The organism is Neorhizobium sp. PAMB6630 (genome assembly GCF_058242775.1).
The window spans coordinates 162,672-278,014 of record NZ_JBZAYV010000003.1; the positions used below are offsets into that span (position 1 = coordinate 162,672).

Annotated in this window: 101 protein-coding genes (2 of these 101 cut by a window edge); 36 read left to right on the forward strand and 65 right to left on the reverse strand. The window is 61.0% G+C overall.

The window, feature by feature from the left end; all coding sequences use genetic code 11:
• The 3 genes in view from AC4CWF_RS26240 to AC4CWF_RS26250 are tightly spaced (each overlapping or abutting the next) and all read left to right on the forward strand, a layout consistent with a single transcriptional unit that may run on beyond the window.
• Positions 1 to 28: the final stretch of a (2Fe-2S)-binding protein gene (locus AC4CWF_RS26240; protein ID WP_491287877.1), read on the forward strand. Its footprint begins 449 nt before the window's first position; only the last 28 of its 477 coding nucleotides appear in the window; the start codon falls outside the window, past its left edge; the stop codon is at positions 26 to 28.
• A complete protein-coding gene (locus AC4CWF_RS26245) occupies positions 25 to 1,008 on the forward strand; it encodes an FAD binding domain-containing protein (RefSeq protein ID WP_491287879.1) in 984 nt (327 codons plus the stop codon). The genes AC4CWF_RS26240 and AC4CWF_RS26245 overlap by 4 nt, the downstream gene beginning before the upstream one ends.
• Positions 1,005 to 3,287, forward strand: coding sequence for a xanthine dehydrogenase family protein molybdopterin-binding subunit (locus AC4CWF_RS26250; protein ID WP_491287881.1), 2,283 nt, complete (start codon positions 1,005 to 1,007; stop codon positions 3,285 to 3,287). The genes AC4CWF_RS26245 and AC4CWF_RS26250 overlap by 4 nt, the downstream gene beginning before the upstream one ends.
• A 42-nt stretch (positions 3,288 to 3,329) precedes the next feature.
• Here AC4CWF_RS26250 and AC4CWF_RS26255 read toward each other — a convergent pair whose 3' ends face one another.
• Positions 3,330 to 4,532 (reverse strand): hypothetical protein, encoded by a 1,203-nt coding sequence (locus tag AC4CWF_RS26255; RefSeq protein WP_491287883.1) that lies wholly within the window; start codon positions 4,530 to 4,532, stop codon positions 3,330 to 3,332.
• Between the two features lie 349 nt (positions 4,533 to 4,881).
• On the opposite strand from AC4CWF_RS26255, the gene AC4CWF_RS26260 reads away from it, so the two are divergent.
• Positions 4,882 to 5,715 carry an undecaprenyl-diphosphate phosphatase gene (locus tag AC4CWF_RS26260; protein WP_491287886.1) on the forward strand — a complete coding sequence of 278 codons (834 nt, stop codon included), beginning with the start codon at positions 4,882 to 4,884 and terminating at the stop codon, positions 5,713 to 5,715.
• Between the two features lie 187 nt (positions 5,716 to 5,902).
• On the opposite strand, the gene AC4CWF_RS26265 is transcribed toward AC4CWF_RS26260, so the two are convergent.
• The 8 genes from AC4CWF_RS26265 to AC4CWF_RS26300 form a co-directional block, all read right to left on the reverse strand.
• A complete protein-coding gene (locus AC4CWF_RS26265; RefSeq protein ID WP_491287888.1) occupies positions 5,903 to 9,097 on the reverse strand; it encodes an autotransporter domain-containing protein in 3,195 nt (1,064 codons plus the stop codon).
• A 600-nt stretch (positions 9,098 to 9,697) separates the two neighbouring features.
• Positions 9,698 to 11,038, reverse strand: a complete 1,341-nt coding sequence (repC, locus tag AC4CWF_RS26270) for a plasmid replication protein RepC (protein ID WP_491287890.1) — start codon at positions 11,036 to 11,038, stop codon at positions 9,698 to 9,700.
• A gap of 278 nt (positions 11,039 to 11,316) precedes the next feature.
• The gene (gene repB, locus AC4CWF_RS26275; RefSeq protein WP_491287893.1) at positions 11,317 to 12,315 is read right to left on the reverse strand and encodes a plasmid partitioning protein RepB; all 999 of its coding nucleotides are present in this window, start codon (positions 12,313 to 12,315) and stop codon (positions 11,317 to 11,319) included.
• Positions 12,312 to 13,529 (reverse strand): plasmid partitioning protein RepA, encoded by a 1,218-nt coding sequence (gene repA, locus AC4CWF_RS26280; protein WP_491287895.1) that lies wholly within the window; start codon positions 13,527 to 13,529, stop codon positions 12,312 to 12,314. The genes repB and repA overlap by 4 nt, the downstream gene beginning before the upstream one ends.
• Before the next feature lie 532 nt (positions 13,530 to 14,061).
• Positions 14,062 to 14,976 (reverse strand): ROK family protein, encoded by a 915-nt coding sequence (locus AC4CWF_RS26285; RefSeq protein ID WP_491287896.1) that lies wholly within the window; start codon positions 14,974 to 14,976, stop codon positions 14,062 to 14,064.
• Entirely contained in the window at positions 14,973 to 16,181 is a 1,209-nt protein-coding gene (nagA, locus tag AC4CWF_RS26290) for an N-acetylglucosamine-6-phosphate deacetylase (RefSeq protein WP_491287898.1), read from the reverse strand. Before nagA ends, AC4CWF_RS26285 begins: the two co-directional genes overlap by 4 nt.
• A complete protein-coding gene (locus AC4CWF_RS26295; RefSeq protein ID WP_491287900.1) occupies positions 16,178 to 17,200 on the reverse strand; it encodes an SIS domain-containing protein in 1,023 nt (340 codons plus the stop codon). Before AC4CWF_RS26295 ends, nagA begins: the two co-directional genes overlap by 4 nt.
• A gap of 28 nt (positions 17,201 to 17,228) precedes the next feature.
• Complete coding sequence (locus AC4CWF_RS26300; protein ID WP_491288240.1) at positions 17,229 to 17,978, reverse strand: GntR family transcriptional regulator; 750 nt, start codon at positions 17,976 to 17,978, stop codon at positions 17,229 to 17,231.
• A gap of 455 nt (positions 17,979 to 18,433) precedes the next feature.
• Here AC4CWF_RS26300 and AC4CWF_RS26305 point away from each other — a divergent pair, with 455 nt between their 5' ends.
• The 5 genes from AC4CWF_RS26305 to AC4CWF_RS26325 all read left to right on the forward strand — a co-directional run bounded on the left by AC4CWF_RS26305 (position 18,434) and on the right by AC4CWF_RS26325 (position 23,854).
• Positions 18,434 to 19,609, forward strand: coding sequence for a Gfo/Idh/MocA family protein (locus AC4CWF_RS26305; RefSeq protein ID WP_491287902.1), 1,176 nt, complete (start codon positions 18,434 to 18,436; stop codon positions 19,607 to 19,609).
• Between the two features lie 13 nt (positions 19,610 to 19,622).
• Positions 19,623 to 20,504, forward strand: a complete 882-nt coding sequence (locus AC4CWF_RS26310; RefSeq protein WP_491287904.1) for a carbohydrate ABC transporter permease — start codon at positions 19,623 to 19,625, stop codon at positions 20,502 to 20,504.
• Positions 20,504 to 21,364 carry a carbohydrate ABC transporter permease gene (locus AC4CWF_RS26315; protein ID WP_491288242.1) on the forward strand — a complete coding sequence of 287 codons (861 nt, stop codon included), beginning with the start codon at positions 20,504 to 20,506 and terminating at the stop codon, positions 21,362 to 21,364. The genes AC4CWF_RS26310 and AC4CWF_RS26315 overlap by 1 nt, the downstream gene beginning before the upstream one ends.
• A gap of 25 nt (positions 21,365 to 21,389) precedes the next feature.
• Complete coding sequence (locus tag AC4CWF_RS26320) at positions 21,390 to 22,625, forward strand: ABC transporter substrate-binding protein (protein WP_491287906.1); 1,236 nt, start codon at positions 21,390 to 21,392, stop codon at positions 22,623 to 22,625.
• A gap of 101 nt (positions 22,626 to 22,726) precedes the next feature.
• Positions 22,727 to 23,854, forward strand: coding sequence for an ABC transporter ATP-binding protein (locus AC4CWF_RS26325; protein WP_491287907.1), 1,128 nt, complete (start codon positions 22,727 to 22,729; stop codon positions 23,852 to 23,854).
• 95 nt (positions 23,855 to 23,949) lie between these two features.
• On the opposite strand, the gene AC4CWF_RS26330 is transcribed toward AC4CWF_RS26325, so the two are convergent.
• Positions 23,950 to 25,215, reverse strand: a complete 1,266-nt coding sequence (locus AC4CWF_RS26330) for a glycerate kinase type-2 family protein (RefSeq protein WP_491287909.1) — start codon at positions 25,213 to 25,215, stop codon at positions 23,950 to 23,952.
• 513 nt (positions 25,216 to 25,728) lie between these two features.
• On the opposite strand from AC4CWF_RS26330, the gene AC4CWF_RS26335 reads away from it, so the two are divergent.
• Positions 25,729 to 26,952, forward strand: coding sequence for an MFS transporter (locus tag AC4CWF_RS26335; protein WP_491287911.1), 1,224 nt, complete (start codon positions 25,729 to 25,731; stop codon positions 26,950 to 26,952).
• Positions 26,953 to 26,962: 10 nt separating this feature from the next.
• Positions 26,963 to 28,078: an FAD binding domain-containing protein gene (locus AC4CWF_RS26340; RefSeq protein ID WP_491287913.1), complete on the forward strand. Its 1,116-nt coding sequence runs from the start codon at positions 26,963 to 26,965 to the stop codon at positions 28,076 to 28,078.
• A 103-nt stretch (positions 28,079 to 28,181) separates the two neighbouring features.
• Here AC4CWF_RS26340 and AC4CWF_RS26345 read toward each other — a convergent pair whose 3' ends face one another.
• From AC4CWF_RS26345 to AC4CWF_RS26365, 5 genes are read right to left on the reverse strand one after another with little or no spacing between them, the layout of a single operon-like run.
• Positions 28,182 to 29,855, reverse strand: coding sequence for an FAD-dependent oxidoreductase (locus AC4CWF_RS26345; protein WP_491287914.1), 1,674 nt, complete (start codon positions 29,853 to 29,855; stop codon positions 28,182 to 28,184).
• A 55-nt stretch (positions 29,856 to 29,910) separates the two neighbouring features.
• On the reverse strand, positions 29,911 to 30,216 hold the full coding sequence (locus AC4CWF_RS26350; protein WP_491287916.1) for a UBP-type zinc finger domain-containing protein: 306 nt from the start codon (positions 30,214 to 30,216) through the stop codon (positions 29,911 to 29,913).
• Complete coding sequence (locus AC4CWF_RS26355; RefSeq protein WP_491287918.1) at positions 30,213 to 30,650, reverse strand: response regulator transcription factor; 438 nt, start codon at positions 30,648 to 30,650, stop codon at positions 30,213 to 30,215. Before AC4CWF_RS26355 ends, AC4CWF_RS26350 begins: the two co-directional genes overlap by 4 nt.
• Before the next feature lie 55 nt (positions 30,651 to 30,705).
• Positions 30,706 to 31,347: a response regulator transcription factor gene (locus AC4CWF_RS26360; protein ID WP_491287920.1), complete on the reverse strand. Its 642-nt coding sequence runs from the start codon at positions 31,345 to 31,347 to the stop codon at positions 30,706 to 30,708.
• Positions 31,340 to 32,950 carry a sensor histidine kinase gene (locus AC4CWF_RS26365; protein WP_491287922.1) on the reverse strand — a complete coding sequence of 537 codons (1,611 nt, stop codon included), beginning with the start codon at positions 32,948 to 32,950 and terminating at the stop codon, positions 31,340 to 31,342. Before AC4CWF_RS26365 ends, AC4CWF_RS26360 begins: the two co-directional genes overlap by 8 nt.
• Positions 32,951 to 33,299: 349 nt before the next feature.
• Here AC4CWF_RS26365 and AC4CWF_RS26370 point away from each other — a divergent pair, with 349 nt between their 5' ends.
• From AC4CWF_RS26370 to AC4CWF_RS26380, 3 genes are read left to right on the forward strand one after another with little or no spacing between them, the layout of a single operon-like run.
• Positions 33,300 to 33,464 (forward strand): hypothetical protein, encoded by a 165-nt coding sequence (locus AC4CWF_RS26370; protein ID WP_491287924.1) that lies wholly within the window; start codon positions 33,300 to 33,302, stop codon positions 33,462 to 33,464.
• Positions 33,465 to 33,500: 36 nt separating this feature from the next.
• Entirely contained in the window at positions 33,501 to 34,019 is a 519-nt protein-coding gene (locus tag AC4CWF_RS26375) for a Dps family protein (protein WP_491287926.1), read from the forward strand.
• 28 nt (positions 34,020 to 34,047) lie between these two features.
• Positions 34,048 to 35,019 carry an alpha/beta fold hydrolase gene (locus AC4CWF_RS26380; protein ID WP_491287928.1) on the forward strand — a complete coding sequence of 324 codons (972 nt, stop codon included), beginning with the start codon at positions 34,048 to 34,050 and terminating at the stop codon, positions 35,017 to 35,019.
• 750 nt (positions 35,020 to 35,769) lie between these two features.
• Here the strand turns inward: AC4CWF_RS26380 and AC4CWF_RS26385 are convergent.
• The 6 genes from AC4CWF_RS26385 to AC4CWF_RS26410 all read right to left on the reverse strand — a co-directional run bounded on the left by AC4CWF_RS26385 (position 35,770) and on the right by AC4CWF_RS26410 (position 41,459).
• The gene (locus AC4CWF_RS26385; protein ID WP_491287930.1) at positions 35,770 to 37,059 is read right to left on the reverse strand and encodes a rolling circle replication-associated protein; all 1,290 of its coding nucleotides are present in this window, start codon (positions 37,057 to 37,059) and stop codon (positions 35,770 to 35,772) included.
• A 271-nt stretch (positions 37,060 to 37,330) separates the two neighbouring features.
• A complete protein-coding gene (locus AC4CWF_RS26390) occupies positions 37,331 to 37,864 on the reverse strand; it encodes a M15 family metallopeptidase domain-containing protein (RefSeq protein ID WP_491287932.1) in 534 nt (177 codons plus the stop codon).
• The gene (locus tag AC4CWF_RS26395) at positions 37,851 to 38,501 is read right to left on the reverse strand and encodes a hypothetical protein (protein ID WP_491287934.1); all 651 of its coding nucleotides are present in this window, start codon (positions 38,499 to 38,501) and stop codon (positions 37,851 to 37,853) included. The genes AC4CWF_RS26390 and AC4CWF_RS26395 overlap by 14 nt, the downstream gene beginning before the upstream one ends.
• Positions 38,502 to 38,537: 36 nt before the next feature.
• Entirely contained in the window at positions 38,538 to 40,208 is a 1,671-nt protein-coding gene (locus AC4CWF_RS26400) for a hypothetical protein (protein ID WP_491287936.1), read from the reverse strand.
• A 223-nt stretch (positions 40,209 to 40,431) separates the two neighbouring features.
• Complete coding sequence (locus AC4CWF_RS26405; RefSeq protein ID WP_491287937.1) at positions 40,432 to 41,199, reverse strand: hypothetical protein; 768 nt, start codon at positions 41,197 to 41,199, stop codon at positions 40,432 to 40,434.
• Positions 41,196 to 41,459 (reverse strand): Pam3-gp28 family putative phage holin, encoded by a 264-nt coding sequence (locus AC4CWF_RS26410; protein WP_491287939.1) that lies wholly within the window; start codon positions 41,457 to 41,459, stop codon positions 41,196 to 41,198. The genes AC4CWF_RS26405 and AC4CWF_RS26410 overlap by 4 nt, the downstream gene beginning before the upstream one ends.
• Before the next feature lie 537 nt (positions 41,460 to 41,996).
• Here AC4CWF_RS26410 and AC4CWF_RS26415 point away from each other — a divergent pair.
• The gene (locus tag AC4CWF_RS26415; RefSeq protein WP_491287941.1) at positions 41,997 to 42,230 is read left to right on the forward strand and encodes a BrnA antitoxin family protein; all 234 of its coding nucleotides are present in this window, start codon (positions 41,997 to 41,999) and stop codon (positions 42,228 to 42,230) included.
• A gap of 12 nt (positions 42,231 to 42,242) precedes the next feature.
• On the opposite strand, the gene AC4CWF_RS26420 is transcribed toward AC4CWF_RS26415, so the two are convergent.
• The 5 genes from AC4CWF_RS26420 to AC4CWF_RS26440 all read right to left on the reverse strand — a co-directional run bounded on the left by AC4CWF_RS26420 (position 42,243) and on the right by AC4CWF_RS26440 (position 47,057).
• Entirely contained in the window at positions 42,243 to 43,211 is a 969-nt protein-coding gene (locus AC4CWF_RS26420) for an MYG1 family protein (RefSeq protein WP_491287943.1), read from the reverse strand.
• 113 nt (positions 43,212 to 43,324) lie between these two features.
• Positions 43,325 to 43,807 carry a transcription elongation factor GreA gene (gene greA, locus AC4CWF_RS26425; protein WP_491287945.1) on the reverse strand — a complete coding sequence of 161 codons (483 nt, stop codon included), beginning with the start codon at positions 43,805 to 43,807 and terminating at the stop codon, positions 43,325 to 43,327.
• Between the two features lie 127 nt (positions 43,808 to 43,934).
• Positions 43,935 to 45,041, reverse strand: a complete 1,107-nt coding sequence (locus tag AC4CWF_RS26430) for a D-TA family PLP-dependent enzyme (protein WP_491287947.1) — start codon at positions 45,039 to 45,041, stop codon at positions 43,935 to 43,937.
• A gap of 1 nt (position 45,042) precedes the next feature.
• A complete protein-coding gene (locus tag AC4CWF_RS26435; RefSeq protein ID WP_491288244.1) occupies positions 45,043 to 46,512 on the reverse strand; it encodes a M81 family metallopeptidase in 1,470 nt (489 codons plus the stop codon).
• A gap of 59 nt (positions 46,513 to 46,571) precedes the next feature.
• Positions 46,572 to 47,057, reverse strand: coding sequence for a hypothetical protein (locus tag AC4CWF_RS26440; RefSeq protein ID WP_491287949.1), 486 nt, complete (start codon positions 47,055 to 47,057; stop codon positions 46,572 to 46,574).
• Positions 47,058 to 47,168: 111 nt separating this feature from the next.
• On the opposite strand from AC4CWF_RS26440, the gene AC4CWF_RS26445 reads away from it, so the two are divergent.
• From AC4CWF_RS26445 to AC4CWF_RS26475, 7 genes are read left to right on the forward strand one after another with little or no spacing between them, the layout of a single operon-like run.
• Positions 47,169 to 47,555: a RidA family protein gene (locus AC4CWF_RS26445; protein WP_210106452.1), complete on the forward strand. Its 387-nt coding sequence runs from the start codon at positions 47,169 to 47,171 to the stop codon at positions 47,553 to 47,555.
• Between the two features lie 21 nt (positions 47,556 to 47,576).
• The gene (locus AC4CWF_RS26450) at positions 47,577 to 48,440 is read left to right on the forward strand and encodes a MurR/RpiR family transcriptional regulator (RefSeq protein ID WP_491287952.1); all 864 of its coding nucleotides are present in this window, start codon (positions 47,577 to 47,579) and stop codon (positions 48,438 to 48,440) included.
• Between the two features lie 3 nt (positions 48,441 to 48,443).
• Positions 48,444 to 49,220: an SDR family oxidoreductase gene (locus AC4CWF_RS26455; RefSeq protein ID WP_491287954.1), complete on the forward strand. Its 777-nt coding sequence runs from the start codon at positions 48,444 to 48,446 to the stop codon at positions 49,218 to 49,220.
• 36 nt (positions 49,221 to 49,256) lie between these two features.
• Positions 49,257 to 51,176 carry a beta-N-acetylhexosaminidase gene (locus tag AC4CWF_RS26460; protein ID WP_491287956.1) on the forward strand — a complete coding sequence of 640 codons (1,920 nt, stop codon included), beginning with the start codon at positions 49,257 to 49,259 and terminating at the stop codon, positions 51,174 to 51,176.
• A gap of 21 nt (positions 51,177 to 51,197) precedes the next feature.
• Entirely contained in the window at positions 51,198 to 52,658 is a 1,461-nt protein-coding gene (locus AC4CWF_RS26465; protein ID WP_491287958.1) for a M81 family metallopeptidase, read from the forward strand.
• A 48-nt stretch (positions 52,659 to 52,706) separates the two neighbouring features.
• Entirely contained in the window at positions 52,707 to 53,915 is a 1,209-nt protein-coding gene (locus AC4CWF_RS26470; RefSeq protein WP_491287959.1) for an MFS transporter, read from the forward strand.
• Positions 53,912 to 54,700, forward strand: coding sequence for a copper homeostasis protein CutC (locus tag AC4CWF_RS26475; RefSeq protein ID WP_491287961.1), 789 nt, complete (start codon positions 53,912 to 53,914; stop codon positions 54,698 to 54,700). Before AC4CWF_RS26470 ends, AC4CWF_RS26475 begins: the two co-directional genes overlap by 4 nt.
• 8 nt (positions 54,701 to 54,708) lie before the next feature.
• Here the strand turns inward: AC4CWF_RS26475 and AC4CWF_RS26480 are convergent, their stop codons facing one another.
• Positions 54,709 to 55,170 carry an Lrp/AsnC family transcriptional regulator gene (locus tag AC4CWF_RS26480; protein ID WP_491287962.1) on the reverse strand — a complete coding sequence of 154 codons (462 nt, stop codon included), beginning with the start codon at positions 55,168 to 55,170 and terminating at the stop codon, positions 54,709 to 54,711.
• A gap of 129 nt (positions 55,171 to 55,299) precedes the next feature.
• On the opposite strand from AC4CWF_RS26480, the gene alr reads away from it, so the two are divergent.
• Positions 55,300 to 56,418 carry an alanine racemase gene (alr, locus tag AC4CWF_RS26485; protein ID WP_491287964.1) on the forward strand — a complete coding sequence of 373 codons (1,119 nt, stop codon included), beginning with the start codon at positions 55,300 to 55,302 and terminating at the stop codon, positions 56,416 to 56,418.
• 33 nt (positions 56,419 to 56,451) lie between these two features.
• Positions 56,452 to 57,705, forward strand: a complete 1,254-nt coding sequence (locus AC4CWF_RS26490; RefSeq protein WP_491287966.1) for a D-amino acid dehydrogenase — start codon at positions 56,452 to 56,454, stop codon at positions 57,703 to 57,705.
• 57 nt (positions 57,706 to 57,762) lie between these two features.
• Here AC4CWF_RS26490 and AC4CWF_RS26495 read toward each other — a convergent pair whose 3' ends face one another.
• From AC4CWF_RS26495 to AC4CWF_RS26525, 7 genes are all read right to left on the reverse strand, one after another.
• Entirely contained in the window at positions 57,763 to 58,866 is a 1,104-nt protein-coding gene (locus AC4CWF_RS26495) for an extracellular catalytic domain type 1 short-chain-length polyhydroxyalkanoate depolymerase (protein WP_491287968.1), read from the reverse strand.
• Positions 58,867 to 58,977: 111 nt separating this feature from the next.
• On the reverse strand, positions 58,978 to 60,054 hold the full coding sequence (locus AC4CWF_RS26500) for an ABC transporter ATP-binding protein (protein ID WP_491287969.1): 1,077 nt from the start codon (positions 60,052 to 60,054) through the stop codon (positions 58,978 to 58,980).
• On the reverse strand, positions 60,051 to 60,878 hold the full coding sequence (locus tag AC4CWF_RS26505; RefSeq protein WP_491287970.1) for a carbohydrate ABC transporter permease: 828 nt from the start codon (positions 60,876 to 60,878) through the stop codon (positions 60,051 to 60,053). Before AC4CWF_RS26505 ends, AC4CWF_RS26500 begins: the two co-directional genes overlap by 4 nt.
• Positions 60,875 to 61,777, reverse strand: a complete 903-nt coding sequence (locus AC4CWF_RS26510; RefSeq protein ID WP_491287972.1) for a carbohydrate ABC transporter permease — start codon at positions 61,775 to 61,777, stop codon at positions 60,875 to 60,877. Before AC4CWF_RS26510 ends, AC4CWF_RS26505 begins: the two co-directional genes overlap by 4 nt.
• A gap of 158 nt (positions 61,778 to 61,935) precedes the next feature.
• Positions 61,936 to 63,171, reverse strand: a complete 1,236-nt coding sequence (locus AC4CWF_RS26515; protein WP_491287973.1) for an ABC transporter substrate-binding protein — start codon at positions 63,169 to 63,171, stop codon at positions 61,936 to 61,938.
• Between the two features lie 204 nt (positions 63,172 to 63,375).
• On the reverse strand, positions 63,376 to 64,278 hold the full coding sequence (locus tag AC4CWF_RS26520) for a sugar phosphate isomerase/epimerase family protein (RefSeq protein WP_491287975.1): 903 nt from the start codon (positions 64,276 to 64,278) through the stop codon (positions 63,376 to 63,378).
• Positions 64,279 to 64,304: 26 nt separating this feature from the next.
• On the reverse strand, positions 64,305 to 65,333 hold the full coding sequence (locus AC4CWF_RS26525; protein WP_491287977.1) for a Gfo/Idh/MocA family protein: 1,029 nt from the start codon (positions 65,331 to 65,333) through the stop codon (positions 64,305 to 64,307).
• 134 nt (positions 65,334 to 65,467) lie between these two features.
• On the opposite strand from AC4CWF_RS26525, the gene AC4CWF_RS26530 reads away from it, so the two are divergent.
• Complete coding sequence (locus tag AC4CWF_RS26530; protein WP_491287978.1) at positions 65,468 to 66,502, forward strand: LacI family DNA-binding transcriptional regulator; 1,035 nt, start codon at positions 65,468 to 65,470, stop codon at positions 66,500 to 66,502.
• Positions 66,503 to 66,532: 30 nt separating this feature from the next.
• On the opposite strand, the gene AC4CWF_RS26535 is transcribed toward AC4CWF_RS26530, so the two are convergent.
• The 8 genes from AC4CWF_RS26535 to AC4CWF_RS26570 all read right to left on the reverse strand — a co-directional run bounded on the left by AC4CWF_RS26535 (position 66,533) and on the right by AC4CWF_RS26570 (position 74,015).
• Positions 66,533 to 66,835, reverse strand: coding sequence for a type II toxin-antitoxin system RelE/ParE family toxin (locus AC4CWF_RS26535; protein ID WP_491287980.1), 303 nt, complete (start codon positions 66,833 to 66,835; stop codon positions 66,533 to 66,535).
• Complete coding sequence (locus AC4CWF_RS26540) at positions 66,822 to 67,118, reverse strand: type II toxin-antitoxin system RelB/DinJ family antitoxin (protein WP_491287982.1); 297 nt, start codon at positions 67,116 to 67,118, stop codon at positions 66,822 to 66,824. Before AC4CWF_RS26540 ends, AC4CWF_RS26535 begins: the two co-directional genes overlap by 14 nt.
• A 237-nt stretch (positions 67,119 to 67,355) precedes the next feature.
• A complete protein-coding gene (iolB, locus tag AC4CWF_RS26545; RefSeq protein ID WP_491287984.1) occupies positions 67,356 to 68,165 on the reverse strand; it encodes a 5-deoxy-glucuronate isomerase in 810 nt (269 codons plus the stop codon).
• Positions 68,162 to 68,416, reverse strand: coding sequence for a hypothetical protein (locus tag AC4CWF_RS26550; RefSeq protein WP_491287985.1), 255 nt, complete (start codon positions 68,414 to 68,416; stop codon positions 68,162 to 68,164). Before AC4CWF_RS26550 ends, iolB begins: the two co-directional genes overlap by 4 nt.
• 30 nt (positions 68,417 to 68,446) lie before the next feature.
• Complete coding sequence (iolE, locus tag AC4CWF_RS26555; protein ID WP_491287987.1) at positions 68,447 to 69,346, reverse strand: myo-inosose-2 dehydratase; 900 nt, start codon at positions 69,344 to 69,346, stop codon at positions 68,447 to 68,449.
• Position 69,347: 1 nt separating this feature from the next.
• Positions 69,348 to 71,168, reverse strand: coding sequence for a 3D-(3,5/4)-trihydroxycyclohexane-1,2-dione acylhydrolase (decyclizing) (gene iolD, locus AC4CWF_RS26560; RefSeq protein ID WP_491287989.1), 1,821 nt, complete (start codon positions 71,166 to 71,168; stop codon positions 69,348 to 69,350).
• Positions 71,165 to 73,087 carry a bifunctional 5-dehydro-2-deoxygluconokinase/5-dehydro-2-deoxyphosphogluconate aldolase gene (locus tag AC4CWF_RS26565; protein WP_491287991.1) on the reverse strand — a complete coding sequence of 641 codons (1,923 nt, stop codon included), beginning with the start codon at positions 73,085 to 73,087 and terminating at the stop codon, positions 71,165 to 71,167. The genes iolD and AC4CWF_RS26565 overlap by 4 nt, the downstream gene beginning before the upstream one ends.
• 112 nt (positions 73,088 to 73,199) lie before the next feature.
• On the reverse strand, positions 73,200 to 74,015 hold the full coding sequence (locus AC4CWF_RS26570) for a MurR/RpiR family transcriptional regulator (RefSeq protein ID WP_491287993.1): 816 nt from the start codon (positions 74,013 to 74,015) through the stop codon (positions 73,200 to 73,202).
• Between the two features lie 125 nt (positions 74,016 to 74,140).
• Here AC4CWF_RS26570 and iolG point away from each other — a divergent pair, with 125 nt between their 5' ends.
• Entirely contained in the window at positions 74,141 to 75,133 is a 993-nt protein-coding gene (gene iolG / locus AC4CWF_RS26575; protein ID WP_491287995.1) for an inositol 2-dehydrogenase, read from the forward strand.
• A 104-nt stretch (positions 75,134 to 75,237) separates the two neighbouring features.
• On the opposite strand, the gene bglB is transcribed toward iolG, so the two are convergent.
• From bglB to AC4CWF_RS26640, 13 genes are all read right to left on the reverse strand, one after another.
• On the reverse strand, positions 75,238 to 76,317 hold the full coding sequence (gene bglB / locus AC4CWF_RS26580; RefSeq protein ID WP_491287997.1) for a beta-galactosidase BglB: 1,080 nt from the start codon (positions 76,315 to 76,317) through the stop codon (positions 75,238 to 75,240).
• Positions 76,318 to 76,351: 34 nt separating this feature from the next.
• Positions 76,352 to 78,868 (reverse strand): PA14 domain-containing protein, encoded by a 2,517-nt coding sequence (locus AC4CWF_RS26585; protein ID WP_491287999.1) that lies wholly within the window; start codon positions 78,866 to 78,868, stop codon positions 76,352 to 76,354.
• Positions 78,865 to 80,148 (reverse strand): HAD family hydrolase, encoded by a 1,284-nt coding sequence (locus AC4CWF_RS26590; RefSeq protein ID WP_491288001.1) that lies wholly within the window; start codon positions 80,146 to 80,148, stop codon positions 78,865 to 78,867. The genes AC4CWF_RS26585 and AC4CWF_RS26590 overlap by 4 nt, the downstream gene beginning before the upstream one ends.
• On the reverse strand, positions 80,145 to 81,191 hold the full coding sequence (locus tag AC4CWF_RS26595) for an ABC transporter ATP-binding protein (RefSeq protein WP_491288003.1): 1,047 nt from the start codon (positions 81,189 to 81,191) through the stop codon (positions 80,145 to 80,147). The genes AC4CWF_RS26590 and AC4CWF_RS26595 overlap by 4 nt, the downstream gene beginning before the upstream one ends.
• The gene (locus tag AC4CWF_RS26600; RefSeq protein WP_491288004.1) at positions 81,188 to 82,240 is read right to left on the reverse strand and encodes an ABC transporter ATP-binding protein; all 1,053 of its coding nucleotides are present in this window, start codon (positions 82,238 to 82,240) and stop codon (positions 81,188 to 81,190) included. Before AC4CWF_RS26600 ends, AC4CWF_RS26595 begins: the two co-directional genes overlap by 4 nt.
• A 14-nt stretch (positions 82,241 to 82,254) precedes the next feature.
• Entirely contained in the window at positions 82,255 to 83,349 is a 1,095-nt protein-coding gene (locus tag AC4CWF_RS26605) for an ABC transporter permease (RefSeq protein ID WP_491288246.1), read from the reverse strand.
• Positions 83,350 to 83,425: 76 nt separating this feature from the next.
• Positions 83,426 to 84,412 (reverse strand): ABC transporter permease, encoded by a 987-nt coding sequence (locus AC4CWF_RS26610; RefSeq protein ID WP_491288006.1) that lies wholly within the window; start codon positions 84,410 to 84,412, stop codon positions 83,426 to 83,428.
• A gap of 161 nt (positions 84,413 to 84,573) precedes the next feature.
• Positions 84,574 to 86,475, reverse strand: coding sequence for an ABC transporter substrate-binding protein (locus AC4CWF_RS26615; RefSeq protein WP_491288008.1), 1,902 nt, complete (start codon positions 86,473 to 86,475; stop codon positions 84,574 to 84,576).
• A 123-nt stretch (positions 86,476 to 86,598) separates the two neighbouring features.
• Positions 86,599 to 87,660 carry a LacI family DNA-binding transcriptional regulator gene (locus AC4CWF_RS26620; RefSeq protein WP_491288009.1) on the reverse strand — a complete coding sequence of 354 codons (1,062 nt, stop codon included), beginning with the start codon at positions 87,658 to 87,660 and terminating at the stop codon, positions 86,599 to 86,601.
• 6 nt (positions 87,661 to 87,666) lie between these two features.
• Positions 87,667 to 88,902, reverse strand: coding sequence for a CehA/McbA family metallohydrolase (locus AC4CWF_RS26625; RefSeq protein ID WP_491288010.1), 1,236 nt, complete (start codon positions 88,900 to 88,902; stop codon positions 87,667 to 87,669).
• Between the two features lie 4 nt (positions 88,903 to 88,906).
• Positions 88,907 to 91,981: an alpha-mannosidase gene (locus AC4CWF_RS26630; protein WP_491288011.1), complete on the reverse strand. Its 3,075-nt coding sequence runs from the start codon at positions 91,979 to 91,981 to the stop codon at positions 88,907 to 88,909.
• Between the two features lie 42 nt (positions 91,982 to 92,023).
• Positions 92,024 to 93,367, reverse strand: coding sequence for a polygalacturonase PglB (gene pglB, locus AC4CWF_RS26635; RefSeq protein ID WP_491288012.1), 1,344 nt, complete (start codon positions 93,365 to 93,367; stop codon positions 92,024 to 92,026).
• A gap of 181 nt (positions 93,368 to 93,548) precedes the next feature.
• Positions 93,549 to 94,832 (reverse strand): amidohydrolase family protein, encoded by a 1,284-nt coding sequence (locus AC4CWF_RS26640; protein WP_491288013.1) that lies wholly within the window; start codon positions 94,830 to 94,832, stop codon positions 93,549 to 93,551.
• A gap of 79 nt (positions 94,833 to 94,911) precedes the next feature.
• Between AC4CWF_RS26640 and AC4CWF_RS26645 the strand changes: the two genes are divergently transcribed.
• Positions 94,912 to 95,328 carry a nuclear transport factor 2-like protein gene (locus tag AC4CWF_RS26645; protein WP_491288014.1) on the forward strand — a complete coding sequence of 139 codons (417 nt, stop codon included), beginning with the start codon at positions 94,912 to 94,914 and terminating at the stop codon, positions 95,326 to 95,328.
• On the opposite strand, the gene AC4CWF_RS26650 is transcribed toward AC4CWF_RS26645, so the two are convergent.
• Entirely contained in the window at positions 95,307 to 96,020 is a 714-nt protein-coding gene (locus AC4CWF_RS26650) for a GntR family transcriptional regulator (RefSeq protein ID WP_491288015.1), read from the reverse strand. The genes AC4CWF_RS26645 and AC4CWF_RS26650 overlap by 22 nt on opposite strands.
• 253 nt (positions 96,021 to 96,273) lie before the next feature.
• Here AC4CWF_RS26650 and AC4CWF_RS26655 point away from each other — a divergent pair, with 253 nt between their 5' ends.
• Complete coding sequence (locus tag AC4CWF_RS26655; protein ID WP_491288248.1) at positions 96,274 to 97,824, forward strand: gamma-glutamyltransferase family protein; 1,551 nt, start codon at positions 96,274 to 96,276, stop codon at positions 97,822 to 97,824.
• Between the two features lie 113 nt (positions 97,825 to 97,937).
• Positions 97,938 to 98,996 (forward strand): LLM class flavin-dependent oxidoreductase, encoded by a 1,059-nt coding sequence (locus AC4CWF_RS26660; RefSeq protein WP_491288017.1) that lies wholly within the window; start codon positions 97,938 to 97,940, stop codon positions 98,994 to 98,996.
• On the opposite strand, the gene AC4CWF_RS26665 is transcribed toward AC4CWF_RS26660, so the two are convergent.
• The 7 genes from AC4CWF_RS26665 to AC4CWF_RS26695 form a co-directional block, all read right to left on the reverse strand.
• A complete protein-coding gene (locus AC4CWF_RS26665) occupies positions 98,997 to 99,890 on the reverse strand; it encodes an aldose epimerase family protein (RefSeq protein ID WP_491288018.1) in 894 nt (297 codons plus the stop codon).
• Complete coding sequence (locus AC4CWF_RS26670) at positions 99,877 to 101,064, reverse strand: galactarate dehydratase (RefSeq protein WP_491288019.1); 1,188 nt, start codon at positions 101,062 to 101,064, stop codon at positions 99,877 to 99,879. The genes AC4CWF_RS26665 and AC4CWF_RS26670 overlap by 14 nt, the downstream gene beginning before the upstream one ends.
• Before the next feature lie 10 nt (positions 101,065 to 101,074).
• The gene (locus tag AC4CWF_RS26675) at positions 101,075 to 102,292 is read right to left on the reverse strand and encodes a mandelate racemase/muconate lactonizing enzyme family protein (protein ID WP_491288020.1); all 1,218 of its coding nucleotides are present in this window, start codon (positions 102,290 to 102,292) and stop codon (positions 101,075 to 101,077) included.
• Positions 102,289 to 104,034, reverse strand: coding sequence for an ABC transporter ATP-binding protein (locus AC4CWF_RS26680; RefSeq protein ID WP_491288021.1), 1,746 nt, complete (start codon positions 104,032 to 104,034; stop codon positions 102,289 to 102,291). Before AC4CWF_RS26680 ends, AC4CWF_RS26675 begins: the two co-directional genes overlap by 4 nt.
• Positions 104,035 to 104,044: 10 nt before the next feature.
• Entirely contained in the window at positions 104,045 to 105,166 is a 1,122-nt protein-coding gene (locus tag AC4CWF_RS26685) for an ABC transporter permease (RefSeq protein ID WP_491288022.1), read from the reverse strand.
• Between the two features lie 13 nt (positions 105,167 to 105,179).
• The gene (locus tag AC4CWF_RS26690) at positions 105,180 to 106,166 is read right to left on the reverse strand and encodes an ABC transporter permease (RefSeq protein WP_491288023.1); all 987 of its coding nucleotides are present in this window, start codon (positions 106,164 to 106,166) and stop codon (positions 105,180 to 105,182) included.
• A gap of 121 nt (positions 106,167 to 106,287) precedes the next feature.
• Positions 106,288 to 108,237 carry an ABC transporter substrate-binding protein gene (locus AC4CWF_RS26695; RefSeq protein WP_491288024.1) on the reverse strand — a complete coding sequence of 650 codons (1,950 nt, stop codon included), beginning with the start codon at positions 108,235 to 108,237 and terminating at the stop codon, positions 106,288 to 106,290.
• 211 nt (positions 108,238 to 108,448) lie between these two features.
• Here AC4CWF_RS26695 and AC4CWF_RS26700 point away from each other — a divergent pair, with 211 nt between their 5' ends.
• From AC4CWF_RS26700 to AC4CWF_RS26715, 4 genes are all read left to right on the forward strand, one after another.
• Positions 108,449 to 109,162, forward strand: a complete 714-nt coding sequence (locus AC4CWF_RS26700; protein WP_491288025.1) for a ribonuclease activity regulator RraA — start codon at positions 108,449 to 108,451, stop codon at positions 109,160 to 109,162.
• Positions 109,163 to 109,165: 3 nt separating this feature from the next.
• A complete protein-coding gene (locus tag AC4CWF_RS26705; RefSeq protein ID WP_491288026.1) occupies positions 109,166 to 109,876 on the forward strand; it encodes a FadR/GntR family transcriptional regulator in 711 nt (236 codons plus the stop codon).
• Between the two features lie 92 nt (positions 109,877 to 109,968).
• Positions 109,969 to 110,841, forward strand: a complete 873-nt coding sequence (locus AC4CWF_RS26710; protein WP_491288028.1) for an SMP-30/gluconolactonase/LRE family protein — start codon at positions 109,969 to 109,971, stop codon at positions 110,839 to 110,841.
• 30 nt (positions 110,842 to 110,871) lie between these two features.
• Positions 110,872 to 111,774 (forward strand): dihydrodipicolinate synthase family protein, encoded by a 903-nt coding sequence (locus AC4CWF_RS26715; protein ID WP_491288030.1) that lies wholly within the window; start codon positions 110,872 to 110,874, stop codon positions 111,772 to 111,774.
• A 26-nt stretch (positions 111,775 to 111,800) separates the two neighbouring features.
• Here the strand turns inward: AC4CWF_RS26715 and AC4CWF_RS26720 are convergent, their stop codons facing one another.
• Together AC4CWF_RS26720 and phnF are read right to left on the reverse strand one after the other, a co-directional pair.
• A complete protein-coding gene (locus AC4CWF_RS26720; protein ID WP_491288031.1) occupies positions 111,801 to 112,337 on the reverse strand; it encodes a gluconokinase in 537 nt (178 codons plus the stop codon).
• A gap of 201 nt (positions 112,338 to 112,538) precedes the next feature.
• On the reverse strand, positions 112,539 to 113,261 hold the full coding sequence (gene phnF, locus AC4CWF_RS26725) for a phosphonate metabolism transcriptional regulator PhnF (protein ID WP_491288033.1): 723 nt from the start codon (positions 113,259 to 113,261) through the stop codon (positions 112,539 to 112,541).
• A gap of 92 nt (positions 113,262 to 113,353) precedes the next feature.
• On the opposite strand from phnF, the gene phnG reads away from it, so the two are divergent.
• The 3 genes in view from phnG to AC4CWF_RS26740 are tightly spaced (at most 3 nt apart) and all read left to right on the forward strand, a layout consistent with a single transcriptional unit that may run on beyond the window.
• On the forward strand, positions 113,354 to 113,818 hold the full coding sequence (gene phnG, locus AC4CWF_RS26730; RefSeq protein ID WP_491288035.1) for a phosphonate C-P lyase system protein PhnG: 465 nt from the start codon (positions 113,354 to 113,356) through the stop codon (positions 113,816 to 113,818).
• Positions 113,818 to 114,426, forward strand: a complete 609-nt coding sequence (gene phnH / locus AC4CWF_RS26735; RefSeq protein WP_491288037.1) for a phosphonate C-P lyase system protein PhnH — start codon at positions 113,818 to 113,820, stop codon at positions 114,424 to 114,426. The genes phnG and phnH overlap by 1 nt, the downstream gene beginning before the upstream one ends.
• Before the next feature lie 3 nt (positions 114,427 to 114,429).
• A protein-coding gene (locus AC4CWF_RS26740; RefSeq protein ID WP_491288039.1) for a carbon-phosphorus lyase complex subunit crosses the window boundary here: on the forward strand, positions 114,430 to 115,343 show its 5' portion. The gene runs 193 nt beyond the window's last position; 914 of the gene's 1,107 nt are visible here — the first part of the coding sequence; it begins with the start codon at positions 114,430 to 114,432; the stop codon falls past the right edge of the window.

Genomic DNA, 115,343 nt, shown 5'->3' on the forward strand with positions numbered 1-115,343 from the left:
GCGTCAGGCAGCGGAGGCAGCCCGATGAAGGATTTCACCTATTCGCGCGCGACTTCGCTTGACGATGCAAGCCTCAGGGCAAAGGAAGCTGGCGTTCTGCTGATGGCCGGCGGCACCACGCTTCTGGATCTGGCCAAATGCGGCGTGACAGAGCCGGATGCCGTGATCGACATCGGCCGCCTCTCCGGGCTTGCTGATATCCGCCTATCGGACGACGGTCTTCACATCGGTGCGCTCGCCCGCATGAGCGATGTGGCGGACCATCCCGGCATCAAGGCTGCCTTTCCTGCCATTGCCCAGTCGCTGTCGCTTGCCGCCTCGCCGCAGTTGCGCAACATGGCAACCATCGGCGGCAACCTCCTGCAACGCACGCGCTGCGCCTATTTCCGCGATCCCGGCGCATTTCCGGCCTGCAACAAACGCCAGCCCGGCAGTGGCTGTTCGGCCCTTGGCGGCGTCACCCGCAACCACGCGGTTCTCGGCACCAGCCCACACTGCATCGCAAGCTATCCCGGCGATCTTGCCGCAGCCCTCATCGCGCTCGATGCGGTGGTCGAACTGCAGGATCGCCAAATTGCGATCGGCGACTTCTTCCTTCAACCCGGCGACACGCCGCATGTCGAAACCGTGCTGCAGCCAGGCGAGATCGTCACCGGACTTTTCATCCCCGCCTCCCCGGCAGCGCACTGTTCCACCTATCTGAAGGTGCGCGACCGCGCGAGCTACGAATTTGCCGCAGCCAGCGCCGCCGTTGCGCTTGAACTCCACGAAGACGGCCGGACGATCCGCGATCTGCGTGTCGCAATCGGTGGCGCTGCCACCACGCCGTGGCGGGCACGCTCCGTCGAACAGGCCCTGATCGGCAAGACGCTCAGCGAAGATACCGTTGCTCAGGCAAGCTTGCTTGCTGTTGAAGGCGCCGTGGCCCACGGCGACAACCACTACAAGATTGACCTTGTGCCGCGTGTCGTCACGCGCGCCATCCTGACGCTTGGAGGCCTCGCATGACCCTCATCGAACCCAGAAAGCACGGCGATGCCTCCGACGGCAGCGTCGGTCGCCACGTCGCCCGTCTCGATGGCCGCCGCAAGATTACCGGTGCTGCGACCTATGCGCTCGAACAGCCAGTCGAAAACCTCGTCCACGCCGTTCTTGTCCAGTCCACCATCGCATCCGGCCGCGTCGTGTCCGTCGACAAGGCAGCCGCCGAGGCTTCATCCGGCGTTCTGATGGTGCTGACGCCGGACAAGGTGTTCAACATGATGGTTGCCTCCGACTGGAACGGCAACCGTGTGGACAAGGTACCCTATCTGCCGCTGCCCGCCGAGGTGAATTACAACGGCCAGGCGGTGGCCGCCGTCATTGCGGAAACCTTCGAGCAGGCCCGGGAAGCCGCCCGGCTGATCACGGTGAAGTACGAGGAAACACCGGCGACCACGACCATCGCAGAGGCAGGCACCGGCAAGGTGACCGGGCCGATGACGGTCGAATGGGGCGATGCGGAGGCGGCCTTCGAAGCAGCCGACATCACCATCGAAGCCGAATACCGCACACCGCGCGAATACCATGTCCCGATCGAGCCGCATGGCCTGATTGCCAGCTGGCAAGACGACCAGCTGACGATTTGGGAGCCCAGCCAGTGGACGCATGGCATGGCGCGCACCTATGCCGAATGGTTCGAAATCCCGTTCGAGAATGTCCGCATCATCTCGCCCTTCATCGGCGGCGGCTTCGGCTCCAAGGGCGGCGCCTATTTTTATGGTGCGGTGGCAGCGCTTGCCGCTCGGGAACTCGGCCGTCCGGTTAAGCTTGCCGTCACCCGCTCGCAAGGTTTCACCGCTTATGGCGGGCGCGCATCGACGCGCCAAACGCTGAAGCTTGGCGCTTCCGCAGAGGGTGTACTGCAGGCGGTCATCCATCGCGGTGCCAACGAGACCTCCACCTATGCGGAGTTTCACGAGTCGACGGGGGCTGCAACGCCCATCATGTATGCGGTGAACAACTTTAGTTCGCAGCAGAGCCTGATCAAGGTGAACACCGTCACCCCCGGTGCGCTGCGCGCACCCGGCAAGAACCCCAGCGCCTATGGCATAGAATGCGCCATCGACGAGCTGTCCTATGCAGTCGGCATCGATCCGCTGGAGATCCGGCTGCGCAATTATGCCGATCACGATTACCAGTCCGGCAAGCCGTGGTCGACGCGCAAGCTCAGGGAAGCCCTGATGGCCGGCGCCGAGCGTTTTGGCTGGTCGAAGCGAAGGGCGGCCCCGCGCTCGATGCGCGACGGCCGCACCCTGATCGGCTGGGGCATCGGTTGCGGAACCTTCCCGAACTTGACCAACAGCAGTGAGGCGATGATCCGCATCCTCTCGGACGGCAGTGTCGAGGTGGAAAGTGCCGGCATCGACATGGGCCAGGGCACCTATACGATCGTGGCCCAGACGGCAGCCGACGCGCTCGGTGTCGGCGTCGAGCAGGTCGACGTGAAGCTCGGCGATTCCCTCTCTGCCGGTGCACCGGTTGCCGGCGGCTCCATGCTGGCGGGCTCCATCACCGGCGCCGTCCACAAGGCGGCACAGGCCGCCCGCGAGGAACTGATCGGACTTGCGCTCAACGAGCCGAACTCGCCCTTTGCCACGTCCGGCGCCAACACGCTGGTCATCGAGAACGGCCGCATCAAAACATCGCGCGATGACGGCCCGTCGATGAGCATCGGCGAACTGATGGCGATGCTCGGCCGCGAGACCCTGGAAGTGAAGCGCAACACCCTGCCCGAGGGCACAACGGCGGAGGAAAAGCAGAAGGCCTGGACGCATATGGCCAAGGTGCGCGGACCGACCGCCGGCGACTTTTCCATTCACAGCTGGGGCGCACATTTCATCGAAGTGCGGGTGGATGAGGATTTTGGCACGGTGCGCGTCTCGCGCATCGTCTCCGCCTTCGATTGCGGCAGGCTTTACAATCCAAAACTTGCCGAAAGCCAGCTGCGCGGCGGCATCATCATGGGCATCGGCCAGGCGCTTCTCGAGGAAGGGCTGGTCGATCCGCGCAACGGCCGCGTCGTCAACAACAATCTCGGCGATTACCTCGTGCCGACCAATGCCGACGTGCCGCTGATCGAGATCCTGTCGGTTGGAGAACCGGATTTCGAAGCCTCCGTGCTCGGCGGCAAGGGCGTCGGCGAAGTGGGCATTGTTGGCGTGGCGCCAGCCATCGCCAATGCCGTCTTCCACGCCACCGGCAAACGGGTCCGCGACCTGCCGATCACGCTGGAAAAACTGCTCTGACAAACGCGGGCGACGCCGCTCAAGGCGTCGCCCTGCCCTTCCTTAGGGAACGCCGGACGCTGATGCATTTTCCACGGCATTCAATGCCGGGACCAGGTCTTGAAACGAGCGGGCCGCATAATCAGTGGTCAGTGCAGCCGGGAATGGCCCTGACGTCAGCAGCGTGAAATCGAACGAGCCCCTCCTGTCGGCGTTAAGCACATATTGCCGGTGAACGCGCAGAAAATCGCGCTTGATGCGCGCGTAACGCTCCGGCGACAAGAGGTGCTTCACGCGGATGGTGACAAGCGCTGCCTGCGGAGCCGATGGATGGCCGGTGACGGCGACGACCCGCGACTTGTAGAAATTGATCGGATCGGTCAGGCACTGCACTTCCAGCCACGATACTTCCGGTGTCCGCGCAATAAGGCCGACGCGCCGGCGCAGGTCCGTTGCGGAGCGTAAGAGCGCGCATTGCAGAATGGCTCCGCCAAGCGTCACGAACACCACCCGCTTGCCGACAAGCGCCTGCGGTTGCCGTTCCAGCAGCATGCCCAGCACCTGCACGGCAAGGCTTGAGCCCATGCTGTGCGAACTGATGACATATTCGTCCGCCTCTTCCTCGAGCGCACGCCGCAACGTCTCCACACGATCTTCAAGATACCGTTCCACGCTCGACGTTTTACCACTGGCAACCGCGACGGCCATTTCCCAATCCGAAAACAGATGCAGCGTGTAAAACCGCTCCGCAAACGGCAGCACCGCATAACGGAAGAAGGCGCCTGCCAGCGGCAGGCTCCAGAGGTAATGCCAGTGCGCGAGGGAAAGCCATTGCGGCAGAGCCGCCAGACCGAGACTGATGCCGATGCCTGACAGCATCAGGAGGAATGGAAAAAGGAAAAACAGCGCGAACCGCCAGCCATGGCGGAAATAACCGGCAAGCCCGCCTTGAATAACGACCTGTGCGGCGCTCCTGAAACCGGTCAGCAGGCGGTTGGCCAGCGGGCGTTCGGCGAGTTCATCGACAAGGGTATCATGGTCGCAGATGTGGATCCGGCTGGTCGTTTGCCAATTGTCCGATCCGGCAACGACGGTAAAACCTGCGCCCGAGGCATCGGCAGCAAGGGGCCCTATATCGGCGGAAAATCCCCAAACATTTGCCATATGCGCGGCGGTCCGCAGGAAGCGGCCATGGTGGCCGGCCGTGGTCATTTTTTCAAAGCCGGGAAAGTGCAACACCACCCGCTTGCCTATCGCGACAGTCATTTTGGCCCGCACGTTCATGTCTTTACTATAATACACCAAGCAGTTCCCGCCGGTTTCGGCTCCGATGCCGGATTTTTCCGGACCTTTTGGAACAACAGGCCTTTCGTGGGGCACTGCATCAATCGCGTGGCCAAAGCAAGGCATGATTTTTGTCTTGGCCTGCATTTCCCTTATCACGGCACAAACGGTTCTCCCTGATGGCGGATCGGGAGCTGACGGTCGTTTGTCGGCGCATCCTTGCCATCGCAGAACGCCTTTGACAAAAGAGCGGTGAGAGTTCGGGAGGAACACGCGCGCAATAACCGGCCTTCCCCGAAAGAAGAGGACCGGCAACAGGAGAGACTGCCACATGACGGTAAGCTGGACGGATGCAGCAATCCTGGGCCTGATACAGGGCCTGACGGAATTCCTGCCGGTATCATCGAGCGCACATCTGCGCATCGCCGGCGAATTTTTGCCCTCCGGGGCCGATCCCGGGGCAGCCTTCACCGCCATCACGCAAATCGGCACGGAAGCGGCGGTGCTTGTCTATTTCTGGTCAGATATCATGCGTATCGCTACCGCATGGCTGCGCCAAAACATTCTGCGCGCACCCCATGATGACAAGGACGCCCGCATGGGCTGGCTGATCATCCTTGGATCCTTGCCCATCATCGTGCTCGGCCTGCTGTTCAAGGACCAGATCGAGCATGGCCTGCGCAATCTTTATATCACAGCCACCGCGCTCATCGTGTTCGGCATCATCCTTGGCCTTGCCGACCGGATCGGCACAAAGGCGCGCACGCTGGACCACCTCACCTGGCGCGACGGCATCATTTTCGGGTTTGCCCAGGCCATGGCGCTTATTCCGGGCGTCTCCCGCTCGGGCGGCACAATCAGCGCCGGCCTTCTGATGGGTTATACGCGCGAAGCGGCGGCACGGTATTCGTTCCTGCTCGCAGTGCCCGCCGTTTTCGGTTCCGGTTTTTACCAGTTGTTTAAAAGCATCGGGCAGGACAACCCGGTGGGTGCCGGCCAGACGGCGCTTGCCACGCTGATTTCCTTCGTGGTCGGTTACGCGGTGATCGTCTTTTTCCTGAAGCTGGTCTCCACCCGCAACTACCTGCCCTTCGTCTATTACCGCGTTGTCATCGGCCTTGCCATCATCGCTCTCCTCACCACCGGCAAGCTTTCCGCCCTCTGAAGCGCACGCCAACCGGGGTCAGCCGTCGATGCACAGCACGACACGGCCCCGGATACGGCCATCCACAATATCCGCTGCCAGCTGCGGCAGCACCGACAGCGGCTCGATGCGCATCAACTCTTTCAGATGTACCTTGCCCGCTCAGGCGCACTGCGCCACGCGCTTGGTGACCGCGGGCACGAAACCGTCAGAACCGGACGTCAAACCGCGCCTTTATCTGGTTCTGCCAGTCCCCTTCTCCCGCTTGAGCTGCATAAGACAGACCAAAGCTTGCGCCATCGGAGACGGGCAGGGAAACAGCTGCACCGAGAAGGGCAACGTCGCGGGCAATCGGGGTGCCGGAAACGGAGAATGTTTCGCCCGTCGCGAAGCGGTTGATTGAACCTGGCGTCTCATCACCAAAGGCGTGGCGCCAGGCAAGTTGACCGTGCAAGGTGGCTGCCATGCCAGCAAGCTCAAGCGGTGTTTGAGCACGCAAGCCCATGGTGGCATAGGTGAGGGCGTCGTGGTTGTCTGCGACGGACAGTGCGGCATCCCCGCCTGTTTCATCAAAACCGTCCGTATGCGTGCGCACATGGGCAAGCCCCGCGAACGGGGAAAATTTGATACCGCCTGCCTCGATCGAAACGCTTGCCTCAGCAAATATCTGTGCCGTGCCACCATCATAGTCGGCGCTCAGCCTGTTGCTCAGGCCGTTGAAGTCCACGGTTCGGTCCGTGTTGATCTGATGCATCGTATAGCTGCCGCCAAGCCGCAGATCGACACCGCCCACAGCACCGCCGCCATAAATCCCGAGCGAATAATTGTCGGCAGTCGCATGGCTTGAGCGGCCATCCACATCGACGCTGGTGCGGCTGTAAGCGGTGGCCAAGCCAAGGCGCCAGCCATCCGTCAGGTCACCGTCGAGGCCCGTAACGAAGCCGCCGGTGTTTCGGCGAATATCGGCCGCGTTGCCGTCCCCTCCCCCGTCACGCCAACCGCCGAAGGCCGACATCCAGAAGCCGCGGCCGTCACTGCCGTCGCCCTGTGAAAGACGGTCCATGAGCCCGTCGCGCAAAAATGCGCTGTCCTCCAAAAGGACGCCGCGAAGCGATGCATGGCTTTCACCCGAGAGCTGATCATAGGCGCCGGGCACCGCTGCATCGGTCAATGTTGCAACGGCATTCCACAGAGATCCACCGGTTGCCATCACATCGAAGGCTGCACCGACGGCGCGCTGGTTGCCGGTTCTGCCAAGGCTTGCAAAGTTCACGCCGTTGCGGGCAAGGGTCAGGTAGACATTGTTGGCATCGTAAGCGAGGACCCCGTCGAGGAAGGCAAAGCTGTCCGTCAGCGAACCGAAGGTGCCGCTGATGCCGCCATCCGCGGTGATAATCGTATAGCGGGTGCCGATCGTGTAAGCGCTGCCATCGTCCGTGCCATTTTCTGGCTCAAAATGCACCAGCGCACCGGAACTGATCGAGGCGATCCCCGTCGCGTGCAGAAGATCGCTCGCCCCCGTCTGATCGATCTCCACGGAATAGGTCGAACCCGAGGCGAAGTTGATATCGGCCACCGTCAGCGTGCCGATGGAATTGCCGGGAGCAACCGTACCGCCACTGGCAACACTGACATTGCCCATCTTTCCCGAACCGCCAAGCGTTGCACCAGCCTCAACATCCGTCACGACCGAAAGCGTCGCGGTATCCACAGATACGAAACCGCCCGATATCTGCAGGCTGCCGGTAAAATCCGTGTAGTCGCCCGTCAGATAGGTCGAGCCGGAATCGAATTCCAGCGTGCCGTTACCGTCGACATCCGCCGCAAACGTGTAGTGGTTGTCGCTGTGATCAAAAACGATTTTGCCGGTGCCATCGCCGAAGGACACGCTGTTGGTGTTGATGGCGCCTGCTGCTGTGCCAATGGTCAAGGTACCCTCGGAGGCAGCATCGCCGGCAATCACGATCCGGTCAGCCTGGATGACGGCACCATTGCTAACATCAAGCGATCCATCTCCTTCAAGGCCGACAGACAATTGATCGGTGACATTGATGCTGGAGCCTGCACCCGTCAGTGTCACCTGCCCGAAGGACCCTGCTTCGTTGCCGATATGAAGCATGCGGCCGGATACTGAACCGCCGCTTGCGACCGTGAGGTATCCTTCCCCAAAACGGCCGACGTTCAGATCGCCGGAATACTGAATGCTCGAATCGGTATGGGCACTCCAGGTGGAGCCTGTCCCTGTCACCGACATGCGCCCCACAGAGCCGGAGAGATCGCCGAGTGTTCCCTGCAATCCATCGATCACACCCCCTGCAGAAATGGTCACGACGCCTTCGGTGGCCGATTGGTAACCGACAATGAACGTACTGCTCATATCCCAGCGCGAGCCGGCGCCTGTTACGGTGATCTGCCCGGTTGAACCTGTGACGGTGCCCACATAACCCGCTGTACTGGTGACGACACCGCCGGCTGATACGGTGAGCGACCCAGACCCCTCATTGCCGACATAGAGTTCGGCCGTATTATCAAAGCGGCTACCGGCACCATCGACCGTCGCTTCACCCGTACTGCCCGCATACCAGCCGATGATTGCGCCTGCCGCATCGACGGTACCCGTGTTGGTGATCTCAAGTTTGCCTTCTCCCTCCTGGCCGACAAAAACACGGCCGGTAACGTCAAGGTCTGAATCATTAACGATGAGACTGCCATCCCCTGATGTGGTGATACCGAGCTTGACCGCTCCCACGGTTGCCGAAGCACCGTTTTTCAGCTCAAGTTCTGCATCCGTAGCGCTTGCAATGTTGACGTCACCGGTAACGGTGAGGCTGCTCTCTGCTCCGTCAATCGTCACCTTGCTGCCGGATGCCGTCGCAAGGCTGCCGATGGAGAGGCTCCCCGTTTCGACAGCACCGCCATCCGTCACAGTCAGCAACCCAAGGCCGCCGCCGCCAACCACCATTGTCCCGGAATTGTCAAAGAGAGACCCGGTACCATCAACCACGACCGTACCTTGGGTATTGTTCCCGTCCGCAATGTTTGCGCTGGCACTGGTGACAGTGGAACCGGAATAGATGTTCAGATATCCCGTGCCGCCACTGGTTGCGTCCCCGCCATAGCCGACATAGATCGCGCCCGTCGCGGTGAGTTCTGCGCCATCTTCCAGCTGTACCGTGCCGACACCACCTGCCGCCGAGCCCAGATAGACATCAACGGATGAAACGGCAGAGCCGTCCAGAATATCAACCTCACCTGTTCCACCATGGCCCACATAGATGGCAGAACTGTTGGCCCACACGCTTCCAGTCCCACCGGACACCGTAAGGGTGCCGGAAGAGCCGGCATCATAACCCAGCGTGACACTGTTAGAGGTGAGATCATCCTCCAAAGTCAGGTCGGCCACACCGCTTACACCAATGAGCAGGTCCTTCACCGCTCCTGTCGTGCCGACCACGACACCTGGAGCATCAATCCGCTTTGGAACCGGATAGGAGAATTGGAGGCCATTGCTTCAACCCTGCAAGCATCTAGGTCACTCTTGATCGCAGTATAACCGCGACATGAAGAAGATGGAGACAGGCTCGCTTTCTGTGCTGGAAGGTCATGAGGCGCTTCAGCGCGCTTTTATTGATCTCAGCGGTTTGGAGCAAAGCCGATCCGAGGCGAGAGCCTGGACAAAACTCGCTTTCCAATCGACCAGACCAAGGGCTATGCGCGGTATCAGGTGATAATTTACGACAAAGCGCACGCCCTTTGTGTTCTGAACAATGCGCGATAAAATTTCAGGCCATCTTTTGACTGCTATGTCCCAAAGGCCACAGTCGCACCTAGGGCCGGATACCGCCACATCTGGCCTTCCTCGTAACCTGACCTGCTGCCCGTCCGCCTGAAAAGCCGCACCGGAAAACGATGAGGTGCCAGATCCTTGCCTGACCGCATGATAAAAATCGACCCTCCCAAGCCGCTACCTCGAAATGCGTCCGGCAAAGATAACCGCCTGCCCTCAGCCGGTTTTCCGTTCACTTCCGCCGTTCTGTCTCATCAGCGCCATGACCATGGGCGCAAGCGAGAAGTCACCGCGTTCGGCTTTTCGCGTCAGATCGCGCAGGTAACCGCCGGCGGAATTGATCTGCCCGGCCCGTTCCAGAATGCAGGCCATGACGATAGCAGCATTTTCAGCCCCGAGGATTTCGCAGGCGTTCTGATAGGCCGACGGGCTGACGCCGAGCATCGAGCGGGTAACAACGGCGGCGACCAGAAGATCACGCCAGCTGCGGATATCGCCGTCCGGCCCGTAATCCAGGATCTGCGGGCAGGCTTTCAGCACCATTGGCAAGGGCAGCGGTTTTAACCGCTTGGCGAGCTTTTCACGCAGGCCCCGATCATGCTGGCCGACCGGATTGCCGGCGGAACCGGACGCGCCCTCGGTTGCGGAGGTCGATCCGTTCGTTTGGCTTTCTGCAGGTCGCTCCCCTGTCGGCCCGGCTTGCCGTGTCTGGCCATCATTCGGGTTTTCGCCCTGCTTTTTTTCTAAAGCGGGTTCAAGTTCATTAAAGGATTCGGGTTTTGAATTCTGTATGTGATAGCCAGAATGGATGGCACTGACGTCTGTTTTTTGGCTTTTCAGCTGTATTTCCAGGATGTTGAGTACTTCCTCGCGCAACATCTGCATGTCTTCCAGGATTTCAGTCACCGATGCGAGATCGGCGCGGCGCGGAAGGCGGGCGACAAGCGCGATATAATGGCTCTCGACCACATCCCAATTGCCCGACGCCCCCTCTTCGATGGCAGCCGTAATCAGCTTGCGGATATCGCGACGGCAGATCGTCAGTGCTTCACGCGCCTGCGACAGCGCCCGCCGTTCGGCAGCGACCGATTGCGCCAGATGGGCAAACTCTTCCGAGCGCAACAGAAGCGGTGCCAGGCTGAAACCGAAGGCCTGCTCGATCTTGCCCCCGGCCTCCCGGCGCACATAACGTTTGCCATTCGGGCTATCGCGGCGATGGAGAAGTCCTGCGTCGACCAGCGCTGCCAGATGCCGGCGCAGTGTTGTGCCCGCAATGCCGTGGGCGCGAAGGCTCAGCTGCTCGTTGGAGGGAAACACCACGAGCCCCTTTTCCTGGCAAAGGTCGGTTTCTGGATAAAAGCTCAGAAGCGCGTTCAGCACCGCAAGGCTTCGATCCTGTAGTCCCAGTTTTTCGCGCGCTTCCGCGACATCGCGAAACAGCTTCCATTTGTCCACCACCTTGCCGGCGCGGATGTCCTCTGCCTGCATTTGCCCTTTCACGAGCGCAAGCGAAACCCCACGCCGCCCAAAGGGCGTCGTCACTCCATGCGTCTGCATTGTCCTTCACCTTCAAACAGGCAAAAGATCCCGGCCCGTCAAAACAGACGGCTGTAAAAGCTTGACAGCGATTCGGGGAAATGCGATTCTCAACTTGCTACAGATCGAGAAGGGCTTCCACGACGTCAGTCGCTTGGGGGCCTTTTTCTTTTGCGGTTCAAGTCTCCTGTTTCATTGTGGCGTATGATCAATCCGTTCGTGATGAGCGGGCTGAACCTGTGATCTGTCATTCCGGCTCGCCTCTTCTAAAAGGCTGCCATTGTCAGCTGACAATCAGGCTAGTCGCCTGATGTCTGCGCGTCCTGTTCTTCAAATTCGGCCACCAGCTGCGGCATGCGTTCCGCCATGAAAGCGGCAAAGGCCTGCGAACGGATGGCAAGTTTTGCCCCCCTGCCCGAGCGGGACAGCGTCGCAAGAACGGCACCCTTGCGGGTCTTGACCGGCTCATCGGAAAGCCTGCTCTTCTGCTCTGGTGCTGCCTCGTTCAGCGCGGCCCAGAGGCTGGCAAACCGATCATTGCTGTCTGCCGCGCCAAATTCCTCTGCAGATGTCAGCGTCACGGCCTTGCGGGCGAGTGGCGCAGTCTTCAGACGGTCTGCAAGCGCCAGCCAGCGCGGCCGGCCGATTTTGGGTGCCGGGCCAATGGCCAGGATAATATCGTCCGGAACCGCCTGTGCCACCTGCAACAGGCGGGACACTTCCGGTTTGTCGACGGACAGCGCCTGCGCGATCGTTTCACGATCGAAGCCATGCTCGTCCATCCGCCGGGCAAAAAGCGACCGCTCGATGAAGCTCAAATCGACGCGCTGACCATTTTCCTGGCCCTGCGCAAGGATCAACTCCTCATCCGTCAGCTGGCGGATGACTGCCTTCACCTTCAGCCCAAGCTCGCTTGCCGCACGCAGACGCCGGTGACCATAGGCGGCCTGGTAGAGTTTTGGTTTGTCCGGATGCGGACGAACAAGGATCGGCACCTGCTGGCCATTCTCGCGGATGGATGCCTTCAGCGCCTCCAGCGTCACGTCAAGACGTACGGGAATGCGGTCCTGGATGAAGGCCGCTTCCACCTGCGCCGGATCAAGCTCCACCACCCGATCGCCCTGGGCAATGGTTTCGCGCAACACCTTGGCGGCCGCCGCTTCCTCGTTGAGACGTCCGAGAGACATGTTCATCGCCCGCACGGCACCTGCCGGGCGATGAGCCTGTTGCGGGCTCTGATCGAGCTTCTTCGGGTCGGTGGAGCCCACCATGCCCTTCAGGATGTCGCGTCCCTTCATGCTCGTCCCCATGCACTGCGAATCAACTGCTCGACTTCACCATTGACACCGTCCATCGCCTCGACCGCGCGGTCGTAGGTCTGGCGGTGCATGGTTTCGCGACCAGCCTCATAGATCGTCTGCTTTGACAGTCCCGCATCCGAGACTGCGGTGGATTTGACCATCATCGAGGTCAGCACCCGCTCATTAAACAGGCTGCGCAGGAAGGCCACGATCTGCGCCTGCGGGCCATCATTGGCCTCGTAGCGTGTCACCAGGTAGCGCATCCAGTCGTATTGCAGATTGCCGCCAGCTTCCTTTACGACGGCGAGCAGATCGGACGTCATCGCGAGAAACTGGTTCATCGATGCGACATCCAGCATCTGCGGATGTACGGTGATGAGAACCGAGGTTGCCGCACACAAAGCCGAAAGCGTCAGAAAACCGAGCGTCGGCGGGCAGTCGATCACCACCACATCATAACGATCGTCAAGCGAGGCAAGCGCATTGCCCACCCGCATGAAGAACATGTCGGTATCAGTGCGGTCATTATCGGCGAGCGCGCGCGGTGTATCGTGCTCGAACTCGTGCAGTTCCAGATTGCCGGGGATCAGATCGAGACCGGGGAAATAGGTTTCCCGCACCACCTCGTCCACAGCGCGCCGATGTTCGTCATAGCGGATTGCGCCGTACAGCGTCTCGTTGTCGTTGACGTCGAATTCCGGCTGGAACCCCAGCATCGCCGACATAGAGGCCTGCGGATCAAGATCGACGGCCAACACCCGGTAACCGCGCAGCGCCAGATACTGGGCGACATGAATGGCGGTGGTCGTCTTGCCCGACCCGCCCTTGAAATTGGTGACGGCAATAACCTGCAGATGGTCGCCCGGGCGACGGCCCGGCAGATAGGCGGGCTTGGTCTTGCCGAGATGCCGGCGGATGGCATTGATCTCTTCCAGAGAAAATGTGCGCCGGCCAGACGCCGTCTTTTCGGAAGAGACGGTTTCTTCCTGTGCTGCCAGATGGCGCACATAACTGTCGGTGACGCCGAGAAGGCGTGCGACTTCGGTACTGCTGAACCGGCGCAGCTCCTTGCGGGCGTTGGGCGAGAACAGCTTTTCGAAAAGGATCTGCAACTGCCCGCTCAAAATCGCGGAATCATTACCGATCGTCTCATCGATCGAAAGCGTTTCGGGCTTTCTCATTTTGTCGGCAATTGCGTTCTTGTTCGGCATTCACGGAAAACCCGGTAAATTGGTAAGGTTATCGCAAATAGGGGCCGAGTCTGTGTTGGCGTCAAGCAGTTTTTGGTCGACCGGCCGGATGCGGGAATTTTATACAGGGTTTTCAGGGATTTGATTCAATTGTCAGCTGACAATCGCGCCAACAACAGGCCGGATCGCGGGGCCAAAGCTCTTTTAGCGAAGAATCGGAGGAGGGGGAAGGCCGTGATTCTCGGGTGCCATGGCTTGTCCCGGCCCGATTCTCATCCAAGCATCGCCCCATCACGCGGCGAGCATCGACATCACAGGGCACGCCCGACAACAGCATAAGGCCCGCAATACCGATTTGACGCAAGATGCTTTGGAGCGAAGGGAGGGCATCACGTCACGTCATAGGAAAGAGACGCGCTATCTGGCCGCGTACTCGCCGTCCGAAAAAGGCCTCGTCATCTGGCGACAAGTCCACCGACGTCACGCTGCGCGCAGTGTTACGACACCAGAGGCGAAAAGGGGAGGGGAAGCTGACGCGACCACCCCGTGTTGCTCACACCGTGGCCGTCGCGGCAAGGCCGAGGATTGCTGCGCCGATCAGCCCCGGCTCGATCTGGCATTCGGCCTTCACCACGAGAGGGCGGTCGAACTTGCGCAGGATGCGGGCTCGTACCGCACGGTCGATCTCGCCCAGCAGTGCCAGCGAATTGGACAGCCCCCCGCCAACCGGCATGATGGTAGCCCCCGTGATATTGGCTACCAGCGCCAGCGGTGAGGCCAGCACATCGACATAGATGTCGATGGTGCGGGAGGCATCCGCCTCCTGTCGCTGCCAGGCCGTGATGATCTCTTCGCTGGTCAACGTCGTCCCGTGCAGATGGGCGTGCAGCTTTTCCATGCCACGCGCGCTGCACACCGCATCGATACATCCGTCGAGGCCGCAGCCGCAGCGGAAACGCGGCAGCTGGGCCGGCGGGTTTCCGGCCTGCGTTGCCGCAACCGGCGCATGGCCCCATTCCCCGGCAAAGCCACCCTCGCTGTTGATCAGCCTGCCATCGATCACCAGGCCACCCCCGACGCCAGTGCCGAGAATAACCCCGAACACAACGCGGTGGCCCCGCCCGGCACCGATACCGGCTTCCGCCAGCACAAAGCTGTCGGCATCATTGGCAATCTTCACCGGCAGGCCGAGTGCTGCCTGCAGATCCTCCTGCAACAGTCGCCCATGGATGCAGGGCACGTTGGCGACGACCGCACGCCGACTGTCGGGGTCGATGATGCCGGCAATCGAAAGCGCCACGCAATCAGGCTTTTCCGGCGAAAGATCGATGACGGAGCGCATGGTGGCAACGAAGGCATCGAAATCATGCAGCGGCGTCGGCTGGCGCGGCACCGGGCGGATATCCTGTGGCGACCAGGCCAGCGCTCCCTTGATGGCCGTGCCACCGATGTCGAAACAGACGATCATGACCGGGCAATCTCTTGGCATGCGGTGTAAACGCACTGTCCGCCGATCCAGGTGGAAAGCAAACCGAGCTTGTCGTCCAGCATGATAAAATCCGCATCCCTGCCCGCCATCAACTGTCCCTTCGTGTCTGCGCCAATGGCTTCTGCCGGATAAAGAGAGGCCATGTTGAGCGCATCGGCAAGCGGAAGGCTCAGCCTCTCATGCACGAAACGCACGCAGGACAGCATGTCGATATCAGCGCCTGCAAGCGTGCCATCGGCAAGCGTCAGGCGTCCGTCGCGACGGTAGACCTGACGACCGTTCAACGCAAAGCCCGTCTCATCAGTGCCGATCGTCGACATGGCGTCCGTCACGAGAAAAATCCTGGCTGGCCCCTGCTTGGCGCGCAGCGCAATGGCCATCGAGAGCGGATCAACATGAAATCCATCGGCAATCAAGCCGCAGGACAACCGCCCGTCGCCCAGCGCTGCCCCGACAACGCCCGGCTCACGATTGCCGAGCTGGCTCATCGCGTTGAACAGGTGGGTCACCATCGAGGCTCCCGCATCGGCATAGGCAATGGCTGTTACCGCATCGACATCGGTATGGCCAAGGCTCACCACATAACCGGCAGCTTTCAACCTGTTCACCTGCTGCGGCGTGACGTTTTCCGGAGCAATGGTGATCAGCGCCTTGCCGAACGCGCCCGCCGCTTCGATGAGAACGGCAAGGTCAGCCTGCGTCATCGGGCGGATCAGGGCGGGATCATGCGTTCCCTTGCGCGCGATGGAAAGATGCGGGCCTTCCAGATGCAGGCCAAGAAAACCGGGGATACGGTTTTCGTGCGCCGTGCAGCCGGCGGAAAGGACAGCCGTTCGCAGGTCCACGGTGTCAGTGATCAATGTGGCCATCAATGCCGTCGTCCCGAACCGCGCGTGGGCCGCGCAGATGGTGGCAATGCCCTCGATGGTCGGCTGGTTGTTGAGCAGCACACCGCCACCGCCGTTCACCTGCAGGTCGATGAAACCGGCCGCAATCAGTGCGCCCTTGGCATCGATGTGGGGCAGGGGGGGCAAGGCGACATCTTCAGGCAGAATGGCGGCGATCTTGCCGGCCGCCACCAGAAGCACATGCTTTTCCAGAAAGCGGTGGCCATCGAAGATCCGGCCACCTGTCACCATCATGTCCGTGGGCTGCATGTCGGCAGGCTGGAACGGCGTGCTCATCGCGTCTCCGTCACTTTCTTCAGGGCCGCCGGCTTGTCGGGGTTGAACCCGCGCCGAAGCGAGAGCGCCTCCACCATGCCGTAATAGGGAATGATGAGGCAGAGCGCATCGGTCAGCGGATGCCCGGTTTCCACCACCGGCAGGACCGCAGGTCCGTTGCCGCGGCTGGACGTGAGGTAGATCGCGGCATTCTTTTCGACCAGCCGCGAGGCGGTCTCGGCAACGGACGCTTCGGCCTTGTCGCGGGCGGCAAAGGCGATGATCGGAAAATTCGCCGCAACCAGCGAGACCGGGCCGTGCAGAACCTCGGCGGAGGAATAGGCCTCCGCATGCAGTTCGCAGGTTTCCTTGCATTTCAGCGCCGCCTCCGAGGCAATCGCCAGGGAAGGGCCGCGGCCCAGCATGTAAAGCGAATCGCACGTGGCGAGCGGCTCCACCAGCGCGCTCCAGTCCAGCGACAGTGCCTTTTCAAAATGCGCCGGCAGATCGGCCACCGCCTTTGCCAGCACCGCATCGCCCTTCCAGGCTGCCAGAATGGCAAGACCGGTGACAATGGAATTCACGAAGGATTTCGTCGCGGCAACGGCAATTTCCGGGCCGGCCTTGATCTCGATGGCCATGGTTGCAGCATCGGCAAGCGGGGAGGGGACCGTATTGGCCAGCGCAATCGTCACCGCCCCGCCGGCCTTTGCGGTTTTTGCCAGGGATACGATGTCAGGGCTTGCGCCCGACTGCGAGACCGCAATGGCGGCCGCCCGCTCCAGCCGCAGCGGCGCCTCATAGATGGAACTCAGCGATGGCCCGAGCGAGGCGACCGGGATGCCAAGCTCCAGTTCGATGGCGTATTTCAAAAAATGCGCCGCATGATCCGAAGAGCCGCGCGCGATGGTGACGACGACAGCGGGATCACGCTCGCGCAGAGCCTTGCCCGCCGCCTCGATGGCTGCATGGCTGGTGGCAAGAAGGTTTGCGGCGACGGCCGGGATCTGGTCGATCTCCTGGCGCATGATGGAAGTCATGAAAAAGCCTTTCGGATTGGGCGTGGCGTCAGGCGCCGATGGTGAGTTCTGCGACGAGATCATAGGCGTCGCTGCGATAAAGGGCGGTCGAAACTTCCATCACGCGCCCGCCTTCAAGATAGGCGATACGCTGGACGGAAAGCGCTGCCGAGCCGGGCGGGACGCCCAGAAGCTCGGTCTCCTCGTCCTTCAGCAGCACCGCGCAGATACGCTGGTTTGCGCGCACCGGCTGGATGTTGCGCTGCGCAAGCGCCTGATAGAGCGAGTTTTCGACGAGATCGGGATCGGGCAGCATGTCGTCGGCAAGGCTTGTCCGCTCCAGCGCAATCGGCATGTCGTTTGCCGTGCGCAGGCGCGTCAGCCGGGCCACGCGCGCCGAACCGGCAAGCCCCAGCGTCATGGTTTCCTCGGAGGTCGGTTCGAAAATGCCACGATCCAGCCAACGCGAGCCGGGCACCATGCCACGACGGCGCATGTCTTCGGAAAAGGAGGTCAGCCGCGTCAGCGCCTGCTGCATGCGCGGCACCGGTTTCACCACGAACGTGCCGGAACCGCGACGGCGCACCAGAAGCCCCTGATCGACGAGATCATCGATGGCCTTGCGCACCGTCACGCGCGAAATCGCCGCCTCATCGGCAATGTCGCGCTCGGCCGGGAGGGCATCGCCGTGCTTCAGGCGACCGGACACCACAGCGTCTTCGATCATGTTCTTCAGCTTGAGATAAAGCGGGCCACCGCGCACAGCCTGGAGCTGCGCCAGCGGCAGAACCTCCTCCATTGCCATGCCGATCCTCCTTTCGCGCTCGAAAAGAGAGATCGCGGCTGTCTGCCGTCCCCTGCAATTCGCGCTGCTCACCTGCCGTTTCGTAAAGCAGGACAATACCAACGCGATACCAAATCCGCAAATGGTTTTATTCCAGTCCTCAACGTCGTGCGTAATCACTGATTTACCTCACCCTCTCGGGCAAAAACAACCGGTTTTGAATTTTTATGCTGGAACCGGTAGACGATTGGCATTTTTTTGGTATTGTCTTTCCAACGACTGGACAGAATGACGGGCAGCAACAACGACCAGGGACCTGCAAGGCCTCTTCAAGATGCGAGACGCGCAACACGCGCCGAGCCATGAAAAGGAATTTCAGGAAATTTGCCAACGGGCGTTTTTTGGTTGACGAAATCCGGCATCTGCCACAGGCTAAGAAAAATAATTACGAAAACAGGGAACAGGCCACTATGAAGGTCGCCATTATCGGGCTCGGATTCCGACTGGGCTATCTCGGATGCGCATTCAAGGATATCGATCCGGATTTCGAGATCGTCGGTTATGTCGATCCAGCGCCGGCAGGTCTGCCGCGCCTGACGGAGGCCGGCATCTCGCCCGGCAATGCCTATTCCACCCCTCAGGAACTGATTGCCGCTGAAACGTTCGATCTCCTGATGATCGGCTCGCCCAATCACCTGCATCTGGAGCATATCCGCATCGGGCTCGAAGCCGGTCTTACCGTCTTCACCGAAAAGCCGATCGTGGTGTCGATCGAGGAAAGTTATGCGCTGGCCTCGCTCCTTAATACCTATGGCCATGACCGGCTGCTGGTTGGTCTCGTGCTGCGCTATTCGCCGCTTTATCGCGACCTCCGGGAAGCCCAGGCCAAGGGCCTTCTCGGCGATGTCGTGTCCATCGAGGCGTCCGAGCATATCGCGCCTTATCACGGCGCCTTCTTCATGCGCGACTGGCGCCGCTACGGCCATTATGCGGGCGGTTTCATGCTGGAAAAATGCTGCCACGACCTCGACCTCTATAACGGTGTCGTCGGCCAGCGTCCGCGTTTTGTCGCAAGCTTTGGCGGCCGCAAGAGCTTTGTGCCGGGCAATGCGCCGCAAAATTCCGGCGTCAACGATCTCGAAATTTACCACAAGAAGCCGAGCGGCTGGATGGGCTCCGACAAGGTGTTCGACAGCGACGGCGACATCATCGATTACCAGACTGCCATCGTCGAATACGAAGGTGGGGCATCGATGACCTTCCACACCAATCTCAACGTGCCCGACGAATTCCGACGCTTCTGCGTGATCGGCTCCAAGGGCATGGCCGAGGGCGATTTCGTCCGCGGCTTCCTCGACGTGCATGATGCCCATACCAGCGAAAAACGTGTCGGAAACACGTATCAGGCGCCGTCGGCCACCTCGCATCACTACGGCGCCGACGAACAGATGGCGGCCGACGTGTTTGCCCATGTGACGACCGGTGCCACCCTGCCGGTTTCTGCCCTTGATGCCATCGAGGCCGGCATTCTGGCGCTTGCCATGGATGAGGCAAGGGCCGGCCGCAAGGTGGTCGATCTCGCCCCCGTCTGGGAGCGCTACGATACCTGCCTCCACGGGCATTCCCTCAAGACGAAAACCGCGTGAGGGGAGAAGCTCCATGCATGCCAGACGAAGCGCTGTCATCTTTGCCTGGTTGCTGCTGGCGCCGGCCCTTCTTTATGTCTTGACCATCGTTGCCTATCCGCTGGTCGATACGTTCATCCTCTCCTTCACAGACGCCTCGCTGAAGAAGGTGACGAACTGGGTCGGCTGGGACAATTACGACAAGATCTTCAACGCCACCTTTGCCGAAGTCATCACGCGCACCTTCGTGTGGACCTTCTTCTCGGTGTCGATCAAGATGGTCATCGGCACTTTTGGCGCCTCCATGCTGAATGCGGCCGTGCCCGGCCGCGCGCTGTTTCGCGTGCTCACCATGCCGCCGTGGATCGTGCCCATGGCCATCGGCATCTTCATGTGGGGCTGGATGTATAACGGCCAGTTCGGCATGATTTCCGGCCTGTTGCAGCGCGCCGGCGTGGTCGATGGACCGGTCGCCTTCCTCGCGCAGGGCTCGACCGCCTTCTGGGCAACCGTCATCACCGACGTCTGGATCGGCGTGCCGATGGTGACGCTTTACATGCTGGCCGCCATGCAGTCGATCCCGCAGGATCTCTATGAAGCTGCCTGGACCGACGGGGCAGGGCGCTTCTACCGCTTCCGTCGCATCACGCTGCCGCTTCTCGTGCCCGCCATGATCACCATGTCGATGCTGTCGCTGATCTCGACGTTCAATTCCTTCGACATCATCTGGATCCTGACGCAGGGTGGTCCGAACGGCGAAACGACCACGATGATCATCGATACCTATCGCACCGCCATCGGCTCGAAGAAATACGGGGAAGGGGCAGCGCGCGCGGTGATGATCTGCATCTTCCTGTCGATCTTCTGCCTTTGCTATTTCCGCGTCACCAGCCGCCTGTCTGCCGGAGAGAAATGATGAAAGAGCCCCAGCAGCTGATCAATCGCTACAAGTGGTACGAAATCGTCGGCATCTATTGCGGCATCTTCGTTTTCCTGTCCTTCGTGCTGTCGCCGTTTGTCGAAGGGTTCCTGGTGTCGCTGAAACCGCTTTCCCAGCTGTTTTCGTCGCCCTACCGGTTCATTCCGGAAAACGGCTCGTTTGCCGCCTACCGCACCATGTGGGAAAGCGTGCCGGGTTTCGGGCGTTATATCTTCAACTCCTTCTTCATCTCTTCGATTGTCACCATCGTGGTGCTGCTGATGGTGGTGCCGGCGGCTTATGCCTTTGCCCGCTTCGAGTTCAAGGGACGCGGCATGCTGCTCGGTGCCTTCCTCGCGGTCAACATGTTCTCCGGCGCCGTGCTGCTGATCCCGCTGTTTCGACTGATGCGCACGCTTGGCGTCCTCAACACCTATTTTGCGATGATCGTACCGGGCGTCGCCTTCCTCATACCGTCCGCCATCTGGCTGTTGCGCACCTATATCATGCGCATTCCGCGCGAGCTGGACGAGGCGGCCTATGTGGATGGGGCAAGCCATTTTTATACGCTGCGCCGCGTGATCCTGCCGATTGCCATGCCCGGCATCACGGTGGTCGCCATCACCACCTTCATCGGGTCTTATGCACAGCAGTTCATCTTCGCGCTGACCTTTAATGCCAAGAGCGAATACATGCCTTTGCCGGTTGGGCTTTATGCCTATTTCGGCCGCCAGGAAGTGATCTGGAACGAGTTGATGGCGGCGAGCTTCGTCGGCATCACGCCGGCCATGATCGTGATCTTCTTCCTGCAACGCTATCTCGTCAGCGGTCTCACCGCCGGCGCGGTGAAACAATAAAACAACAACCACAGAGAATGGGAGCATGACCGTGAACATTTCAATCAAGACTGGGATCTATGCCGTCGCACTTGCCGGCACCACGATGCTGAGCGCCATGGCGGCACATGCCGCCGACAAGGAAATCTCCTGGATCTATTGCGGCGACAAGATCGACCCGATCCATGAAAAATACATCAAGGAATGGGAAGGCAAGAACGCCGGCTGGAAGGTCACGCCGGAAGTCGTCGGCTGGGCGCAGTGCCAGGACAAGGCAACAACGCTTGCTGCCGCGGGCACCCCTGTTGCCATGGCCTATGTCGGTTCGCGCACCCTGAAGGAATTTGCCCAGAACGACCTCATCGTGCCGGTGCCGATGACGGACGCGGAAAAGAAGACCTATTATCCGAACATCGTGGATACCGTTACCTTCGATGGCAACCAGTGGGGCGTGCCGGTCGCTTTCTCCACGAAGGCGCTCTACTGGAACAAGGACCTCTTCAAGCAGGCAGGCCTCGACCCGGAAAAGGCCCCGAAGACCTGGGCTGAAGAAATCGCCTTTGCCAAGCAGATCAAGGAAAAGACCGGCATTGCCGGTTACGGCCTGCCGGCCAAAACCTTTGACAACACCATGCACCAGTTCATGCATTGGGTTTACACCAACAATGGCAAGCTGATCGACGGCGACAAGATCGTTGCCGACAGCCCGGAAGTTCTGGCAGCACTGCAGGCCTACAAGGACATCACGCCCTATTCCGTCGAAGGCGCCACCGCTTACGAACAGAACGAAATCCGCGCCATCTTCCTCGATGGCAAGGTCGGCATGATCCAGGCAGGCTCGGGTGCTGCCACCCGTCTCCAAGCGACCAAGATCAACTGGGGCATCGCACCGCTGCCGCTCGGCCCCTCGGCCAAGGGTGAAGGCACGCTCCTCATCACCGACAGCCTTGCCGTGTTCAAGGGCTCCGGCGTCGAGGAAAAGGCAATCGAATTTGCCAAATACATCACCTCGCCCGGTCCGCAGGGTGAATACGAGTTGCAGGGAGGTGCCGGCCTTACCCCGCTTCGCCCTTCCGCCAAGGTTGATGAATTCGTCGCCAAGGACCCCTTCTGGAAGCCGCTCATCGACGGCATCAAGTTCGGTGGGCCTGAGCCGCTGTTTACCGACTACAAGGGTTTCCAGAACGTCATCATCGAGATGGTCCAGTCGGTCGTGACCGGCAAGGCCGAACCTGCCGCAGCCTTGAAGAAGGCGGCTGCCGACCTCGAGCAGTACAAGTAAGATCCGTTTTCCATCGGGGATCGCGGCCATGCCGGTCGCGATCCTCATCCGCTTACCTTACCGCCGCGGCCGCTCGTTCCGGCGAACGGAGACTGAGAACCTTGGGACAGCTTTATCTCAATAACGTGCAGAAGTTCTACGGTGACTTCGAGGTGCTGAAAAGCATCAAGCTTGAAGTCAGGGACGGCGAATTTGTCGTCTTCGTTGGCCCCTCCGGCTGCGGAAAATCGACGCTGCTGCGCATGATCGCCGGTCTCGATTCCACCTCGTCGGGCGATATCGTCATCGATGGCGAACGGGTCAACGACAAGCCGCCCGTGGAGCGCGGCATTGCCATGGTCTTCCAGTCCTATGCGCTTTATCCGCACATGACGGTGTTTGAAAACATCGCCTTTCCGCTGCGCGTGGAAGGCCTTCCCGAGACAACCATCAAGGAAAAGGTCGGCGCGGTCGCAAAGATCCTCCAGCTGGAACAGCGCCTGCAGCAGAAGCCGGGCATGCTCTCCGGCGGCCAGCGCCAGCGTGTCGCCATCGGCCGCGCCATCGTGCGCGAGCCAAAGATCTTTCTCTTCGACGAACCGCTGTCGAACCTCGACGCCGCGCTTCGATCGGACATGCGCATCGAGCTTTCCAAGCTGCATGGCGACCTGAAGGCCACCATGATCTACGTCACCCACGATCAGGTGGAAGCCATGACCATGGCCGACCGCATCGTGGTGCTGAACGCCGGCACCATTGCCCAGGTCGGTGCGCCGCTGGAACTTTACCACAAGCCGCAGAACATCTTTGTTGCCGGCTTCATCGGCAATCCGAAGATGAACTTTTTGCCCGTGCACTGCGAGGCGGCCGGGGAGGAGGGCATCACCGTGTCCTACCATGGACAGACGGTCACCCTCCCGGTCGAGCCACGCGCCGATATCGTCGGGCGCACGCTGACGCTCGGCATCCGGCCGGAACACACGACGCTTACGGGCGGTGACCTCAAGGTCACCGTCACCCCGTCGGTCATCGAGCGCCTCGGCATCAACACGGTTGCCTATGCAAGCCTGCCAACCGGCGAGCCTTATTGCGCCCTTCTTTCCGGTTCCGCGCCAATTCATGTCGATACACCCGTCACGACAGGCATCCGTATCGCCGATTGCCACCTCTTCGACGCGGACGGCCAGGCCTTTGAGCGCCGCATCGACTGGCGCACCGTCGATATGCCGCAGGCTGTCACCGCGGCATAAGAGGGATCACGACACCAGCGCCGCAGGTCACCCTGCGGCCATCCCTGTCAGCGAAAGCGATGACAGCGCAGACGGTGGTCGAGACGATCAGACGATCAGACAATCAGCATCGCTCTGAAATCGTTCACATTGGTACCGGTCGGTCCGGTTTGGAACAGATCGCCGATCGCGTCAAAACCCGAATAGCTGTCATTGCCATCGAGGATCCGGCGCGGATCGAGCCCGGCCGCACGAAGACGCTTGATGGTCGCACCATCGAAATAGGCGCCTGCATTGTTTTCCGAGCCATCGATGCCATCAGTGTCGGCCGCCAGACCATGAATGCCATCGACGCCGTCAATGGCAAGCGCCAGGGCAAGCGCAAACTCGCTGTTGCGTCCACCCCGGCCACCCCTGGTGCGCAGCGTCACCGTCGTCTCGCCACCGGAGAGAATGACAACCGGTTTTGCAAACGGCCGGTTGCGGCTTGCGACCTCACGGGCGATTGCCGCATGCACCAGCGCCACATCGCGTGCCTCACCTTCGATGGAATCCGACAGGATCGCCGGCGTGATGCCGTAAGAGCGGGCAAGTTCCGCAGCAGCTTCAAGCGAGACGGACGCCGACGCGATGACATGATGTTCGTGTCGCGCAAAGACAGGATCGTCGGGCCGTGGGGCATCGGCAGCCGGAGAATTCAGATGATCAAGCGCTGCCTGTGGCAGCTTCAGATTATATTGTGAGATGACATCGAGAGCATCGTGTCGGGTGGAGGCGTCCGGCACGGTCGGACCTGACGCAACATGGGCGGGGTTGTCGCCCGGAATGTCCGAGACGATCAGGCTGACGACACGCGCCCTGGTTTGCGCAGCCAGTCGCCCGCCCTTGATGGCCGACAGATGCTTTCGCACCACGTTCATCGCCGCAATCGGTGCTCCGGAGGCAAGCAGCACTTCGTTGACGTCAATCTCGTCCTGGAGGGTCAGCCCTTTGGGTGGAGCCGGCAGCAGTGCCGACCCGCCGCCGCAGATGAGGGCAATGACCAAATCGTCTGGGCCAAGACTGCGGATCGTCTCGACCAGTTGCCTTGCCGCGGCAAGGCCCGCAGCGTCCGGCACCGGATGGGCGGCTTCGATGATCCTGATATGCGCGGTCTCACAGCCATAACCGTAGCGCGTCACCACCACGCCATCGAGCGGCCCTTTCCAGACGCTCTCCAAGGCGCGCGCCATCTGCGCTGCTCCCTTGCCGGCTCCGATGACGACTGTCCGTCCCTTCGGCCTTTCCGGCAGATGACGGATGATGCCGGACAAGGGGTCGGCGGCACGCACCGCCGCAGAAAACAGGCCGGCCAGAAAATCGCGGGGGAGGGCAGGGATCACGGCAATTTCTCCTGTGTCGGCTGGGGATCCCCAACGCTTCTGGAACTCTGAGAGCAGCGCAGGCACCGCCATACCCATTGTTGATCTAACCCGCCGCAACACCCGCCACGCAGCTTGCAAAACCCTGCGTTCAGAGCTTTACAGACGCCTTCCGAAGGCCCCATGTCCAGCAGACACCGGTAGCCGTTGATACCGCCGGAACAGTGCGCCTAGAAAGCAGCCAGGCGCTCGCATCCCATGCGGCAAAAGCGATCACAAGGGGAGGATTATTATTCTCTTCGATCCGATTCATCAATTGCCGGAGACCGGTTCGCGCCATTGTCGCCCTTTCGCACGCAGGTTGCGGCACGGTTTGGCCGGCGTCTCCGATGCCGGCCGCCTTTGCACGCACGGCAATGGGAGGCCGCGAACCTAGACCGATGTATAGGTTCGGCTAGACCTCCATTGAATGTGCGTCAAACGCCCCCGGACCTAAACTGTGCCTCGATCACAATAGCCAAGGAAACCGAGGCAATGGATATCACAGCACCGAACATAAAGGCCGCAGCACCCGTTATCGACAACAGAGGGATCGGGCAGGCGGCATTGCTGGCCATGGCCGTCGCCGGTGGCATTGCTGTTGCCAATATCTATTACAATCAACCGATGATCGGCATTATCGAGGCCGAGTTGCACCATCAGCCGATCACCGGCATGGTGCCGACAGCAACACAACTGGGTTATGCACTGGGGCTGTTCCTTCTGCTGCCGCTGGGTGATCTCGTCAATCGGCGGCGCATGATCATCGGCCAGTTCGTGGTCCTGGCCGCAGCCCTGGCACTGGCTGCGCTGGCGCCGACGGCCTGGATGCTGGTCGCAGCCTCTGTTGCCGTCGGGGCCTGTTCGACGGTTGCCCAGCAGATCGTCCCCTTTGCCGCATCGCTGGCCCCGCCGGAAAAACGAGGCGCCACGATCGGCACCGTCATGGCTGGCGTGTTGTCGGGCATTCTCTTCAGCCGTACCCTGTCGGGCTTTGTCGGTGAACATGCCGGCTGGCGTGACATGTTCTGGATCGGCGTGCCGCTGGCCCTGATTGCCGCCGGCCTGATGTTTGCGGTCCTGCCGCAGCATCGCCCGGCTTCGACCCTTCGTTACCACGAAGCGATCCGCTCGCTTGGCCATCTCTGGACACGCCATCCGGCGCTGAGGGCCGCGACCATCATTCAGGCATTCCTGTTTGCCTCCTTCACCGCCTTCTGGACGATCCTGGCGCTTTACCTCGCGGGGCCAAAGTTCCAGCTCGGTGCGGATATTGCCGGGCTGTTCGGCATTGTCGGTGCGGTGGGCATATTTGCAGCACCGCTCGCAGGCCGGGTTGCGGATAAAAAGGGCCCGCACTTCGTCGTCTGGCTCGGCGCCGGCCTGACGATTGCCGCCTGGCTGATCTTCGGCGCATGGAGTTCGATCCTCTCCCTGGTCGCCGGTGTCATCGTGCTGGATTTCGGCATCCAGAGCGCGCTGATCTCCAACCAGCACATCATTTATGCGCTCGACGCCGATGCGCGCAGCCGTCTCAATACGATTTTCATGACGGGCATGTTCCTCGGCGGTGCGGCAGGCTCGGCGATGGCAACATTTACATGGGGGGAGGGCGGCTGGCTGATGGTGAGTGTGCTGGGTGCGACCCTTGGCATCGCAGCCTTTGCAGTCAAAGTCACGCATCATCGGCGCCGCAAGCCCGCTGTGGCCGGGCAGTGAGGAACGACACATGGAAAAGCTGCGTATCGCAATCGTCGGCGGTTCTCTCGCCGGTCTCTTCGCCGGCATCATGCTCCAGGAGGCCGGTCATGATGTACAAATCTACGAGCGCTCGAAAAGCGGCCTCGCCGGCCGGGGCGCAGGTCTGGTCGGCCAGAGTGACCTTCTGCACATTCTCACGCTGATCGGATGCGCGCATGTTGCCCGGACTGGCGTGGTGGCCAAGGAGCGCATCTATCTCGATCGAGACGGACACATTGCGCAAACCGTCCGCACGCCGCAGACGCAGATCTCCTGGGATGTGCTGTTTGAAACAGTCGCCGCGCAGATTGCGCCGGCAACCTACCATCTTGGACGGGCCGTCGTTGATGTGCTCGACGGCGAGCGTGGTGCCGAAGTGGTCTTCGCAGATGGTACGCGCGACACTGCCGATCTGGTCATTGGTGCGGATGGCCTGAGTTCCGTGGTACGCCGCGCCGTAAATCCGAGGGACAGTCAAAACCGCTATTCCGGTTATGTCGCCTGGCGCGGACTGATCCCGGAGACCCAGCTTCCCGCAGGCGCCGCACTGCTCCTCGAGCGGTTTTCCTTCTTCATCCGGCCGGGGAACCATGTGCTGGGCTATCTGGTGCCGGGATCGAAGGGCGAAATGAACAGCGGCAGCCGCCGCTACAACTGGGTCTGGTACCGCAAGGTGCCTGAGAGCGAATTGGCTGCGACCTTCACGGATACCGATGGGCGGGCGCATGCCTTCTCGTTGCCGCGGGGCGGCTTGCCAAAAGACCGGCTCGGGGCCTTGCATACGGATGCCGTGCAACTGCTTGCCCCGCAATTTGCGCTGGCGGTCGAGGCAGAGCCAAGCCCGTCGATCCAGGGTATCTTCGACTACGAAGCACCACGGATGATCGGCCGGTCGATCGCGCTGGTCGGTGATGCAGCCTTTGTAGCACGCCCGCACACTGCCATGGGCGTGTCGAAGGCGGCAGGCGATGTGATGGCGCTGGTTGCAAGCCTGTCGTCGCAAAGCGATTTGCTGAGCGCCTTGCAGCATTATGAGGCCAACCGTATCGGTGTCGGCCGCGATATCGCAGCCTATGGCCGGCAGCTCGGCGCATCCGCACTCTGAGCATGATCGAACGATTTTCATGACAGCATGAACTTCAGGCATCAGGCTTTCGCCCCGCTGGCAGAGACCGGCGGGGCGAAATTTTTGTGGGCATCGTCCCGGTTCAACCCCGGCTGTTCATCAAGCTCAGGGCGGCGTGGATTTGGGAGACGACGGCTGCCCCTTCTCCGACCGCTGCGGCAACCCGCTTGGTCGAACCGGCGCGGACATCACCAATGGCAAACACGTTTGGCAGGCTGGTTTCCAGCGGCATCGGCGTGCGGGCAATGCTGCACTGCGTATCGAAGGACTGGCCGGTGACGATAAAGCCCTTGCCATCGGTATGGACGCGGTCGCTGATCCAGCCCGCATTGGGATCGGCTCCGATAAAGAGAAACAGGTGATGGAGTGCCAGCTGTTGCCGGCTGCCATCCTCGCGGTTGCGTAAGGTCGCAGACGTCAGGCCCGCAGCAGGATCGCCATTGATCGCTTCCACTTCGCAATGCATGTGCAGGTCCACATTGGGCAGGGCTTTGATGCGGTCGATCAGATAGTGTGACATCGTTTCTTCCAGAGCGCGCCGCACGATGAGATGCAGCTTTCTCACCTGCGGTGCAAGAAAGACGATGGCCTGGCCGGCCGAGTTGCCGCCGCCGACCAATGCCACCTCTTCGCCGGCACAGAGTTTCGCCTCTATGGGCGAGGCCCAATAGGAAATGCCATTGCCTTCGAAGGTCGCGATATCGGCAATGTCGGGCCGGCGGTAGCGGGCGCCGGATGCAATGACCACGCTGCGGGTATGCACGGATTTGCCACCGGCAAGTTGCAGCGTCAGCGCGCCTGCGTCATCGCCGGGGGCGATCAGGCTTTCGACTTCGACCGGCAGCACCACTTCGGCGCCAAATTTCAACGCCTGATTATAGGCGCGGCCGGCAAGCGCCTGACCTGATATGCCGGTGGGAAAGCCCAGATAATTCTCGATCCGCGAAGATGCACCTGCCTGTCCGCCGACCGACCGCTCATCGATGACGATGACGTCGAGACCCTCGGATGCGGCATAGACGGCGGCGGCCAGCCCGGCCGGGCCGGCACCGACGATGGCGACATCATAGAGTTTGCCAGGCGTGAGTTCCGGCGTCAGGCCGAGGCACGCGGCGGCCTCGTGGTCGGTCGGGTTCTTCAGCACGGTGCCATTGGGGCAGACCATCAACGGCAGGTCGGAGCCGTGAATGCCGAGACGTTCGATCAGGCCGCGGCCTTCCTCATCGGTGGAGGCGTCGAGCACAACGTAAGGGAAGGCGTTGCGGGCGAGAAAACCCTGCAGGCGCGACAGCGCGGCATTGCCCGCAGCGCCGATCAGGACCGTGCCGGCGCCGGCATCGATCAGCCCGACACGGCGCAGGATAAAGGCGCGCATGAGGATCTCGCCGACATCGGCCGATCCGATGAGCAGAGCGCGCAGGTGCGCTGCATCAAAGGGCAGGGCCACGCAGCCGTCGGCGCCGGCACGCGCTCCGGCAAGCGTCGGCCTGCCGGACAACTGGTTGACCTCGCCGGACAGTTGGCCGACCGCGTGGGTGGTGATTGGCGCCTCTCCGGAAAGCCCCTCATGACGGAACACGTCCATCGAGCCTTCGAGCACAAGCCAGGCGGGCGCGGCGTGATCGCCAATTTTATAGACGAACTCTCCGGCCCTGAAATGCTGCGGCTCGCCACTGGCGAAGCGTCTGGCCGTCTGCACCTGATGGGGATTAAGCACCGGAAACATCTGGTACTGGCGTGCGCTGAGGTCTGCCATAAACGTCTCCGGGGTCAGATAGGAGATAAACTGCCATGTTAGAGTGGCATGCGGGTCAGTAATATCGGGGGATTGGGCCGCGCTGCGGCGTCTGGTCGGGCAAGTCCACCTGGATGTTATCGACATAACACCAGCCCCAGCCTTCCGGCGGGTCATAACCTTCAATGATCGGATGGCCGGTGGCGTGGAAATGCGCCGTCGCATGGCGCCCGGGCGACTGGTCGCAGCAGCCGACATGGCCGCATTCGCGACAGAGCCTCAAGTGCAGCCAGGCTTGCCCGGTCTTCAGGCATTCCTCGCAGCCGAGGCTTTGCGGATAAACCGCGCGGATGGTGGAATGATGAGAGCAGAAGTCGGTCATGGGTTTTGCTCCTGAAAAGGGGTGCTGCCTCCGCGGTTCAGTGCCTGTTCCAGGCACTGAACCAGTTGATCGAAATCGACCGGCTTGCCGAGAAAGGCAAAAGCGCCGCCGTCCATCGCTGCTGCCCGCGTTCGTTCGTCCCGACAGGACGTCATGAAGATCATCGGTGGCCTGGGTGCCTGCTGACTGTTGAGCACCGCCTGCAGTTCTATGCCGCTGAGGCCTGGCATTTTGACATCGACCAGCATGCAGGCGATGCCCGCACGATCGTCCTCGGCGAGAAACGCTTCCGCCGAACTGAACAGCCGGCTGCGATAACCACAGGACAAGACGAGATCGTCAAGGGCTTCGCGGATCGAACGGTCGTCGTCGACAATGGCTATTACAGGTGTGGACAATTCTCTGGCCTTGGCACGTTCATTGAACTGCCCCATCCTATGCGCCGTTCAGCCCGGGCATTCTACCATACATGGGTCTAGGTTCTGACGCCTAGAGGCCGAGCAGTTCGGCCTTGCGGACCAGATCGGCCACGGAGCGCGCTTCCATCTTGCGCATGACATTGCCGCGATGCAGCTTGACGGTGATCTCGCTGATGCCGAGGTTGAAGGCAATCTGTTTGTTCATCAGGCCCTGCACCACGGCCGCCATGACCTCGTGTTCGCGGCGCGTCAGGGTTTTTGCCAAATCCGCGACAGCGCCATTGGCTTCAGATTGCTCCCGGATGTCCCGGTCCTTGCTGAAGGCCAAGGCGACGGCATCCAGGATGTCCTGGTCCCGAAACGGCTTGGAAAGAAAATCGACGGCACCGGCCTTCATGGCACGCACGCTCATCGGAATATCGCCATGGCCGGTCATGAAGATGATCGGCATCCGGTTGCCAAGCTTTTCCAGATGAAGATGGAAATCCAGGCCATTGGCGCCGGGCAGGCGCACATCGAGCAGGATACAGCCCGGCCGCGTGAGATCGGCATTGTCCAAGAGGTCCTGTGCGCTTTCGAAGGATTTCGCCTGCGTGCGCGTCGACAGGAAGAGATCGGCCAGCGCTTCCCGGATGGCGGGATCGTCATCGACGATGTGGACGACCGGCATGTCGCTTGCCGGGGGTTTGGCAGATTTTCGTGCATCATTCATCAAGGGCCTCGATCGGTACGATCATTTCGAACAGCGCGCCCCCTTCGGGGTGATTGCTGGCGGTGAGGGAACCGCCACGAGCTTCCAGCATGCTGCGGCAGATCGCAAGTCCCATGCCGAGGCCGGTCTCCTTGGTGGAGTGAAATGGTTTGAACAAGTTTGTAAGGACGTCTTCACCAAGGCCGGGGCCGCTGTCGTGAACGCGGACCGCCATGCTGCCTGCGCCCGCCGGTTCGATCGACACGACGATCCGCCTCAACTCGTCCGGTGTCTCGGCCATGGCCTGGATGGCGTTGGTGATCAAGTTGATCAGAACCTGCTGCAGCTCGATGCGCACGGCATGGACGGGCAATATACCGGATCCAGCGCGCGTTTCGAACACCATCCTGTGCCGGGCAAGTTCGGCTTCCATCAAGGCACGGGTTTCTCCGACGAGGTCGACCAAAAACACCGGCTCGCGCAGCGGCGCCCGCTTGTCGAGCATGGACCGCGTGCTCTGGATGATATCGCTGGCGCGCTGGCTGTCGCGCACGATGCGCTCGGCTGAACGGGCAACGGCCTGGAGATCCGGCGGATCACGGTCGAGCCAGCGCAGCAGGGTCTGCGCGTTCACCACCAGCGCACCAAGCGGCTGGTTGAGTTCGTGGGCAAGCGATGCCGACAGCGCGCCGACGGTTGCCGCTCGCGATGCCAAGGCCAGTTCCGCCTGCGCTTCGAAGAGCGCCTTCTGGGCCAATTCGCGGTCGGTAATGTCGAACATGCCGACGATGACACGGTTAAAATTGGCCGGGTCCTTCGGAAAGCCGACGGTCAGCAGCACACATTTGGTAGCGCAATCGTTGGAGATAATGCTGCCTTTGCCCTCAAAATGCGTTTCATTGCGATAGATCGCGGCGAGAAGGTCCAGAAAGGTCGCATCATTCTGCGCAATGAAACGGCGCATCGAGCCGGCATTTTCACTGCTGACATTCCCGAGCAGTTCAAGGGCTGCCGCGTTGGCGGCCACCGTCGGGATGCGGGTGATGCATTGCTCAACAAAGTCCGGGTTATCCCGGGCATGAGCGTGGAGATCTAAAACCCCATCGTCTCTCAGCGCCATCAACATGGCGCGGACCTGCGAATAATCGCGCTCCCACAGCGCAACGCGGCTCTGCTCGAAAATCGTCCGGTAACGTTCCTCGCTGCTCTGCAGGGCGGCATTGAACTTCATCAGGTCGAGGCGGGCGCGCTGATTGCGGATGATCAACGCGCAGGTGATCGCCATCGCCGCCACCGCCACTGCCAGGCGCAATGTCGCGGCAAGATCGGCCTGCATGCCATGGGCAATCCCATAGGAAAACACCGCAAGACCGATGCAGACCGCGCTCAGCAGCAGCGTTCCCTTTTCCGTCAGCGTTTCTGCCGACAGAAGCAGGGTGATGACATAGAGGGTCGCCAGCGCACTGTGGATGTCCGTGAATGTATCGAGGTAAAAAACCGTTGCCGCAAGCAGCACCGCGCAGCCAAGCACGCCCATTTCAAAGCGCGCGGGCAGGCGCCGCTTCGGATTGACAAGGACCAGCGAACGCAAAACCATTTCCCATGACCATCTCGATGCCGTCATCAAGCCATCCCGGTTGATAAAACGCAAATGCGAATTCGAGCATTGCGTGCAAATTCAAGCCTCCTGTCGCGCAAATGCGAAAGGCCATCCCATGAGCGGCTGGGATGGCCTTGAATGGGTGGCGACATCCACACCTGCGCAAATGGGGGCAACCCGAACCTCCAGGACCCATTGGCATGAGGCAGGTCTTGCGCTGAGGGGCGTGAAGACAGGGCTGTCTAAGCGCCGTGTCGGCGGCGTGGAACTATACTTAGGTGTGGGTTCAACTAACCAAGCATTGGATACAGCGCCGCCACCTCCTCGGCTACAACCGTCTCGTCAACCAGACGATGTGGCCAAGGAGGTGAACATGAAACCGATGAGAACATGCCCCGCCGCGTTCCTCCACCTGCGCTGCCACTCCATGACCTCCGCCGGCTTGCCGGAGATCACCGCCGCATTTGGCCTGGTCGAGCATGATCTTTTGCCCTCTCCAGCCGCCATCGACGATCCGCATCTCGTCGCAAGGTTTTGAAATTCTGTCCCTCGCACCCAATTCAAGGAGACCATCATGGACCGCACAATCGCTGAAAAACATCGCAAGGCGCCGCTTGCCACGCCGACCACCCTTGCGCCAAACGCAACGACCGACATTGCCGGTGCGCTGACTGCTCTTCTGGCCGACGTCTTCGTGCTTTATCTCAAGACCAAGAACTTCCATTGGCATATGAGCGGCCCCCATTTCCGCGATTATCACCTGATGCTCGACGAGCAGGGTGAGCAGATCTTTACAATGACCGACGACATTGCCGAGCGCGCCCGCAAGATCGGCGGCACGACGATCCGTTCGATCGGACACATTGCAAGGGTGCAGCGCCTGCTCGACAACGATGCGCCCTTCGTCACGCCAACTGACATGCTGGCAGAGCTTCGCGACGACAATCTCACGCTGGTCTCGCTGATGAAGGAGACCCATGCGCTTTGCGACGAACATGGCGATATCGCCACGGCCAGCCTGATCGAAAACTGGGTCGACGAGACCGAGCGGCGCGCCTGGTTCCTGTTCGAGAGCACCCGCGACAGCCAATGAGCCGCGTCGAAACCTATCGGAGCGACCGATGATCAACCAGCTTCCTCTTTCCCGCCGGCAGGTCCTGCTGACCGGCGGCACCATTTCCCTGGCTCTGGCCATGCCGGCCCTGGCTTCCGAAAACAAGATTTTTTCCCACCCAGAAGGAATTGAACCGATGACCCATAATTTCGTGACCACCAAGGACGGCGTTGAAATCTTCTACAAGGATTGGGGTCCGAAGGATGCCCAGCCGATCGTCTTCCACCACGGATGGCCGCTGTCGTCCGACGACTGGGACGCCCAGATGCTGTTCTTCGTCAGCCAGGGTTTTCGTGTTGTCGCCCATGACCGCCGTGGTCACGGCCGCTCGGCCCAGGTGAGCGACGGTCACGACATGGACCACTACGCCGCCGATGCAGCCGCCGTCTTCGAACATCTCGACCTTCGCAATGCCGTGCATATCGGCCATTCCACCGGTGGTGGCGAAGTCGCCCGTTATGTCGCAAGGCACGGTCAGCCGCAGGGCCGTGTTGCCAAGGCGGTGCTGGTCAGTGCCGTCCCGCCGCTGATGGTCAAGACTTCTGCCAATCCTGAGGGCACACCGATCGAGGTGTTTGATGGTTTCCGCGCAGCACTGGCCGCCAACCGCGCGCAGTTCTACATCGACGTCGCCGCCGGCCCGTTCTATGGCTTCAACCGCGAAGGCGCCAAGATCTCGCAAGGGGTGATCGACAATTGGTGGCGCCAGGGAATGATGGGCAGCGCCAAGGCGCATTACGAAGGTATCAAGGCCTTCTCCGAGACCGACCAGACCGAAGACCTGAAGGCGATCACCGTGCCCACGCTGGTCACCCAGGGCGATGACGATCAGGTCGTGCCGTACAAGGACGCTGCGGAAGTCCAAGCAAAACTGCTCAAGAACAGCAGCCTGAAAATCTACAAGGGTTTCCCGCACGGCATGCTGACCACCCATGCCGATGTGATCAACCCGGACCTGCTGGCCTTCATCAAGGGCTGAGCTGCATTTCCTCGACCCAAGCTCGAGTGCGGCGGCCCCTAACGGCCGCCACACCGGCGAAAGGGTACAATCGGCCTTAGAGAAAGCAGAAGACTACAGCGTCAGTTTATTCCATAATACATATTATGCGGCAAAGACCGCACGAACCGTGAACATCCGTCTTTTCTACAACATTAACGCGAGTTGCGTTTGCGGGGTTTTGAGCGTCTAAAGACTGTCTCTCAGCCCCTGTATTTGGTTGAAGTGATTTGCGGTCTTTTGCAAGAGCCGCGTAGCTTATTTTAAGCTTTTTATTGTCGCCCTGGATTTGCTTCGCACGCTCCTAACCGGGACCACAATTTTAGCCCCTACTTACATAGGGGGAGTATTCGCGCTCCGCGCGAAGAGGCGTCGCTACGCTCCGCCCATACCCCCCAACCCCCCAAAGGGGGGCAAAGACCCCCAAACCCCCTAAAGGGGGCTTAGCCACTCAAGCGCCGTTCGGCTATTTGCTGCGGCACCAAGGCACAAACGTTCGAGACGAGCCGTTGCCGCGATTGTGTTTCGGCCGCTCTTTACAGGTCGGATAGTCACGCACCTTCTCAGGTGAACTCCGCTTGTCGTGTTCCTTGACCTTTTGTGTGGCGGCCTTTTGAGGGTTCCGAAGGGAACCCATATCGCTAGCACGAACCTGATTAGGTCGTGCCTTTTGTTCCTGCGGTGCCGTCGCCTTGCGGTGCGCGGCGTCATGCAGCGCCCTACCCTGTCGGGTTAGCTCATCTGCGATTTGAGCCAAGCGGGCTTGCCGTGCCTTAAGGACGTCTTGCCGGTTTTCCACCGCCCGAGAGACGCCGAGGGACGGCTTATCCAGAACACCCAACGGGGAGCGAGATATTCGACCCATTGCAATGGGGTCCGCTCTACGCGGGGTTCTGGTTTGGTATGATATCGCGGCTTCTCTTGCCACACGGTTCCTGTGTGTTCGCTTCGCCATGCATTTGTTCCTTTCTCATCTGGACAGTACCAAATAGGCCCCGCAGGCGTCCGAATAGTCGGACCGAGGGGCAAACCAAGTGGAGTGCTAGTCCACTCGATATCGTTGTCGGCATAGCCCGCTGGAGGCGTAAACGGCCAACGCACAGCGGGCCTTACACGCCTCTCCAATTCGTCCGCTTCGCGGTCCCAATATTCGCGGGTTAGCCTGTCTTCATACTCTTGGACATATTCGCTTTCGGGGTAGTGCCACCCCCTTGGAAGCGATGGCGGACCCTCGTAACCGATCCGAGGAAACCCCCGCCATTTACGTATGAAGTTTTCGCAGAACAGATCGGAGGACTTATGAGACAGCCGGAATTTAACCGGCTTTCCGTCTGATCTGCGTTTAGCTTCGTTTGGGAATGTATAAATTCCGTCTTGCGGGGCCATGCCCTCATCTACGAAGCGTTGCGCTCTTTGTTCGAAATATAACGCGCCGATGGGCGGGTTTTTCGACATGCAGAGCTTTGATTGAGCGCTTTCGTCATCAACATCTTTGTTGATGTATTTGCATGCGTACCGCACACCGCCCTTAGTATGGCCCGCGTGGAGCGGGTCCCATTGGCTAAAGCCATGGGGCCAACAGGGCTCATTAAAGCGCCTATTCCAGACGAGAGGGACATAAGCGCGCTGATCGCGCTTTTCCCGGTGCCATGAATTGCCCCCGTAGTCCCAAAACCCGGCTGGAAGCTTTTCTTGAAAGAAAATAACGATGTGCCAATGAGTACGGCCCTTTTGGGAGCCGATTTCACCAACGACGAGATACCGAAACTTGAGTTTCCGGTTTCGCAGTTGCTTGAAGTAATTTTGGACATCGGAGTAAGTCAAGATAGCCGAGCGAGCATGGCTTTCGTTCCCGTTTTCGTCCCTTCCGTAGGTCAGGGTGATGAAAACAGAGGTCACGCTTGTCTTACTTTCGGCAATGCATCGACCAACCCAGTTATCAACTCTGTGTTCGAGACATTGCCAGCATTTTCGACATGCGGCGGTTTGGCCATCGTTCAACAGCGTCGGTGATATACACATGCGTTTCTCTCCGAAAACAGCCGCAGTCAGTAAATGCACATTTGGACAAGGAGGAGTGACCGCCCTGCCCTCCGAAAACTTGTTTGCGATCTTGGGATCACAAGTTTTCTACGGGCATGGCTCCGCACCCGCAGGTTTTGCGGATGCGGAATTTTATTCTACGTTTCGGACGAAACATGACGACCAGGCGCGGGTTATCGCGCAACAAAGTTACGCGGTTACGTATTTTAATTTCAGAAATGCGTGCGCCTGGTCGAGCTGGTCCGGAATATTATTCCGGGTCCGATGGCGACCAATATTTGTCGCCATCACGGGCGATATCTCGCCAGTTCGTCAGCTCGAAGTGGGCAGGATCATAGAACGACCAGTCGCCGCCCCATGTCACTTTGATATCCATGGAGAGCGCGACCTCTTTTCCGAGGTGCCCGATGATATCCCATGCATGCTTGATCTTCGGCTGATCCATCCACCCGAGGACGCCGTGAACAATGTCAACGGCCCCGAAGCGATGCGGCCAAAGCCCATCTTCCGGGCTGTCCATAGACTGCCCGCGCACGTAGGCCGACGCTTGTTCAGCGCGGGTACGGACGATGCAATGAGGGAAAAGCGGAATGCCGAGACCGGCACCCCTTTTCACCAGCTTGTCAGCGAACTCAAGAATGAGAGGGTGCGCGCCAACCCTGTTGGCGCGTCCCTGTTGTTCTTGGTACTTCGCGGACTTCAAAAAGCCCGCGTTGCGCATGGCCTGAAGCGCGAGGGGGTAAGCCCTCGCCGGATCGTTGTTCCGATAATCAGGCGCTGGCATTGGGTTCCCCGCCATCTCCCGCCGAAGCCGCACCATCTGTTGCCGGATCACCTGCAGGTGTGCCGGAGGGCAGCGGCGAGACAGCGCTTGACGTTCCGCTATTTGCAGGAGCTGAAGACGGAGCGACATTCGATTTCACCTGTTCTGCCAGTTGCGCCATTTGCGCGGCATAAGCCGCACGATCTTCCGCCATCTGGCGGAGGAGAATTTCCTGATTGTGCCGAGCGGCGCGCTCGATTTCGAGAATGCGCGGATCGCGCTCCTCACGCTCCCAGAGGCGCGCATAGGTGGCGAAATCCGACGCTTCAACACTGAACGCCGTATTGTCATAGGTATCGAGCCAGATGGAGCCGCCGACAGCGGACAAGGAGAACGACCCACGGTAATAGAATTCGAGTTGTTCGAAACCGGGCTCGACATGAGCGAGGAACCTTGTCGCATCCTCGTCATGGGCTGAAACCTCGCCCGTCTCATCATCGATATCGACGGGCGTAACGTAAAGATTGACGGCCTGTGGCGCATTGATCCTCATCTTGATCAAGCGGGCCTGATCCGCCTGCCCTTGCGGATGGGCAAACGTGGCGTCAGTGGCTTCATCGAGCACCTGAAACGCCTGTATCATGTTAAGCTTTTGCAATTTCGTATCCTTTCAATGAAAGACGAAGAAGAGGGATCAAACCCCCTTCGTGATCCGCGACTTGTCGACCTGGGCGAGGACTTCCGTGTACGCATTGTCGTTTTCGAGAAGGCGCGTACCGAATTGCGTGTTGCCCTCAATAACGGCGGTTCCCTGTATCTGGACCTCGCCAATATCCTGATTGGTCACGACGAACGGCAGCGTGTTGAAGGTTTCGGAAATCATGAAGTCCGAGTTGTAGGCGGGGTTCGCCACTTCGACCGTCCAAAAGTGCTGACGCTCTTCATTGAACGTGTTCGACGGCGCAGACTTGAACCATTTGCCGCCAAGGCGGGTATTGGACGCTTGCCACCGCCAATTCAAAGGCCGATAGGCGAAAAGCCCGTTCGGGTCCGAGTGACTGGTATCGATATAACCGTTTGGCATGCGCTCCACCTTCTGCGGGTCAAGATCGTCTTTGAGCGCATTCGGAAGATTGGCCGGATCAGTAGTGAACAACAAAGCATCGCGGGTCCGCTCAAAAATCTGTTCAGGCAGGATTTCCGCAACGATCATGACGATACCGCCAGTCGGCGTGCGAGGAAGGACCATATCCAAATCGCACAACGCCGAACCGTTGACGACCGCGTCAGTCAAGTTCGCGCCGTCAGTCGCCCAGCGTTTTTCGACGCCGGCAATTTCGGTCTTGTCAGCGATCAGAATAGGTTGCTTCCACATCTGATCAGGGACCGAAACGCCCTGCATAAGCAGGTCAATCACATAGTTGTCGGGAATGCCTTCGAACTGCGCTTTCAAGTTCGCGTACCACTGGGTGCGCTTCGCCAGTTCGATATTAGCTAGTGAGATTTTTACACCGGCATTCGCCATGCTGACGAAGATATCGGGCACGTTCACGCCGTTGACGACCTTGGGCTTAACGGCGAAAAACTCATTCGCGTTTGCCGAATTGAGCGGCGCACCGGGCGCATAGGTCACAGCAGCGCCGGTGCTATCACGCCCTGACACAGTGGCCGTGCCAAACGTGTTGTTCAGCTTCAGGATACCTTGAACAGGAACGTTGGCGTTCGTAAACGTCAGATCGACGGAACCTTCCATGGCAACATCATCCCAATCCGGAACGACATACTTGAATTGCTCATGTTGCCAGAAGGCCGGAGCGAGCCCGGTATTCGTCATCAGGCGCTTTTTGGCCTGAAATAGCGTTTCCGAGCGATTGCGAGCCCGGAAATTCCAGATCAGGTTATAGGCCTCAATATAGGCCGTATTGATCATATCCGTCGGCGCGGCGTGAAAACCGAGATACTTGTGGATCTCGATAGAGCCAACAGCACCCGCCGGCATGGCATTGAAGAAGGGCGTAACGGTGGAACCGTCCGCGATGTTCTCTTTCATGTAAGCGCGGTTGAATTCGTCCATACCGCCGTTGAAGCGCTCGAACGCGAGGAACGGAACGAAGTACGCCATAAAGCGCACCTGAATGCCGTTCTTGATGACCTCAGCCGTTTCCATCAGGTCCACTTTGCAGTGGATCATAGAATTTCGAAGCTGATCTTCGCGAAGCAGAGGGAACGCCGTCACCGGCACCATCTTGCCCGCAGGCATCGACGTAGCGACGATCTGGTTAATCTGGCGAACAGAACGCGCGATGGAAATCGGCGTGGTATTCGTGCGCGAAATGTCACGGATTTCGTTTGCACTCAGTCTCATTTACGAATTCCTTTCTTAACGGTCTGGACCTTGCGCCAGACCTTCATTGATGCTTCTTTGAGTTTTTGTGCACGCCGCTCACAACCGGAGCAGCGGACTTTGCTTTGAGAGGACATATGTCACCTGTTTTGAAAGTATTAAAAATCGCAGTCGTTACTTACTTGCTCGGCGCCGTAAGTATCGCGGTGTTTACAACGGTCCTTGCAGCGCTAGCGGACTAGATTTACCGCTGATACCGGCCTTCCTTACCCATTTGAGCAGGCTTCTTTACTGTCGTTGGATTAGGCGAGGCGCGGGAATATTTGCCAACACGCGATTTTCGCGGTTGTTCGGGAACTTTGCCTGAAAAATATTCTTTGCCATTGCGATACACAGAGTAAGCGGTATCGCCTAGAAATTTAGTGCCGCCATAAAGCGTCGAACCAATTTCATTGTCGCCGTAGATTTGTTCCCACGCGGCGGCATCAGGCAGATACGGATTGTGAAACCAACCGTACCTTCCGCCGCCCCAGCCCATGCTAGACACCGTAGGATCGTCACCGCCAACGATCTTTCCTTCACCCGGCCTTTTATCGCCGGACATATGCGGCTTAGCCGCAGTAACCTTTGCACCCACAAAGGTGGCACCGGGGTAAAGTCGCCCAGACATAGCTTTCGGACCCTCTTTGAGTTGCCGAAGCTGATAATCAACAAGAGCCGTGTCCAACTGGCGCTTCTTTTGCTCCAGAGGGTCAGTCTTCTTTTCGAACGCCTCACCGAGCGCGCCGCCCAATGAAGCGAGCGCGCCGGGTATCTGTGAGACAGTGGGGCTTGTCGTCGTGGTGAAACCAGCCGACCCGCCGTTGCGGAGAGCGGTCAGCGGATTGAAACCCGCAGCCGTCGCGCTGGCGACCATTTTGCCGTAATTGACGGTGGTTTCTGTGGTCTGTTTCTTCTTGCCGAAGAGACTGCCGAGCAGACCAGCACCTGCCGTGATGATTTCACCAATCATAGACGCGGCTCGACTGGCGTAAGCTGATCGATTACACGCATTGAAGCGCGGTTTTCCGCCTTGCGGCGGTCGATCAATTCCCAGCAGACGTTGAACGCAATGACGCCCCCGCCGCCGATCACGGCAGAGAACTGATCAACAAGATCAGCCGGGACGCCCTTCGCGCTCAGGTATCCAACAAGAGCGGACAAGATAGCTCTTGCGATAGGAGAGAGGACAACAAGCAAAAGCTTGCGGTCTATATTACTCTTCCATTTCATGCGAACCCCCTTATATTTGGGTTTCGCGCTTAGGTTGTTGAAATCATACTTTGTTCACGATCCAGTTTACATATTATGGTGCAAAATCGTCGTTGAAGGGTACATTCTATTTCCAAGTGCGACATGCCAGCAATTTCAATGGCTTCACTTTGGAGATTTTGGCATGTCTCGATGTTCTACGCAGATCACCCTTGCCAATCGCCGACCCCTGCATCACCTCTTGGCGGCAAACGTTTCCATCAATGAGATGGCACATCTTCGGCTTGGCCTTGAGACGGTTCGATCGTCCACTCACTCCGCGGCTTGTTGCCTCGACAGTGCTTTCGCCCGCCGCGTGGTCTCTTGTGGTCGCATCACTGAGCGCCATGTCGAACATCTTCCGGCCTGACAGGACGCTGCAAGGCCCCCTAGCCGGGTCGCCACCGTCTGATCTGGAGACTTTTGCCGTGGGACAGAAAAATTCTTTCGCATGACGACAGGCCTCAACTGCTATAACGGCGGTGAAAACTGTCCGATGCAGAGCAAGGAAAACGCACCATGGCAAGCCCGCCCCGCCGCCCGGTTAATCCGAAGGATGCCGCAGAAGCCTTGTTCAAGCCGGTGAAGAAGCCGGTGGCGCCGGCTGTCGAGCGGCCGCGCGTACCGAACGCCAAGGAACTGGTGTCGCTGAAGATCGACAGCGACATCATTGCTTTTTATCAGGACGGCGGACCCGGTTGGCAGGATCGCATCAATGATGCCCTGAGAGCCGACATGATCAGCCAAAGCTGACGCCGGATCGCGTCAGCCTGCAGCGCTGACCTCTTCTGGGACCATACCTTTCGAAACGGCCGTGGACAAAGCCTCCGTCACGGCAAGGTCGGCCATGGCAAGGGCCGCGTCGCGTGTCTTCGCCGCCGCGATGAAGCGGGCGTTGTGGCAAAAGCTTGCGTCCGTCACGCCGCAGGCGGCTTCCAGATCGCTTCCGGTCAGCCCCGCCCAGGCGGCAGGCAGGTCGGCGCGCAGTTCAAAGCCCTCGTCGGCGCGGCGGATGCCGGTCACGCACCAGTCCTTGTCGCGCGGATGCACCACGAACAGCAGATGATCGGCGCCGGCCTTCACCACAGCCGGGCGAAACGGCATGCCGGCCGGCAGTTCCAGGATGTGGCCCTGCCCCGCCTGTTCGATGGCGACCTGCACGATGGCCTCGGCGCGAAGCTTTGCGGCCTGGCGCCCGATGGCCGCCTCGACGAAACTGCGTGCAATGGCAAGCGCCCCCTGAAAGGCGCGGTCTTCCGCCTGCGGGTCCTTGTCGTCGAACACCGGCTTCAGGGTTTCCAGAAGAACCGGCAAGGTGAGGCCGGCAAGCGGACCGGCCGTCGACGGATCAATCGCGCCATTGTCCAGAAGATCGACCGGCAGCACGAAACTCTTGTCGAAGGACGCATGCACCGTGTCCAGGTTCTGGTCGGCAATGCCGCAGGCGACGAGATAGTCGCGGCCAAAATGCTTCCAGATCAGTCCGAAGGAACTGTAAGGCTTGCCATCTTCGCGCAGCGGCGCACCGCGTTGGTGATGGTCGAAAATGCCGGCACCGGCATCATAGGCGCCGCCAACATCGTAGATGATGCGGTCATCTGCGGGAGTGATCCACTCAGGTGCGCGGCTGCGCACAAGGCGTGCATCGGGAAAAAGCCTTGTGAGGATGACGCTCGACAGCAGTTCGTCGGCATGGAAGCCACCGGAATGGGTGACAAGAAATTCAGGGCGCATGCCGCTTGGACCTTTGGTTTGCAACACAAATAGGATGGACGCGACCCGATAGCCATTGTTGGCGGTGATCTCAACCCGTCTGCGCCATTTTGCAGGGCCAACAGCATCCCGGATCAGGTGATGCGGATAATTTCCAGTTCCTGCTCGCCCAACATTGCCACATCGCCCACCTGCTTGCCGAGAAGCAGCCTTGCGACCGGCGAGACATAAGACATCGATCCCGCCTTCGGATCGGCCTCGTCTTCGCCGACGATACGATAGGTCTGGGCGCGACCGTCGTCGCGCCGGAAGCTGACGGTGCTGCCAAAGGCAACCGTATCGCAGGAGGCAGGATCCGGCATCACATGCGCGGTGTGGACCCGTTCGGCAAAATAGCGCAGATCGCGCGCCGGACCCGCCATCTGGCGCCGCCGCTCGTTGACGTCCTCGATCAGGCTTGCCGCATCATGGGCGGAGCGCGCCTCCTGAAGCTGGTGCTCCAGCGCCTGCAACCCGCTCAACGTCACAATGTTCGGGTGGGTCGAGACCACGCGGTCCGGCAGCTGCGTTTCGGCCGCTGTTTCCGCACTCTCTTCCTTGACGAAGGCAACACTCACACTTCAACTCCCGTTCCACAAGGCCGCAGACGCAGCGACTTGGGCCGCGACCACGAGGCCGATCCCGCTCATATAGGGTGTGAGCGGCAAAGATGCACGGATTACCCTTGAAACGCGAAGCGGGCCGCTACCACACCAGGCCGCGGGCAGCGACCTCTTCCACGCGCGTCACCACGCCGTTGCGGTGAAAGGTCATGGTGTCGAACAGGTTCGAGATGACGCAGGTATGGTTCGGCACGATGCGCACCTTTTCGCCGATCTCCGGTCGTATGCCTTCGACGCGCGACAGATCCACCACGCCATGTTCCTCCGAAAGGCCTGTGATCACCGCCTCCGGATAATCAACGATAAGGCCATAGTCGGAAAAGCCGAGCAGATCGGAGGTGAGCGCCTTGGAGCCGGCGTCGAGCACGGCGCGATCCGGCGTCGGGCGCGACACGACGGTTGCCAGCACATGCATGGCGCAATCATCCAGCGTGCAATGGCCAGAGCGCACCATCGAGCGGTCGTTATAGACATAGGTGCCAGCGCGGTGTTCCGTGGCGGAGGGCACCAGATGGGCGGAAAACAGGCTCGGCGTGCCGCCATTGGAGCGGATGGCGCAGTCGATACCGTCGACTGCCAGATAGGCCATGGCTGCCATGAAGAAATATTCGACAGCCTCTTCGCCATTGGCCTTCGGATAGGTCATCAGCCCGCCGAAACGCAGCCCCTTGGCTGCCCGGATGCCGCGTGCAAGGGCGGCAGCCTCATCGGGCGTCTGCACGCCGCAGCGGCCGGCGCCCGTATCGCATTCGACAAGAACGGTCAGCGGCTTGCGGTCGGTGAAATAGGCCGAAAGGCCGGTCACCGTCACGATGCTGTCTGCGACCACCTTCAGGCCGGAGATCTTTTCGTTGAGGGCGGCCAGCCGGGCCAGTTTCTCAGGCCCCAGAATGTTGAAGGTGATGAGGATATCCTCAAAGCCCGCATCTGCGAAAATCTCAGCCTCGGTGATCTTCTGGCAGTTGATGCCGGATGCCCCGGCCTCGACCTGCTGGCGGGCAATGGCCGGGATCTTGTGCGTCTTGATATGCGGGCGAAATTTCAGCGCATGGCTGTCCATGTAGGACTGCACGCGCGAGATATTGGCGGCAAGCCTGTCCTCATCGATCACAGGCAGGGGCGTGGAGAGCGACGACAGCGCCTCGCCGGGTTTTGGGCGCGGAAGTTCGAGCGGAAAGGTGCTGTCCATGTCAGGCGGCCTCCGTGCCATGAGGGTCGGCCATGATTGGCCAGATGTCGCGGCGCGCCCGCCGGTAAGGGTTGGTCGCCGGGTTGTTGGGATAGGGCGATCCGGCCGAGCAGTAAAGGATCTCGGTGGCGATGCGCGAAAAGGCTGCGTAAAAATGGTTGGTGGATTTGATCACCAGCACCTTCTTCTGTGTCGGATCGATACCGAGCGCCGTAAAGAGCGAGGGATCATAACTCTGGACCCGCACCGAGCTGAGGATCACGTCGATGCCATCGAGATGAATATGGGCGGCATCGCCAAACGGGGCGATACTGTCGCCGAAACGCATTTCGGCATTGCGCACCAGTTTCACCACCTTCACCAGCCCGTCGATGGGCTTGCCGGTGCCGGGCGCCGATTTGGCCCCGAAGCGCAGCGGAATCTCCGCCCCCTCGCCGGCTGCCATGCAGATCTGCACCGCAATCGGATCCCAGATCATGCCGACGGCGACATTGGTGACGCTGCGCACCAGAAGCTCGCCGAGCAGAACCGTCGCATCGCCGGCCGTGCCGCCACCGGGATTGTCCCACATGTCGGCAATGACAACAGGGCCTCTTTCGATGGAGAGCGCCTGCGTCACCGCCTGTTTTTCATCCATCGAGGGCATCATGAAGGTGCCGCGTTTGGAAAACAGCTCAAGCCCCAGCGTGCGGGCAAGGTGCGCGCCCTTTTCCGCCTTGCCATCGGTGACCGCGATGGTTTTCGTGCCCATTTCCGGCACGTCGCCGGCCATGAAACCGTGGATGACGGAGAGCGACAAGACGTCGGCATCATCAGCCTCGATCTGCTTCATCTTGTCGACAAAGGCCCGCATCGGCTCGCGCGACGTCGGGAAGACATCGATCATCCGGCAATCGAACACCGACATCACGGGCTTGACCCGGCCCTCCAGCGTATCGACGGCAATCCGCCAGAGATCTTCGGCGCGATCGACAAAATCCGTGTGCGGAAATTCCTTGAAGACCACGAAGAAATCGGCTGCCGCGACGCGTTTTTCCGTGAGGTGGCTGTGGGGATCCAGCTCCGCACAGACAAGGATATCGGGGCCGACCATTGCGCGAACGCGGGAGAGAAAATCGCCTTCCGGATCGAGATAGCCATCCGCCACCATCGCGCCATGGAGGCCAAGAACCACCGCATCGACAGGCATTGCCGCCTGTAGCTGGCCAAGAATTTCGTCGCGCAGGCTCTCATAGGCTTGCCGGTTAAGAAGGCCCGCCGGATCGGCCCAGGCCGCCGTTCCCTCGATCAGCGCCCAACCCTTTTGCGCGCAGACCTTTCGCCCGACGGTAATCGGCGCGGTGCAGAGCGTCGGCGTTTCCGGGTGTTCTCCCGGAGGCGCATAAAGCGATTCCTCAAACGCCCGCCGGTCGACGCAGATCGGGGAAAAGGTATTGGTTTCCGTGGCAAGAGCGGCGGTGAAGATGCGCAATGGCTCGGCTTTCTCATTGGCGGGAACAGGGACCGAAGGGATCACTCGACGATGAACCGTCAGCCCATCGGGTTTGGCAGATAGCCGGTAAAGCCGGAAATCTTCCATCGCCCTTCATGCAGGCGGCAGTAATAAAGCGTCTGCCAGCGCATCACGTCGAGACTGCCGTCCGCCTTGCGGATACCGCCATCGAATTTCTTGCGCACCAGCGCGGTCTCGCCGGAAATCTCGATCTTCTCGAGCGTGGTGGTGGTGAAAATGGCCACACGCGGATCTTCGCCATAGGACTGGGCGGCAAAGTCGGCGGCCTGTTTCAGCCATTCGTCGCGATAGGCGGCAAGGTTCGGAAACGCAAGACGCCAGTTGTCGGGATTGGCATCCTTGTTGCCTGAAATGCCGATAAAGCCCTCTTCGACAAAATCATCCGCGACCATCGACCAGTCGGCCGCCAGGAAGGCATCGATATCGCGCGGCACCAGCATCTCCCAGATGGCGTGGCGGGCAGTGTCGCTGGGCGGGAACGGATTCTGGAAGGGATCGCGCACGATAGACCTCTTGTCTAAATTCTTTTCATGATCTGCGAAAAACTCTGGTCAAAATCCGTCCATTATGGTCCAGTGTCAACAATTGAAGAAAATAATTTGCATGAGGTCTTCATGACGATCACCCGTTATGGTGCGGAAAAAGCCGGTGCCGGTGGCCAGAGATTGCCCTTTGCGCGCGCCGTGGAAGCCGATGGCTGGCTGCACGTGTCCGGCCAGGTGGCCATGGAAGATGGCGAGATCATCTCGGGCGGCATTGTCGAGCAGAGCCACAAGGCCATCCAGAACCTCATCGCCATTCTGCACGAAGCGGGTTACGGCGTCGAGCATGTGGTGCGTTGCGGCGTGTGGATCGACGATCCCCGCGATTTCTGGAGTTTCAACAAGATCTACCAGGGCTATTTCGGCGAGCATCCTCCGGCGCGGGCCTGCGTGCAGGCCTCCATGATGGTCGATTGCAAGGTCGAGATCGACTGCATAGCCTACAAGCCGAAAAGCTGAATTCGGATCTGGGGAGGTCGCATGGATATTTTCGAGACGATACAGGAAGACCGCGAGCAGTTTTCGCCCTCCGAACAGCGTATCGCCGATATCCTGCTCGACCACTTCGACTTTGCCGTCAATGCCTCGATCATCGAACTGGCCGAGCGGGCGGAAGTCTCGCCGCCGACGGTCACGCGCTTCTGCCGGCGTCTTGGTTGCCAGAGCTTTTCCGACTTCAAGGTGCGGCTCGCAAAAACCGCCTTTGTCGGCGTGCGTTACCTGAACCCGGGCGCAAAGAGCACTGAGCCGGCAGATGTGGCCGAAGACGTGATTACCAAGGCGCAGAACGCATTGTTCGGCGTGCATCGTGCGCTTGACCCGGTCGTGCTCGACACGGCGGCGGAGCGCCTGTCCAATGCCGGCATGATCTATGCGTTTGGCTCCGGCGGCAATTCCTCGATGATCGCGACCGAGTTTCAGAACCGCCTGTTTCGGCTGGGCTCGCGCGTCACCGCCAGCAACGACCACAATATGCAGCTGATGATGACGGCCGCCGCCCAGCCGCAGGATGTGATCATCGGCTCCTCCTTTTCCGGGCGAAACCAGGAACTCGTGCGGTGTTTTACGCTGGCGCGCGAAAATGGCATCGGCACCATCGCGCTTACCCAAAGCCGCAGCCCGGTTGCGGAAGCCGCCGAACTGGTGGTTGGCATCGACCTGCCGGAAGGCGACAACATCTTTCGCCCGACCTCCACCCGTTTTGCCTTTCTCGCCATGGTCGATGTGATCGCAAGCCTCGTTGCCTATCGCAACCGCAAGCGCTCCACCCTCACCCTTCGCCATATCAAGCAGCAACTGGTCGAACACCGCGACGGTGACGACCGGCAGATCCTCGGAGATTAACCCATGCCCGCATCCGTTGCCGTCGTGACCGGGGCCGCTGGCGATATCGGCCGGGCCATCGCCAAGCGGCTTTCAGGCAGCCACGACGTGGTGGCGCTGGTCGATATCGATGCAGACGCGCTGGCATCAGCCGTGGCGGAACTTGGCGGCGCACCGCGTTTCATCGGCATCACCTGCGACGTGACGAATGAGGAGAGCGTGCGCCAGATGGCAGCGAAGGTCAAAGACCTCGGCCTTGCCACAACACTCGTCAACAATGCCGGTGCCGCCCGCGCCGTGTCGCTGCATGATACCGATGGCGATATCTGGCGAAAGGACAGCGCGCTCAACCTCGAAGCCGCCTTCCTCACGTTTCGCGCGCTGGAAGTCGGGTTGAAGGCTTCGCAAGGCTCGCTCATCAATATCGCCTCGGTCAACGGCATGGCGGTGTTCGGTCACCCCGCCTATAGCGCGGCAAAGGCCGGCCTTATCCATTTCACCAAGCTGGTCGCCGTCGAATACGGAAAATTCGGCATCCGCGCCAATGCGGTGGCGCCCGGAACGGTGCGCACGCAAGCCTGGGAGGCACGCGCCGCCGCCAACCCGCAGGTGTTTGAGGAAGCCAAACGCTGGTATGCGCTGCGCCGCATCGCCAGTGCCGAAGACGTCGCCAATGCCGTTCATTTTCTCGCCAGCGACCAGGCATCCGCCATTACCGGCGTCTGCCTTCCCGTCGATTGCGGCCTGACCGCCGGCCAGGCGGAACTCGCCCGCACCTTTTCGCAGTCAGACAATTACTGACCCGTTCGATAACCATAAGCCATAAGGGGAACCATCATGGCCAATGCCATATTTCGTCTTGAAAACAGCTGGGCGCCGATCGAAGGGGACGAGGGCGGCGGTTTTGTCTTCACCCTCGTCAACCTCTCGGATGCTCCGGTTTCCGGCTTCACGCTTGCCTATACCTCCCTCACCCGCGTCAAAGATAATCCGGGCTGCGACAATGCCCGCTTCCTCCGGCGCAACGCCAATTTCCATCAGTTTTCGCCGCCGGATGGTTTTGTGCTGCAGCCGGGTGCCCTTTGGCAGTTCTCCGTCAAAGGCCTCTGGCGCCCTGCCCGCCACCGCACGGATGGCGCCAAATCCGCCTATCTGACACTTGCCGACGGCGCCCATGTGGATGTGGCCGTGGATGACCTGATGCTGTCGGGCCGTCACAGCGAACCGGCACCAAGACTTCTGCCTGAAGGAGAGGCGAAGGAACCCTTTTCCCTTATACCCTTCCCCGCCGATGCTCGCCTTGAGGCGGCTGAAATCTATCCCGTTGCGATCTATCCGGCAGAAGGCACCAGCCTTGACGACCTGAAGGCGATGCAGGCGATCGGTGGCCTCTATCGCCGGCTGTTTTCAGTCGCACACGCACCCTTTGCTCTGGGTGCCGTGCATGAAGGCAAGGCGCTGAAATTTGCCGCCGACACATTGCTGGGCAAGGAAGCCTACACCCTCGATTTCGGCTCCCACATCACGCTCACCTATGGCGATGCGGCCGGGCGCGCCTATGGCCTGACCGCATTGGCGCAGCTTCTGCACGGCGCACGGCTGGAGCCCAAAAAGTTTTCGTTTCCGGCATCGGGCCATATCAAGGATGCGCCGCGTTATGGCTGGCGCGGATGCCATCTCGATGTCTCCAGGCAATTCTATCCGGTGGCGGATGTCACCCGCCTCATCGACATCATGGCCTGGCTGCGGCTCAACATTTTCCACTGGCACCTCACCGACGATGAAGCCTGGCGGCTGGAGATCAAGGCCTATCCGACGCTGACCACGCTTGGCGTGCTGCGCGGCCCCGACGAACCGATGCTGCCCCAGCTTGGCAACGGCGCCGAGCCGGTTGGCGGCTTTTACACGCAGGACGATGTGAAGGCGATCGTTGCCCATGCAGCAGCGCTTCATGTCGAGGTCGTGCCGGAAATCGATATTCCCGGCCACAGCACGGCAACGCTCACCGCTCTTCCCACCCTCGTGGATGGACAAGAAGCGCCCGACAGCTATCGCTCCGTGCAGGGTTTTCCGAACAATGCGCTCAACCCGGCCATTGAGGAAACCTATACCTTCCTCGGCAAGGTGTTTGACGAGATGGTGGAGCTTTTCCCGTCAAAGCTCTTACATATCGGCGGCGACGAAGTGGCGGCCAACACATGGATGGCCTCGCCGCTTGCCAAGAAGCTGATGGAAAAGGAAGGTATCGAGGGCACATTCGGCCTGCAGAGCCATTTCATGAAGCGTATCCAGGGCATGCTTGCCGAGCGCGGCCGCAAGCTTGCCGGCTGGGACGAGGTATCCCACGGCGGCGGCGTCGATCCCGCCGGCACGCTGCTGATGGCCTGGCAGAAGCCAGAGGTCGGCATCGAGCTTGCAAAACAAGGCTATGACGTGGTGATGACGCCGGGACAGGCCTATTACCTCGACATGGTGCAGGCCACCGAATGGCAGGAACCGGGCGCCAGCTGGGCCGGCACCGTGCCGCCGCACCATACCTATACCTATGAGGCCGTTGGTGAGTTTCCGGACGAGCTGAAGCCGCGCATGCGCGGTGTGCAGGCCTGCATCTGGTCGGAGCATTTCCTCAACCGGGATTATTTCAACCACCTCGTCTTTCCCCGCCTTGGCGCCATCGCGGAAGCCGCCTGGACGCCGAAGGACAAGAAGGACTGGCTGCGCTTTGCCGCCATCGCACCGCTGGTGCCGAAGCTTTAAATTGACGCAAGGATTGTTTCGATGACCTATCGCATTGCCTTTGGCGGCATTCACACCGAATGCTCGACCTCTTCGCCCGTCCTGATGCAGCCGGAGGATTTTCGCGTGTTGCGCGGGGATGAGCTTCTGGGCGCGGATTATTTCAGCTTTCTGAAGGCCGACGACATCCAGCATCTGCCGCTGCTGCATGCTCGGGCCGTGCCGGGCGGCCCCGTTGCCCGCCACACCTATGAGGCTTTCAAGGCTGAATTTCTCGACCTTCTCAAGCAAAGCCTGCCGCTCGACGGACTGTATCTGGCAATGCACGGCGCGATGAACGTGGAAGGCATGGACGATGCAGAGGGCGACTGGATTTCAGCCGCCCGCGCCGTCGTCGGCCCCGACATTCCGGTTGCGGCCAGTTATGACCTGCACGGCAATGTCACCCAGAATATCATCGACCAGCTGGACATTTTCGCCGGTTATCGCACCGCCCCGCATATCGACGTGCGTGAAACCATGGTTCGCGCCTGGTCGATGCTGGCAAAGACGTTGAGATCAGGCGAAAAGCCGGGCGTCGTCTGGGCGCCGGTTCCGGTTCTGCTCCCCGGCGAGCGCACCTCGACGGAGGACGAGCCGGCGAAAAGCCTTTACCTGAAACTGCCCGAACACGATGCTCGCCCGGGCATCTGGGATGCGAACCTCATGGTCGGTTATGTCTGGGCCGACGAGCCGCGCGGCACGGCCTGCGCCGTGGTGACGGCAACCGATCCGGCCGAAGCGCAGCGTGTGGCCGCTGAAATTGCCCAAAGTTACTGGGATGCCCGTGGCGATTTCCAGTTCGGCCCCGTGACCGGTCCTCTCGCGGACATGCTGGATATTGTTGAGAAGACCGAGACGCGTCCGGTGATTCTCGCCGATTCCGGCGATAACCCGACGGGCGGCGGCGTGGGCGATCGCGCCGACGTGCTGAAGGCGCTGATCGAGCGGAACTTCGACGGTGCCGTTATCGGCGGCATTACGGACCTTCCAGCCGTCGAGGCCTGCTTTGCCGCAGGCGTTGGGGCAGTCATCCACCTGAAGATCGGCGGCTCGCTTGATCCGGCAAGCCCGTATGTCGAAACGCAAGCGACGGTCGTTCGGCTGGATGACACCGGCGTCGAAAGCGAGCGGCAGGCGGTGGTTACCATCGGCGGGATCACGCTGATCCTGGCCGCCAAGCGCCGACCTTACCACAATCTGGCCGATTTCGCCCGCCATGGCATCGATCCGCAGGCTGTGCGGCTGCTGGTGGTGAAATCCGGCTATCTGTCGCCGGAACTTGCGCCGATTGCCAACCCCAACCTGATGGCGCTGACCGATGGCGTGATCAATCAGGATATCGAACGCATCCGCAACACGCGTCGCACCATGCCGAGCTATCCCTTCGTCAAGGATTTCGACTATTCCCCCGCTCCACGGCTTTCGGCACGGTTTGTCGGAAAACCACCTGAAAAACCTTAAGGCTTACCCGATCATGCCTCCATCCGCTTTTGTCCGTTTGGGTGCCGCGTGAGCGCGGCCCTTCGGGCAACCTTCAAAAACCCGTCATTGCGCGTCAGCGCACTTGCCATCTTCTTCTTCGGCACGACGGGGGCTGCCGTTTCCCCCTATCAGTCGATCATCGGCATCCAGGAACTGGGGTTGAGCGATGGCGGATATGCCCTGCTGATGCTGGCGGCGGCCGTGATCAACGTCACGGCCAGCGTCATGATGGGCATCTTTTCCGACAGGCTCGGCGATTACCGCACCTCGATCATTTATGTGACACTGTTTGGCATTGCCGGTTTCGGCATCGTCTATGTCTTTGCGAGCGCCCCCGCCTTTGTTGTCTCGAAACTCATGCTGCTGCCGGTGTTCGGGGCCTTGAACTCGCTGATATTCGCCAATGTGCGAGCAAGTTCGACAGGGCTGACGCCCTCGGCGCTGATTGCCGTCAACTCCACCATGCGGGCGACCATTTCGCTCTCCTGGGTGTTGATGCCGGGGCTTGTCGGCCTGATGCTGATCAAGGCGCCGACCATGCTGCCGGCCTATCTGGTGGCTACCGCCTCCGCCATCGTCTGCTTCGTGCTGGCTGTCGGTTTTCTGCCGCGCACGCAAAAACCTGCCGAGCGTCACCATGAGGACCGCTACAAGGTGTTTGCCTCGCTTGGTGAGGTCATGGCGCCGCGCGTCCTCCTGCGCGTTCTTGCCATCTCGCTGATCTGTTCGATGCTCTATGTGAGCGACACCGTGCGCCCGCTGATCGTCACCGGCAAGGCCGGCGGCACGGTGGCCGATCTCGGCATCATCGTCGGCATCGTCGCGTTTCTGGAAATCATCTTCATCATCGTCTGGGGAAAAGCCGAACGCTACATGCGCGCCGTGACCGCCCTTGCGCTCGGGGCAAGCCTTTACGCGGTCTACATGGTGCTGCAGGGGCTTTCCAGCGCCACCTGGCATGTCTATGCCCAGACCATCCTCAGTGGCATCGCGGCGGCTGCCATCATCAGCCTGCCGATCACCTATCTGCAGGACCTGATTGCCGATCGTCCCGGGCTTGGGAGTTCGCTGATCGCCGTCAACATGTTCCTGAGTGCCGGCCTCAGCGCTGCGGTATTCGCCATCGGCACCCGAATCGGTGAATATGGCGCCACATCCATCTTGAGCGCTGCGGTCGGGGCCGCTGGCGTGGTGCTGCTGATCGTTCTCGATGGCGGCCGGAAGCGGGTGGCATGAGCGTTGAAACAGGAGTGCCGGGCACCGTGCAGCCGATCCTTGAAATCTGCGTCGACAATACAGACGGGCTTTTTGCCGCCATCGAAGGTGGCGCTGGCCGCATCGAATTGTGTTCGGCACTGTCTGTCGGCGGCCTCACGCCCTCGCGCGGCTTCATGGATCTCGCCGGCTGCCAGGATATTGCCGTTTCCGTGATGATCCGTCCTCGCGCCGGAAGTTTCATCTTCTCCGCTGCCGAAATGTCCGTGATGAAGGCCGATATTGATGCTGCCCGCGCCGCTGGCCTCTCCGGTGTCGTTCTGGGCGCCAGCCTTTCCGATGGCCGGCTCGACACAAAAGCCCTTGAGGATCTCTGCCGTCATGCCGAAGGCCTGGACCTCACGCTGCACCGCGCCTTCGACCTGACGCCCGACAAACCGCAGGCGCTGGAAGAGGCGGTCAAGCTCGGGTTTTCGCGCATCCTCACGTCAGGCGGAAAGCAGACGGCACTTGATGGCATCGAGACGCTGGCCGCACTCGTCGAACAGGCCGGCAATCGCATCACCATCATGCCCGGTGCGGGCGTGCGCCCGCAGACGGCGGGCCCTCTCCTCGACCGCATGAAAATCACCGAACTGCATGCCTCCTGCTCGGCCCGCTTCATCGAAGGGGACAGCCAGCTGGTGGAATTGAGTTTTGCGTCCCGCGAGATGCTGCGCACCGATGCCGCAATCGTGCGCGAGCTGAAAGCCATGCTGTTTCACGCTGCAGCCGAGCGTCGGGCCGGCGCACGTGCCGCCGGCTGAAGCGCCCTTTAAGCCCGCTTGCCGCGCGTCAGCGCATTGCGGATCGAAAAGCTCGAATGGATGCGCGTGACGCCGGGAAGTTTTGACAGGATATCGGTGTGGATCGCCTCGAATTCCCTCGGGCTTTCCACCTCGACGCGCAGAAAATAGTCCCAGTCTCCGGTCATCAGGTAACATTCGCGGATTTCCGGGCGCTTGCGCACGGCATCTTCGAAGCGGTTGAGATAATCCTCGGTCTGGCGGTCGAGCGTGATGTTGATCATCACCGCGAGCGTGCTCCCCTCTTCGCCAGAGCCGATCAGCGCCGTATACCCGCGGATGATGCCGGCCTCCTCCATCAGCTTGATGCGACGCAGGCAGGCGGACGGCGAGAGCCCGACAACCTCGGCCATTTTCGAGCTGCTCATGCGCGCATCCAGCCGCAACAGGCGGATGATGTTGCGGTCGATGGCATCGAGTGTCGCGGCCATGCGCGTTTCCCCTGAAAATCTGCGGCTTCTGTGCTCGAATTGAGCATGATTGCGCTTTTCACGCAAGATCTGCTCAAAACATGCGAAAATTCTCCGCTACACTTTTCCCATCACTTGCGAGGGGTTGCCATGGACATGTCGCATTCCACCACCTGGGAAAAAGCTGGCGCGCCCGGCATCCTCACCATCGATCTCTCGGCCCTTTCACGCAATTACCGGCGCGTGGCGACAACCGTCGCCCCGGCAAGGGCCGCCGCGGTCGTCAAGGCGGATGCCTACGGATTGGGCGCGCAGACGGTTGCTCCGGCGCTTTACGCCGAGGGATGCCGGGATTTTTTCGTGGCGCAATATGCCGAGGCCGTCACGCTTCGCCCGCTCCTGCCGCGCGATGCCGCGCTTTACGTGCTGAACGGCCTGCAGCCGGGCACAGAAGGCGATTGCGCCGCACGCGACATTATTCCCGTCCTGAATTCGCTGGAACAGGTGGTTCGCTGGCGCACGACGGCTGAACTTTTGGGCCGCCAACTGAAAGCGCTACTGCAATTCGACACCGGCATGTCCCGGCTCGGCATGGCGGCCGAAGAGGCGGAAGCGCTTGCCGCCGATCCGACGCTGCTCTCCGGCATCGAGATCCTCTACATCATGAGCCACCTCGCCTGTGCCGACGAGGCTGAAGATCCGCATAATGCGGCCCAGGCCGAGATGATGCGCCGGTTTTCCAGCAGTTTTCCGGGCATTCCCGTCTGTTTCGGCAATTCCGCCGGTGCCTTTCTCGGCGAGAGCTTTCGCGGTGCACTCGTTCGCCCCGGCATCGCCCTTTACGGCGCACGTCCCACCGATATCCTCGAGCGGCCGATGGAGCCGGTGGTAAAGATCGAGGCGCGCGTCATCCAGACGCGCACCGTGCCATCAGGCACCGCCATCGGCTATTCGGCAACCCACGTGACCGACAGTGAACGGCAATTGGCAACCGTGGCGCTTGGTTATGCGGACGGGCTGCCGCGCGCGCTCAGCAATCGCGGCGCGCTTTATTTTCGGGGGCATCGCCTTCCCATCGTCGGACGGGTCTCGATGGACAGCACCATCATCGACATCACCGATCTTGAGCCGGGCACGCTTTCGCTTGGCAGCCTTGTCGAATTCATCGGGGAACACCAGACGCTGGAAGACGTGGCAGAAACCGCCGGCACCATCTCCTGGGAGATCCTCACCGGCATCGGCCATCGCTACTTTCGCCAGTATCGCTGACGGCATCGTTCAAGAATAAAAAGGGGAAAGACCATGAAGATCACCATTCTCGGCGCCGGCGTCATCGGCGTCACCTCGGCTTATTACCTCGCAAAGGCTGGCCATGAGGTGACGGTTCTCGACCGGCAGGCAGGGCCGGCGCTGGAAACCAGCTATGCCAATGCCGGCGAAGTATCCTTCGGCTACTGCTCCCCCTGGGCAGCACCTGGCATTCCCCAGAAGGCGCTCAAATGGATCTTCATGGAGCATGCACCGCTGATCCTGCGCCCGAAGCTCGATGTGGCCATGCTGTCCTGGATGTTTCGCATGCTCTCCAACTGCACGTCGGAGCGGTATGCTCTGAACAAGAGCCGCATGCTGCGTCTTGCCGATTATAGCCGGCTGGCGCTTGCCGAAGTACGCGCCGACACTGCCATCGCCTATGACGAGCGCATGCAGGGCACGCTGCAGCTGTTTCGCACCGAAGCACAGCTGGAAGCCTCGGCCAAGGATGTGAAGGCGCTCGCCGCCGATGGTATTCCTTACGAAGTTCTCGATCCCGCCGGCTGCATCCGTGCTGAACCGGCGCTTGCCCATGTCCGCGAAAAGATCGTCGGTGGCCTGTTGACCCCGAAGGACGAGACGGGCGACTGCTTCAAGTTCACCAATGCACTGGCGAAAAAGGCCGAGGAACTCGGCGTTACCTTCCAGTGGGGTGTCGATATCAAGGCGCTCGAAGTGTCCGGCGGCACGGTGAAGGGTGTGATCACGGGTCGCGGCCGCATGACGAGCGATGCCGTGGTCGTGGCGCTCGGCAGTTATTCGCCCATGCTGGTGAAGCCGCACGGCATCAGCCTGCCGGTCTATCCGGTGAAAGGTTATTCGCTGACCATCCCGATCACCGATGCCAGTCGCGCGCCGGAATCCACCGTGATGGACGAGACCTACAAGATCGCCATCACCCGGTTGGGCGACCGCATCCGCGTTGGCGGCATGGCGGAAATTTCGGGCTATACCAATGATCTCGGCCTTGCCCGCCGCCGCACACTCGAACATTCCGTGACGGACCTTTTCCCGGGCGGCGATGTGACGAAGGCGGATTTCTGGTCTGGCCTTCGCCCGATGACGCCGGATGGCACGCCTGTTATCGGCGCAACCAAGGTGCGCAATCTCTTCCTCAACACCGGCCACGGTACGCTCGGCTGGACGATGAGCTGCGGCTCGGCCAAGGTGCTCGCCGATATCGTCAGCGGTCGCAAGGCCGATATCGAGACGAAGGATCTCGCGGTTTCGCGTTACGCCGCCTAAAGGTTTCGGCTGGGACACAGAGCGTCAGATGCCGCCGTCAACAGGGCGGCATCGGGCTCAGCGCATCAGGCCTGCAGAGCGCAAGGCGCTTTCGATGATGCCCTGAATGCTGTGGGGCGAATGCTGTGGCTGGCTGTCATGGGCCTCTTCCGGCTCGGCGGCTTTGCGGCTGCCCTTTTCCGCCTTGATGCTGTCGGGCATCAGGCCCCAGAGCTGCGCCATCATGCGGGTGGAGGAAAGGCCGACATCGAGAAAATACGATCCCGGTTTTTCAGTGTCGCTGGCGCCATCGACCGGTGTGCCGTGCCCCATGCCCTCGATCCGGTAGGATTGAAGAACATTGCGGTTGCGCGCATCCTTCCAGACCGTGCGGGTATGGCCGGAGATCACGTCCTGCTGGGCCGGTTCATCGCTGACGCCATGCACACCACGCCATTGCGCGATGATGGCTTTGGCATTGTTGTCGGCCACCGTGTTGTCGGCGGTGCCATGCCAGACGGCAACCGTTGGCCAGCGGCCCTGGTGATCGGACGCATCGCTCAGCCGGCGTTGCAATTCCGCTTCGCTCGGCAGACCGTGGCCGCGCATGCGGTCAAAGGCTTCCGGCACGCTCGACGCAGTGGCAAAAGGCAGGCCCGCCATGATCGCGCCACCGGCAAACACTTCCGGATAGGTTGCCAGCATCGTGTTGGCCATGGCACCGCCGGCGGAAAGGCCGGTGATATAGACCCTCGCCGGGTCCGCATCGTAGCGCGAAATCGCTGTCTGGATTATCTGGTGGATGGATTGAGGTTCTCCCGATCCACGACGGCTGTCTTCAGGCGCGAACCAGTTGAAACACATATTGCCGTTGTTCGCCCGAGTCTGCTCGGGAAAGAGCACGATAAAACCCTGCTCGTCGGCAAGTTTTGACCAGCCGGAGCCCTGATCATAGGCCTCTGCCGTCTGGGTGCAGCCATGCAGAACCACGACGAGCGGCGGCTTGCCCACCATCAGGTCAGGCACATGCACCTTTGCGGAGAGCGCACCGGGGTTCGAGCCGAAATCCGAAAACGCCACCAGCGCGCTACCGGAAGCGGGGGTGTCGTGATGGCGTGAAAACTGACCGGTGCGGGCGCGCAGGCGTTCAAGCCGCTGCAAAGTATCCGAAAGAGAGCGCATCTGATGTCCTAGTCGCCGCACCGAAATGGCGAAGCCCTAATATCCAAACGCTCTTCTACAGGATTTGTTGCTGCATTGCACAATTTAGATGAACTACATGATCGATTGTGATCAGGCAGCCACCAAACGCATCTCCGTTTTCGCGTCGAACAGATGGAGATGCGCCGCATCGAAGGTGATCGGAACGCTGTCTGCGGGAGAAAGTGGAATGCGGCCGTTGAGCACAAGAGTGAGTTCCGGTGTCGTGGCCGTCGTCACATGCGTGGCAGCGCCGGTATTTTCCACCGAGGCGACCGGCAGATGCAGCAGCGCCTTGCCGGGTTCTGCCGGCAGAAGATGCTCCGGGCGAAGACCAACAATCACGTCGAGGCCGGGCTGAAGTGGGCGCGCCATGTGGATCGTCTGCGGGCCGCCGAGATCGACCACCAGCGTCTCGCCATCCGCGCCGACCTTTGCGGGCACGAAATTCATCGCGGGTGAACCGATGAAGCCGGCGACGAAACGGTTGACCGGACGGTCGTAAAGATCGAGCGGGGCGCCCTGCTGTTCGATGAGGCCGCTGCGCATCACCACGACATGGTCTGCCATGGTCATCGCCTCCACCTGATCGTGGGTGACGTAGACGGATGTGGCGCCCAGCCTGTCATGCAGCATGCGGATTTCCTTGCGCATATGGACGCGCAGTGCCGCATCGAGGTTCGACAAAGGCTCGTCGAACAGGAAGGCTTTCGGGTTGCGGATGATCGCCCGGCTCATCGCCACGCGCTGGCGCTGGCCGCCGGAGAGTTCGCGCGGATAACGGTGCAGAAGGTTGGAAAGGCCCGTGGTCGCCGCCACCTCGTCTGCCGCCTTCTTCGCCTCGGCTTTCTTGACGCCGCGAATGCGCAGCGAATAGGTGAGGTTCTGCTCCACCGTCATGTGCGGATAAAGCGCATAGGACTGGAACACCATGGCGAGATCGCGCTTGCGCGGCGGCACGCCGTTCATCTTTTCGCCGGCGATGATGAGATCGCCCGACGATATGCTTTCAAGCCCCGCGAGCGACCGCAACAGTGTCGACTTGCCACAACCGGACGGACCAACCAGGGCCACGAACGCGCCCTTGCGGATGCTGAGATCGATATTTCGAAGCGCGTGATAGGCGCCGTAATATTTGTTGACGCCGGAGAGTTCGATCTGCTGGGTCATTTGAGGGCTCCAGACGTGAGGCCGGAGACGATCCGGCGTTGCAAGAGAACGAAGACGGCAAGGATCGGCGTCACGTAAATGGTGGCAAACGCCATGATATTGTTCCACTCGTTGGTGTTCGGGCCCATGAAGGAGTTCAGCCCGACGCTTGCCGGCTGGTATTCCACCGCCTGGATGATCGACTTCGAATAGACGAATTCGCCAAACGCCTGCATGAAGATGAGAATGGCGGAGACGAGAATGCCGTTGCGCGCCAGCGGCAGGACGATGTGGAAGAAGGCACCGACCCGCGAATTACCATCCACAAGCGCTGCCTCCTCCAGTTCCATCGGCACGCTCATGAAGGTGGCGCGCACCAGCACCACGAAGAACGGCATGGCCTTGGCGGCAATGGCGATGATGACGGCAAGGCGGGGATAATCGAGAAGGCCGATCTGCGAGAAACCGACAAAGATCGGCGTGATCATCAGTGAGGCCGGCAGAACCTGCAGCATGAGGATGAGGAACAGCCCGACATCTACCCAGCCATTGCGGTAACGCGCCAGCACATAGGCGCATCCAGTTCCGAGCAGCGTGATGACGGTGACGGTCCCAACCGCGATGAAGAGCGAATTGCCCATGTAGCGCGCCAGATTGCGGCTTTCCCAGACATAGGCATAGGTGCTCCACTGCGGATCGCTTGGCCAGAAGCTTGGCGGCGTCGCAAACATCGCAGAGCCGCTTTTGAGCGTCGTGATGTACATCCAGTAGAGCGGAAAGAGGTAGATGGCGGCAAGCACCAGCGCGATGGCCAGCATCAGCCGGTTACGGGCGGTTTCACTCATCCGCGGACCTCCTGTTTGGTGGAGCGCACATAAACGACAGAGGCGAACATCACGAAGACGATCATGATCACCGAGATCGTCGCGCCGCGGGCAAAATCATATTGCCGGAAGGAGAGATCCCAGGCCCAGTATTGCGCCACGTTGGAGGCGTTGTTCGGCCCGCCGGAGGTGATGGCCGCAAAAAGATCGAACTGTTGCAGCGTAAAGATCAGCCCGAGCGAGACGATGGCGCCGATGGACGAGCGCATCATCGGCAGCGTGATGGTGTAGAAGCGCTGCCAGACATTGGCGCCATCCAGTTCGGCTGCCTCGAACAGATCGCCCGGAATGGACGACAACCCGACCGAGAGCAGGATCATGTTGAAGGACGTGCCGAGCCAGATATTGGCAAGGATCACCGCCCAGAGCGCATAAGACGGGTCCGAGCGCCAGAAGATATTGCCGGAGATGATGCCGCTTTCCCGAAGCAGGAAATTGATGACGCCGAAATCACCTGACAGCATCCAGTTCCACACGGCGCCGACAACCAGCCCCGGCATGACCCAGGAGACGAGGAAAAGGCCGCGCAGCCAGGAGGCGCCGGGAAAATTCACCCAGAAGAACAGGGCAAGCCCGAAGCCCAGCGCAAATTGCCCGGCAATCGAGGCGGTGACGAAGATGGCGGTATTGGCAAAGATCGGCCAGGTCTCCGGCTCGGAAAACAGCGCGACATAATTGCTGAAACCGACGAAGGGACGCACGAAACTGCCGAGCGAAAACATGTCGACTTCCTGAAAGCTCATCAACACGTTGTAGAGGAGCGGCAGGCCCGACATCAGGAAGAGAAAGCCGAGCGGAAAGGCAACGAGGCTGATATCGAAGCCGCGCCCATCCGTCAGGCTGGAAATGATCTTGCGCATCCATAGTCTCCGCAACGGCGCTCGCGTCTCCAGGGCTCAGGCCGCCCCCCATGGAATTGAAGGGAGAGAGGCGGCCTGCCCGGGAGGGTTCCTGCCGGAGCGCCTTTTGGGCGCATCCGGACTGATCCTTGGTTGTTTTGCCTCAGCGAGGTCTTGCGTCAGCCCAGGACGGCGTTGATCTTTTTTGCCGCCTGATCCAGCGCATCCTTTGGCGACATCTGGCCGGTCAATGCGGCCTGAATGGCATCCTGAATGGCCTTGGAGATTTTGGGCCATTGCGGATGAGGGCCACGGGCCTTGGCGTATTTCAGCTGTTCCTGGAACACTTTGAGCGCCGCATCCTTCTTTGCGTCACCCGTTGCCGGCAGGGTGATGTCGGAGCGGGCAGGAAGCTGGCCGTATTTGGCAAACATCTTGTCGTCCTGCGAGGCGAAATATTCGAGCGCCTTGAAGGCTTCCGCCGGATGCTTGGTCGAGGAAAAGATCGCCCAGTTGAAATCACCCATGGCAGACGACCGCTCAGCACCCTGTTGCGGCACCGGCAAAAGGGTGGCGCGCCAGTCGAACTTCGCCTCCTGCGTCATGCGGTTCAGCTCCCACGGACCGGAAATCGCCATGGCGGCATTGCCGGAATTGAAGGTGCCCGTGGAATCCCACTGCCCGCGCGTCAGACTGTCCGGCGAGGCAAGTTTTTCGTCCATGATGGTCTTCCAAGCCGTCAGCGCCTTGACCGCGCCTTCGGAATTGATGGTCTTGTAGCTGCCGCCGGCCATCTGCACCCAGGGAAGGAACTGGAAGGTGCCCTCCTCGCTGGCCTTGGCCGAGAAGGCCAGCCCGTAGACGTTCTTTGCCGGATCGTTCAACGTACGCGCGGCCGCCAACAGCTCGTCCCATGTCTGCGGCGGCTTGTCGGGATCGAGCCCCTTGGCCTTGAACATGTCGGCGTTATAGTAGAGCGCGATGGTGTTGGTCGCCTTTGGCACGCCGTAGAGCTTGTCCTTCCAGGTGACGGAATTCAAAGGCCCCTGAAAGTAGTTTTCCTTCTTGATGACCGTCGACTTTGCGATCATGTCGGTAAGATCGAGAAAGGCGCCGCGCGAGGCAAACACCGCGTGATCGGGGTTGTCGATGGCGATGATGTCAGGCGCCTGACCGGTGGAATAGGCGCGCATCGCCTCGCTCACCACGTCGTCGAACTGGATCAGCCGGTATTCCACCTTGATGCCCGGCTCTTTCTCGTCGAATTCGCGGGCAAGATTCCATGCCGGCTGCTCCGGCTTGTCGAGGCTCCAAATGCGGATCGTCACCTCATCAGCCGCCTTAGCGGTAACCGTGAGAGCGGATGTGGAGACGAGCACAAGCGCGCCTGCCATCAGAAACTTTCGAATAGACATTCTCTCCTCCTAGAGTTGAACCATTCATGTCCACCGGCTTCCTCCAAGCCGGCGGTCAGTCTCGCAGTCTGTCCCATAATTCCCTGTGGCGGTCTGCAAATGGCAATTTCTGCGCTTCCGGTGCTCACGTACCAAACGTACGCTCCGCTCCGGTTCTCGAAATTACCCTTTTCGCCGCGCCACAGGGAATTCTTGAACAGACTGTCACTGCGGGTCGTGAACGAAGTCGCCGCCCCGGCAATTCTTCAGATAATTCAGCGCATGCACCTGCCCGGTCATTTCCAGCGCATCGCGATAAACCGGGTCATGCCACCCTTCGATGTCGATGGAGCCGGACCAGCCGGCAAGCCGCAGTTCGGAAATCACATCCGTCCAGTTGCTGTCGCCAAAGCCCGGCGTGCGCATGAAGACGAAGGGGTGCTTGCCGAAAATGCCATGCTCGCGGATCACGTCCCAGCGAATCGTGGCGTCCTTGCCGTGGACATGGAAGATGCGGGCAGCCCATTTGCGGATTTGCGGCAGCGGGTCGATGAGATAGACCATCTGGTGGCAGGGCTCCCATTCAAGCCCGAAATGCTCGTCCGGCGTCTCGTTGAAGATCAGCTCCCAGGCATCGGGATTGTGCGCGATGTTCCAGTCGCCGGTCTGCCAGTTGCCATCCATGGCGCAATTTTCAAACGCGATTTTTACGCCCTTGTCGGCAGCGCGGCGGCCAAGCTCGCTCCAGATTTCGCGGTAGCGGGAAAGGCTGTCAGTCAGCGGCTTGCCGCGCACGCGGCCGGTAAAACCGGCGACGCAGGTGGCGCCGAAATGATGGGCATTGTCGATGCAATCCTTCCAGCCCTGCAGCGTATCGAGATCGATATCAGTTTCCTCGAGCGGATTGCCGAACATGCCGATCGTCTGCATGGTGATGTCGCGGTCTCCGATGGCGTCTACGCAGCGCTTGCCAAGTTCAGCCAGATCCTGGCCGTTGGTGGTCTGCCAGAAAAACGGCTGAAAACTTTCAAACCCCATATCGGCGATATCTGCGATGCGGGTGGCGGCCTTGCCGGCGCTGGCACTGATCATGGTGCCGATGCGGATGGACTGGGCGGGATTGGTCATGGGGATCGGTTCCCTATCGTTAAGCGTTAGAAGTGGACGGGCAAACCGGTGCGGGCGCTTTCGATGGCGCCGAACACCATGGCAAGGCTCTTGATATTGTCGGCGCTTGCGGTTTCCGGCGCACGCCCGTCGCGGATGGCGGTGAGAAAATCGGCAAGCACGCTGGCATGGCCATGGATCTGCGCTTCGCTCGGCACGTCCGGCACGGCAACCGTTGCAAAGCCTGAAAGAAGGCCCGGCTCGCTGCCCGCAAGGGTTGCCTCAAACGTGTCTTCGCCGTCCCAGGTCAGCATACCCTTGGAGCCCACAAGCCGCCAGGCGCTTTCCCAGCTGGTGCGGCGACCTTCCGCGCACCAGGAGCCGCGATAGGTAAACAGTGCATCGCCCGAGAGGCGGAAGATGGCGCTTGCCGCCGCGCCATGCGCATACCAGGAGCCGGAGGGATTGGTCTCAACACAATAGACCGAAAGCGGCACCTTGCCCGAGACAAAGCGGGCCGCATCGAAAGTGTGGATCGCCATGTCGAGCAAAAGCACATTCTGCATTGCTTCGCGAAAACCGCCGAAATGCGGAGCGAGAAAGAAATCGCAATGAATGGCGGTCAGCTCGCCGATCAGCCCCTCTTCCACGGCGCGGCGCAGCCGCCTTATGCCGGAGATGAAACGACGGTTCTGCACCACGGCGTGAATTTTTCCGGCCTTTTCGGCAAGCGCGACCAGATGTTTTGCCTCGTCCATGGAGGCGGCGAGCGGCTTTTCGCTCAGCACATGGCATCCGTGCGAAAGCCCGGTTTCCACCACGCCCGCACGCGCTGCCGGCACCACGACGTCAAACAGGATATCGGGACGGACATCTGCCAGCATGGCATCAAGGTCGGCGCCGATGGCGATGTCGTGCAACCCGAACTCCTCGGCCAGTGCCCGGGCGGTTCCGATGTCGAGATCGACGAGGCCTACGAGACGCACCGCGTCCTTCAGCTCCGGCGTTGCGTCAAGCGCCCGCAGCCAGCCTTTGGCCATGGCTCCGCACCCGCATAAAACGGCATTATATGTCACTGCAATCCTCCCGGCGGCTATTGCGAAACTCCTCTTCCGCAACACTCCGTAAACGTTTACGATCCTAGTAACAGGTCCTGTCCTGTGTCAATAGATTTTTCGTAAACGATCACGGAACCGGGAGATCACCGTTCATGAAAGGCATCCGCCAGCTTGCAGACCATCTCGACATTTCCATCGGGACGGTTTCGCGGGCGCTGAATGGCAAGCCTGATGTGAACGAGGAAACGCGCCGGCGCGTGCTGGAAGCAGCCGAAGCCCTCGGTTATGTGGCAAACCAGGCCGGCCGCTCGCTGCGCAAGGGCGCAACCGGCATTATCGGCTTCATGATGCAGACCGGCCATGAAATCACCGGACAGGGTGATGCCTTCTTCATGACCGTGTTTGACGGCGTGCAGACGGTTCTTGCGCGCCACAAGCTCGATCTGGTCGCCCTCCTCTGCTCATCGGAAGAAGATCCGGATGCTTATATGAAGCGCATCGTGGCACGTGGTTTTGCCGATGGCATCATGCTGTCGGCCACCCGCATCAAGGATCATCGCTTCGGCACGCTCTCAAAAGCGAAAATTCCTTTCATCACGCTTGGTCGAAGCCAGAGCGACGTCGGCCAGCCGTGGTACGACCTCGATTTCGAAGGCATGGCCGATACCGCCATCGATCGTCTGGTGGCGCGTGGTCACCGGAAAATCGCAATCAGCCGTCCCCATGGCGATATCAATCTCGGGCCGATTTTCGAAGATCGCTGCCGCGCTCGTCTGAAGCACCACGGCCTGTTTCTCGATCAGGCGCATGTGTTCCGCTCCAGCCCGAACGAAACGGGCGGCTACCAGTTGGCGCGGTCCCTGATCGAAAGCGCTGACCGCCCGTCGGCCATGGTGCTGGTCAACGAGGCAACGGTGATCGGGTTTTATCGCGGGTTGGAAGAGGCTGGCTTAAAACCCGGCCGGGATGTGGCGGTGATCGGCCAGTATAGCCCGCTTGCACAGTTCCTGACGCCCCGCCTCACCTGCTTCAAACCGGCGCTGCGCGAACTGGGCATTGCCATGGCCGAAAGCCTTCTCGCCACCATGCCGGCCTTTGCGCAGCATTATCCCTATGCGGCGAAACGCCAGCTCTGGCCGATGACACTGATCGAAGGCGAAAGCGACGGCACCCCACTGTCAGCGTAAGGCCAAGACCAGAAGCCGGCGCACATCCCCTCAGCCGTCATCCTCTGCATCCGGTGCCGGCGGCCATTGCTGGGCGGCGTGCAGAACGCGCAGGATGGTCACGGCCCGATCATCCTCGGCATAGATCACGATGTAATTGGAGCGCACCACCATCTCGCGGGTGCCGGAAACACGGCCCATCCGGCAGGATTTCGGATGCGCCAGCAGATGCCGTACCTTCGTCTCGATCTCGTCCTTCAGCAGCTGCGCCGCATCCGGGTTATGGTCGGAGATGTAATCGATGAGGGAAAAGAGGTCGCTGCGGGCAGTCTGGCGCCATTCAAGAACGGGCACGGCGCTTCCTGTCGATGAGGGCCTGCATGTCGTCCATCACATCCTGATGCGCCACGGGCGGACGGTTGTCGTCCAGCGCTTCCTGCACCTTGGCGCGGAACCATCGGTCATAGGCCTCCGGATCGGCCGTCAACCCGGCTGGAAGCCCGCCTTCCTTCGCCACGCGTGTTAACAGGATGCGCACGGCATCCGACACCGTCAGGCCAAAGCTTGCAAGCTTTTCGGCAGCCTCGGCCTTCAGCGTTTCATCCACGCGGATATGCAACATCGCCGTCTTGCTCATCGGGCCTCTCCACTCTTGGGAAGGGTCAATATGTCTCTCAATTGAGAGACAATCAAGCCCCTGCACCGTTTAGTGAATGGCCAAGAAGAAGCCTTCAAGCCTGTTCAAGAATTCTCGCTGACGAGGCGAAAATGGTGATTTCGAGAACCGGAGCGGAGCGTACTTAGAAGTACGTGAGCACCGGACAAGCAGAAATCGCCATTTGCAGCCCGCCAGAGGGAATTATCGGACAGGCTGTCAGGGGTTGTCGCGTTTGAAAATCCAGTCATGGTCCGGGTGGTTTGCAAAGCGCCACTTGCGCATCGGCCCGGCCATGACGTTCAGGTAATACATCTCGTAGCCATACGGTGCGCCGCAGGGATGATGCCCCTTCGGCACCAGCACCACATCACCGGAAGACACCGCCATCGTCTCATCCAGCGAACCGTCTTCGGTGAAGACGCGCTGGAAACCAAAGCCCTGGTCGGGGTTCAGGCGGTGATAATAGGTCTCTTCCAGATAGGTCATGTCGGGGAAATTGTCCTCGTCATGCCGATGCGGCGGATAGGAGGACCAGTTGCCTGAGGGGGTAAAGACTTCCGTCACGAGCAGGCTGTCGGCGACATCACGCTCTTCCATGGCAATCGGAAAGATGTGGCGGGTGTTGGCGCCCTTGCCGCGTTCGGTGAGCGCAATGCCGGCTGGCCCGATGATGGCGGCCTCGCGGCCGGGCTTGGCTGGCGCCGTGCAGATGGCGAGCGTGCAATCGGTCGTCGCGGTCGCAGACCAGTCGGCGCCGGCCGGTATATAAACGCAATGCGGCGGCTTTTTTTCGAACACGTTCATGCGGTCGCCAAGCTCGCCAAACGTCTTGCCGCCGCCGGAAATCTCGGCCTTGCCTTCAACGAGAACGAGGATCACCTCCGTCTCGCCGGTCTGTTCGGCAGCGCTTTCGCCGGGCTTCAGGTGATAGAGACCAAAACCGACATAACCCCAGTTGGCGCTTTCCGGTGTGATGTCATGTACCTTGCCGGTTTTCCCCGTGGGCTTGCGCAGCAGATCGCTCATTCCTCATCTCCCTTTGTGGCGTCCCGGGCGGCGTCCTTGGCCGCCTGTTCGGCGGCTGCCTTCGCCATGGTCCGGTCATACATGATCAGCAGCTCGTAAGCCGCATAGGCGCCGGCTGCGAGAAACAGCATGCCCCAGCCGGTTGAGCCGTTGTAAAGCTCGACCCCACCCCAGGCTATCGGCAGCGCAGCCGTGAGGATACGCCGCCAGAGAGGCTTGAAAAACGGATGGTGGGGATCGAGAAATTTCAAAAGGTCGTTCCTTTAGGTCAAGACGCGGGTTCAGGCAGAAATCAGGCCCGCATCCTTGGCCATAGCCTTCAGCGATTTCAACCCCAGGCTCTGGTATTCAAAGGGATTGCGCACATCCGGATCCTGCTCGGCTTCGATGACCACCCAGCCAGCATAACCGTGCTCTGCGGCAATCTTGAGAACCGGCGGGAAATCCACGCCACCTTCGGCATCGCCGGGAACGGTGAACACGCCACGACGCACGCCTTCCAGAAACGACAGCTTTTCGCCACGCACCTGCTCGGCAATCACCGGGCGCACGTTCTTGGCATGGATATGGCCAACGCGGTTCATATACTTCTTGGCCACCGCTTCAGGGTTACCGCCGCCGAAATAGCAATGGCCGGTATCGAGCAGCAGCTTGGCATGCGGGCCGGTGTGCTGCATCAGCAGATCGATTTCCGCTTCGCTCTCGACGACCGTTCCCATGTGGTGGTGGTAGACCAACGAAATGCCCTGTGATGCCGAATATTCAGCCAGAGCCTCGACGCCCGCGCCGAACTTTTCCCAGTCGGCCGGGCTAAGCGTCGGCCGGTCGACAAGTGCCGTATCATCGGCGCCATGAATGGCATTTGAAGTTTCGCAGACGATGATGACCTTGCAGCCCATGGCCTTCAGCACATCGAGGAAAGGCTGCATGGCAGCCTTTTCCTCTTCGATCGTGTTGGTCAAGAGGTTCAGCGAATGCCAGCCGGAGACAAACTTCAGGCCGCGCGGTTCGAGAACCGATGTGAGGCCTGCCGCATCGGTCGGCAGCTTGTGGCCCTTTTCGATGCCGTCGAAACCGATCTTGGCGGTCTCGTCCAGGCACTGCTCCAGGCTGATATGGGCGCCGAGCGTGCGGTCGTCATCGTTCGACCAGGCAATGGGATTGGTGCCAAACAGAACCATCTTACTGTCTTTCCTTGAGCGCGGCTTCATAAGCGGCGCGGGCGTTTGTGACTTCTTGTCTTTCCGAAACTTCCGGCACCGCGACATCCCACCAGTACCCGCCGGCATCCGGCGTCGGATAGGGATCGGTATCGATGACGATCACGGTTGTCTCGGTTGCCGCGCGGGCGGCATCGAGCGCTGTTTCAAGCTCGGCAATCGAGGACACTTTGTACGACTTCGCGCCCATCGCGGCGGCGTGGGCTGCAAAATCAATGCCGATGGGGCTGACATTCGAATGGGCGTAGAGATTGTTGAACTCGGCACCACCGGTGCCCATCTGCAGCCGGTTGATGCAGCCGTAACCCCTGTTATCGGTGATGACGAGCGTGATCTTCACGCCCATGCCGACCGCTGTCGCCAGCTCCGAATTCATCATCATGTAGGAGCCGTCGCCAACCATGACGATCACGTCGCGCTCGGGCTCGGCCATCTTGATGCCAAGGCCACCGGCGATCTCATACCCCATGCAGGAGAAGCCATATTCCATGTGATAGGACAGCGGCAGCTTGGCCTTCCACAGCTGGTGCAACTCGCCGGGCATGGTGCCGGCCGCGCACATGACGACCGTGTTGTCGCGTGAGGCGCGCTGCACGGCGCCGATCACCTGCATGTCGGTCGGCAGCGTGTTGGCATCCGTGGGTGCAGCGGTCACGGCATCAGCCTTGGCAAACCAGCTGGCCTTGAGGCCCGCATCCGGTTCACCAAAGGCATGATCGCCAAGCGCTGCCGAGAGCTTTTCGAGCCCGACCCTGGCATCGGCCACCAGCGGAATGGCATCATGCTTGGCGCTGTCGTAAGCCTGCACGTTGAGCGCCAGAATCTTGCGGTTCGGGTTCTTGAACAGCGCCCAGGAACCGGTGGTGAAATCCTGGAAGCGCGTGCCGATGCCGAGCACCAGATCCGCCTTTTCCGAGACGATATTGGCGCTTTCGCAGCCGGTCACCCCGACAGGACCGAAATTATAGGCGTGATCCCAGGCAAGCGCCGACTTGCCGGCCTGCGTTTCGACAACCGGAATTTTGTGTTTCTCGACAAAGGTTTTTAGCGTGTCCGTCGCACCGGCAAAATGCACGCCGCCGCCGGCGACGATGACAGGGTTTTTCGCGGCTTTCAGCGCGGCAACCGCTGCTTCGAATTCCGAAAAATCCGGTTCAGGACGACGGAAGCGCCAAGTCTTTTTCTCGAAAAAACTTTCCGGATAATCATAGGCTTCCGCCTGAACATCCTGGCAGAAGGCAAGCGTGACAGGGCCACAATCGGCAGGATCCGTCAGCGTGCGGAATGCGCGCGGCAATGCCGTCAAAAGCTGCTCGGGGCGCATGATGCGGTCAAAATACCGGCTGACCGGCTTGAAGCAATCGTTTGCCGAAACCGTGCCGTCGCCAAAATCCTCGATCTGCTGGAGAACGGGATCGGGTCCGCGATTGGCAAACACATCGCCTGGAATGAAGAGAACCGGCAGGCGGTTGACATGGGCGAGCGCTGCCGCCGTGACCATGTTCAAGGCGCCGGGGCCGATCGAAGAGGTCACAGCCATCGCACGGCGACGGCCAAGCTGCTTGGCATAGGCAATCGCCGCATGGGCCATCGACTGCTCGTTCTGGCCGCGAAAGGTCTGCAATTCCTCCCGAATGCCGTAAAGCGCCTCGCCGATGCCGGCGACATTGCCGTGGCCAAAAATCGCCCAGACGCCGGCGATATAGGGAACGCCATCCTCGTTCAGCTGGTTGGCGAGGTAACGCACCATCGCCTGTGCTGCCGTCAAACGGATCGTTTTCATGCCTGTCCTCCCTGAACGGCCTTTACACGCGCTCCATCCCAGATCGCGCAGAGGCTCTTGTAGCGGGCCACCATATCATCGATGGCGTCCGCGTCACTGATCTTGCCAGCCAGCCACTTGCGGGCGGCATCCCCAAAGATGGTGCGCCCAACGGCAAAACCTTTGACCAGATCGAAACCGGCCGCAAGCGCAAAGCTTTCCTCAAGCTCGGCCTGCGGCGCATCGAGACCGAGCACCACGATGCCGCGTGTGTAGGCGTCATGACGCTCCACCGCAGCACATGCATTGGCCCAGGCGGCCGTCGTTTTCATCGGCTCCAGTTTCCACCAGTCGGGATAAACACCGATCTCGTAGAAGCGGTCGATGATCTTGGCCGTCGTATCGTCATCCACCGGGCCGACCTTCGAGGGGATCACTTCAAGAAGGAATTCCAGCCTGTTACGGCGCGCTGCCTCAAACAGGCGTTTTACCGTATCTTCGTGGTCCTTCTTCATCTCGGCGGTATCATCGGGATGATAGAAGCACAAGACTTTCACCACATGCTCGGCGGCCCATTCGCCAAGCCCGCCGCAATCGAGACCCAGTTCGGGCTCCAGCGTCAGCGGGCGCGAGCCCGGCCATTCAGCAGGACGGCCGATCCAGAGACCGGTGCCGGCCGCCGCATAAAGCGCTTCTTTTCCAAGCCTGCTATCGCAGAGAATGCCATAACCTTTTTGGCCATCCGCAACGGTCGTTGCGGCCTGAAGGCAGAGTTTCTTGAAGGCGCCGATCTTGTCGGTTGCAACGCCGGCCTCTTCCGCCATCGCTTCCAGCTGCATGCGGTGGTCGAATGCAAAGACGCGCATGGTCGACCAGTCACCCTTGCGGTTGGTGGACCAATGCACCTGCTCCAGTGCTGCGTCCTTGCGCAGCGCCTTGTTCTGAATGCCGGTCCTGAAGAAATATTGCAGCTCTTCCCAGCTGGGATAGGCGGGCGTGCAGCCGTGGCGCGAGACGGCAAAGGCACCGCAGGCATTGGCGAACTTCAGCGTCGTCGGCCAGTCCTCGCCCGTCAACCAACCTTTCAGCAAGCCTGCCATGAAACCGTCGCCGGCACCCAGCACGTTGAAAACCTCGATGGGGAAGCCGGGGCCCGTCTGGCCCTTGTCGAGGCTGTCAGGGATCTCGCCTTCGAAAACGGCAGCCCCCATCGGCCCGCGCTTGCAGACCAGAGCGGCCTTCGACACCTTGCGCACGGCGCGAAGCGCCTCCAGCGTATCGGTGGAGCCGCCGGCGATGTGGAATTCCTCTTCGGTGCCGACGATGAGGTCGAACAGATGCAGCGTGCCCTGCAGCTTTTCCGTCACCTTGGCGGATTCGATAAAGCGGCTTTCGCCCGCCTCATGGCCGGCAAGACCCCAGAGATTGGGGCGATAATCGATATCAAGCGCCGTCTGCGCACCGTTTTCGCGCGCCAGCTTCAGCGCTTTCATCACGGCCGCTTCCGTGCGCGGATGCGACAGATGGGTGCCGGTCACCGTGACGCAGCGCGCTTCGGCCACGAAGGCCGGATCGATATCGTCTTCGCAGAGCGCCATGTCCGCACAGTTTTCGCGGTAAAAGATCAGCGGAAACTGGTTTTCGTCGCGGATGCCGAGAAGCACCAGCGCCGTCAGCCGTTCCGGATCGGTCACCACGCCGCGCACGTCCACGCCTTCGCGCACAAGCTGCTCACGGATGAAGCGGCCCATATGCTCGGCCCCGACGCGGGTGATGAGCGCGCTCTTCAAGCCGAGACGCGCAGCGCCTGCCGCGATATTCGTCGGCGATCCCCCGATATATTTGTTGAAGGAGGACATGTCCTCCAGACGGCCGCCCACCTGCGCGCCGTAAAGGTCCACGGACGAACGTCCGATGGTGATCAGGTCGAGTGGCTTCACGTTATCCTCCTCAAACCGCACCCGAGGGATGCGGTGACTGGCTCGGTCTCTCCCGGACCGGATCTTATTTTTGGACCATAAATTCTATTTTTTGAGATTTCAATACGAATATTCAGACTGAGCGCTGCGTGCCGACGGCAACCGAAAGCGCAATGGCAAGACAGAGCGTGGCAGACAGGGAGCGGAAGGCGCCAAAATCCACCTCCGACACGGTGAGCAGCGTCGTGCCAAGCTTGCGCAGGGGATTGACCACCGTATCGGTGAGCGCCACCACCGGCACGCCGCGCCCGCGCACCGCCTCGACAAGGTCGAGTGTTTCGCTGGAATAGGGCGCGAACGTGACCGCCAGAAGCGCGTCACCCGGCCGGATGGCGCTCGAACTGTCCAGCCGGCCGGCCACGCTGTGCAGCATGGCTGGCACCTGCATTTTCTCAAACGCATAGGCGATGTAGCTTGCAACCGGAAACGAACGGCGAAGACCGACGATATGGATGAGGTTGGCGCCCGAGAGAACGCGGACCGCCTCCTCAAGCGCCTGCGGATCCACGGTTTTGAGCAGATTTTCGAGCGACGACCGGCCCGCCTCGACAAATTCCGCCAGAAGCAGCGAGGCGCTGCCCTCGCCCTTTTCGCGCAGGTGATCGAGCCGCGTCGAATAATCCGGCCAGCCCCCGACATAACTCTCGCGAAACAGTTTTTGCATTTCCGAATAGCCGGAAAAACCCATGATCTGGGCAAAACGCATGAAGGCCGACGGCTGGACACCCGCACCGTCGGCCATTTCGGCGACCGTGGAGACGGCAATCCGGTCCGTATTGGCCGCCACATAGTCGGCGCACTGCTTCAACCGCTTGGGCAGGGTGACGGAAACGTCCAGCAGCCTCTCCTCGAATTCCTTCACGCTTGCCGGCGCGCCTGCCTCTGTCATGCAATCGTCCTTTTTCTACGCTTGACACGAATATGACCGCACTCTAGCAAAATGGAACAGATATTCCAAATCGAGCGTCGGCTTTGCAGTCCGAGCCGGAAAACCATTCAGTGGAGGAGAAACCCATGGTGACGAGATTGGCCCTGCTTGGGGCAGGACGTATCGGCAAGGTGCATGCAAAGGCCATCGCCTCCGATCCGCGTGCAAAACTGGTGGCCGTGGTGGATGCCATGGAAGCCGCAGCCAAGGCGATTGCCGACGAGGCCGGCTGCGCGGTCAGCACCATCGAGGCGGTTCTGGCGAACCCTGAAGTCGACGCGGTCATCATCTGCACGCCGACCAACACCCATGCGGACCTCATCGAAAAGTTCGCCCGCGCCGGAAAGGCGATCTTCTGCGAAAAGCCGATCGATCTGGATGTCGCCCGCGCCCAGGCCTGCATCGATGTGGTCAAGGAAACCGGCGCCAAGGTCATGCTCGGCTTCAACCGCCGTTTTGACCCGCATTTCCAGGCGGTTCGCGCTGAAATCGACAAGGGCACCATCGGTAAGGTCGAGATGGTGACGATCACCAGCCGCGATCCGGGCGCTCCCCCGGTCGAATACATCAAGGTCTCCGGCGGCATTTTCCGTGACATGACGATCCATGACTTTGACATGGCGCGTTATCTGCTCGGTGAAGAAATCAAGACGGTGATGGCGTCTGCCGCCGTTCTCGTTGATCCGAAGATCGGCGAAGCCGGCGATTTCGACAGCGCAAGCCTGATCCTGACGACCGCCAGCGGCCGTCAGGCGGTCATCTCCAACTCGCGCCGCGCCACCTATGGCTACGACCAGCGCATCGAAGTGCATGGCTCGCTGGGTTCGGTTGCGGCTGAAAATCAGCGTCCCGTCTCCATCGAAGTGGCGACGAAGGACGGCTATACCCGCCCGCCGCTGCACGATTTCTTCATGACGCGTTATATCGCGGCCTATGCCGCCGAAATCTCGGCTTTCATCGATTGCCTCGACAAGGGCACGGCGCCTTCGCCGTCGGCAGAAGATGGTCTTCTGGCGCTGAAGCTTGCCGATGCGGCGCTCAAATCCGCCACATCTGGCACCGTCGTCACGCTCGCCTGAGATCGCCGCACCAATAAAAAGAGCGGCGCCAGCTCCTGTTGCTGGCGCCGCTCTCTTCAGGAGGACCAAAACCTCCAACCCGCCCGTCCCTTGACGGGGGAGCCTCAGCCCTCTTTTTCGGCCATCGCCCGCACCAGAAGCAGCATCACGAGTGCCTGCCCGTAAGGCGCCGGCACGTTGGGGATCTGGCGATAGAAGTCCAGCGTATGGCCCATCGGCGTGCCGTCGGACACCTCCAGAACAATCCCCGTCTCATCAATGCGTTGCATGACCGCATCGAGTGCCTTTGCCGCAACCGGCTTCAGATCCTTCTCCAGCAGGCCGAGATCGATGCCGCGCAGGATGCCGTAAGCGATGGCCGCCGTGGCAGACGTTTCCTCTGGCGACTGCGGATCGCAGACCAGCGTGCAGAACATGCCATTATCCCGCTGGTGGGCGGCCAGCGTCTTCACCTGCGCCCGCAGCACATGGGTGAAATGCATGCGCAGATGGTGCGGAATATGATCGACCAGCCCGAACAGTTCGGGAATGGCAACGGTGATCCAGGAATTGCCGCGCGCCCAGAAAGCATTGGCAAAGTTGTGGCGGCCGTTGAAGGTCCAGCCGTGATACCACAGCCCGGTGACGGGATCGGCGAGATACCGTTCATGCACGAGGAACTGGTAAAACGCTTCCTCGATCCAGTCCTGACGACCAAAACGCTGTCCGGCGCGGGCCAGAAACAGGCACGTCATGAACAGCGTGTCGTCCCACAGTTCGCCGTCGTTCATGCGTTCCTTCACCACATGCTGGAAACCGCCGTCTGCCGTACGGGCAAGTTTGGTCACCAGCCAATCGGCCCAATCCTCCACAAGCGCCTCCCAGTCCGGGCGATCGACATGGTCGATGAGGATCGACAGGGCCAGCATCGGCGAGGAAGAATTCACCTGGCGCGGCGGCAGGCCCCGACCGATCTGCCAGTCATACCAGCGGGCAATCGCCTCAATCAGCGAGCGGTCGCCCACCGCTTCCGCATGGCGGATGAGCCCGTAAATGCCGACACCGACTTCCCAGTCCCATTCATCGAACTGCAGATCGTAGGTTCCGTCGGGTGCGGCAACCGTCTCGTTGATCCCCTTCAGCCGGGCAAGGCCGACAGCGACACGGGAAAGCGTTTCGGAAAGAAGTTCGGGCTGCATCAGCATCGGAATGTCCTGTCTTGGCAATGGCGTCGAGGGGTCAGAAGGACACGGCATCGAAATGCCGGATCTGCGGCACAAGCGTGCGGTTGGGGAAGGTGTAGGGTGCGCCCTCCACCAAAAGACCGTCGTTCCAGTCGAGGGTAAGCGCGGGTATCTCAGGGCAGTTCAGCGCCAATTGAAGCGCCTCTCCTTCGCCGGCAAGCGTCAGGGACACGGCCGAAAGGTACTGCCGGAAGGCTGACAATGCGGCCTCCCCCCTGCCTTCCGCCACCAGCGTCAGCCAGCCGCAGCGGTTGCCAGGGGCGCGAAATTCAATGCCGGCGCCCGGTCCCGTGGTGACGGCCTCGATGGCATTGGTCGCCGTCAGCGCGGCAAACCCTTTTCCGCAGCGCAGCACGATCCAATTGTCCAGACGCTCCACCAGATCGAAGGCATCGGCCTCCACATAAGCATGGGTAAAGGCAATGCGCGGCTCCTCGCCGAGATCGTAGAGGAGCAATGCCGCGTTCTCATATTGCGCCGCACGCGGCATGGAACCGTTGCCAGCCCAGTAGGACGGCCGCTGGTGGCCCCAGGGATCGTCTTCGCCGGGATGGTTGATCCAGGCGCGGGCGAAGGGCGAACCGGCAAGGCGCACATCCACCACATGCTGCTGGTGGCCGCGCCCGCCGGGCTTTCCATCCATCATCGAGGAGAGCTGCACATGGGCGCTCTTGTAGAGCACCAGCCGCGCCGCCTCGTCATGGCCCTGCACATAGTGGGCGCTAAGCGCCCGGCCCGGTTCGGGCGAAACCACGGCGGCCGCCTCTTGCGGCGGCACGTAACCGCCTGCGGCAAACATCGGAAGGGCTGCCACACCATCGTTGAACCAGCCTTTGCCAAAACCGACGGTGGCAAAGGGGGCAAGTTCCGTCAGCGGGCCGGCGCGCAACTCCTTGTCATAGGCGCGGCCCATGGTGCCGGCGGGAACGCCGTCCAGCGTGTGCAGGCCGATCATCAGGAACAGGCGATCAATGAGGTTTTTCGCCCGCATCTTCACCTCGCCTTCGCCAAGATGTTCGAGCGCAAAAAGGCCGATAAAATCGACGGGGTAATAGGCCGCCGAATTCCACTCGGCGAGACCATGCTGCTCGACGCTATCGAACCACTTCATCAGCCGCGCGAAGGCGAGCGCTTCCTGTTCGGCGCCGGTGCGCCCGGAGCATGGAAAGCCGGCACGCGAAAACAGCCGTCCCGCCAGATATTGCGACACATGGAAGCACAGAACATGGTTCTCGCTCCAGAACCACATCACATCATTGCCCGGCTCATCCACCCAATAGCGGTAGTTGAGAATGGTCTGGCGGATCTTTTCCTGCATCTCCTCCGGCAGACGGTCGCGATAGTCGGCGTAGAGCCAGAGAAGCGGCACGAGCACGAAATCCGAGCAATCGCGACGTTCATCGATGGCATCAAGCGTGTTATCGATGATCTCGCGAAACACTGAATCAACCGGCCGTCCGGCCGCCATCATGGCAATTGCCTTGCCGGCGCGCTGCTCGCCGTGATCGGCGAGATATTCGAGAACCGCAGCCTTGCGGTCAGCGAGCGACAGGGCGGAAAGATCGCGCATCGGTTCGGCAAGCGTTGCAAAATCGATGTGGCGCTCGATGCGGGTATCGCCGATGGAAAAGGTCAGCCATAGCGGGTGGTAGCCATCGGGCAGATTTTCGGCACCGGACAGGCTCACCGTCGTTGAACCTGCCTTCAGCAAACCCGTCACATCCAGAAGCGGCGGCTTGGTGCGCATATGCACGCTCGGCAGGATCTTTGCGTGGACGGCGACATCGATGGCGGCCGGGCGCTCCACTTTCAGCGTCAGGTGGCCGTCGCGCACATGCAGCGGCATCGGCCGCACTTCGACGGCGAGATCCTTGAGGAGCGTGAGCGTCGCATCGGAGACGTCGATCGGCAGTTCGGCAGAAAGGCCCGCCGGATCGAGAAGGCTGAGTTCAAAATACCAGAGCGCATCGCGTTCGGCGAGTTCCTCGGTCAGCACCACCACATCGCTGCCGCCGGCTTTTAGCGACAGCGTGATCTCCGTCTCGCTCTCGCGGTTGCGGCGGAATGGCTCGAATACCACCTGCTCGGCGCCATCCACCCAGATCCGCACACCGCCGCAGGTGGCCAGACGAAAGCGATAATCACCGCCGCGCTCCGGCACCAATCGCGTCTTCAGCCAGCGCGACAGCCGCGTCGGGCGGTGCCAGAAACCGGAAAATTCCACCCGCCGGTTAAAACCCGGCAGGTACAGGCCCTCGACCGGAAAATCGGCTTCGAGGCTAACCGTGCGTGTCTTGATCTCGCTCCACAGCGCAACCCGGCAGGGCAGATCGCCGACATCGACAAAACCGTTGATGAAGCGATAGTTCACCCGGTCCTCGGCGAGCGCCGGTTCGCCCGGATAATAGACAGCTTTGACCGCAGACATCGCCCAGGCGGTGACCGACTGGCCGGGCGTTATGGCAAAGCCGCCATTGACGGGCGCGTCCTCTGTTTTCAGGTTGGTTTTCATGCGTCGATCTCCGTCTTGCCGGCGGGCATCGGCAGGCAAAGCTCGATGCGCTCCAGAAGGTCCGGCAATTGCCAGATATGGGACAGGGTAAGGCGTGGCCGCTCGCGGCGCAGGCGGTGTTTGTGGCTGCGCCGCTTCGACCAGGCGAGAAACACGCTGATGAGGCCGAACCGGTTGGCGCCGAGAATGTCGCGCTCCAGATTGTTGCCGACCATGACGGTACGGGCGCAATCCTCCGGGCCAAGCCGCAGGGCGTCGCAGGCCGCCGCAAACATTTTTGCCGACGGCTTCAGTTCGCCGATATCACCGGAGATGATATGCGCCTCGAAACAATCCCAGAGACCATGGGCGCCGAGAATGTTTTCGAACGTGGCACGCGGCCCATCGGCCACCAGCGCCAGCCGGTATCCGCTCTGCACGAGGCGATGCACCACCTCGCCGGCGGCCGGGATCAGCTCTGCCTTCACCACCACCTCGGTGCCGGGAATTTTTTCCTCGGTTGCCTCGTTAGCCAGCGTATCGCCGCAATCGAGGAAGACGGCCGCCAGATACGGCACCTCTGCCGGCAGCGCCTTCACAAGTTTTGAGACGCGCGCGGGTATCCAGGCCTCCAGCACCGGCCACGGCACAAGCGCCATCCCCTGCCCTTCGTCTCCCGTGCGCTCGAAGGAAAAGGAGGGCGAAAACGCCGCGCGCTTCATCTTCAGCCGTGCCAGCCGGATGTCGAGCGGCGTGGCCGAGATCAGGCCGCGATCGGAAAAACGGTTGGAGAGGTGGATGCCCTCACTCCCGGCAAAAGCCCCGCACATGGCCTCCACCACTGTGCCGGATTTTTCCTGCATCTCCTCGCCATCTGCCCAATGGGCATGTTTGCCGGGTTCGACATAGAGAACCGGCCGGCCGTCTTCCACTGGCAGCGACCGGTCCGGCCGCAGCATGACCCGGCGGGCACCGTGGCGGGAGGCTTCCACCTTCACCACAAGCCCGTCTTCATCCAGATGCACCCATACATGTTCGAGATCGTAGAGATGCTGGATATCCCAGTCATACCAGAGGGCATATTCGATGACGCAGGCGGCAACCGGCCGGATGCGGAATTTGGAGGACACCGACTGCGCCTCCTGCCGATAGACCGCATAACCGGCCGCCAGTGGCAGGAAAGGTTCACGCGCATCGAGACGCAGCAGCGGGTGATGGCGCGTGGCAAGGTGCAGATCGGCATCTGCGACCGCAACAGCCAGCGCCGACAGCTCCCCCGACTGGACAGGCATGCTGTTCATTGCGCCGCCACTCCCACCAGATCGAGCGTTTCGGCATAGTGGCAGCGCACCTGCCGGCCGTTGTCGAGCGCGCGCAGCGCCGGCACTTCGGCCCGGCATTTTTCGTCCGCATAAGGGCAGCGCGGATGGAAGGGGCAGCCGGTCGGGATGTTCATCGCATCGGCAATCTCGCCCTTCAGGGGCACGCGCTTGCGGGTGCGGTTGCCGCGCGGATCGGGCTGGGGAACGGCGGCCAGCAGCGCTTCCGTGTAGGGATGCAGCGGCTTCTTGAACAGGACATCGGTTGGTCCGACTTCCATCAACCGCCCGAGATACATCACACCGACGCGGTCGGAGATGTGTTCGACCATGCCGAGATCATGCGTGATGAAGAGATAGGTGAGGCCAAGCTTTTCCTGCAGATCCTGCATCAGGTTGATGTTCTGGGCCGCCACCGACACATCGAGCGCCGACACCGCCTCGTCTGCGGCAATGAAGCTCGGATTAAGCGCAAGCGCCCGGGCAATGCCGATACGCTGGCGCTGGCCACCGGAAAAGGCATGCGGATAACGCGTGACATATTCAGGCCTCAAGCCCACCAGGCCTAGAAGCTCGGCCACCCGGTCGCGAATTTCTCCTGGAGATCCGACGCCATGGATGACCATGGGTTCGCCGACTAGATCCAGCAGCGTCATGCGCGGATTGAGTGATGAATAGGGATCCTGAAAGATCATCTGCATTTCGCGGCGCAGGTCACGCATCTCACGGTCGCCAAGCGTGGTGATGTCGATCACCTCGCCGCTTGCCCGACGAAACAGGATTTCGCCGCCCGTCAGGTCATAGGCGCGCAGGATCAGCCTTGCGATGGAGGATTTGCCCGATCCACTTTCGCCGACAAGCCCGAAGGTCTCCCCCTTCTTGATATCGAAGGTGATGTCATCCACCGCCTTGATGGTGGCGACCTGTCGGTTGAACCAGCCTTCGGTCACCGGGAAATATTTTTTGGCGCCGCGCACCGAAATCAGCGTGTCGTCGTGCATCGTCTTGTTTGCTGCAGTGCTCATTGGGCCGCCTCCGCAATTGCAATGTCGCCGGCATAATGACAGCGCGCCCTCTGGCCGCTCGGAAAGACCACGTCCTCCGGCGTCGTGACGTTGCAGACGCCACCGACCGCCTTCAGACAGCGCGGATGGAAGGAACAGCCGGGCGGCACGTTGTAGGGGTCCGGCACCATGCCGGAAATGGTCCGCAGCCGCCTGCCATGGCTCTTGCCGAGGCGCGGAATGGATTGCAGCAGCGCCTGCGTATAGGGGTGTTTTGGCTCGTAGAAGATTTCGTCCACCGTGCCGGTTTCCACCACGCGGCCGAGATACATCACGGCAACGCGGTCGGCGATATCAGCCACCACGCCAAAATTGTGGGTGATGAACACGATCGCCATGTTCAGCTCCTGCTGGAGCGATTTTAGCAGTTCGAGGATCTGCGCCTCTGTGGTCACATCGAGCGCCGTCGTCGGTTCGTCGGCAATCAAAAGCACCGGATCGCAGGCAAGTGCGAGCGCGATCATCGCCCTCTGCCGCATGCCGCCGGAGAGATGATGCGGATAACGGTCAACGATATCGTTGGGGCGCGGCATCTGCACGCGGGTGAGAAGCGCAATCGCCTGAGCGCGGGCTTCGGCCTTCGACACTTTCCGGTGCAGCATCACGGTGCGGGCGATCTGCGTGCCGATGGTGTGGACGGGAGAGAGAGCCGTCATCGGCTCCTGAAACACCATTCCGATTTCGCCGCCGCGCAGCTGGCGCATGGTGCGCGACTGGCGGTCTTCCGAGGAAATCAGCACTTCTGCGCCGCTTTGGCGGCGAAAGCGGATCGTGCCTGATGCATCGAGCGCGTTCTTCGATTGCAGGCGCATGATGGAGCGGGCCGTCACCGATTTGCCAGACCCGCTTTCGCCGACGATGCCAAGCACCTCGCCGCGGTTGACGTGATAGGACACGCCGTTCACCGCCTTCACCAGCCCTTCGCGGGTGGGAAAATGCACGCCGACATTGTCGAGTTCAAGCAGCCTCTCGGGCGGCATGGGTGGAAGGTTCAGGTTCTTCTGGGTCATGAAAATTTCTCCCCTCACTGGCCGTAGGGATCGGCTGCGTCGCGCAATCCGTCACCGATGAAGTTGAAGGCAAGGACGACGAGCACGACGGCAACGCCGGGTGCCAGAAGCCAGGGGGCAAGCGAGATGCTGCGCAAGTTCTGCGCGTCCTGCAGCAGCACGCCCCAGCTGACAACCGGCGGGCGAAGGCCAAGACCGAGGAAGCTGAGCGCCGTTTCGCCAAGGATCATTTCCGGCACGGCAAGCGTGACGGAAGCAATGATGTAGCTCGTCATCGCCGGCAGCATGTGTTTGGTAACGATGCGGTATTCCGAGGCGCCGGCAAGGCGCGCTGCCAGCACGTAATCCTCGGTCTTCAGTGAGAAGAAGCGGCCGCGCACGACGCGGGCCAGATGCGTCCAGCCGATCAGCGACAGGATGATGGTGATGAGCACGTAGACGAAAAGCGGATCCCAGGCGATGGGAAGCGCTGCGGCAAGCCCCATCCAGAGCGGGATTGTCGGGATGGAGCGAATGAACTCCATCAGCCGCTGGATACAGGCATCGAGCCAGCCGCCGTAATAACCGGAGATGGCGCCAAGCGTCAGGCCGATCACGAAGGAGAAGGCGACACCGATCAGACCGGCTGACAGCGTGACGCGGGCGCCGTGCAGAAGGCGGGTAAAGAGATCACGGCCGAGCGAATCCGTGCCGAGCAGGTTGATCTGCTGGCGCTTGTCATCCACGCCGAAGAAATGCGTTTTCGTCTCAACGAGGCCGAGCAGGCGATAGCTTTCCCCCTCCACGAAAAAGCGGATCGGCAGCACCTTGGCGCGATCTTCCACGTAAACGACGCGAGCGGTATCGAGATCGCGGGTGCGTTTCATGGCGTAGATGAAGGGCCGCTTCAGCTCACCATCATGGATGATGCGCACGACGCTTGGCGGCGCAAAGGTGTTCAGCTTGTTGAAGCTGAAGGGCAGATAGGGCGAAACGAAATCGGCAAAGATCGCAAGCACTGTCAGCACGATCATGAAGCCGAGCGAAACGACCGCTAGCCGATGTTTGCGAAACCGCCACCAGATCAGCGTCCAGGGCTTTGCGGTGTAGAGGTTTTCCTCGCGTGCCATTTCCTTCGGCGCAAGCGGCGGAGACGGGGCAAGAGGTGCGGCACTATCGAAGGTCTGGATATCGGTCATGGCTGCCTCACGAGAACCGGATGCGCGGATCAGACAGCGCAAGGAGGATGTCGGACAACACCGTGCCGATGACGGTGAAGACGCTGAGAATGAGAATGAAGCTACCGGCGAGATACATGTCCTGCATCTTCAGCGCCTGCAGCAGAAGCGGGCCCGTGGTCGGCAGGTTCAAAACGACGGCGGTGATAACGTCGCCCGAAAACAGCGCCGGAAGCGCCCAGCCGACGGTGGAGATGAAGGGGTTGAGCGCCACACGCACCGGATAACGCCACACCACCGTGCGCTCCCCAAACCCTTGTGCATAGGCGGTTTCCACGTAAGGCTTGCGCAGCTCGTCCAGCATGTTCGCCCGCATCACGCGAATGAGGCCCGCAGCACCGCCGGTTGCCAGCACCACGAGCGGGATCCACACATGCGACAGCATGTTGATCGTCTTGGCGACGCCCCAGGGCTGACCCTCGAACTGCGGCGAGATCAGCCCGCCGACATCAAGGTTCATCCAGATGAAGGCGACCCACATCAGGATCAGCGCCAGAAGGAAATCCGGCACGCCTTTTCCGAGAAAGCCGAAGACCGTGAAGATATAATCGAAGGCCGAATACTGCCGCGTGGCGGAATAGACGCCGACGGGGATCGCGATGATCCAGGTGAAGACGAGGCTGACGGAAGAGAGGATGAGCGTCAGCCCCAGCCGTTCCCAGATGAGGGAACTCACCGGCGCATTCCATTCCAGCGAGCGGCCGAAATCCCCGTAGAAGATAATGTTGGAGATCCACCGCCAGTATTGCACCAGAAGCGGGTCGTTCAGGCCATATTGTTCGCGCATCAGCGCTTCCTGCACATCCGTGATGTATTCACCGCCATTGCGCAGCTGCGCCACATAGGCGGTGACGAAATCGCCCGGCGGCAGCTGGATGATCAGGAATGAGATGAACGAGACGAACGCGAGCGTGGGGATGGCCCACATCGAACGCCGGATAATGTAACCTAGCATGGTGTCTCCTCCGCTTTGTCAGCGGCACAGTTCTACCTCTGCAAAGGCAAGATGCCTTTGCCGTCACGCGCGATGCCGAAAGGGCCGGCTCTGGAGTTGGAAGTTGAACCCGGCCCCGGCGCGTCTCCGGCAGGAGACGGACGGGAGCCGGGTGCAAAAAACTACTGCTTCATCCACATCTGCTGCGTCTGGCCGATGCCGATGCCGCGGGTGATGTCATCCTCGATGAGGCCTTCGCGGAAGTTCATGAAACTGGTCTTCACCACCGAAATCGCCGGCATCTCCCCGACAACGCCGATCACCCAGCCTTGCGTGACGAAGGTCTTGATGAGATCGGTCAGCGCCGTATCGGCAGCTTCCCGGTTGGTGGCCTTGGCAGCCTTGTCCCAATCGGCAAACACGCGGCGGATGGGGTGATCGGCCGGCGGCTCGATGCCGGAAGCACCGCCTGTGGAGTACCAGATGTAATACTGGTTGGCGTAGCTGTCATTGCCCATCATGATGCGCGGATCGGCTGCGACCACCGAGAGACGGTCAAAGGGATACCACTGCATCTGGAAATCGTTGTTGTCGCGGCTTGCATCCCACTGGGTGCGGTCGATCAGACGCGGCAGAAGTTCGATGCCGACCTGCTTGTAGCCATCAGCAACGATTTCCATGGTCTTCGGACCATTGGCATGCTGCATTTCAACGACAATCGAGAGGCGCCTGCCATCCGGGCGAAGTCGGAAGCCAGCGCTGTCGCGCTTGTCGAGACCGATCCCGTCCAGCAGCTGGTTGGCCTTGTCAGGATCGAACTCCGCCCAATGGGTTTCGAGTTCCGGATCGAAGTTCGGCGAACCGGTGACGGGTGAGGCCTGACGCGCTTCGGCAAGGCCCGAAAACACCAGTTCGTTCACCGTCTCGCGGTCGACGGCGATGCTCAGCGCCTGGCGGAATTCCGCCTTCTCGTAGAGGCCGCGCAGCACCTCGTCCTTGACGTTGAGGTTCGGCACCAGCGACCAGGTCTGCGCCTGCGTCCACCGCTTGACCTTGTAGTGACCCTTTTCCTCGTTTTCCTTGTAGAAGGTAAAATCCTGCGGTTCGACATAACGCATCTGCATGTCGATCTGGCCCTGCACGATCATCAGGTTGAAGGCCTCCTGCTCACTGAACAGGCGGTGCGAGATGCGGTCGATATAGGGCAGCTGGTTGCCGGCCTGATCCACGGCGTAATAATAGGGATTACGCACCATGGTGACGACATCGGCCGGTGCCGGCTTTTCGATCTTCCAGGCGGTTACGACAGGCAGATCCGGGTTTTGCCACCAGGCGGTTGCCGCACCCTTGGAACCCCAGAGATCCTGCCATTTGGCAACGCCGAACTTGGCGGTCGCCGCCTGCAGCTGCTCCGGCGTCGCATAATGGTTGTTGAACTGCTTCAGGTAATGTTTTGGGAAAATGAAGCTGGGGCGATCAAGGCTCGGCTCGCCGGTTGAATCCTTGGCAAGGATTTCGAGGAAATAGACGTAAGGTTCGTCGAATTTCACCTTGAACGTCTGTTTGTCGACCACTTCCAGCTTCATCGGCTTGCCGCCGGGTGCGAGCGTCTGGTCGACAGCCTTCAGGAGATCGCGGTTGAGGAAGACGTCATTGTACCAGAACTCGACATCTTCAGTCGTCACCGGCTCGCCGTCAGACCATTTCAGGCCCTTCAGAAGCGTGAAGGTGAATTCGCGCGAATCCTCGCTCACCGAATAGGAAGAGATGAAGCCCGGTACCAGATCGAGCTTGCCTTCGGCATTTTGTGACCATTTCAGCACGCGCTCTTCCATGAGCTTGGTCGGGCCCCAGCGGTCACCCGGGCCCTTGAAGGCGCGCTGCCAGGTTCCGCCATACTGTCCAACCTCGACAGCCTTGATAACGGTTGGCTTTTCCGGCAGGCGCTGCTCCACGGGCGGCAGCTTTCCGGCCTTCACCTGCTCAGTGAGCATCGGTGATTCCTGGAATGCAAAAGCCGAACCGGCAAGACACGTTGCCAGAAGTGCTGCGGCATATTTAGTGAAAATATTTTTATGAAGCATTGTGCTATCCTCCCAGATTAGCAAAAATGAAGCGCCATCCCCTCCATAATCCCCGGATTAAGCGCGTGAAGGGACGATCTTGTATCAAGAGCCAAAAATCAAGTTAAAAAATATTTTCACGCCCTATCGTGAAATGCGGATATTCCCGCCGCTTTCCCGCTCGATCAGCTGGCAGCCCAGCTCGATGCGGCAGGCGGGGTGGGTCACGCCCATCACGGACAAGCGGTTCTCAAGGATCTGGATCGTGGAGGAGGCGAGCGCATCGAGCGGCACCCTCACCGTCGTCAGCGTCGGCATGGTCAACTCGCCGGGCGCCACGCCGTCGAAGCCCACCACGGCAATATCCTTCGGTATGGCAAAGCCTTGCGCCTGCAATTCCATCAATGCGCCAATCGCCAGATTATCGGCCGCACAGAAGACGGCGGTAAACCCATCGAGCCCGCCCCGTTCGGTGACAAAATTGCGCAGGGCCTCGCGGGCCTGATCGGGCTCGTAGCCGCGGGCATAGAGCACCTCGCCCTGATCGCGCGGCAGGTCGCGCTCGGCATAGGCATCATGAAAGCCATCGACACGGCGCATGATGGTGGAGCGCCCGCGCCAGGTGAGATGCAGGATGCGGCGGTGGCCGTGCGACAGCAGCCATTCGGTGGCAAGGCGGGCGCCATAACGGTTGGCCGGCGCGACCGTATCGACGCTCATCGTCGGGTCTTCGCCGTTCAAAAGCACAACGGCAAGATCTGCCGCCGCAAGGGCGCGCAGAAGTTTTGGATTGTCATCAAAGACAAGCGCCACGCCTTCCGCCGCCACGGCCCGCGCACCGGCGATAATCTCGGCGGCGTTCAGTTCCGGCGAACCGTTATGCGCCACCACCCGGATGCCGCGCCGCTCGCATTCACGCGACAGTGCAGTGAGCAGCGTCCAGGAGACGAGATTGATATCATTGTGCGGCAGATTGCCGGGGGGCACGGCGAGATAAAGCGTGGTGAGCGACGCAATCGCCCCCTTCTGCTGGCGCCTTGCGAGATAGCCGAGCCGGCGCGCCACTTCAAGAACGCGTCCCCGCACCTCCTGCGAGATGGGCGCAGTGCCGTTCAGCACATGCGAGACGGTGCTGAGCGCAACGCCTGCTTCGCGGGAAATATCCTTGATACCGACTTTGCGCTCCGGCCGCCTGTCCAGGGTCAAGATCTGCTACTCCGCGTAAAATGGATTGGTGAAAAGCCTTGGCTCACGACCATGCCAGATTTCGTAGCGGATGAAACGCCCGGAAAACGGTCGCTCCACCGTCATGGCGGCTTCGGTCGCCGCGATGGTTTCCACCGTGCCGGCTTCCGTCACCCGGCGGATCTCGTCGCCTGTCACGAGCCCTGAAAAGGTAACGCCCGTTGCCACGCCAGCTGCCACCTGCGTCCCAAACATCGGCAGTTCATCCGCACTCGGCACAGCCATGGTTTCATCCGGGGAAAAGCTGACGACGTTGCGCCCCGCGCGCACTGCTTTCAGGATATCGCGGATGGAGGCGCTGTCTGAAAACAGCCGGTTTGCAGGGCGCCCGTGCCGGCGGCGGTTCTTCAGGTGAAAATCGCTGCCGCCGGTTGCCGGAATGCGGCGCCCGGACACGAGCAATTCCTGCCAGAAGGCCAGCCCCTCCTCGTTCATCACCGACCAGTTTCCGTTCCAGATCTCATAGGCATCAAAGGCGACATCAAATCCCGCCTGCCAACGCCCGCCGGCCGAATTCTGGAAGGGGTGGTTGATGACGATGGTCGCGCCATTGGCCCGCGCTTCCGCCATCTTGTCGGCGACATCGCAAGGTGAGCGGCAGCGCCAGTCTTCGACCGGACGCTCGAGGCCGAGAAAATTCGTGTGGCCGTAAAAGGAGGTCAGCTCCATCGCCGGGATAACAAGAATATCCGGATCATCCGGCCGGATGATATTCTGCGAGACCGTGTTGTGATCGGTGATCGCCATGAAATCCAGCCTTGAGGCGCGCGCCCGGTGGATGGCATCGAGCACCGTCACCCCACCGTCTGAATGTTCCGAATGGCTGTGCAGCTCTCCGGCAAGCCAGCGGGGGCGCTTGGCGATCAACCGGATCTGCAGATCCACCTTGCAGGCCGGGCCGATTTTCACGATGCCGAGCACCACATGCCAGGCGCCTTCCAACGGTCCCAGATCATAACCCGGCGTGGCCCGATCTTCCTCAAGCGTGATGTGCCCGCGCTCCGAGCCCGTCCAGCCGCGCATGCGCCCATTGTGGGCAACACCGAGATCAATGACACTGCCGCCCCCGCCGAAGGGAAAGTGATAGCTCACCTCGATGCGCTCGATATCGGGCCCCACCGCAAAAGGGATCTCGATGAAGGACTTTTCACCCTCGGGGAAACTGTCGATGACATGGGTGAAGGTCTGGTTGCCATGGCTCATCGGGTCAGCCCTTCAGCTTGAGCGTAATGATTTCGAACGGCTTGAACGCCAGTTCGAGGTGGTGGCCGTCAAGGGCAAGTGGCGTTGCCCCCTCCTCCATGAGATCAACGAGTTCCACGGAGCGGATCGACGGATCAAGCGCGATACGGCCAAGGCAGCGGGTGCCTGAGACTTCAAACAGACGCACGATCATGCCGTCGCCCGCCTCGGCGCGCTTGATGGCTTCCACTGCAAGGCCCGGTGTCTCAACGGCAAGAAGGGAGCCGGCCATTTTGCCGGCACCGGCAGAACCGGACAGGATGTGCAGCGGCAGATTGAAGTCCTCGGCCGCCACGTGAACGGCGCGCTTGTCTGCGTCATGCAGGAAAATCGCGTAACGCAGCCGGTGTTCGCCCTGATCGGCCTCTGCCCAGGGATAGGTCGGCGAGCGCAGCAGCGTCAGGCGAAGATCAGAACCCTTGGCGTCATAGCCATATTTGCAATCGTTCAGCAGTGCCACGCCGAAATCGGCCTCACTCACATCCACCCAGCGCTGCATGGAGCATTCGAACCGGGCGCGGTCCCAGGATGTGTTGCGGTGGCTTGCGCGGCGTACATGGCCGAACTGGATTTCGGCATCCACATGCGCGGTGTTGAGCGCCAGCGGAAAGGCGGTCTTCACCAGCGTATTGTGCTCGCGCCAGTCGATGAAGCAATCGACCTCCAGCTGCCGGGCGCCGGCTTCCAGCGACACGACCTGCACGATGCTTGACGCCTCGTAACGCCATTCAAAGCGGATCGCGGCACGCAGCGGCCCCGTCTCCACCACCTCGGCCCGCACCAGATCGTCGATCTCGAAGACCTGGTCCTCGAAATCGGCATCAATATCCCAGGCGTCATATTGCGCCGGCATGTCGCGAAACGCCTGCAACCGGTTGGCCAGGCCACCAGCGGGCAGGATTTCACGCGCGCGTTTCCGCTCAAGGATCGAGGTGATGCGCCCGCGCTCGTCAAACCGAACGGAGAGCGCTTCGTTTTCCAGATGCCGGGGCGAGACAGTGAGAACCGGTGTCGCCGGCTCCTGCCGGCAGGATTTAAGATCGGTGAAGGCAAGCGGCGCAAGGCCTGCCACCGAGACGGCATGAACCGTCGCGCCATCGGCCCTGACAAGAGCCTGCTCGCCTGCAATGCTAAGCTTTTCCGGGTAAAGCGCCAGACCCGACCGGATGCGCCCCGTCGTATTAAAAAGGATCGGCCTGCCTGCTTCCACAAGGCCGTCGAGCAAGGTCTGGCGCAGGTGATCGACGGTTTTGAAAAAGGCCGCATAATCCCGGTCGCTGTCCTCATAGACCGCCCCGATGGACGAGCCCGGCAGGATATCGTGGAACTGGTTCAGCATGACGATATCCCAGAGCCGGCGGATTTCGTCCGCCGGATAGGTTTGGCCACTCTGCCGTTCGGCGAACACTGCCAGCATCTCGATTTCGCGCAGTGCAATTTCGGCCAGCCGGTTTGCGCGCTTGTTCTTGGCAACCGAGGTCAGCGTGCCCCGATGAAATTCGGCGTAAAGTTCACCTACCCAGACGGGATAATTTTGCGGCTCCGCCCGCATGCGCCCGATCAGCCGCTCGAAGAACGGCCGCATCGTCGCGTGGCTGACCTTCGGGCAGCCGGGGATGCCGCGTTCCATGCGGCGAATGTTCTGCAACATCTCGCGCGTCGGCCCGCCGCCGCCATCGCCGTGGCCGTAGACGAGAAACAGTTCGGAATTCAGCGCCTGCTGGCCGTGACGACGCCAGGTGCCCATCACATGCGTGGGCTTGAGGTTCGGGCAATAGGTCGTGCCAAGGCTGGTGGAATCGTAGGGCTGGGTCGTCAGGAAATAGGCGACCACTTTCGTGCCGTCGATGCCCTGCCAGAACATCGTCTCATCCGGCATGCGGTTGGTATCGTTCCACGAGAGCTTGTGCGTGACAAAGCTGTCGAGGCCGGACTTTTCCATCAGCTGCGGCAGGGATGCGGAATAACCAAACGTATCCGGCAGCCAGATCATGCGCGGGCGCACGCCAAAAGTTTTGACATGGTAATCGACGCCGTAGAGAATGTGGCGAACCAGCGCCTCGCCGCCGGCAATATTGACATCCGGCTCCAGCCACAGCGCGCCCTCGATCTCGAAACGGCCGGTCTTCACCTGCGCCTCGATACGCTGGAAAAGCTCCGGATAATCTTCGTTCAGATAATCCAGAAGCACGCATTGATTGTACATAAAGCGGTAATCGGGAAAATCCTCCATCAGCGACAGCGCCGTTGCCATGGAGCGCGCCATTTTCTGGCGTGTCTCGCGCACCCGCCACAGCCAGGCGACATCGATATGGGTGTGGCCCGTTGCGACAATCGTCGGCTTATCCTCGAAATCCTGTGCGTCGTAGATCGGCTGCACCGCCAGTCGCGCCTTTTCGAGCGAGGCGCGGAAGCGGGCCTCGTTGCCCGGCCGCAGGTCGATGACGTCCACGGCCTTTTCCACGTGGTTCAGAATGAAGTGCCGGCGCGGATCATCCACTGCCAGAAGTCGCGCTACATCGAGCGGCACCCGCAGGTCGTAATAAAGGTCGTCCACCTCCAGATCATGCACCTGCAGCGTGCAGCCAAAGCCCAGTTGGCGGCGGTCTTCGATCGTGCCGGCCTCGATCAGGATATCGAAACTCTCGCCGCCCTTTGCCTCGTTCGTCAGCAAAAACTGCCGGTGGTTGCCATCGACACCCTGGCGGATGGCGCCATTGACGCGCACCAGACATTGCGGATCGCTGCGGCCCATGACGCTGCCGAAAGCGGCCTCGACATGAACGACGATGCGCTTACCCTCCACCTCTGCCGGCAGGGCAATGCGTCCGCCAAACCAGTAATAACCATCCGGTTCGCCCCAGACGAGATCGCGCGTCACCGGGGTCCAGCCTGTGCGATCGCTCGTCACCATCCCGGCGCGGTCATCCGCTGCCGCCGGGGCATAAACCAGCGACACGTCCACGCCGGTCGGCACGAAAATCCGCTCCTGCAGGCGCGACAGCAGATGATCAAGCTTGCGGATACGTTTCATCGGCATAGCCCCTCCTCAAAGGCCAGGATGGATGGTCTTTAGGGGACGTCAGGACCAGATGCGCGGCTCGCCATCGCGCACGTCAATTGCCTTTTCATTCCAGCCCTCCGGCAGCGGCGACGGGCGCGAAAACTGGACCTCTTCCAGAGACAGGCCTTCGACATTCATCGAAAACAGCGCCGGCATGCCGCCCGGATATGGCACAAGACCGATCACATCGCCGTTTTCATCCTTGATCCAGGCATTGGCCCGGCCTGCTGCATCCGGCGACGGAGCCAGATCGAAATGCGTCGGGCGCACATCGTATTTGTGCCCGTGATAAGACCCGGTAACCTGCTTGATGGCCATGCGGGTGAAGTAGACATCGTTTATGCCGGCAGCGCCATCTGCCACCAGATTGACCGCCCCCTCCATCGTGCCCTCGATATCCTCGAACACGATGTTTTCGATGCGCCCGGCCGGCTTTTGCGCACGCCGATCCACGACGTTGACGGTGATGGCTTCGCCCGAACCCCAGAACCCGTCCGGCGTCTCATGCGCATCCAGCCGGATGCGCTGGCTGACGATATTGCGAATGTGGCCGCCATCGCGTGAAAAAAGGCCAATGGCGCGGTTCGAGCGCAGAATTTCGCAATCGCGAAAGGTGACGTTTTCCACGTCGCCATGGGTTTCCGTGCCGATCTTCAGGGCGCAACTGCGGCTTTCCACCCGGCACTGTTCCACCAGAATATCGCGGCAGGCGCCCACCGCCTTGCCATCCGGCCCGGCGCTGGTTTTCAACACCACACCGTCATCTGCGGTCGCGATATCGCAGTCGCGAATGGTCACGTCCTGGCAGCTATCGATGACGATGCCGTCGGTGTTCGGCATCTCGCGGTCGTTGTCAATTGACAATCGCTCCACGCGCACCTGTCGGCAGGCGATCAGGTGAATGGTCCACATCGGCGAAGACCGGATCGAGAAACCCTCGAGCACCACGTCGTCGCAACCCTCCAGCACCAGCACGCGCGGACGCGTTGCCGCTGGAATATGCGTTCCCATATCCTCCAGTCGCCCGACGATGAAATCGGCGCCCGGCGCCTCGATCGAGCCTTCGCCGGAAAGGCGGATGCCGGAGGCGTTTTTGGCCACCATCATCGCAATATCGGAGGATTCGGCGATCACATCGACGTGGTTTTGCGCGTAGGCTGCGACATCGCTGGAAAAGCGCAGGATGGCGCCGGCTTTCAGGTGCAGGTCAAGTCCCGCCGGCAGCCGAAGAGCGCCGCAATGATAGATGCCGGGGCCCAGCACAAGCTGCGTTCGAGAGGCGGCAGCAACCTCCATCGCACCCTGCAAAGCCTGCGTGCAATCACCGCCCCCATCAGGGAAAATATTTTCATGAATAGTCAAGGTGAACGCCTCCCGCCTTCGCTCTTTTCCATTAAGGGGGAGTTTTAGCGTGATATTTTCAGCTGACAAGCACAAACAGACGGAAACGGGATGGATTTTTCCCAATATCGCGAAAAGAAAGGAATGAAATAGTTTTCACATTTTTCCTATTTCCGGCAAGCAAGACAGAAATGGAGCGTTTTCACATCTGTGCCGGCCGTACAATCTCAGCCGCCGGGCGGACAAAGCTGCGGCGGCCGGCCTTGAAGCCCATGAGCGGGGTGGCAAGACCGCCAAAGGCCTCCGTCTCCTCATCGGCATCGAGCACCACGAGATCCGCCCGGTTGCCCGGCAAAAGGCCGTAATCCGCAATGCCCATCAGGCGTGCCGCGGACGTGGTGATGAGATCGAGACAGGCGGCAAACCCCTCCGGCCCGATTTGCAAAATATTGGCGTAGAGATTGACCATGCGCAGAAGCGAGGCATCGCCATAGGGGGTAAACGGATTGAGCACATTGTTGGTGGCAACCGAACAGTTGATGCCACGCGCCGCCAGCACATGCACGGGTGCAACGCCGCGCATCGCCCGGCGCCCCGCATCGCGGCCGTTCAGGTAAAGGTCGGTGGAGGGAAGCGCCGTCACCGCGACCCCGCAGGACAACAGCAAGGCCACGTGGCGCTCGAACGCCGCTTCGTCCATCGCCGCAAGTTTTGTGGCATGACCGACCGTGACGCGTCCCTGCCAGCCGGCTTTTTCGGTGCGCCGGCAGATTTCCTCCAGATGCGACCAGGAGGGATCAAGGTCGAAATCGAGGTGAAAATCGAGATCGACATTGTGAGCCGCCGCCATGGCAAACAGCGTTTCCATCTGCGCCGACGGGTTCGTGTCCGTATACGGGCAACCGCCGAGAAGATCGGCGCCATCAGACAGCGCCTCTTCGAGCAGTTCCAGCGTGCCGGGATCATTGGTCAGCCCCTCCTGCGGAAAAACGCAGATGGAGAGATCAAGCGCAAAAGCATAATCGCGCTTCAGCCGCTTCATGGCCTCAAAACTTCGCAGGCCCGCGCGCGGATCCACTTCCACATGGGTGCGCATATGCATGGTGCCCGCAGTAATCGCCTTTTCGATGACGCGGGCACCGCGTGCATAAACATCCTCCACGGTAAAATCCCGCTTGAGGCGGGATACCGCAGCAATCGCCCCCTTCAAGCCACCGCCGGCATCCAGGCAGCGACAGATGAGGCAGGCCTTGTCGAGATGGATATGCGTATCGACGAAACCCGGCAGGAGAAGTCGCCCGCCGAGATCCTCCACCTCAGCCCCCGTCTCGCCGGGTTGAAGCCCGACGCAAGCAATCCGGCCTCTGACGATGCCGATATCCACCGGTGCGCTGCCGCCGCGCAAAAGGGCATTGCGCAGCACGAGGTCATAACCCGGCCTTTCCTCGCCGCTGCGAGACGTGTCGTCAAAATGAGAGGTCACCACGCTTGCAACTCCCGGCGCGTTTTGCTTAAGCTAAAACTGTATGCACTTTTAGCCAGAACTGACAACAGGGAGCCCCGCCATGCATCAGAAGACCGAACGCGATCTGCAGGCGGTGAAGGATTATCTGGATGCCTCGATGGCGCCTGATCCCGTGCGCGCGGCCACCTTCGTTGCCCCCGAATTTCTGTGCCGCTTCACCGGCAACCGGGTTTTCCGCACACCGTCCGGTCCGACCGGCTTCAATGCTGCCCGTTACGCCTGGGTGAAGAAGCGCATCGAGCGTTATGACGTGGTGCCCGGCGAAGACGAAACCATCGTCTACAGCCTCGGCTTCCTCTACGGCGCCTGGCCGGATGGCACGGAATTCGATCACAACCGTTACGTTGACCGGTTTGTCGTGCGCGACGGCATGATCATCGAAACCGATGTGTGGAACGACAGCGCCGAATGGATCCTTGATCCGGGCGTTGCCCGTCAGCCGGGCTCGCCCGCATAGGGGGCCAGGATATTCATGAGGTCACGGCCGCGCGCATCGGACGCTTGAAGCAGCGCGCGCGACGCCACCGCCTCCAGATGCGCCTCCATCATGTCCGCCGCCTTGTCCGCCGGGCCGGTGCGGATCGCCTCGATCAGGTCCAGATGCTCGCTCACGGCGCAATCGGAGGAGTGTGGCCGGCTGAAAGCCGAGAGTGCAAGGCCGGCGCGGTAGCAGATTTCCGTGACATAACGGATGAGGATCGGTTTTCCGGTCATCTCCGCAAGCGCCACGTGGAATTCCGTCGCAAGGCGAATGGCGGTGCCGTCAGCGCCATGGCGGGCCGCATGTTCGGCTTCGACGATCGCCTGCAGGTGTTTTATCTCGCGCTCGCTAAGCTTTCCCGCCAGATGCCGCACCACCTGACGCTCCAGAACGATGCGCAGATCAAAGATGTCGCGCGCATCGGCAAAGGACGGGACGGCAACGGTTGCCATGCGGTTTCGCCGCAGGTCCACCAGCCCTTCGGCCGCCAGCTGGCCAAGAGCGTAGCGGGCAATCGTGCGGCTGGCGCCAAACCGTTCGCCCAGCGCATCCTCCGGCAGCCGGTCTCCCGGCAAAAGCGCGCGCTCCAGGATCGCCCGGCGGATTGCCTTGCAGATGAGGGAGAGCCGATCTGCCTCGCCGCGTGCCGGAGTTTTTTTCGCTGCCATGCCGTGTCCTGCTTTGCCTGTTCTGCATACGGAAAACGACACGAAAATTCAACGTGCGGGGCGCCTTGCGAAATGCCGCTTTGACGGGCAGATTGCCCAGATAAAATGCATGCACTTTGCTGGCAACCGTCCCGCCCGCCTGACATCATCCTCCAGCGGATGGCATGGCGATTGCGTTGCCCTGGAAAACGAGAACCAACGAGAACCAAGACAGATGACGACAGAGCGTTTGCACCCAAAAGCTGCCGGGGGCATGGTCACCAGCCCGCACCCTCTGGCAAGTGCTGCGGGTGCAGCCGTGCTCGAGGCCGGCGGCAATGCCATCGAAGCCGCCGTTGCAACGGCTGGCGTTCTTGCCGTGACGATGCCGCATTTCTGCGGGCTCGGCGGCGATGCCGTGTGGCTGGTGGCCGACCGCGAAGGTCGCAAGGCCTCGTTTCTCGGCATCGGGGCTGCCGCGCAAACCCTTCCCCCCTATGATCAGCCGATCCCGTTGCGGGGGCCGGGCTCTGCCATCACGTCGGCGGCAGCGGTCGATAGCTGGCAACATGCACTGGACTACAGTGCCGGTCACTGGGGTGGACATGCCGACTTTTCGACGTTGATCGCGCCCGCCATCCGCCTTGCCGAAGAGGGCTATGTGCCGACGGCTTCACAAGGCTTCTGGCTTGATTTCCGCGAGGCGGAGATTGCCCGGTGGCCGGGCTTTTCCGCAATCTTCGACCACCGGGGCAAGGCCGGGCCGTTTCGCCAGCCGCAATTGGCTGAAAGCCTCAGGCTTCTCGCCCGAGACGGTGCCCGCTCGTTCTATGAAGGCGAATTGGCCAAACGGATAGCAGAAGGGCTTTCCGCTGCCGGATCGCCGCTGACACTTCTGGATCTGGCAGAAACCCGCACCCGCACGGCGGAACCGGCGACGCTTGCTTATCGCGGCCTCACTCTTCTGGCACCACCGCCGCCGACGCAAGGCATCTCGACACTCGCCATTCTGGGCATCCTCTCCCGCTTTGATCTTGGCAGCCTTTCGGCCGACGGCAGCGAGCGGTATCACCTGATCGTGGAGGCCGTGAAACAGGCGTTTCTCGACCGCGGGCTGATTGCCGATGGCAACGACATCGACGGCATCACCGCCCACTGTCTCGACCCGGCCCGCCTTGACGCCAAAGCCAAGGCCATTCAGCTGGGAACGGCGCTCTCCTGGCCGCATCGCTATCGCCACGGCGATACCGTGTTTTTCGGTGTGGTGGATGGCAAGGGGCAAAGCGCCAGCGTGCTGCAAAGCACCTATTTCGACTGGGGAAGCGGTGTCGTGGTGGGCGATACCGGCATTCTCTGGCAAAATCGCGGGGCGGCGTTTTCCACCGATCCCGCCCACCCGAATGCCGTCGCGCCGGGCAAGCGCCCGTTTTATACGCTGAACCCGGGCATGGCGCTGAAGGAGGGCAAACCGCACCTGATCTATGGCACGCAAGGCGCGGATGGCCAGCCGCAGACGCTTGCCGTGCTGCTGACCGGCCTGATCGACCATGCCATGAGCCCGAGCGATGCGCTGGCGCAACCGCGCTTCCTGCTCGGTAAAACCTTTTCCGACAGCCGCGACAGCCTGAAGCTTGAGGCATCGCTGGAAGATACGGTGTTTGAGGAGATGGCAGCGCGCGGCCATATCGTGGCGCCGCTTCCCGCTCTTTCGCCGCTGTTTGGCCAGGCGGGCGTGATCCGCGTCGAGGAAAGCGGCGATGTCTGCGGCGCGCACGATCCGCGCGGTGAAGGCTTAGCCGTTGCCGCGCAAAATAGGCCCGGCTGACGCGTTTCGAGAAAAAATCATCTCCCGATACCACCGTCTCGGCACAAGCATTTCTTCCGCCCCCATTGTCCGGCTGCTAGCAAAGAGGACATTGGGAATGGAGAAAATGTCTGATGACGAGCGGATGCGAGATCGCCTGGTTTTCTGCCCTGTGCGATGACGATTATGAATTTCTGGGCGTTCCCGATCCGCGCCTGCAGTCAAGCTTTGAACACTGTCGCGATATCGTGCTGCAGGCCGAAAGCAGCGGTTTCGACAATATCCTGCTGCCATCCGGCTACGCGCTTGGCATCGATACGACGGCCTTTGCGTCTGCCATGGCGGTGCTGACAATGCGCATCAAGCTTTTGATGGCGGTGCGTATGGGCGAAAGCTGGCCGCCCCAGCTCGCCCGCCAGATCGCCACCATCGACCGCATCACCGGCGGGCGGCTTGCCGTCAACATCATTTCAAGCGATCTGCCGGGGGAAGCGCTGGACAGCGGCCCGCGTTATCAGCGCACCATCGAGGCCATGGCGATCCTGCGCGATCTCCTCAATGGCAAACCCGTCGATCACGATGGCACGTTCTGGAAGCTGAAGGTTGAGCCGCCGCGCATCACGACCGTTTCCGGTCGCTCACCGCAGTTCTATTTCGGCGGCCTTTCGCCGGATGCGCGCGAGGCGGCCGCTGCCGGCGCCGATATTTATCTGATGTGGCCCGACCGGCTGGAAGCGGTCCGCGAAACCATCGCGGATCTGAAAGCACGCGCCGCAAAGCGTGGCCGCAGCCTGCGCTTCGGTTACCGTGTGCATGTGGTGGTGCGCGAAACGGAGGAAGAGGCGCGGCTTGCCGCAGATCGTCTTCTCTCCAAGCTCGATGATGCAGCCGGCGCTGCCATAAGGGCAAAATCGCTCGACAGCCAATCGGTTGGCGTGCGCCGACAGGCGCAATTGCGCGTGGAAGCCGGCAATGAAGGTTATGTGGAGGATAATCTCTGGACCGGTATCGGCCGTGCCCGCTCCGGCTGCGGCGCCGCCGTCGTCGGCGATCCCGATCAGGTTCTCAAAAAGCTGGAAGCTTATCGCCGTGAAGGCATCGAGGCCTTTATCCTCTCCGGTTACCCGCACGCAACGGAAGCCGATCTTTTTGCCCGTTACGTGCTGCCACGCATCGACCACGGCCCTCTCTGATCATACGTTTTCGCGGTCATCCGCCGGCCGGAGGTGGATCGTCACAGTCTCCTCGATCCGCCCACCTGGCTCAATCAGGGCAATATCCTGCGCCGTCAGCCCACGCTCCGAAACACTGAAAATGCCGGCCCGGTGCGAGGCGGGCTCAAGGCAGAGATAACCCGGCATCCGGTGACAGACGAGGTGGGAAAGCCCCGGCGTCGCGGTGATCGCAATCCGCGCACCTCCCCGCGTTTGCGCCTCGGCAAATGTCCAGTCTTGAAGATGGAGAGTGAACGGTTCTGCCGGAAGCCGAACTTGCGTTGGCTCCACGCGAAGATCCGATGGCACGCCGGTCTCATCCACCGGCCAGTCGAACGCTGCATCGCTTGAGGCCGGCGCATCCATCGCCACGTCGAAAAAGGGATGCCACCCCATGCCGCCGGGCATTACGCTTGGACCGCTGTTTTGCAGCGCAAGGCTGATCGTTAGGCAATTCTCACCGATCATGATGTGCTGTTCGGCGCGAAAGGCAAACGGCCAGTCCGCATCGGGCAGGTAATCGAGCGCCATGTCGATCCGGTCGCTTCTATGTTCAGTCACCTGCCACACCCTTCGGTGAGCAGGGCCATGCAGCGCATCGGGCGCCACCGCCGGATGCGGAGCCAGACGATGGGTTTTGCCGAGATAATGCAGCAGGCCACCGACCACCCGGTTATGAAACGGAAACAGCGGATAGGCGCCGGCCTTTGGCCAGTACAGCGGATCGAACGCATCCACCGTCATCGGTACAAGAATATCGCCGAAATCGCGGTGGCGAAGGCGCGACATGCGCCCGCCAGCCAAGGGCCGGAAGGACGCGACGAGCGCGCTCTTGCCAATCTCGATGTCCCCTTGGCCCTCAGGCAAAGGCATAGGAGCCGTCGGGCCGCTTGGGCACGCGGCGCTGCCAATGGACGTAGCCATCCTCGGTCATGGCTTTTTCGTCCATTTCCACGCCCCAGCCGGGACGGTCGGGCCGCAGTTCCAGATAGCCGTCCTTCGGCAGATAGGGATCGACCACATAACGGGTTTCATCCTCGCGGCTTTCGATCTCGGTTCCACCATAGACATAACACTGGCCCTTCGGCAGGCGGTATTCGAGGATGCGGAAGCTTTGCGTGGCGGCGGCGAAATGCACGTTGACGGCGGTGGCCAGCGGCCCCATCGGGTTGTGCGGCGCAATCGGCACGAAAAAGGCTTCGGCAATGGTGGCGATCTTGCGCATTTCGGTGATGCCGCCAACGACGCAGATATCCGGCTGGATGAGATCGGCGCCCTTCACCTGCAGGAGCCGCAGGAATTCAAAGCGGCTGTAGAGGGATTCGCCCGTCGCCAGCGTGCAGTTCAGCCCCTGTTTCAGATCCCCCCAGGCCTCGATGTTTTCGGGGCGTAGCGGTTCCTCGAAGAACAGCGGATCATAGGGGGCGAGCGCATTGCCAAGCTGGCGGGCAGCCGCCGGCTCGAAAATCTTGGCATGGGCATCAAACGCAATCTCGTAATCATCCCGCACCGTTTCGCGCAGCGAGCGGAAATAGTCGGCCGAAGCTTTCACCACCTCACCCCAGCGGTTGGAATGCAGATCGATCCGCCAGGGCGAAAGCTTGAAGGCTTTAAAGCCGTATCCTTCGTTCAGCCGGTCGAATTCATCCTTCGCAGCAGGTGCATCGGGCGCCGTATAGACACCCGCATAGACCTTGATCCGGTCGCGCACGGCACCGCCGAGCAGCTTGTAGACGGGAACGCCGAGCGCCTTGGCCGAAAGATCCCAGAGGCAATGATCGAGCGCCGAAATGGCAGACAGACCCATGGCGCCGGGCGGAAACCGGCTCTGCTGGATGAGCAGGTTGACCAGATATTCCACCCGCGACGGGTCTTGGCCCGCGATGAAGCCGTAGAGGTAATCGAGCAGCGGCGGCAGGGCGAGGTCCGGGCCATGGTTGTAGCATTCGCCCCAGCCGGTCAGGCCGCCATCGGTATCCAAGGCCACGATCACCCGTGGCCTGTCCTTGTCGCGCGTGACGAACACGCGCATGCGATCAATTTTCACGAGCTATACCTCAAGGCTTGAAATAGCTGCGGCGCGCAAGCCGCGTCTGCACATAAAGCCGTTCGCCATAGGTGCCGGGATTGTAGGAATTGGCGCTTTCCTGCACCGGCACAGAAAGATTGCCTTCACTCGGGAAACGGGCGACGAAATCCTCGTCGATATCGCAGCCGAGGCCCGGCGCATCCGGCACGGTGAGGAAGCCATCCACCTGCACCGGGTGCGGCACGATGGTGTGGGCGCGGCCCTCCCAATCGTCATCGATCCGCTCCAGCATCAGGGCGTTGGGGATGGAAGCAAGGAGATGCAGTGCTGCATATTCGGCCACGGGCCCCAGCGACCCGGAATGCGGCGCGACCTGGATGTGATGGGCTTCCGCCATCGCGGCAATCTTCTTCATCTGCGTGATGCCGCCGGCGCGACCGGTATCGGGCTGGATGATGTCAACCAGTTCCTGTTCGATCAGCTGGCGCTCGCCAAAGATGGTGGCGGTGCGCTCGCCCGATGCCAGCGGCAGATGGGCGGCATCACGGATGCGGCGGTAACCCTCGATATTGTCAGGCGCAATCGGATCTTCCACCCAGAGCATTTCATAGGGTTCGAGCGCGCGCACCAGCCGGCAGGCATCGGCCGGCGTCATCCACGGCGGGCCATGCAGGTCGATCGCGATATCGATGTCATCGCCGACCGCATCGCGAAGACCGGCGACCTTGCGCACCGGATCGGAGACGCCGCCGCATTTGATCGCCTTGATGCCGCGCGCCTTGACGGCCAGCGCCCGCTCCGGCGTGTTGGCATGCGAATAGATCTGCACCTTGTCGCGCACCTTGCCGCCGAGCAGCATCCAGACGGGAACGCCGAGCGCCTTGCCCTTGATATCCCAGAGCGCCATGTCGATACCGGTCATCGCGCCGGCGCCGACGGTGCCGAGCATGCCGTGGCCCATCATGGCGATGGCCATCTTCTGCCACAGCTTTTCGATATGCGCCGGGTCTTCACCAATCAGGATCGGCGCCATGTCCTTGATCGCCGTTTCGATGACACGCGGCCAGCCGGAGCATTCGCCGATGCCGGTAATACCCTCATCGGTTTCGATCTTCAGAAACAGCCAGTTGCGGGTGCCTTCCAGCTTATGCTGCGTGACATGTGAGGCATGGCCGTCCGAGGCCCATTTGGACGGGTCCGGCTGGCCGGCATGCATGAGGAAGGTGCGGATCGCGGTAATCTTCATCGGGCAGAACTTCCATTTTTAACAAGGGTGGACTGGATGAGAGGTGTGGCGGGTTCGACGTAGCGAAAGCGCCGGGAACGGTCGCGGTCCCGCGGATCGGGCCGCGGAATGGCCGAGAGAAGTGCCTGGGTGTAGGGATGATCAGGTGCGTTGCAGACCTTTTCGGCCTCGCCGACTTCCACGAGCTTGCCGCGATACATGACGCCGACACGGTCGCACATGTAGCGGATGACGCCGATATCGTGGCTGATGAAGATATAGGCGAGCTGCAACTCGTCCTGCAGCTTCATCAGGAGATCGAGCACCTGGAAGCGCACGGAGACATCAAGCGCCGATGTCGCCTCATCCGCCACGATGATGCGCGGTTTGAGCGTGATGGCGCGGGCAATGCCGATGCGCTGACGCTGGCCGCCAGAAAAGGCATGCGGATACCGTTCGCGCCCTCGGGGATCGAGCCCCACCTGCTCCATCAGTTGGCAGACGCGTTCGTCAAGCTCCTTTCCGCGCATGATACCGTTGACCAGCAGCGGTTCGCCGATCACCTGCGCCACCGTCATGCGCGGGTTGAGCGAGCCGAACGGGTCCTGGAAAACCATACGCAGCTCGCGCCGCGCCTCCTTCAGCGCCGATCCCCCGATTTTCGCGAGATCGACCACCGCGCCATCAGCCTTGCGATAAAGCATTTCGCCACCGGTCGGGTCGTAAAGCCGCATGATGGCACGGCCCATGGTGGTCTTTCCCGATCCGCTTTCACCAACGATACCAAGCGTTTCGCCGGGGAGGAGAGAGATCGACACATCATCCAGCGCCTTCAGCGTACCGAAATGCTGGGAGAGATTGCGCACTTCAAGGATGGGCTTTGCCGCGGTATCGAGCGGCGGCCGGGCAAGGCGGATTTCCGCCTTCTGCTCCAGCTTCAGCACCGAGCCGATCAGCATCTTCGTATAAGGGTCCTGCGGCGCGTGAAAGATCTGCTCGACGGGGCCGTATTCCTTGGCAACGCCGTGATGCATGACAAGCACGTCATCGGCAATCTGCGCCACCACGCCCATGTCATGAGTGATGAACAGCACCGCCATGCCGAAGGATTTTTGCAGGCGTGCGATGAGATCAAGGATTTCGGCCTGCGTGGTGACATCGAGCGCCGTCGTCGGCTCGTCGGCGATCAGTAGCTGCGGCTTGCAGGCAAGCGCCATGGCAATCATGGCGCGCTGGCGCATGCCGCCGGAATATTGGAAGGCGTAGCGGTCGATGGCCTGTTCGGGATTGGGAATTTCCACCTGCCGCAACAGGTTGATCGCCTCGTCGCGCGCCTGCTGCTTGGTCATCTTCATGTGCAGCCGCAGCACTTCGGTGATCTGGTCTCCCACCGTATGCACCGGCGAGAGCGACGACATCGGCTCCTGAAAGATCATTGCGATGTCGCGACCACGAATACTGCGGATCGCCTTGGAGCGCGGATGAAGTTTTGCCAGATCCACCGACTTGCCATCGGCCGTGTTGAGGATGATCGAACCGGAGGCGATTTCGCCGGGGCTGTCGACGATCTGCAAAATGGAGCGGGCGGTGACGGATTTTCCAGAACCGCTTTCGCCGACGACGCAGAGCGTTTTGCCCTGTTCGATAGAAAAGGAAAGATCATTCACCGCCTTGAAGAGGCCGGTGCGCAGCGGAAACTGCGTCACCAGATTGCGCACCTCCAGCAGCGGCTTGCGGGGAGAGATCGTGTGGATGTCGCTCATCGTGCCGACCTCACTTGTTATAGGGATCGGCTGCATCGCGCAGGCCGTCGCCGAGGAGGTTGAGCGCCATGACGGCAATGACGACGGCGATACCGGGCAGGAAAAGCCAGGGAGCGGTTGCAATCGAGCGGATGTTCTGCGCCTCGCGCAACAGCACGCCCCAGGAGATCGTCGGCGGCTGCAAACCAAGGCCGAGGAAGGAGAGCGAGGTTTCGGCAAGGATCATCGCGGGAACCGCAAGCGTGACCGAAGCGATGATGTGGCTCGAAAAACTCGGCAGCATGTGCCGGAAGATGATGCGGCCCTCCGACACGCCGTCGAGACGAGCGGCGGCGACGAATTCCTCCGTGCGCAGCGACAGGAAGCGGCCGCGCACCACGCGGGCAAGCTGCGCCCAGCCGGTGAGCGACAGGATGACCGTGATCATCATGTATTGCATCGTCGCCGGCCAGCCCTGCGGCAGGGCGGCTGCCATCGCAAGCCAGATCGGAATGGTCGGCAGCGACAGCACGAAATCGATCACACGCTGCATGACGAAATCGATGCGCCCGCCGTAATAGCCGGAGATGCCGCCCAAAACGACGCCAAGCAGCAGCGAGATGAACACGCCGACAAGACCGATGGAGAGCGAGATCTGTGCGCCCTGCACCACCCGGCTGAACACGTCACGGCCAAGCCGGTCAGCGCCGAAGAGGAAGAGCGGGCGGCTCGGATCAGTGGACGCAACAAGGTGGATTGTCGTGTTGAACAGCCCAAAGACCGAATATTCGTAACCCCGGCCAAACAGGGCAATCGGGATCTTGCGGCTGGTATCCTCGGTAAAGATCGCCGCCAGCGTTTCCGGGTCGCGCGTCAGCTTCAGCGGGTAATAATGCAGGCCGAGCGAAAAGCCGTTGGCAGTATCGATCAGATGCACGCGCTGCGGCGGATGGAAGGTGGCGCGCGCGTTCTGCAATGTCGGGTCGTTGATGGCAAAAAAGCCGGGGATCAGCGCCACCAGATAAAGGGCGATGGTGACGAAAAGCGAGATCATTGCCAGGCGGTGGCGTTTGAAGGCCCACCAGATCAGCTGCCATTGTGAAGCAACCGCGGCGCGGTCCGGCTGAACATTGGTGATGGCGATATCGACCATGTCAAAAACCCTCCTATTCGAGACGGATGCGCGGATCGACAAGCGCCAGCAAAATGTCGCTGATCAGGGATCCGATGAGGGTAAGCGCGCAGATGAGGAGCACGAAGGCGCCGGCGAGATACATGTCCTGCGCCATCAGCGACTGCAGGAGAAGCGGAGCGGCCGTCGGCAGGTTGAGGACGATCGCCACCACCACGGAGCCGGAAATGAGGTTCGGCAGCAGCCAGGCAATGGTCGAGATGAACGGGTTGAGCGCGATGCGCATCGGGTATTTTGTGAGAAGCCGAAACTCGGAAAGCCCCTTGGCGCGTGCCGTCGTCACATAGGGTTTCGGCAACTCGTCCAGCATGTTGGCGCGCATGACGCGGATGAGGCTTGCGGTGGAGGACACCGCAAGAATGGCAACCGGCAGCCACAGATGCCCAAGAAGATCGAGCATCTTGGCGATGCTCCAGGAGGCTGTCTCGTATTCGGGTGAAAACAGCCCGCCGACATCCTGCCCGAACTCGACGGCTGCGACATACATCAGCAACAGCGCCAGCAGGAACGAGGGCACGGAAAGCCCGAAGAAGCTGAAGGCGGTGAACATGTAGTCACCGACCGAATATTTGCGCACGGCGGAATAAACGCCGATCGGCAGCGCAATCGCCCAGGTGGCGAGAAGGCTTGCGACAGCCAGCACCAGCGTCAGTGCCATGCGTTCCCAGATGAGGCCGGAGACCGGTTGCTGCCATTCGAACGAAATGCCGAAATCGCCGCGGGTGAGAATGCCCCACATCCATTTGACATATTGCACCAGCATCGGATCGCCGAGGCCAAAACGCTCGCGAAGGCTTGCGGCCGTGTTCTGGTCGATCACCTCGTTGGAGGCGGCAAGCGTTGCAATATAGGTGGTGACATAATCGCCCGGCGGCAGCTGGATCAGCACGAAAGCCAGAAAGCTAACGGCAAACAGCGAGGGGATCATCCAGAGCAGGCGTTTGGCAATGAATTTCAACATGGCATGCACTCGCAGACAGAGCCCAGCCGGAAGAGCGTGCCGTAACAGATGCTGCGGCGGCCGTTCAGGATCTGGCGGTTGACGGGGCGCCGCCTTGAGAGGCGGCGCCAGTTCATCATTCTCAGCTCGTAAAGGTAAATTGCTGCGGCAGTGCCGGACCCGGGTTCGGCCATGTCCAGCTGTCCGGCTGCTTTTCCGGCACATTGCGCAGGTTGTTGCGGATAATGCCGAAACCGCCGACGGCAAGGCAGACGCCGATGGTCTCGAACTCTTCCGCGGTGATATCGAAGAGCTGCTTCATGACCGCGCCGCGTTTTTCGAGATCGGCCGTGGAACGCGCCTCATCGAACAGCTTGAAACGCTTCTTCTGGCTTTCCGGAGGCTCCTCGCCCTTGGTGCCGTTTGATGTGTACCAGAGCGTCCACGGAATGGCGTAACGCGAGCCTTGCGGATGGAAGGCAAAGAAATCGCGCGGGTCGAGCATCGGATCGAGCCCGCCCGGTCCCGGCCAGACGGCGGCATCATGAGCGTTGTCATCGCCGCGGGTGTAATAGAGCGCCCGCTCGATGGTGTTGACCTTGATATCGATGCCGATGCCGGACCACTGCGCCTTCACCAGTTCCAGCGTGTCGACCAGATCCGGATAAAGCGTCGGGATCACGTCGATGGAGAAGAACAGCGGCTGGCCATCCGGGCGCAGGCGAACGCCATTGGCGTTCTTCTTGTCGAGACCAGCCTTGTCGAGGAGCGCGTTCGCCTGATCGGCGTTGTATTCGGTAAACTGGCGGGCGAGCTTCTCATGATACCAGGGATGGCCGGGGCGCGGGCCTGTCTGGTAAAGTTCGCTCTGGCCGAAATAGACGATGTCGATGATTTCCTGCCGGTTCATGCCGAGCGACAGCGCCTGCCGGAACGACTTGTCGGCAAAAATCTTGCGCAGCACCGGATCCTTGTGGGTGATGTTGAGGTAGATCTGGCACTGCTGGGCGGCAGAGGGCACCAGCGTCAGAAGCCGGTAATCACCCTTTTTCATGTTCTGCGACAACGTCGGCTTGTTGGCGAGAACGCTGATATGGCGCTCCTGAATGTCGATCTTGCCGGAGATGACATTCAGCATCAGCGATTCCACATCCTGCGAAATGCCGAAATTCACTTCATCGATGTAAGGCAGCTGGTTGCCCTCGGTATCGACCTGCCAAAAGTAGGGATTGCGGGTCATGACAACGCGCGTTGCACCACCGGAATACGGCTCCTTCACCACCCAGGGATCAAGTGTCGGCTTGTCGACATTGGCCCAGCGCGAGGGAATTTCGATATCGCCGCATTTGGCGCGGAACAGTTCGGTCCAGCTGGAAACCCCGGCGGCCTTCACCTCAGCGTCGAGGCTTGCATTGTATTTGGGCAGGAACTTGCTGCAGTAATGCTTGGCAAACAGCGTCGGATGCTGGCCAAGCGGCGTCGCAAGGTTTTCGAGGTACAGCGCATTGGACGCGGCAAAGGTGAATTTCACCGTGGTGTCATCGATCTTCTCGACGACGACCGCCTTGCCGGCAACGGAAAGCTGGGCAGGCGTTGCGCTGTAAAGCTCCTTGTTCTTCACCACGTCTTCGATGGCAAAGACAACATCATCGGCGGTGAACGGATGTCCGTCCGACCAGCGCACGCCGGGGATGAGGTGGAAGGTAAACTGCGTGGCGTCGGCATTCACCTCCCAGCGCTCGGCAAGGTTCGGCAGAACGGCGGTGAAATCCATGTTCCAGCGCACGAGGCCCTGATTGCCCACCATGCGCAGGATGCCATTATGGTCGGATGAGCCGCGCAGGCCCCGGCGCAGAGAACCGCCGTAGGATCCGATCTTCTCGACCGGCGTCACCACCATCGGCTTTGGCGGCAGGCGATCGGCAAGGGCCGGCAGCTTGCCATCCTTGGCGAGCGCTGCCAGCTGCGGCGCCTCCTTGGTACCGGCGGCAAATGCGCCCCGCGGCGCAAGAGACATGGCGGCCGCAGCACCCATTCCAGTCAGAACCGTACGGCGCAAAATGCCGCGTGCTCCCTTATCCCCGTCTTGCATCAGATGTCTCCTCCCAGACCATGAATGACCCGGCTGCCCGCCGGACGACCCGGCTCTCCCAAGCCTGTGGGTCGATGCCAACCCCTCCAAAGGCCAGCGAGGCGGACCATAGACTCGTTTTCAGATGATGACAAGTATTGACAGATTTTTACAGCTTTTATAAGTCTGGCAACCAATCGGGCCCACAGGAGCCCTCTTCGGGAGGAAGACCATGCATCTATCGGACGAGACGCGCGACAAGCTGAAGGCTGTTTCCACCGCGACATTGACGACGGTTCTTTTGAAGCGCGGCCTGCGCAACGTGTTCATTCGGGGCATCCACAAGATCAATCCCGATGCGCCGCGCCTTGTCGGCCCCGCCTTTACGCTGCGTTACATTCCGGCCCGCGAGGATCTCGATCACGTCGGCGCCTTCAACGATCGCGGCCATCCGCAGCGCCGCGCCATCGAGGAATGCCCGGAAGGCGCGGTTCTGGTGATGGACAGCCGCAAGGATGCCAGTGCCGCTTCTGCCGGCGGCATTCTCGTCACGCGCCTGTGGAAACGCGGCGTTGCCGGCGTCGTCACCGATGGCGGTTTTCGCGATACGCCTGATATTGCCAAGCTGCCCTTTGCCGCCTATCACGCGGCACCATCGGCGCCCACCAACCTCATCCGCCACCACGCGCTCGACATCAACCAGCCCATCGGCTGCGGTGACGTGGCGGTTTATCCCGGCGATATTCTGGTGGGTGACGACGAAGGCGTGGTGGTGATCCCCGCAGACATTGCAACAGATGTCGCCGACGAGGCGTTCGAGCAGACGGTGTTTGAGGATTTCGTCGAGGAAAAGGTGAAAGCCGGCCGCACCATTTTTGGCATCTATCCGCCAAACGCCGAGGCCGAGGCGGAATTTGCCGCCTGGCGCAAGGAAAAGGGACGCTGATTGATGAGACCGGAGCTTGCCGCCGCAGCGCGCACCGAAACGCGCTACAGCGACATCATCTACGAGAAGATTGTCGGCATGATCGCTGACGGGCGTTTTCCCGTCAACGAACGCCTGCCATCGGAAACCAGTCTTTCGACGCTGCTCGGCGCATCCCGCCCGGTGGTGCGCGAGGCGCTGGAACGGTTGCGCACGGATCAGCTGATCGTTTCTCGCAAGGGCTCCGGTTCTTATGTCCGCCAGCGGCCGGATTCCTCCATGTTGAAGGAGGTGCCTGTGGGGTCGCTGGCAGACGTGCAGCGCTTCTTCGAATTCCGTGCAGGTCTGGAGGCCTCGGCCGCCGAACTTGCCGCACGCAACTGGCAACCCGCCGACAAGCAGCGGATCGCCGACACGTTCGAAGCCTTGGAACACTGTCTCGAGCGCAATGATCTAGGCGCGCAGGAGGACCAGGATTTTCACGATGCCGTGGCGCTTGCCACCGGCAACCAGTATCACACGCTGGTGCGCGAATGGTTCAAGCCGCATATCGCCATCGGCATGTCGGTGACCCGCACGCTGAGCCTCAAGCGCACGCCGGCCCATGTGCGTGCCGTGCAGGACGAGCACAAGGCCATCGTCGAGGCGATTTTCGCCCGCCGGGAGGCCGATGCCTTTGCCGCCATGCGCGATCATATCCTGAACGCGCGGGCCCGCATGTTCCAGGGCGTCTGACGAGGGCCAAAGACAAGAGCAGCCGTAGCGGCGACGGCGGAAGGCAGGGAGAGCCGACCGGAGAGCCGCAACCCTTGGGGAGGATGAGTTTCATGCCACGCATATGCCACCCGACGATCCGGCGCGTCATCGATACACCGCTTCGCGTCGGCGAATCCCCCACTTGGGACGCGCGGACCGGCGATCTCTGGTTCGTCGATATCCTGGCGCCTGCCGTGCTCTGCCTGCGCCATGATGGGCGCGTGGACCGATACGATATGCCGGCGCTGATCGGCAGCCTTGCGCTCTGCGACAGCGGACGCATTCTGGTGGCGCTGCAAACCGGCGTTCATCTGTTTGATCCGGAAACGCAAACCCTGTCGCTACTCTGCGACCCCGATGGCGGGCGCGCCGACAGCCGGCTGAACGACGGGAAAGTCGGTCCCGACGGTCATTTCTGGGTCGGCACGCGCGACGAGGCGGTGCCGCAGACCGGCAATGGCCGCCTCTACCGCGTTTCGCCCGATGGCACGTTCACGGAGGTGCTGCGCGGCCTCAATACCTCGAACGGCCTTGCCTGGAGCGCCGACGGGCGCACGCTGTTTCATTCCGACAGCAGCCAGCAGTTCCTGCAAAACTTCGATTTTGACCCTGCAACCGGCGGCATCGGTCCGGCGCGGCGGCTCACCGATTTCACCAATGCCGAGGGGCGACCGGATGGGGCTGCGACCGATCTTGACGGCTTTTACTGGAGTGCCGGCGTCATCGGCGGAAAGCTGAACCGCATTGCGCCGGATGGGACGATCACAGAGGTCTATCAACTGCCACTCAGCGGCCCGACCATGCCCTGCTTCGGCGGACCTGACCTGAAGACGCTGTTCATCACCACGCTTTACCGCGCCGAAGACGGCACGGTGGAAGACGGAACCATCATTGCCTTCGATGTCGACGTAGCAGGCGTTCCCGTCGCACGTTTTCCCCTCTGACACTATTTTCGGTCCCCGAAAGGAATTGACATGTCGATGGAGCTTATCCGCCAGGCACTGACCGGCGTCTCCGGCGTTCCCGTCACCGCCTATGACAGTGATGGCGAGGTGGATGCCGTCGTAACCGCAAAGGTTTATGCCCGCGTGGCCGAAGCCGGTATCCAGAACATTGTCGCTGCCGGCAATACCGGTGAATTTTATGCGCTGACACCCGCTGAAATTGCCAGGGTTCATGAAGCAGCCATCTCCGGTGTCGATGGGCGCGCGCCGGTGACGGCGGCCATCGGGCGTTCGCTGCGGGAAGCGGCAGGCATGGCAAGAGAGGCTGCCTCGATGGGCGCAACGGCGGTCATGTCGCACCAGCCCGTTGATCCCTTTGCGGCTCCTGCCGCGCAGATCGATTATTTTTGTGGCCTTGCCGATGCCTCGGTCCTGCCCTTGGTGGCCTATGTGCGGGCGGACGGGTTTTCGGTCGAGGATCTGGTGCGGCTGGCAGGGCATCCAAACATTGCCGGCATCAAGTTTGCCACCAGCGATATCCTCCTCCTGTCACGCGCCATCGAGGCGGCGGACCCTGCGGGTGCCATCTTCGTCTGCGGCCTTGCCGAAAGCTGGGCACCGGCCTTTGCCGCCGTTGGCGCCCGCGGATTTACATCGGGCCTCGTCAATGTCGCGCCAGCCTTTTCGCTTGCCGTCCTCGATGCGCTGAACCGGAGCGATTTTGCCGCCGCGCGAAACATCGTCGCGCGCATCGAACCGTTCGAGCGGATGCGGACGAAATTTCGCAACGGCGCCAATGTAACTGTGGTGAAGGAGGCGGTGACGATGAGCGGCCTTGCCGTTGGCCCTGTGCGCGCTCCGGGCCTAACGCGCCTCGATGACGCCGATCGCAAGGCGCTGAAGGCCATGCTGGAGGATTGGCAGGCGGCCTGAAGGCCGGGCCTGCCAAAAGAGCTGCCTCAAGCCTTCCAGTCGGCCAGTCGTGCGGCAATCTCAGCCACCACGCCCTCAAGGCTCTGATCGATATCGACGGTGATCGCGTGCTCGTCGTCCGCCGGCGGCTCAAGCGCTGCAAACTGGCTGTCGAGCAACGTCGTCGGCATGAAATGGCCGGTGCGGGCGCCCATGCGGGCGGAAATCACCGCGCGGGAGCCGGACAGGTGCACGAAAATCACCGGACCTTCTGCCTTCAACCTGATATGATCGCGATACATGCGCTTCAGTGCCGAGCAGCCGATGATCAGCGTGCCGTCAGCCTTGGCCAGCGCCTCGCCCACCAGCGTCAGCCATGGCCAACGGTCGTCGTCGGTCAGCGCTTCGCCGCGGCTCATCTTGTCGATATTGGCCTTTGGATGCAGGTCGTCGCCATCGAAATAACGGGCGTTGATCTTTTCCGCGAGCCCCTCGCCGACGGAGGACTTACCGGAACCGGCGACCCCCATCAGCACGAGGCGCAGGGTTGTGTTGGAAAAAGGCTGCGATTCCGGCATCGACATAAAGCATGTATCCATTCAAAAACGAGTGAAGGCCTGAGCCCCGAACAACACAGGTGGTCCGCCTGTCTGCGCCTGCCGTTCCGGTCCAATTGCGGCCCACGGTGCATGCCTGTCAAGGCAGCCCAAGGGCCGGCCAAACGGGAAACTGGGGCGCGCCGCCCGATAATCCAGTCCGCTTATCAAGCCCCCTTCACCGCGTCATCAATTGCGGATGGTGAACTGCACACGGTCGGCGGGAAAGCGGGTGATGGCATACTGGATTGGCACGCCCTCCAGATCGGTGTTCAGCGCCTTGGTGACGAGAACGATGGCGCCCGGCGTCAGGCCAAGATCGGCCACATCATCCGGTTCGGCATGCACAGCGGAAATTTCGGTGACGTCGCGCAGGTAATCGGCGACATCGAAGGTGGCGAGCGACCGGGTGATCGAGCCGGACTTTTGAAACACCGCATCGATGCCGGAAAACCGGTCGGCCGGGAACCAGCTGGTGGAGCGTGACAGCGCACGTCCATCGGCCTTGCGCACCGTTTCCAGCCGGATCAAGCGGGTGCCGAGGGCAACGCTCAGCCATCGTGACAGGTCTGCGGTGGCAGCTTCGTCCCGCGCCGACAGGAGAACGCCCTGCAGATCGCGGGCCTGCTGGCCAATGCCTTGCGTGAAGCGGGTGCGCCGGCCGATGGGGAAATCAAACTTGTCGCGCTGGGCAATCAGCGTGCCGCGTCCCTGCTCTGCCTTCACGATGCCCTCCTGAGCCAGCGCTGCAAGGGCTGCCCGCACCGTGTGGCGGTTGACGGCGAATTCCTCAGCCAGTGCGGTTTCAGCCGGCACGCGGCCGGTCAGGTCATAGTCGCCGGCAGCAATATTGGCGCGGATGCGGTCGGCGATCTGGCGCCACAGCGCTACGCCTTTTTGTCTCTGGATCATTTTGCTCCTTGTCATATCCCCGTCACGGCTTCAGGGTATTTCTACACTAAATTGTATGGTTGTCTATATTATTAGACAATATGAGGCTGACGATGAACAAAGCTCTGCAAAGCCCCCCCGAGACCGGCCGCAAGCGCGGCATGGATCTTCTTTCCCGCGCCACGCGCCCCGAACTCGAAGCCGCCTGGCAGGCGCTGGACGACAGGCCTGCCCATGAAATGCTGCGCGGGCCTGAAACCGGGCTCGTCATGGTGCGCGGTCGCATCGGCGGCGGCGGCGCGCCGTTCAACCTGGGTGAAACCACCGTCAGCCGTGCCACGGTGCGTGTGGCCGATGGGGCAATTGGCCATGGCTACCGGCTCGGCACTGACCGGCGGGCGGCGGAACTGGCAGCACTGTTCGATGCCCTTGCCCAGAGCGAGCAACACCAGACTTTCGTGGAGGAGGCCCTCTTGGCCCCCATAGAAAAGCGTCAGGCGGAAGACGCCACCCAGCGCGAAAATGAGACAGCGGCAACGAAGGTGGATTTCTTCACCATGGTGCGAGGAGAAGACTGATGGAAAACAGGAATGAGGGGTTTACCGGCGGCTTTCCGGATGCCGTCTACAACAGCCAGACGGTGTTTCGCACGCTGATGGATTGCATGGCGCGGCCCGGTAGTCTTGGGCTGGTGACGCCCGAACTTATGCCGCCGGCACCGCTTGGTATCGCGGCCGGCGCCCTGATGCTGACCCTCTGCGACCACGACACGCCCGTTTGGCTGTCGCCCAAACTTGCACAATCGAATGTTGCCGCCTGGCTCGCCTTCCATTGTGGCGCGCCCCTGACGCGCGAAAAAAGCGAGGCACGTTTTGCCTTCCTGGAAGCCGGCGCCCATCTGCCTGGCATCGGGCTTTTCGCGCTCGGCACCCAGGAATATCCGGATCGTTCCACCACGCTGGTCATCGAGATCGAGGCGATGGAAGGGGGCCGGCCGCTGAACCTGACGGGACCCGGCATTCGTGACGTCACCCCCATCACGCCGCGTGGGCTTCCCGCCGATTTCCTGCACCAGTGGACGGACAACCGGGCGCTCTTTCCCCGCGGTCTCGACGTGGTGCTGACAACAGGGCGGCAGATGATTGCGTTGCCGCGCACCTGCAAGATCACCGCACTGGAGGTGTAAGCCATGTATGTTGCTGTCAAAGGTGGCGAAACCGCCATCGCCAATGCCCATCGCCTGCTCGCCGACCGCCGTCGCGGCGACCGCGCCCTCCCCAGCCTCACCATCGGCCAGATCATCGAGCAGCTTGGCCTTGCCGTGGATCGCGTGATGGCGGAAGCCTCGCTTTATGACAGGTCGCTGGCCGCCCTTGCGTTGAAACAGGCGCGCGGCGACATGATCGAGGCGATCTTTCTGCTGCGCGCCTACCGCACGACTCTGCCGCGTTTTGGCACCTCTTTGCCTATCGAGACGGGCCGCATGCAGGTGGAGCGGCGCGTCTCTGCCACCTACAAGGATCTGCCGGGCGGCCAGCTTCTTGGACCCACCTTCGATTACACGCACCGCCTGCTCGATCCAGCACTTCTGGATGACGAAGCCGTGGAAGAGCCAGCCCTTCGGGAAACCGATGGCACGCCGATCATGCGCGTCTCCGATATTCTCGACGGCGAAGGCCTGATCGAGCCGGATGGAAACATGCCGGAGGATCATCTGGCCGGCGACATCACCCGCGAGCCGATGGAGTTTCCGATGCCGCGCGACCTGCGTCTGCAGACGCTTGCCCGTGGCGACGAGGGTTTTCTGCTGGCGCTCGCCTATTCCACCCAGCGCGGTTACGGGCGCACGCACCCCTTCGTCGGCGAAATCCGCATGGGGCTGGTTGAGGTGGAATTCGAGGTGCCGGAGCTTGGTTTTGCCGTGTCGCTCGGCGAAATCCGCGTTACCGAATGCCAGATGGTCAACCAGTTCAAGGGCTCGGCCAAGGCGCCGCCGCAGTTTACCCGCGGTTATGGCTTGGCCTTCGGCCAGAGCGAACGCAAGGCCATGTCGATGTCACTGGTCGACCGGGCCCTGCGCACGGACGAATTCGGCGAGGATGT

Excerpts from the sequence above, each read along its gene's own strand:
- AC4CWF_RS26245 (WP_491287879.1), top strand. The coding sequence starts at position 25 with ATGAAGGATTTCACCTATTCGCGCGCGACTTCGCTTGACGATGCAAGC.
- AC4CWF_RS26250 (WP_491287881.1), top strand. The coding sequence starts at position 1,005 with ATGACCCTCATCGAACCCAGAAAGCACGGCGATGCCTCCGACGGCAGC.
- AC4CWF_RS26255 (WP_491287883.1), bottom strand. The coding sequence starts at position 4,532 with ATGACTGTCGCGATAGGCAAGCGGGTGGTGTTGCACTTTCCCGGCTTT.
- AC4CWF_RS26260 (WP_491287886.1), top strand. The coding sequence starts at position 4,882 with ATGACGGTAAGCTGGACGGATGCAGCAATCCTGGGCCTGATACAGGGC.
- repC (WP_491287890.1), bottom strand. The coding sequence starts at position 11,038 with ATGCAGACGCATGGAGTGACGACGCCCTTTGGGCGGCGTGGGGTTTCG.
- repB (WP_491287893.1), bottom strand. The coding sequence starts at position 12,315 with ATGAAGGGACGCGACATCCTGAAGGGCATGGTGGGCTCCACCGACCCG.
- repA (WP_491287895.1), bottom strand. The coding sequence starts at position 13,529 with ATGCCGAACAAGAACGCAATTGCCGACAAAATGAGAAAGCCCGAAACG.
- AC4CWF_RS26285 (WP_491287896.1), bottom strand. The coding sequence starts at position 14,976 with ATGATCGTCTGTTTCGACATCGGTGGCACGGCCATCAAGGGAGCGCTG.
- nagA (WP_491287898.1), bottom strand. The coding sequence starts at position 16,181 with ATGAGCACGCCGTTCCAGCCTGCCGACATGCAGCCCACGGACATGATG.
- AC4CWF_RS26295 (WP_491287900.1), bottom strand. The coding sequence starts at position 17,200 with ATGACTTCCATCATGCGCCAGGAGATCGACCAGATCCCGGCCGTCGCC.
- AC4CWF_RS26300 (WP_491288240.1), bottom strand. The coding sequence starts at position 17,978 with ATGGAGGAGGTTCTGCCGCTGGCGCAGCTCCAGGCTGTGCGCGGTGGC.
- AC4CWF_RS26305 (WP_491287902.1), top strand. The coding sequence starts at position 18,434 with ATGAAGGTCGCCATTATCGGGCTCGGATTCCGACTGGGCTATCTCGGA.
- AC4CWF_RS26310 (WP_491287904.1), top strand. The coding sequence starts at position 19,623 with ATGCATGCCAGACGAAGCGCTGTCATCTTTGCCTGGTTGCTGCTGGCG.
- AC4CWF_RS26315 (WP_491288242.1), top strand. The coding sequence starts at position 20,504 with ATGAAAGAGCCCCAGCAGCTGATCAATCGCTACAAGTGGTACGAAATC.
- AC4CWF_RS26320 (WP_491287906.1), top strand. The coding sequence starts at position 21,390 with ATGACCGTGAACATTTCAATCAAGACTGGGATCTATGCCGTCGCACTT.
- AC4CWF_RS26335 (WP_491287911.1), top strand. The coding sequence starts at position 25,729 with ATGGATATCACAGCACCGAACATAAAGGCCGCAGCACCCGTTATCGAC.
- AC4CWF_RS26340 (WP_491287913.1), top strand. The coding sequence starts at position 26,963 with ATGGAAAAGCTGCGTATCGCAATCGTCGGCGGTTCTCTCGCCGGTCTC.
- AC4CWF_RS26345 (WP_491287914.1), bottom strand. The coding sequence starts at position 29,855 with ATGGCAGACCTCAGCGCACGCCAGTACCAGATGTTTCCGGTGCTTAAT.
- AC4CWF_RS26350 (WP_491287916.1), bottom strand. The coding sequence starts at position 30,216 with ATGACCGACTTCTGCTCTCATCATTCCACCATCCGCGCGGTTTATCCG.
- AC4CWF_RS26355 (WP_491287918.1), bottom strand. The coding sequence starts at position 30,650 with ATGGGGCAGTTCAATGAACGTGCCAAGGCCAGAGAATTGTCCACACCT.
- AC4CWF_RS26360 (WP_491287920.1), bottom strand. The coding sequence starts at position 31,347 with ATGAATGATGCACGAAAATCTGCCAAACCCCCGGCAAGCGACATGCCG.
- AC4CWF_RS26365 (WP_491287922.1), bottom strand. The coding sequence starts at position 32,950 with ATGACGGCATCGAGATGGTCATGGGAAATGGTTTTGCGTTCGCTGGTC.
- AC4CWF_RS26370 (WP_491287924.1), top strand. The coding sequence starts at position 33,300 with ATGAAACCGATGAGAACATGCCCCGCCGCGTTCCTCCACCTGCGCTGC.
- AC4CWF_RS26375 (WP_491287926.1), top strand. The coding sequence starts at position 33,501 with ATGGACCGCACAATCGCTGAAAAACATCGCAAGGCGCCGCTTGCCACG.
- AC4CWF_RS26380 (WP_491287928.1), top strand. The coding sequence starts at position 34,048 with ATGATCAACCAGCTTCCTCTTTCCCGCCGGCAGGTCCTGCTGACCGGC.
- AC4CWF_RS26385 (WP_491287930.1), bottom strand. The coding sequence starts at position 37,059 with ATGTGTATATCACCGACGCTGTTGAACGATGGCCAAACCGCCGCATGT.
- AC4CWF_RS26390 (WP_491287932.1), bottom strand. The coding sequence starts at position 37,864 with ATGCCAGCGCCTGATTATCGGAACAACGATCCGGCGAGGGCTTACCCC.
- AC4CWF_RS26400 (WP_491287936.1), bottom strand. The coding sequence starts at position 40,208 with ATGAGACTGAGTGCAAACGAAATCCGTGACATTTCGCGCACGAATACC.
- AC4CWF_RS26405 (WP_491287937.1), bottom strand. The coding sequence starts at position 41,199 with ATGATTGGTGAAATCATCACGGCAGGTGCTGGTCTGCTCGGCAGTCTC.
- AC4CWF_RS26410 (WP_491287939.1), bottom strand. The coding sequence starts at position 41,459 with ATGAAATGGAAGAGTAATATAGACCGCAAGCTTTTGCTTGTTGTCCTC.
- AC4CWF_RS26415 (WP_491287941.1), top strand. The coding sequence starts at position 41,997 with ATGGCAAGCCCGCCCCGCCGCCCGGTTAATCCGAAGGATGCCGCAGAA.
- AC4CWF_RS26420 (WP_491287943.1), bottom strand. The coding sequence starts at position 43,211 with ATGCGCCCTGAATTTCTTGTCACCCATTCCGGTGGCTTCCATGCCGAC.
- AC4CWF_RS26430 (WP_491287947.1), bottom strand. The coding sequence starts at position 45,041 with ATGGACAGCACCTTTCCGCTCGAACTTCCGCGCCCAAAACCCGGCGAG.
- AC4CWF_RS26445 (WP_210106452.1), top strand. The coding sequence starts at position 47,169 with ATGACGATCACCCGTTATGGTGCGGAAAAAGCCGGTGCCGGTGGCCAG.
- AC4CWF_RS26450 (WP_491287952.1), top strand. The coding sequence starts at position 47,577 with ATGGATATTTTCGAGACGATACAGGAAGACCGCGAGCAGTTTTCGCCC.
- AC4CWF_RS26455 (WP_491287954.1), top strand. The coding sequence starts at position 48,444 with ATGCCCGCATCCGTTGCCGTCGTGACCGGGGCCGCTGGCGATATCGGC.
- AC4CWF_RS26460 (WP_491287956.1), top strand. The coding sequence starts at position 49,257 with ATGGCCAATGCCATATTTCGTCTTGAAAACAGCTGGGCGCCGATCGAA.
- AC4CWF_RS26465 (WP_491287958.1), top strand. The coding sequence starts at position 51,198 with ATGACCTATCGCATTGCCTTTGGCGGCATTCACACCGAATGCTCGACC.
- AC4CWF_RS26475 (WP_491287961.1), top strand. The coding sequence starts at position 53,912 with ATGAGCGTTGAAACAGGAGTGCCGGGCACCGTGCAGCCGATCCTTGAA.
- AC4CWF_RS26480 (WP_491287962.1), bottom strand. The coding sequence starts at position 55,170 with ATGGCCGCGACACTCGATGCCATCGACCGCAACATCATCCGCCTGTTG.
- alr (WP_491287964.1), top strand. The coding sequence starts at position 55,300 with ATGGACATGTCGCATTCCACCACCTGGGAAAAAGCTGGCGCGCCCGGC.
- AC4CWF_RS26490 (WP_491287966.1), top strand. The coding sequence starts at position 56,452 with ATGAAGATCACCATTCTCGGCGCCGGCGTCATCGGCGTCACCTCGGCT.
- AC4CWF_RS26495 (WP_491287968.1), bottom strand. The coding sequence starts at position 58,866 with ATGCGCTCTCTTTCGGATACTTTGCAGCGGCTTGAACGCCTGCGCGCC.
- AC4CWF_RS26500 (WP_491287969.1), bottom strand. The coding sequence starts at position 60,054 with ATGACCCAGCAGATCGAACTCTCCGGCGTCAACAAATATTACGGCGCC.
- AC4CWF_RS26505 (WP_491287970.1), bottom strand. The coding sequence starts at position 60,878 with ATGAGTGAAACCGCCCGTAACCGGCTGATGCTGGCCATCGCGCTGGTG.
- AC4CWF_RS26510 (WP_491287972.1), bottom strand. The coding sequence starts at position 61,777 with ATGCGCAAGATCATTTCCAGCCTGACGGATGGGCGCGGCTTCGATATC.
- AC4CWF_RS26515 (WP_491287973.1), bottom strand. The coding sequence starts at position 63,171 with ATGTCTATTCGAAAGTTTCTGATGGCAGGCGCGCTTGTGCTCGTCTCC.
- AC4CWF_RS26520 (WP_491287975.1), bottom strand. The coding sequence starts at position 64,278 with ATGACCAATCCCGCCCAGTCCATCCGCATCGGCACCATGATCAGTGCC.
- AC4CWF_RS26530 (WP_491287978.1), top strand. The coding sequence starts at position 65,468 with ATGAAAGGCATCCGCCAGCTTGCAGACCATCTCGACATTTCCATCGGG.
- AC4CWF_RS26540 (WP_491287982.1), bottom strand. The coding sequence starts at position 67,118 with ATGAGCAAGACGGCGATGTTGCATATCCGCGTGGATGAAACGCTGAAG.
- iolB (WP_491287984.1), bottom strand. The coding sequence starts at position 68,165 with ATGAGCGATCTGCTGCGCAAGCCCACGGGGAAAACCGGCAAGGTACAT.
- iolE (WP_491287987.1), bottom strand. The coding sequence starts at position 69,346 with ATGGTTCTGTTTGGCACCAATCCCATTGCCTGGTCGAACGATGACGAC.
- iolD (WP_491287989.1), bottom strand. The coding sequence starts at position 71,168 with ATGAAAACGATCCGTTTGACGGCAGCACAGGCGATGGTGCGTTACCTC.
- AC4CWF_RS26570 (WP_491287993.1), bottom strand. The coding sequence starts at position 74,015 with ATGACAGAGGCAGGCGCGCCGGCAAGCGTGAAGGAATTCGAGGAGAGG.
- iolG (WP_491287995.1), top strand. The coding sequence starts at position 74,141 with ATGGTGACGAGATTGGCCCTGCTTGGGGCAGGACGTATCGGCAAGGTG.
- bglB (WP_491287997.1), bottom strand. The coding sequence starts at position 76,317 with ATGCTGATGCAGCCCGAACTTCTTTCCGAAACGCTTTCCCGTGTCGCT.
- AC4CWF_RS26585 (WP_491287999.1), bottom strand. The coding sequence starts at position 78,868 with ATGAAAACCAACCTGAAAACAGAGGACGCGCCCGTCAATGGCGGCTTT.
- AC4CWF_RS26590 (WP_491288001.1), bottom strand. The coding sequence starts at position 80,148 with ATGAACAGCATGCCTGTCCAGTCGGGGGAGCTGTCGGCGCTGGCTGTT.
- AC4CWF_RS26595 (WP_491288003.1), bottom strand. The coding sequence starts at position 81,191 with ATGAGCACTGCAGCAAACAAGACGATGCACGACGACACGCTGATTTCG.
- AC4CWF_RS26600 (WP_491288004.1), bottom strand. The coding sequence starts at position 82,240 with ATGACCCAGAAGAACCTGAACCTTCCACCCATGCCGCCCGAGAGGCTG.
- AC4CWF_RS26605 (WP_491288246.1), bottom strand. The coding sequence starts at position 83,349 with ATGGCACGCGAGGAAAACCTCTACACCGCAAAGCCCTGGACGCTGATC.
- AC4CWF_RS26610 (WP_491288006.1), bottom strand. The coding sequence starts at position 84,412 with ATGCTAGGTTACATTATCCGGCGTTCGATGTGGGCCATCCCCACGCTC.
- AC4CWF_RS26615 (WP_491288008.1), bottom strand. The coding sequence starts at position 86,475 with ATGCTTCATAAAAATATTTTCACTAAATATGCCGCAGCACTTCTGGCA.
- AC4CWF_RS26625 (WP_491288010.1), bottom strand. The coding sequence starts at position 88,902 with ATGAGCCATGGCAACCAGACCTTCACCCATGTCATCGACAGTTTCCCC.
- AC4CWF_RS26630 (WP_491288011.1), bottom strand. The coding sequence starts at position 91,981 with ATGCCGATGAAACGTATCCGCAAGCTTGATCATCTGCTGTCGCGCCTG.
- AC4CWF_RS26645 (WP_491288014.1), top strand. The coding sequence starts at position 94,912 with ATGCATCAGAAGACCGAACGCGATCTGCAGGCGGTGAAGGATTATCTG.
- AC4CWF_RS26650 (WP_491288015.1), bottom strand. The coding sequence starts at position 96,020 with ATGGCAGCGAAAAAAACTCCGGCACGCGGCGAGGCAGATCGGCTCTCC.
- AC4CWF_RS26655 (WP_491288248.1), top strand. The coding sequence starts at position 96,274 with ATGGTCACCAGCCCGCACCCTCTGGCAAGTGCTGCGGGTGCAGCCGTG.
- AC4CWF_RS26660 (WP_491288017.1), top strand. The coding sequence starts at position 97,938 with ATGACGAGCGGATGCGAGATCGCCTGGTTTTCTGCCCTGTGCGATGAC.
- AC4CWF_RS26665 (WP_491288018.1), bottom strand. The coding sequence starts at position 99,890 with ATGCCTTTGCCTGAGGGCCAAGGGGACATCGAGATTGGCAAGAGCGCG.
- AC4CWF_RS26675 (WP_491288020.1), bottom strand. The coding sequence starts at position 102,292 with ATGAAGATTACCGCGATCCGCACCTTCCTCATGCATGCCGGCCAGCCG.
- AC4CWF_RS26680 (WP_491288021.1), bottom strand. The coding sequence starts at position 104,034 with ATGAGCGACATCCACACGATCTCTCCCCGCAAGCCGCTGCTGGAGGTG.
- AC4CWF_RS26685 (WP_491288022.1), bottom strand. The coding sequence starts at position 105,166 with ATGGTCGATATCGCCATCACCAATGTTCAGCCGGACCGCGCCGCGGTT.
- AC4CWF_RS26690 (WP_491288023.1), bottom strand. The coding sequence starts at position 106,166 with ATGTTGAAATTCATTGCCAAACGCCTGCTCTGGATGATCCCCTCGCTG.
- AC4CWF_RS26695 (WP_491288024.1), bottom strand. The coding sequence starts at position 108,237 with ATGCAAGACGGGGATAAGGGAGCACGCGGCATTTTGCGCCGTACGGTT.
- AC4CWF_RS26700 (WP_491288025.1), top strand. The coding sequence starts at position 108,449 with ATGCATCTATCGGACGAGACGCGCGACAAGCTGAAGGCTGTTTCCACC.
- AC4CWF_RS26705 (WP_491288026.1), top strand. The coding sequence starts at position 109,166 with ATGAGACCGGAGCTTGCCGCCGCAGCGCGCACCGAAACGCGCTACAGC.
- AC4CWF_RS26710 (WP_491288028.1), top strand. The coding sequence starts at position 109,969 with ATGCCACGCATATGCCACCCGACGATCCGGCGCGTCATCGATACACCG.
- AC4CWF_RS26715 (WP_491288030.1), top strand. The coding sequence starts at position 110,872 with ATGTCGATGGAGCTTATCCGCCAGGCACTGACCGGCGTCTCCGGCGTT.
- AC4CWF_RS26720 (WP_491288031.1), bottom strand. The coding sequence starts at position 112,337 with ATGTCGATGCCGGAATCGCAGCCTTTTTCCAACACAACCCTGCGCCTC.
- phnF (WP_491288033.1), bottom strand. The coding sequence starts at position 113,261 with ATGATCCAGAGACAAAAAGGCGTAGCGCTGTGGCGCCAGATCGCCGAC.
- phnG (WP_491288035.1), top strand. The coding sequence starts at position 113,354 with ATGAACAAAGCTCTGCAAAGCCCCCCCGAGACCGGCCGCAAGCGCGGC.
- phnH (WP_491288037.1), top strand. The coding sequence starts at position 113,818 with ATGGAAAACAGGAATGAGGGGTTTACCGGCGGCTTTCCGGATGCCGTC.